The sequence below is a fragment of the Streptomyces sp. NPDC090077 genome (assembly GCF_044747545.1).
Taxonomy (GTDB): Bacteria; Actinomycetota; Actinomycetes; order Streptomycetales; family Streptomycetaceae; genus Streptomyces.
Genome location: NZ_JBIVEG010000017.1, coordinates 1 through 110,408, shown reverse-complemented (window position 1 = coordinate 110,408; position 110,408 = coordinate 1). Strand labels below are relative to the sequence as shown.

Below are 110,408 nucleotides of genomic sequence, written 5' to 3'. Positions count from 1 at the left end.
TGAAGGAGTCCGAGCTCATCGCGGACTGCTTCAGCGGCAACTGGGCCAAGGACGCCTTCAAGCAGAAGATGGTCGGCCACGCTGACCTGCAACAGGCAGTGCAGGCGCTCATTTCTGCGGCCGACACCACCATCGGTGCACACCAGCCGCACGGTAACAAGTCCGAGCGCACCGCTGCCTTCACATTGGGCTACAACACAGGCTCCCCGCTCGAGTGCGCGCAGCGATACTGGGTCACATACGTCTGGCCCTGATACAGCCGCCGATCCCACTTGATGACGGAAGCCGCGTCTCTGGCCGAGTGACGTCACGTCGCCCACTGACACTTTCGTGTCGCCCGACACCCACACACGAAGCGACGACCACCCCATGGTTGAAGGCGAGGCACCTGGCACGTGCGGCTGCCCTCGAAGATGCTCTGATGTGCCAGCGCAGAAGGTGTCGAAACGGCCCTGTACGGGGTCTCTACTCCACGTACTCTTCCGCGTCATCAGCGCCCGCAAACCGAGATCAGGCTTGCGGGAGGCGTGACCGTCACCCCGCCGAAGAACGGCATGACCCTCTTCATCGGCGCCAACAACAGCGGCAAGTCGCTCCTCCTGCGTGAGCTGTCGGAGCGGGCCACGAACCCCACGATGGTGTCCGGCAATGCGCACTGGGTACAGGACGCCCAGGCGGAGAACCACGGGACCAGCGCGGAGTTCCTGAAGTGGCTCTCAGACCGCGGGCACCGCTCGTGGTGTCTCCAGGAGGGCGCTCCTGTGCAGTACCGCATCGGAAGTGGTGGATCCCTTACTGTGGATATGGTCACCCAGTGGTGGGAGCACGGACGCTACAACGAGCTTCGACCGTTGCTCATGCGGGCGCAGTGGACGGACACTCGGCTCCAGGTGGAGGCCCAGGATCCGCTCTGGGACTTCCGGGAGCCTGTATTCGGCGGGATGGGCGAGAGCCACGTGGGCGGTGGTTTCGGGAGCCGCTTTGCTCCGTCCGTGCAGGAGACGGGCAACTTCTTAGGCCCAAGATCGGCGGCGAGAACGGGAGCCACCCTGATCGAGTGATGTCTGGGTGGGAGTGTCTGCGGTAGCGGACGGACGTGGGCCAGTGGTTCGGTGCTCTGGGCCCTGCCGGTCCGTGTCCCTGACAGGCGCGGCGCGGACCGGCCCGCCTCTTTGTGAGCGCTTCAGGCGCTGTCAGCGGTGGGTGCGATGATCTCCGAGGCGGGCGCGAGCACGCCGTCTTCTCGACTCGGGGGTGGCTCGGTTGAACACGTGGCAAGAGCTGTCGGCATCGGTGGAAGATCGCTTGGCAGCTATGTCGTCAAGCGAGCGCGCCGTGTTCGCAGCAGGGGCCGCAGAACGGCTCATGAGGTGGCATGAAGCCCTGCCCGAGGAGGAACGAGCGCCGTTCACGATCAGCCTTCGGCCCCTGTTGAACTCCGTGTGGGAGGGTTCCCTCGGGGACTCGACCGCCTTCACGGCCGTGAAACGGGGTGTGGCCGAGTACATGCTCTGCGATTACTGCCACAACGATGGCCAGGACGGTCCCGAGGACGCGGACGACAACGCGGCCGCTGCGACGCTCTATGCCGCGCACGCCTACCTGTTCGAGTGCCGGGACTTCGCGGTTTGGGCCAGTCGACGGGCCGTGGACGCTGTGGACGAGCAGCTTGAGCACCTCGCCGAGCAGGAAGAGGACCTTCCCGACCTCGACGAGGCAACCGTTGCCGAGCTCCAGCGACAACTACGCGATCTCGACCTCATCGCGAACCACTCGAAGGACCTGCGGTTGGCCAGTCTGGGACTGCCCATAGACACTTCGATCCGGCTCCGAGTGGAGTTGCAGACTCCTCTTTCCCGCAGGGACTGACCGAGCGGAAGGCGATAGGGTCCGCGATGGCTGCGCAGAGGCGGGGGTCGCCGAAGGTCTTGTCTCACTCGGCGAACGGTGAGTTCGTGGCGACCGCGGTCGCCTTGCATTCCTCACGCTCGGTGAAGGTCTGGAAGAGGAGCTTGTCGCCCTTCTTGTCCGGGTTGAGATAGCCGAACTCGTCCAGGCAGAGCAGGTCGACCTTGCTGTAGCGGGCGATCACCGACGACAGACGGCGGCCGGCCTCTGCTTCGGCCAGCTCGTTCACCAGCGCCGAGGTGCTCGTGTAGCGGACGGACAGACCGGCTTCGGCGATCGCGATGCCGACTCCGATCAGCAGGTGGGACTTGCCGGTGCCCGAGTCCCCGATCAGGACGAGACTTCAGATCGGCGACGACTTCGGGGCTGACGTTGGGGTTCTTCTCGTAGTCGAAGTCCTCAACTTATCTGGGGTAGTAGCGAAGGATTCTTGCAAAGCTGCTGTTCAAGACGCTGCGGACGCGTCGGGAAGGTGGCTGCGATTCACCCTCCGCCCAGGTTGCCTGCTCTTGTAGGTAATCCGCTGTCCTGTTGGAGTGGTGCTTCCGTAGGATCACGTCATGACTGCCGATGCCCCGCTCACCCGAGAGTCGTTCCGGCGCCTCCATCCGATCAGCACACCCCGGCCGGTGTCTCAGTTGCCGGACCGTGTCTGGACCGACGAGGACTGGGACCAAATCCGGCGCGGATATCACGCCCGGGACATGGATGAGAAGTGGAACGTCTTCGTTGAAGGCGATGTCCTCTTCATGCATCGGAGTTGGACCGGTCACGGCGTCTATGAAGCGTCCTTCGCCCCCCTGACTGGTGGTGGGAGGAGGATCGTCTCTGCTGTGGTGGAGGCGGATGGGGAACGCTATCGGGGCATGGGCGACGAGTACGACTGCCTGATGATGGAGCTGATCATCAGCGCGATCATCCTTGGTGAGCCCGCCGCCGACCTCCGTGCCGGTCTCGTGGAGTTGACTGCCCGGGCTTCGGGAAGGAGCGATCTTCCCTCGGGCGTGGTGCAGCACAGTGTTCTTGGGTTGCGCTCGGAATCGTAGGCTCTGCAGCCCGGCCGGCAAGTGGTGTCATAGTCCTGGGCCATTTGACTGGATCATGCGTTGCAAGCGCAGGATCTCGCCGTGCGCGGCGGCCAGTCGCTGTTCGAGTTGTTGGACGCGCTCGCGGTGGGTGGTGCGCTCACGACGAAGGGCTTCGGTAAGGGTATGGATGACCGTGCCGTCGTCGGCTGAGGGCGCCTGAGGGGGAGGCCGGTCTGCGGTACGTTGCTGGCAGCGCAGGGTTTCGATGCGTTTGCGCAGGTCGGTGTTGGCATAGAGGAAGTCCAGGCTGACGCCCGCCGTGCGGGCGACGGCCCGGAAGTTGATCTCCTCGCCTTCCTTGATCAGCCTTCGGATGCCTGTCTCCGCCCGTTGGACGGCCTGCTGGTGCTTGTCCTGGGTGGCTTGCCGCAGGGCGGCGATCCGCCGGTCAGCGGGAGCCACGGGTTCCGGCCGTTTCGTTCAGCCGCTCGCTTATGAGCGTGACGCCCCTTTGTTGTCCGAGGCGCCGGCGGCGTCCTGGTAGCCGGTGCGGCCGAGCTCGCCGGCGCCCCGGACCACGGTGGTGCTGTCGGCTGGCTGGGCTTCGAGGGCGAGGATCTCCAGCTGCATGCTGCGGATCTCGGCGTCTCGCTGTTCCATCCAGACGTTTGTCCCGCTCATCGGCCCGCCGTACCGCTCGGTGTGTCGGGCCTGCCGGGTGGCGACCAGAGATTGGGTCTCGGCGAGTTGGCGCTGGATGTCTGGCAGGAAGGTGCGGTCGGTGGCGAAGTGGTCGCAGCCGTGGCAGGCGTTTCCCTTGTCGCAGGACCGGGTGGGCGGCAGCAGGCAATAGCCGTTGGGCAGGATGCGGTCGGTGCGGCGGTCGAGCTGCACCAGGTCGAGCATGTCGCGGCGGTCCATGCCGATCTCTCGCCCGTCGCGCCCGATCTTGGCCAGGGCGAGGAACTCGCGCTCGGCGGTGCTTGCGAGGGTCGCCGCGTATCGCATCGTCATCTCCGGGGAGAGGTGGCCGAGGTAGCGCTGGACGAGGTGGATGGGGGCGCCGGCGTTGATCAGGGTGGTCGCCTTGGTGTGGCGGAGCCGGTGGCTTCGTGAGTAGAGGAGGAGCTCGCCGCGTGCGTCGCGCAGCTCCAGGTGGTGGCTGAAGTCGTTCAGGACGTGGTTGTAGTTGCTGGTTTCCCAGGACTTGGTGCCGTGCCGGTTGCCGGTGGTCTTCGGGAACAGGTAGCGGATGGTGTCGGCGGGGCCCAGGTGCCAGTGCTCGCGCACCCATGCTTGCTGTTCCCGGATGATCTCGACGACGTCGCGGCCGACGAGGATGGTGTTCGGGGCCGCGTCGGTCTTCGTCTGTTGGTAGCGGAGCCGGGCGACCATCCCGCCCTCGGGGACGGCGGCGGCGTCCAGGCCGGGGATGTCGGAGAGTGGTTCGAAGTCCATCATCAGCACTTCGCTGGCCCGGCGTCCGGTCATGGCCTGGAGGAGCCAGGCCCGCATGACGGCGGGATGTCCGAGTCCGGTCTGCTCGGCCTGGCGGGCGTCGCCGACGACGGTGCGAGTCTGCTCGGCTGGCAGGCCGAGGAGCTCGATGTGGGTGAGCATGCTGCTGAGGTCGGTGTCGTTGATGCAGATGTAGTTGCGTTCGTCCGCCTTGCGGACCTCGCGTTGCCGGGGCCGGTCGCCGGGGCGGAACATGCGGGCGTGGCTGTCGGTGAGCGCCAGCCACCGGGCATCGTCCAGGGCTTCGGCGGCCTCAGCGCGGCAGTCGGTCATGACCCGGTAGAACAGGTCGTGGCGGCTCCGAGCACTTCGGTCGACTACGTGTTCTGGCGGGCGCGCCTGGAAAACCGCTCCTTCCTCGACGGAAGTGTGGCGGTGCGGCTGTTCCGGGTTGGGATGCTGGCCGTCCCCGTCGGCGGTTCCCGCCGCGGCGGGAGCTACGCCGTCCAGCAGTGGCCCGTCGCCGTTGCCGTTGCCGTTGCCGTTGCCGTCCGTGCAACGCTCGACGGCCTGCCCGGCTTCACCGACCGGCGGATCACCCCGTCGCAGGCCGACGACGAAAGCCACAAAGCCGTCCGGGGCGAACCCCCACCGCCCCCGGGGACCGGCATCGCCGCGCGGCTGCGGTTCCACGGCTACAGCCGGTCCGCCATCGACACACATCGCCGCCCGTGCCCGCGGTCGCGGCCGGAAGACACTGTGAGCACGGTTCAGGCCGCCGAGCGTACGGCTGCCACGGCGGCGCTGGATCTGTGCCCACGCGCCGGTACTGGGACCTCTACTACCTCGACCCCACCCCCTTCACCAGCCTGCCCGTCACCGGCGGGGAACTCGCCCTGCTCCAGGAACAGGTCACTCCCCCGGACGCACGAGCGGTCGTCGACATCAGTTGCGGATGGGGTGTCCTGGCCGCGCACCTCGCCCACACGGGGCTCCAGGTGAGCGGCTACGGCTGGTCCGGGCACGCAATCGTCGCCGCGAGAGAACTCGTGGGCAGCGGCCTCCAGCTCACCTTCACCGAACGCGACTTCACCCACCGCAGCGACCCGGAAGCAGCCCCCGGGAGCATCGACCTGGCGGTGGCCGGATCCGCCGCTGGCTGACACCCGACACCGGAACCCTCTACGTCGTGGCCGCCACCGTACCCACCCCCTGCGACCACACTCTCAGCCTCACCGAAGAGGACATCGAGGAACTGCGACACGGCTGGAAGGACAGCCGCCGCTGGCAACTCGGCCCGGACCCCACATACACCGCGCTCGCACTCCGGGACCCCGAGGAGCCGCAGGCCACCGGTTCCTGACCCCCACTGCCGGGGCCGGCCTCCCCCACCAGAGGCGGCAGCAAGCCCAACCCTCGCGGGCGGCGGCGTGAACGCTGCCGCCCCAGCCCTGTCCAAGCGACTCGGCATTCCCCCGGCGAACGCTGCCAAAGCCCTGGGCGTACTCCTCGGGGAGCGCGTGCGGTACGAGACCCGCGCCGGCTACCTCCACCGCGTCCGACACCACCCAGCCCGGCTGGAGGCCTGCCTCGCCACCATCCGACGGCGGATCGCAAACGGACACCACCGCCCCGGCAATGCCCCTGCCGACAGGCCTGCTCGCGCAGGATCTCCAACTCCGCCCGAACCAGATCACCCCGATCTGCACCGCCCTGCACAACGAAGGGCTCGTCGCCGAAAAGGGACCGCACGGACCCGGCTACTACGTCCCCCTACGGACCGGCGGCCGGCCGCCGGTCCGTAGGGGACTGCCTTGTACGCAGGTGCCGTCCGTTCCCGGTGCACGGCCCGTATCCGGACGGCGAGGCGGGCGGTGGCTTCATCCGGCGGCGCGGTTGGTGGACGGTTAACGCCCTGTTATTCGCCCCTCCGATGATCAGTCGTGTTGGTCCTGACCTGGACTGACGCCCGCAAAGACAGCCTGCGGGAATTCGCAACTCATGGAATGTGAGAAGGAAGAATGACGAAGACAATTCTCTCCGCGGGTCTGAAGCTCGCCGAGGTTCTCCTGCCCAGCACGACTGCGTCCGCCGGCTGTGCCCCGACCTGCTGGGAGGAGCGCGAATGTGCGGGAGGTGGGTGCGGGTCCTACACCTGCTGCTACCTCCTCAACTGCAAGGTCAGCTGCGGCTGACCACCCCGAGGAGCGGGAACGTCGCGTCGGCCCGGGACCCGGGCCGACGCGGCACCCGCTCGGGCGACCACCCATGGCTTACTTCATCGTGTTCAGCAGGTCCTTCTTCTTCATGGTGCTCGCGGCCGCCGCCATCTTGAAGATGCGGGACTTCCGTACGTTCGAGCAGCATCTGGCAGGGACGCTGCCCCGCCTGGTCTCCGGAGTTCCCTTCGCCGCCCAGGGAGTCATCGCCCTTGAATCGGCGGGAGCGCTGTCCATGCTCCTGCCCGCCCCGGCGGTCCGGTACGGCTTTGCCCTGATCCTTGCACTCTGCGCAGGCTTCGCTGCATATGTAGTACTCCTCGTACGCGAAGGTGCGGGAGCTTCCTGCGGTTGCATGGGTGAGTCCGACGTACCCGCCTCGCCGCTCCACGTCCTGCGCAACTGCGCGCTCGTCGTCATCGCCGGGGCGGCCACGGCGGGCTCCTGGATCGCCGGCCCCGGTATGTCCGAGTGGGCGGCGCACCACGTGATCGCTGCCGCGCCGGCCATGGCTGCAGCCGCTGTCGTCACGTTCTTCGACGACCTCATTGCATTGTTCACGAACTCCCCGAAGGAATCGCATTGAACTCCTCCATGTCCGCGACGGCGCTGGTGTTCTCCACGCTCGCCTTCCTGCTGTCACTGGTGGTCGCCCGGCGCACCAAGCAGATCCTGGAGTCGGCGGAAGGCCGTCCGGCTTTCGTGACCCCGATCGGAAAGAGCTTCCCCGACATCGCACCTCTCCTCGGCTCGCGAGGCGAGCTCGCCCCTCTGGGTGGCGAGATGGGGAACCCGGTCATCCTGGGTGTCTTTTCGGCCGGATGTGCGGGCTGCGCGGAGGAGCTTCCCGTCTTCAAGGAGTTGATGGTCCGTCATCATGTCCCACGCGAGAGGGCGGTCGCGATCCTCGTTGGCGAGGGAGCCGTGGCCGACGCATTCGAGCTCTCCCTCGGCGAGGTCTGCATCGTGGTGCGGCAGGAGCTGGAGGGCCCCGTGCTCGAACCTCTGGGCATCAGGAGCTTCCCCGCATTCGGCGTCGTCGCGGAGACGGGGAGAATCCGCTCCTGGGGCAGCGGCGCGCTGGCACTGGAGAAGTCCATGACCGAGTTCGCGCGCCGGCCGGAAGATGTCTAGCCGGGTCAGCCCTCACCTGCTCGCATCGGAAAGCACGGAGCGTCTCCGGGCGGCCAGGAAGGGGGCACGCATCGCGGCGATCGTCTTCCGGTGCGGTGGCGCACACCCGTACGTCCTGCTGCTGGCGAGCCTTGCGGGAGGAGCCTTGCCCCCTCTGATGGCCTGGGGGGTGAAGCTGCTGATCGAGTCGCTCACCGATACCGGGCCGGCCACCTCCCAGGGCGCCCTGGCCGTGACGCTGATCGCCGCGTCGGGAGCAGGATCCCTCTTCTTCCCCCATGTCGCCTCCTATGCCCAGGCCCATCTGGACCGTGCCGTCGAGCGGCACATGCAGACGGAGATCTTCGGGCGTCTCAGCCGCATCAACCGGCTGTCGGCGTTCGAGGACCCGGCTTTCCTCAACCGCGTCAACCTCGCTCATCGCACCGCGCACTCGGTGCCCACGCAGGTGGTGGGAGGAGTGTTCGGTTCGCTCCAGTCCGCGACTGCCATCACGGGGTTCGCAGTGGCGTTGTTCGCCGTGCAGCCGGCCATCCTGCTTCTCGTCCTCGCTGCGGCTGCCCTCGTCGTCGTCACCGGACTGGTGACGTCGCGGCTCTCGGCTCAGGCGATGCAGCAGACCATGACCGCCGCCCGTCGGCAGGCCTTCTACACGACGATGCTGACATCGTCGGCGACGGTGAAGGACGTGATGATGCTGGGGCTGGGCGGCTTCTGGCTCCGGCGACTGGACGGTGAGCTGCAGAGTTCCCACGACGCGCTCGCCGCTGTCGACCGCAAGTCCCTGGCCAGACAGATTCCCGTCCTCCTCGTCCACGCGGCGGTCGTTGCGGGCGCGATGCTCTGGGTCGCCTCGGAGGTGATCGCGGCACGCCTGTCGGTCGGGGATGTAACCGTCGTGCTGTCCGGCATCGCGGGCGTCACCGCGAACTCCGCCGCCACGGCGAAGACCGCGGGCAACGCCGTGAAGGGCTTCGTCCTGTTCGACGACTACCTCGCCGTCGTGGACCTCCCCGTGGAGGAGCCGCCGGGTTCGGCAGTTTCCCCCGCTCCCTTGTCGGAACGGATCAGTGTCTCGGACCTGTGGTTCCGGTACTCGCCGACGTCCGACTGGGTACTGAGGGGCGTCTCGTTCGACCTCATGCCGGGAACAACGACCGCGCTCGTCGGGGTCAACGGGTGCGGAAAGAGCACGCTGGTGAAACTCCTGAGCGGACTGTACGGGCCTACCCGCGGAGTGATCCGCTGGGACGGTGTCGCCGTCGACCGATTCGACCCGTCCAGCTATCGGAACCACACGGCCACCGTCTTCCAGGACTTCGCCGCCTACGACCTCTCTGCAGCCGAGAACATCGGCATCGGAGACCACTCCTCCTCCCACGACCGGGAGCGGATCCGCCGGGCAGCGGAGGGAGCCGGTGTCCACGAGTTCGTCGCTGCCCTACCGCAGTCCTACGACACCTTCCTGAGCCGAGCATTCCTGTCGAACCCGACGGCGGAGCATACACCTCCGGTTTCCTTGTCCGGCGGCCAGTGGCAGCGGCTGGCGGTGGCGCGCGCCTTCATGCGGGACGATCGCAGCCTCGTCATCATGGACGAGCCGGGATCTGGGCTGGACGCCGCGGCCGAGGCTGAAATGGCCGGGCGTCTGCGGAGTTTCGCCCCTCAGGCGGCCAAACTGATCGTGTCCCACCGCATGAACTCTGTCAGGACCGCCGATCACATCATCGTCCTCAAGGACGGCGCCGTCGTGGAAGCCGGCAGGCACGAAGGGCTGATGGCACAAGGCGGTGAGTACCGTCGTCTGTTCGAGGCCCAGGCCAGCGGCTACACGGATGCCGCCGACCCGTCCCCCGCCATGGGGAGGCGTGCGTGACGGCAAGTCCGTTCGTCGTGTGCCTCGTGGCCTTCGTGATCCTGGGATCGGCGCTCTGCATCCGGCGGCTCGTGACGTTGGTGGAAGTCAACGGATCAAGCATGTCACCGGACTTCGAACACGGTGATCGCCTCCTGGTAGTCCGCCGGGGAGCGTTCGCCCGGCTCCGGCGAGGCCGGGCCGTCGTGATCGACCGTACGGCGGTGAACATCCCTGGCGAGACCCATACCGGTCGGGGCCTGTTCGTCAAACGGCTCGTCGCCCTGCCCGGGGACCGGATACCGGCCCCGTTCGCCGCGCTGCCCGCATTCCGTGCGGCGAGAAGGGTGCCCCACGCTCGCTACCTGGTTCTCGGTGCGCATCCTGCGAGCGCCGACTCGAAGCAATGGGGGTACGTGCGGGCGGACGACATGTGCGGAGTCGTGATCGGCCGTATCGGCGGAAGCCGGAGCAGAAGCAGGGGGTCGGACTGACCCTCGGCAACAGGTCCCCTCGGCGGGACCGGCGGCGCGGATCCCGTACAGGGCCGGCCGTCCGCCACCGGGCGGTTGGCCCTGTCCTCGAACGCAGTTGATCACCGGTCTGCGCTGGACGAGAATGCCGGAGTGTTCGATCTCCGGGGGAAGCGTCATGCATTTCGGTGTACTGGGTCCGTTGACGGTGGCAGATTCGGACGGCTGTTCCAGGAACGTCGCCCGGCCCAAATCCCGAGCGCTACTCGGCGCCCTCCTCCTCCAACCGAACCAGGTTGTCCCCTTCGGTTCGGCGATGTCCGCCCTGTGGGGTGAACGACCACCCGCGTCGGCCACCGCCTCCCTGCACAACCACATGTTCAGGCTGCGCAAGGACCTGGGACCGGAAGCCGCGTCTCGGCTCCGCACCGTAGGCCAGGGGTTCCGCCTCTCCGTAGCCGACGGAGAGCTGGACAGTGACGTCTTCGCCCGGCACGGGAACCGTGCCCATGAGGCACTCCGCTCCGAGGACTGGCACCGGGCAGAACAGGCAGCGTCTGCGGCACTGGCGATGTGGCGGGGCGAGCCGCTGGCGGACACGGCACTTGCCATGGAGCACCCCCAGATCGCCTACCTGGACGCGCAGCGCCTGCGCCTGCTGGAGTGCCGGTTCGACGCCTGCCTGCAGCTCGGACGGCTTGACGGCCTGTCGGCCGAACTGGACCTCCTCGTCAAGCAGTACCCGCTGCGGGAGACCTTCCACCAGCAGTTGATGCTCGTACTCGAACGCACCGGTCGGCAGGCCGAAGCCCTGACCCAGTTCCACCACCTGCGCCGCCTGCTCGTCGAAGAGCTGGGCGTGGAGCCCGGACCGGCGGTCCAGCAAACGCACCAATCGATCCTCTCCGGCGAGAACCGCTCCTCCCCTATGGTCACCGAGCCACGCCTCCACACTCCGCCGGCCTTCCAACTCCCCTCAGCTCCATCCCACTTCGTCGGTCGCAGCCAGGACATTGCCGAGGTCGTCGCCTCTCTCCTGCAAGACCGCACCACCACGGCCGTGGCCGTGATCACCGGTATGGCGGGCGTGGGCAAGACAGGCTTGGCCCTCCACATCGCGCAGCAGCTCCGGCCGGCCTTTCCCGACGGCCAGCTCTATCTCAGCCTCCGGGCCGCCGGCTCCGACGCATCACTGGAACCTGCGCAGGCGCTCTCCCTTCTGCTCCAAGGCCTGGGAATGGATCCCCGCGCCATCCCCGCCGACACCACCGCAGCCTCCGCACTCCTGCGATCCGCCCTGGCCGACAGGCGCGTACTCCTCGTACTCGACGACGTCGCCTCCGCGAGGCAGCTCAAACCTCTGCTTCCCGCGGGAGCCGGCTGCGCCGTACTCGCCACGAGCAGGCTCCCCCTGGCCACCGTCGATGCCGACCGGCACATCCGCCTGGAACCGTTGTCCCCCGCCCTGAGCGTGCTGCTCCTGGAGAAGGCCTCGGGACGGCAGTGGACGACCCTCGAATCCGTCGGGGCGACACAGCTCGCCGACCTCTGCGGAAGACTGCCCCTCGCCCTGCGCATCATGGCAGCTCGGCTGGCGACCCGCCGTACCCTGACCGTGGACGCGTTGACCGAACGCCTCTCCGCCCATGAGGCTCGGCTGGACCACCTCGAACTCGACGACCTCAGCGTCCGCCGCTCGTTGTCCGTATCCCACGATACCCTGGTGTCGTCGGACCAGGCCCGCGAACGCGACGCGGCCCTCGCCCTGACCCGGATCGGCGGACTCGACCTGCCCGAGTACTCCCCGAGCCTGCTGGCCCGCCTCATGGACACCGACGAACTCCGTGCCGAACTCGCACTGGAGCAGCTGGCCGAGGTCGCCCTGCTGAACGAGACACGCGCCGGCCGATTCCGCCCGCACGACCTGGTACGGGACTTCGCCCGTGAACTGGCCGCGGACCACCCCGACCGCACCACCCATCGCCGACTCGAAGAAGCCACGCTGCACTGGTACGTCCGCCAGACCGCGGCCTGCGCCCGCCACCTCCGCCACGGCAGACCCTCCCCCCACTCCCTCGGCCCGCTTCCGGAGTCCGCCGTCGCAGGCCATCCCTTCCTCCGCGACGCGGCAGCGGCGACCGCATGGGCCGATCAGGAAGCCGGCAACCTGATCTTCCTGGCAGGCCAGCCGGCAGGCGGGAGGCTCGGACCACAGCGCACGTGCGAACTCATCGAGATCCTCTCCCCGTATCTGTACGACCACGGCCTGATCCAGGAGCGGCGGGCACTCACCCTGCAGGCCATCGCCGCCGCCCGGCACAACGGCGACCGGACGGCCGAATCGAGCGCCCTCCGGACGATGGCCGTCACCCGGGCTGCGGAAGGGCACTTGAACGAAGCCCTGCTGCTCCTGGACGAGTCCTTCCTCTTGGACCCGGGGCAGAGCCCCGTCATCCGCGTGCAAACCCTCGGAAACAAGGCTTCACTGCTCAAAGAACTCGGGCGGCACGCTGAAGCCCGGGCCGTCCTGCAACAGGCGTTGTCATTGGATCCCGAAGCCTTGGACGACTTCCACCGCTGCCTTCTCCTGAGCCACCAGGGCTACGTGAGCGAACCCACCGACCTTCCCCTGGCGATCTCCTACCACCTCCACAGCCTGGAGCTCGCGACCCGGATCGGGGCAGGGGTGATACGCCTGATCGCGCTCTCCAACACCGGCCACTGCCACCTGGCCCTCGAGGAACCCGGGAAAGCGCTGTTCTGGTTCGCCCAGGCCCTGGACCTCACGGCCACCGGCGTCAAGCACTGGAACGCCGAACGCAGGATCCGCATCGGGAAGGCTCGGGCGCTGCGTCTGCTCGGCCGCCCCCGAGAAGCACGACGCTCCTGCGAAGTACTCCTCGGCCTCGCTGCGGAACGCGGCGACAGCTATGCTGCGGGGCTTGCCCACCACGAGCACGGACACGCCGTCCGTGCCTGCGGGGACGAGCAGGCAGCCCGACAACACTGGCTGACGGCCTTGCACACGCTGAACGGGACGGACGCCCAGATCCTGCCGGAACTCCGCAGCCTCGTCGACCCGCCGCCTGTCTCCACCGAGAGCCCGGTTGTCCGGCGAGGCCACGACGATTGAAGTCAACGCTCCGCTTGCACTGCGCCGGCCCGGCCTAGGGCGTGGCCACGACGCAATGCCGGCACGGCGCCGTGGCAGGTGAAAGTGGCGGAGCCGCGTGGGTAGAAGCGTGCGACAGACTCCTCGACCACGGCGGTCCGGCCGCGCTTCTTCAGGGCGTGCACGGCGATGTCCGTCCTGCCGTCCGTGTGCTCGCGTACTTCCGGCTTCCGGCTCTGCTTTCCGCCGCGAACCCGGCCCATCAAGCGCCGGCGCCCCGTCCGCTCCACCCAGTCCCGCTCGATGTCCTCCCCCCGAGCAGTCGAAATCACCAACCACCACGAGGTGGGCTTGGCGTTGTTCGTGGGCGACGCGGTCGCGGACGACGTCGGCGTAGGACCGGGAGCTGAAGCCGCTGACGATGAGCACGGGGATGCCCGCGAACTCGAGCCAGCCGGTCAGCTGCTGCCGCAGGGTGTCCTTCTCCGCGGCGACGTACAGGGCGTGCTCCTGGCCGGCGGTGCGGTCCAGGCGGAACCAGCCGGGCATCTCGGTGACGAAGGCGTCCGCGCTCGGCCAGGCCGGCGGGACGTGGACTTGGCGGACGGTGTCGATCGGGTCGGGGAGGCGGCCCTCGCGGCGGGCCTGGGCCAGCCTGGCGGACAGGCGGCGGTACACCGGCGGCGTGTGCGGCAGCGCGCCCTCGGCGGCGAGCGGTACATGACCAGTCTCAAGGTGACCTTGAGCGGGGCGTGCCCGTCCACGATCTCCCGGGCACGGTCCACGACGAGGGGCCACCGGATCCGTTCACGAGCCATAGCGGTACATGTACCCCTCCGCGCGGCCACCGGCCCGCGGGAAACGGATAGACCTCTCCCCTCGGCTATCGCGAGGTAAGAGGTGTCGTTTTCCAGAAGGGGCTTGCCCACGGCATCTGACCTGCACGAATGAAAGATCACCAGATTCGGGGGTCCCACTCCCGGTCACACCTGCGGTCCCCCGCCTAGTGCAACCGTGCAGACAACTCTCCAACCGCCCTCCGGTGCAACCCCCGCAGAGGATCAGCGGAGAGGCTCCCAGGCTTCCTGTGACTGGTCGAGATAGATGTCACCTGATCGCGGTATCTGTCTCCTGCGTCAGTTCGGCCCGCTGCGATCATGCTGGCGATTGATCGGCCACCTGAGGCCTCGCGCCAGCAGCCCAGGGCTGTCATGCGCCCCGGGCGGGTCACATCTTGTGCACCTCGACCGAGAATCCGCGGGCGAGGAGGTCGTTGAGGTGTTCCGCGTGGGCACCAAGCCACTGTTCAGCAGGGACGCCGGGGGCGCTGATCCCAAGGAGTACATAGTCGTCGGAGTCGGCGGTGCTCTGGCCGCAGATGCAGCACAAGAGGCGCTCGAACATGGTGTCGGCGGGGCTTGCGTCGTTGGGCACGAGCGGCAGGGTAACGAGCGCAGGCCGTTCGGCGTGGGGATTATCGCCCGGTGCTGGGGTGACAGCCACGATGACCAACCGAAGCAGATGACAGCAAACTTGACCATATGGTGACAAAGACTGCGACCAGTGCACCACTGAGGTCCAGGTCCGCCGCCGGATGAGTGACAACTATCTCGACCAGTCACACTTCCGGGCCGGCGCGTCGCCACTCCACGAAGTCGGGGTCGGTGAGGTCCACGTCGGCGACGTTCTCCAGCCCGGAGGCCGCGAGGAAGACCCGGATGTCGGCCGGCCGGTGCGCGACGCCGATGGCGACCCCCGTCGTAGCGCACCCGGCGCCGGCCCTGCTCGTCGATGGGTAGACGATCAGCTTCGCGACCATGCGCCCAGCCTGTCCCCGCAGCACCCCACCGTCACCCGGCCAGACGCGAACGGGTGAGGCCGCAGAGCACGGCCGCCGGCGAAAATGCCAAACCGTTGGCCTCGGCCAAGGAATACGTTCGGACGTACGGGGTGCGGCCCTGGCCACCAGGGCCGCGACGGGGGCCGCACCCCGACAGAACCGACCGCGCGACACCCGCGGCCGGGGTCCCTCGTGCGGGTGGCCCCTGGGCCGGCGGCGAACCAGCCCGGTCCCAGCACCGTCGCAGAGCTCGTGAAACCGATCGACGAGCAGCACATCGCGAAGCCCGGCCTGGTGGTCCTGGACATCACCGGCGGGGACAAAGACACCGGCCGGCCGTCATGGCCTCACTGGAAGAGCGCTGGGCCACCTCCGGCATCGGCCCGGTGCGCCGATCCCGGCGAGCCAGGCGTCCGGGCCCGGGTCTACGCCAACGTCCTGCGCCCGGGACGGGAAGCCCCATCGCCACAGGCCCTGGGCAAGCCCTCTTCGAGGAGGGCTTGCCCAGGGTCGCCTACGGCTTGCCCAGGTGCTCAGGCTTGCCCGGCCGTCGGCGCCCACAGAGGGTGCGCACGGCCGGTGCCGTGGCAGTGGGAGCACAGGGAGAGCAGTGCGTCGGGGCGCTCGAAGGGGGCGAGGCGCCCGACGGGTTCGGAGTGGGTCTGGCGGAGAGCGGCGAGGGCGTGCCACATGTCCCCCGCAGCGCTGGGCACGGGCCCGGGGCTGTTCTGCCTATTTCGTCTCATGGGTCCGGTGTACGACCGACGAGAAGGCGTCGGCCGGCTCCAAGGAGCTGCGTCCCGGAGGGTGACGCCGCGACTTCGGGAGCCGTCCCGCCACATGATCCGGACCCTGGGCAAGCCCCCCGCGCCAAGGGCTTGCCCATCAGAACCCGTGGCCGGTCGGCCAGCCGGTCGTGACCGACCCGTCTCCCACGATCGGGCAACCAGCACGTCAGCGCCCTGACCGGTCCATGCAACTCCGCTCTGCGCGGTGACCGGTCATCGGTCACGCGTCATCGGTCAGCGCGCCCTGCCCGTGAAGGCCAGCAGTGGCCGTGACCGATGCCGCCCTGCCCAACGAACCCCGGCCGAGGTGGGCAAGCCGGTGCGCGGGGGTGGCTTGCCCAGGCTCTCCGGGGGCTTGCCCAGCGCCGGTCAGCGTCCGACCGGTTCGGGGTGGCGGAAGCGGCGCCGGTGCGGGTCGTCGACGCCGATCTCGTACCAGGGCTCGCCGCGCTGGAGCCGGGGCAGGGTGTTGACCTATACCGCGATGGTGATCCCGCGGACGGCGGTGCTGAGCGCCTGGAGGCGGTTGTCGAGGAGGTGTTCGGCCTTGCCCGCCAGGACGACGTGGAGTCGAGGGAAGGTGGTGGAGCGGGTGTAGCGGTGGCGCTGCCAGAAGGGGTACGTGCCGCCGATGGTGCCGCGGGCTCCCTCCCAGACGCGGTGCCCGGCGTAGCGCTCGTAGTCCCAGACCTCCTTCGCGAGGCGGGCTTGGGACATGGTGCCGTTGTCGAGTTCGAAGAGGCGGACCTCGCTGGTCTTGGTCGGTACGGCGAGGACGGCGTCGGTGTTGGAGGACAGGCCGGTCTCCTTGATGGCGTGGTTGACCTCCACCTGCCAGTCGGTCAGGTACTCCCGGCGCCCACCGAGGACAGTTTTCGTGTAGGCGAGGATCGTGTCGGTCACCGCGACGGCGTGCGGGCCCAGCCCGGCGCTTACGGCCTTCGCTCCGGTGCCGGCCTTCGGTCGTGGCGGTAGTTCGTTGCCGTCGGCCAGAGCCTTCTGCCCTGCCGGGGTGAGGTTCCAGATTGGGTGCTTGCCGTCCTTGCCGTTCGTCTCCGCCAGTCCCGGCGCATCCAGTTCCACCATGGCCCTGCGCACGTACGACCGGCCGTCCGACCCCTCCCCCGTGATCACCTGGGCCATCTGCCGGACCGTGCCTATCCGTACACACCCCAGCATCCGCAGAGCATCGGCCCGTACCTTCCCGGCCGTGGGAGTGGACTTCTTCCCCTTCACTGCCGCCTCAGGGGTAGGGAGAAAGGTGTCAGCGTGCCGGGCAGCCCCCTTACGGACGGCATGAGCTGCAGTGACGGGCACGACGTTGGAATCGTTCACGGCACTGGACGCAGTACTGGAATCCGGGCCGTCTGCGGGGCTCTCAGGACCCCTTGACCAGGTCGGGTCCGGCTCCGGCTCGGGCTGCCGGGCGCTGCTGGTGTACGTCATGGTCGGGCTCCTCACGCGGTGGGCGCGGGACTCCGGGCAGAGTCCCCCATTCACCTGCTACAGGTGCCGGGGAGGCCGATGGTGTGACGCCTGTTATCGAGCCGTGATCATTCAGTGGGTACGGTGCAGAGTTCGGAGACGATCGTGAACGAGGTCGTCACCATCCCCGCCGCCATGGCCGGCAGCATCACCGCGTGCGTGGTCTGGCCATCCCCCATGCCGTTGCTCAGCATTCCGGGACGGAGATTTCTCCCCTCTCAGGATGGGCTGTTTGTCGCTCCTGGCGGACCAGGTCAAGGGGGAACGCGCTGCCGTCCGAACTCGGTGTGACTGCTCCTGCTGCTTTGCGAGGGATCGATGAGTAGTCGCAGGTGACGAGCCGGTTGCTCACCGCATTCTGTGAGTTCTGCTCCCGGGAGTTTGCGGCTCGCGGCCAAGTTCCGTTACCGAGCGTTGACGTGTCGTTCTGCGGAGAGGTGTCGGCGTTCGCGTGAAAGTGCACAGGGCGGTACGCGGAAGCGTGCGCACCCCCTGCTACGCAACGCAGGATCCCAGTGGCTGTCCGACACAGCTGAGCCATCCGCCTGCGGACGGATTGGCGGGTGGTCGTAGACTCGCGCGCCATGGAAGAGATGTTCGAGCTGGGGACCGTCAGTTGCCCGTCCGGCACCCTGGTGCTCGTTGACGGTGGCTACCTGGGGCTGTGGAGCGGGGACCAGTCGCCGGCGGAAATCAATCCGGCTTCCTTGGGTATTGAAGACACCGCAATGGCCGCCGACGTAACGGGCGCTGTCGACTTCGTGGTCAGCGGGCCGGACGCGTCCGAAGCCGTTCGGAGCTTTGACCGTCAGCCAGGCTCAAGGCTCCATGACGTTCCGGCCTCGAAAGCCGCCGAGTTCGAGGCGGCTTTCGATGGACACTGCCGATCTGCCGGTCTTGACGCCTGGCTGGAGGCCCTGCCGGTTCGGGAGACACACGCCCGCAGGGCCCGCAGGACCGGGGAAGAGGGCGGTGGCGGCTTTTTGATGTTCGGGGTGCCCGTCGTTGCAGTAGGTGGCGTACCCCGAAGTCGGCACCTGCCCGTGCTGGCTACACGGGTCGACTACGGCGACGGTGTTGGAGAACGCTGGTCCGAGATCTCGATCCGGATGAGTGAGGGCCAGGCGGCGTCATCGGTTTCCTTGGGTGGCATCGGCGTGGACTGGGCACGTGTGCTTTTCGGCGACGTCGACGCCCTGGGCCTCTGGCAGCACGATGAGCCGGTGGACGGCTTGGCCGATGTGGCGTTCTGGGGAGCCGCGGCAGACGAAGCGGCGGCGACGTTTGCCGCACCCGAACTGGGCACGCTCGGCGAGGAAGGTGTTCGCGGGTGGACTGACCTGCCCGTCGCGGAGGCAAGGGACAGAGCACGTGCTCTGTTGAGATGGAAGGACGAGACCGGACGGCGCATGGCGGTGGACTTCCGGCCGCACTCCCATCACTGGCAGATCATGCGCGAGGTACGTGCTTCGCAAGTCGAGGCCGGATCCGTGGAACTCGGTGATGCCCGTGTGCTGTGCGCGATGACGAGCTGGGGAGATGGCTTCTTCCCTGTGATCGCCGATCTGGATTCGTCGGGTGACCTCCTCGCAGTGCGGGTGTGCTTCTCCGAAGCGCCCTGAACAGCCGGCCCAGAGCGCGCGGGATGGGCACGTAGCGCCTTACCTCGGTGAGCACTTTCATGTGCACGCCGACAAGAGGGTGTCGACGAGGTTCTCTGCGGCGGCATCCGGGAGATTGACGAAGTCGAGGAGCCCGGGGTTCTCGCGCTTTCGGCGTTCTCCCCGCCAGCGCGTCATGCAGGACCCTTCGTAGTGCCGGGCAGCGAGTTCGCGTTCGCGGGGGGACAGGGGTGGTTGAAAGCACGGGGCGAGCTGCCATTCGCTTCCGGTGACCTGGGCCAAACGAGAGCAATTGTCAAGACCTGTGGATCAGTGAGGCACCGAAGAAGTGGGCCTTACCGAGTGACGAAACGCAGGCAGGGGCCGGTCGGGCACCGTCAGGATGTGCCTACGTTCGTGCCCTACCGACCGTCATGGAAGGACATGCTGGCCCACCTGCGCGGGCACTCCACGCGTCAAAGGTAACGTTCCCGCAGGTCAACGTACTCCGTCGGTTGTTCGGGACCCTGAGCCTGGTGGCCACCCGGCGTCATGGCATGCCCGCACCGTGATGCCCCGGCTGCACACTGCGGACGGACTACGTCATCAACTCGATGTGCGGATGCTCGGGCTCGGCTGGGCAGACGAACAGGTGCTGCCGGTAGCCGCTGCCTATCTGGACGCCGGTCGCGTTGTAGCCGCGGTGGCCGGGGTACGGTCCAGCGCCTGGGTGGGGGTACGGTGACCAGCTGTTCGCGTCGTCGTCCCCTTCCTCGAAGGTGGCGACGGTCATCAGAATCTCCATGCCGGTGCCGCACTCGGAGCAGTGCTGCGGGCTGGGGTCGGTAGAGCTCCAGCCAGCCCAGCCGCCCACCTTCCAGCCGGGCGCGTTGGACAGCACAAGGTCGTAGTACGTGTCCGGGGTCAGGTCTTCCTCTGCTGCCTGCGGCACACTCCACTGCTCGATCTGCTTCCGCAGTTCTTCGCTCAGCTCCAGATGGTCGGGGTACTCGGTGATCTGCTCCGGTTCGAGTACGCACGGATCCGGTAGATAGCCGTCGAACTGCACTGCGGGCGGCTCGGGAGGCGTGTCGAGGACGTCGGTGACGGCGGCTGCCGAACGCCAGAAGAGCAGGGTCCTGGGCATGATCGGATGATCGAAGGGGCACCACAGAACCTGCAGCAGGTCCTTGCCCTCCGGCGGGCTCAGATCGGGCACATCCCGTACGTACAGCTGCGCGACGGGCAGCATCGCTATGGGGCCCTCGTACGGCTGGACCGCCACCTTCACCGGATACGTCTGAGGGGGGCGGATCCGCGCCAGAGTCTCCCGCTCCTCCGGAGTCATTTCCCGGCCGTGCGAGGCGGCGAAAATCCGTCGTTCCAGCCGCAGATCCGCCGGGGACCGGGCTGGGTTGATGCCGTCCACCACATGCGTTTCCTCGCAGTGCGGCCACGGCTCCTCGGCTGGCCACAGCAGCGGCCCGCCGATCGAGCTGTCGTGCCACGTCGGCGCCCCGGGGCGGGGGTGCAGGCGGGTCGCCGTGCGGGCCAGCGGAGCCAGTTGGGGAAAGACCGCGACAACGTCGATCGGCCGTGGCGGAGTGACAGGAGTGGCATTCATGGCCGCAATCTTGCCAATCGCCTGTGACAACGGCCCTGATGGCCGCCCCACGACGAGCTCGGGATCCCACATACGTGACCGAAGCCATCAGCGCAGGTCAGCACATTTCGTCGGTGGCCCTCAGTTGAGGTGGATCACGCTGCGAGGGTCTCGTCGCGTTCGACGAGGAGGCCGTTCTCGAAGCGGGCGCCGGCTCGAACGAGGGCGACGAGGTGCGGTGCGGTGACCACTCGCCAGCGGGCCTGGGCGGACTCAACGAGTTTGAAGACCATCGCGAGGGCCGCGGCCGGGCTGCCGGCGCCGCGGGTGACCTTGGTCCGGAGCTTCACAGTGGAGAAGTTCGACTCGATCGGATTCGTTGTCCTGAGATGGACCCAGTGCTTGCCGGGGAAGTCGTAGAACGCCAGCAGAGCCCTCTTCGCGCCGGGCTGCGCGGACTTCGGCAGCACGTTCGAGACGTTCCTTGTTTTGTGAACCTGGGACCAGCGGATCTTGGGATGGACGCCGTCGGCCCAGACAAATACGTAGTCGGATCCGGCCAGGTCACAGCGCTGGAACTCGGCGTGGCCGACGGTTCACTGCTGCGTCAGCCGGGTCACCGTGGCCGGCGACAGCCCGGCCGAGGAGCCCAGGAACTGTTCCATCCCGGGCACGAAGTCGCCCGACGACAGGCCGTGGAGATGGAGCAGTGGCAGCACCTCGCTGATCTTCGGGGACTTCCTGCACCACGGCGCCAGGATCTTCGAGGAGAACCGCTGCCGTTCACCCGTCGTCTCGTCGACCCGCTTGCCGTTCACTCGTGGGGCACCTCGACCGGCCCAGCAACCATGGTCACGGTCCGCGGCCGGTGCCGGCCGTTGCGGACCACCAGTCGGCGAACTGCCTCGTCACGCTGCCCGGCGAGCTCGGCTATGTACTGGTCCGCCTCCGCCTCCAGCGCGGCGGCCAGCATCCGCCGAGCACCCTCGCGGACGATCTCGTCGATCAGGGAACCGGCCTCGGTGGTGCCTTCTTCGTTGACCACTCTGAGCATGGGCGTGCCTTCCCGACCCGCGTTCGTAGCGCGGGCCTACTCGGTGACTTGACGATCACTCGCTCGGGAAGGTACGCCCTTCGCGCGTCCTCCAAAGGAGCTGATCCACAAGTCCTGAGCATTGCTCCTGGTACAGATCAAGAAGGACGTCAGCGACTGAACGTGACGCACGCGGCAGTCGGCGGGTTGCGTGTAGTCCCCGGGTGCTAACGGCGTTAGCACCCGGGGACTACACGAACGGGGTGCCCCGTCTCAATTGATCTGCTCTGCGAGTAGGGCTGTGACCTGCGGCGACCAGAACAATTGAGACGCCGTGGTGCCGGAAATCTCAAGTGATCTGGCCCCGGAAGCCTGAATGCGAGGTGCTGTCTCAGCTGATCTGGTCCGACCCTGTGTCCCGCTCGCGCTTCTGGCTAGTCTGCGGGCATGACGGAGCACCCCGGGTTCGGCGCGATGCTGGCGTGGCTGCTGGACCACAGAGAACTCGGCGCGCAGGAACTGGCTGACCACGCTGGGCTGAACGCGGACGAGGTCCGCGCAGTGCTCGCTGGGGCGAGCCCTGGCGAGGACCTCCTCCGGCGGCTCGGGCCCGCACTGAGCTTTCACGCCGTCGACCTGTTCATCCTCGCGAGGCTGGCAGTCCCGGACGACATGGCGCCGTTGGACGCCACGGCCGCGATATGGGTGAGGAGCATGGTGACGGATGCGGTGCGTCTCCCCGCAGCGGAACGCCGCGAACTTCTGCAGCTGATCCACTCACTGCCGCAGGAGGAACGGTGTTCCAGCTTCGCCCCGAAGCCGCTCATGCCCCTCGCCGGCGGTCCGGGCGCTTGGGTCATCCGCATGCTCCAGTACCGCAATCTGAACTGGACGGGCATGGCGATGACGCTTGCGTCCGTGACGCCCACGTACCTCTCGGCGGCCACTTACGGTGTGATCGGCTCTGGTCGCAAGGCGTTGACCCCGCGATTGGTGACGGACCTCGCTGCCCTGCTGGGGATCGACGCCCGCGGCCTGGCCGCACTGACGGGCGTCATTCTGGATGAGGTGCCTACGCCACCGCCCCCAGAGGCTGTGGATGCCGCAGCGCTGCTGTGGGAGGCACGGCGTCTATCCGCTGCCCAGACACGGCACGCCTGCGAATTGGCGCGCTCCATGCGGGGCGCCTCTCACGACTCGCACCTCATGGAACCGCCCGGATCTGGCACCTGCTGACAGTCCTGGCAGACCAGATCATCTGAGACTCCGAACGAATCGGACCAGATCATTTGAGACGGGGACCAGATCGACTGAGACGGGACACGGGGCGAGGACGCTCTATCGGACCGCGGTTGACCCGTCTCAACGAAGTTTGACGGGCGGACGTTTGTCTCAAGAGAGCTTGCCCATGCGTTGATCTAGGTCAGGGCCAGGCTGCTCATGTGGTCGCGCACTCCAGAACTCGACCGTCGGCGGTGCCGACGAGCAGTCGGCCGGTCTTGGTCATGGTGAGCGCCGTTGGGATTGTGGGCAGGCCGTGGATGGTCAGCGGGTGGCGCCAGCGCGGGGTGCCGTTGTGGAGGTCGAGGGCTACGAGCTCTCCGCTGCCGTAGGCAATGTAGGCAGTGGCAGTATCGGTGACGAGGTCGGTGGCGGCGTCGAGGGCATCACGGTTCGTGCGAAAGACCCAGCGGAGCGTGCCGTCAGTGGCCCCTCTGCGGACGACGAAGGCACGGCCGGGTTCCTGTCCACGGCGGTTGCGGACGGTGCCGGCGTACACGAGGTCACCGTTGCCGACTTCCGCGCCGGGCCCGGGAAAGTGTGCCTCCCCGGTCTCCCACGGGAACGGGAACAGGCGCCGGAGTCCCGTGTCGCTGGGCAGCCGTACCGAGAGCCAGGTCTCCTTGAGGTTTCGCCAGCCGTGAGGTGCCTCGTAGACGTAGTTCCGGGTGGCGTGCCGTATCCGCAAGTCACCCCGGCCGCTGTCCTCCGTCGGCTCGTTCGCGATCAGCAGGCCGTCGGCGAGGGCGGTACGCGCCGGCGGTTCCTGGTTGCCACCCTCCCGGCCGACGGTCGCCAGCACCGCGCCATCCGGCAGCGTCTTGACGGCCATGACGTGGCGCCGGTGTTCCCAGTCCGGGCTCAGCGCCAGGACCGCCCGCCGGGCCTCGACCTGCCCGTCGGATCGCGGGGCGGTTACGCGAGGACCGGCCAGGTCGGTGCCGGTGAGCGAGCGGGGCGGGACGGCGGGCCAGTCTGCCCGCCGCACGATAGCGACGTGGCCCTCGAGGTGCGCTTTCGGGTCTCTCCAGTCGTCGGGTGGTGCCAGCAGCACGCGCAGAGCCTGCTCGTCGAGCCAGGTCAGTCCGAGGACTTGGCGGCCGAACTCGTTCTCCATCAGCGAGGTGGTGATGCCCCTCTCCCAGTCCAGCAGGAGCAGCTCGCCCTCGAACATGTAGCCGCCGTCGTACTCTCCGGTGCCGACCGCGAGCAGAGGCATCGTTGGGTGGAAGGCCAGCGCGTTCACGGAGAATCGGGTTCGCAGCATGGCTCGGCAACCGAGGTCTCTCGTGCTGTACACCGCCACCGTCGTCGTCCCGGCGAAGCCGGGCTCTCCCGCTACGGCGAGTAGGCCGCGCCCCTCTTCGGGTACGGCCAGCAGGGGCTCACCGACTTCGGCGAACGAGCGCTCACCGAGGACGCGCAGGACTTGGAGAGGAGAGGTCATTTGGAAGATTCTCCCAGCCGTGCTGGCGGCCCTCGGGCGGGCCTGCCCAAGACCGCGCAGCGAGCCGCCGTCCTGAAGTGGCGGTCAACCTTCAATGAGGCCCCCCCCGCCGGTCGAACTTCGGTGAGACTCGTCAAACTTCGCTGAGACGGGTCAGCGGTTCGGCTGGGGTGCTAACGGCGTTAGCACCCCAGCACACATGAGGCCGCGCAGCAGATTCGCTGCGCGGCCTCATGCCGGTTCCATGCCAAGTTAGTCGTTTCCGTTCGCTGCCAGGAGGCGCTCCAGGAGGACCTCACGTTGCGCGGCGTCCATTTTCTCGAAGACGAGGTCGGCGACCTTGTGCCCGTCGTCCCAAGGCACCCCCTGACGGCTGTGGCGCGGGCAGTGACTCGGTGCCGGCAGGCGCAGGTGGGGTGCTAACGCCGTTAGCACCCCTGCCCGTCTGGTCGCGCTTGCGCTGCTTGGTGGCCCGCTTCTCGAGTGCTTCGTGCGCGGCTTCCTTCTGCTGCTGTGCAGGCAGCTGCCCCACGTTCCGTGCGATCTCGACGGGAAGGGTGCGGTCCTCGACAGCGGCCTGCAGCTCGGGCGTCAGCTTCAGCAATGCGATCCGCTGGGTCACCCAGGGGCTGGACTTGCCCAGTGCGCGTGCGACGGCGCGCTGCGAGCCGTGTACCTCAACGAGGCGTTCAAGGGCCTTCGCCTCGTCCAGCGGGTCGAGGCTCTCGTGCTGAACGGCTGCGGTGAGGGCGGTTTCCAGCAGGGTGTCAGCGCTTCCGGCGAGGGTGTCGTCCACGTGTACCAGGACGTCGTCCAGGCCTGCGAGGCGCGCTGCTGCAAGCCGTCGGTTGCCGTCCACGACGACGAACGCGGCGCGCCCCAGTTCCTGCTGGCCGGGGTGGGCGTCGAGGAAGGCGGACCTGGTGACGACGGTGAGGGGCTGGATGACTCCGCGCGAGGCCAGGCTGTCCGCGAGTTCCTCGATGGAGCGGAGCTCCACACGGGGGTTGAAGGGGTTGTGCGCCAGACCCTCCACCGGTTCAGGCACAGATTCCGTGAAGGTGACCAAGCGTCGATTACGGCCTGTGGTCGGCCGGGGTTTTGCTCGGAAGCTGTGCTGGGCGGATCTTTGTGCGCGAGAATGCTCGGCATGACGACTTGAAGAGCAACGGCCGGGCGCCAGCATTGGCGAAAGGTGGGGAGCTGGGACACGGTTTCCGACGGCGATCGGCGCGTCTGCACCGTGTGCGGAACGCCCGTCTGTTCGTACCAGTATCGCTTCCATCCGCCCGAGTCCTCGATGTTCGAGCGGTGCATCGGACTCGCCTGGTGTTCCGCTTGCCGGATCTACTCCGGCAACATGGTGTATGTCCCACGGAAGCAAGTCCTGGTCGACCTCCTCGTGTCTCTTCCTCCTGAACAGCGAGAACGGCTTCTACGTTCGGAGACGCGACTGGTCGAGTTCCTGGACCGCCAGGACTGAGGCGCCAGATGTTAGGGGCGGCGGCTGGCCGCGATCAGGAGGAGTCGCTTGCGCAGTAGCGGAAGTTTCGCTCTGCCGAGCATGCTGAGCTTGAGGGCTTTCAGGTCGTTGACGCGTCCTTCGACGGGACCGGAGGACCATTCGGTGCTCATGCCGAAGACGACGGCATCGAGGTCGCTGATCAGCCCGGCGGCAAAGGAGGCCAGGCCGCACTGCTGGTCGGCGCAGACATCGGCGATCCATCCGCGCAGCCGATCTCCTTCACGGTTGGTCATGACGGTCGCGAACGTCTGGACGTGGGTGGTGGCGGCTGTGAGCTCGGGCGAGCGGGCCAGCAGCGTCCTGAGCCGCAGTTGGTCGGCGTCGCGAAGGTGGTCGGGGTGGCTCATGATCCAGCGGGTGGCTTCGCGGGGCGAGGGTGGCCGGGCCATCGGCGGACTGTTGGCTGCGGGTCAGCGTCCGGGACGCAGCGGATGGACGGAGTCGCGCAGGGTGCTGTAGGCGCAGCGGGCCCCGAGTTCTTGCAGCTCGCGGTGGAGGATCGACAGGTTCGTGCAGCCCTCGGCGATCCGTTGCTCCAGGTAGGGCCGGTAGCGGTCGAGTTTGCTGGTCCGGTCTTGCCACTGGCCGTGCAGCATCGCCTCCGGGCTGGCGGCGCGGGCTTACTTCCGCACCGTGTTGCGGCCCAACCCGAGCCGGCGGGCGACTTCGCGCAGGCTCAGGCCCTGCTCGACCTGGGCGCGGACCGCGGCGTGGGTGTCGCGGAGGCGGTCGAGGAACTTCCCAGCAGGGTAGGGCTCGGATGGTTCCTGGCCGGCGGAGGTCGGCACGGGCCCCGCCTCGGGTTCGGGCGAAGGTCCCGGCTCGACGAGGTCGCGGAGGAGAAGGCGGTGGTGGGAGACCAGGCGTTCGACGGCTTCGCCAAGGTTGTGCCAGACATGCCATTTGTCTGCGCAGTGCTGGGCCTGCGGGGCGCCGGTTCGGGCACCTTCAGCGAAGAACGCCGCGCGGTCGCGGCAGACGATCTCGACGCCGGGGCGCTCGCGCAGCCATGCGGCCAGGGTCTCGGCCTCACGGTCGGGCAGCAGGTCCAGGGGCTGGTGGGTCTCGCAGTCGATCAGGATCGTGCCGTACCGGCGCCCCTTCCTGGTCGCGAATTCGTCGACTCCCAGCACCCGCGGCACCGCCCAGGCCGGCTCCGGCAGCGCCATCAGCACGCGCAGCACGGTCATCCGGCTGACCACGATGCCCAGCACCAGCCCCAGCCGGACCACGGCGCGGGCGGCCAGATCGACACCAAGAGCACCGATGATCCGCTGCAAGACGGGCGTTCGCCGACCGTAGCGGCGGGTCAGCCCCTCGACTTGCTCGGCGAAGGTCACCCTCGCGCAGCCGCTGTTGTCGCAGAACAGCCGGCGCACCGACAACTCGATGAGTACTGGCTGGGTGCCGACCGGAGCATCGGCGACCTTGCGTCCGTAGCGGCTGTGCACCCGCATCGACGATGCCCCGCACCCCGGACACGCGGCCGCCGTCCCGTCCTTCGTGCTCGCCGCGATCCGCAGCACGCCGCTCTCCACCACCACGCGTTCCACCAGCACCGTCACGAGATGCGGGAACACCAACTCCAGCAAGGTCTCACACGACCGAAGAATGACGTCCAAGATGACGGAGCGTCACCGGCGCACGGCAGCACGATCCACTTCACGGAATCCGTGCCTGAACCGACTCAAACTCAAACCGTCATGGCCAGTCAGCTGGGCCTCGTGCTCTTGTTGATGTTCTCGACGTCCGGTCATGAGGTGGGGGAGGCGGTCAAGGCGTTGACGAGCTGGGCGAATTCGGTGCGTTGCCGGTCGGTCAGTGTGGTGTAGAGCGGCGCCTGCAGCTCGTCGGTGAGCTGCTCGGCGCGCTGCCACCGGGGGATCAGGGTTGCGGCGACGGGATGTGGCTCTTGCCAGCCGTAGTGGGTTGCCTGCTCGACGCCGAGGTTGATGACCATTGCCATCTGGGCGGTCAGCCCGGACAGGCGCACGGCCGCCAGATGGCAGGCGCCCCGGTGTTCTCGCAGTACGTGGATGCGCTGCATGGCCGCCCCGACGGGGTCGTCGGCCGGGCAGGGCTGTGCGCGCCAGCCGGCGAACAGGGGCAGGGCGTCGGCGTCAGCGGCGTCGATCAGCTGCTGCGCCAAGTGGTTGAAGTGCTCCACATCGACACCGACGGGGATATGGGCGTGCCCCCATTCCCGGACGGCCTGCGCATAACAAGCGGCGGCGTCCTCCGCCGGCATCACGGCCCGCCCCGCCAGCCAGCCCGCGGCAACCAGGTTCGGGCCGAGGAAGCCCTGTACCGCCTGGACCACCGGGACTGGTGCCTCGCCGAGCACTCCGAACCGGCCGCGGCAGTAGAAGCTGCGCCCGGGTGGGAAGCCGGCGCGCTGACCCACAGTGGCGGTCGTCTCGTCGGACATGAACTCGTCACCGAAATCGTGGATGGGGCGGGCAACCGCGGCAATGCAGTCGAAGATCTCCATGCGCTGAAGGTCCCCCGGCATGACCCGATAGGTCAAGGGGATGTTTTCTGATGAGACCATTTAGGTAATCTATCGAGTCATGTTGGATGTCCGCCGTCTGCACATGCTCAAAACCGTCGCCGCCCGCGGTTCCATCGCCGCAGCCGCCCAGGCCCTGGGACTGTCCGCCGGTGCCGTTTCCCAGCAGCTGTCCGCACTGCGACGTGACGTGGGAGTCGATCTGCTGCGCCCCGACGGGCGAACCGTGGCGCTGACGGAGGCGGGCCGGGTGCTCCTTGAACACGCCGACCGGATCCTCGCCGCCGTGCAGGAGGCCGAAAGCGCCGTCGCGGCGGTCAAAGGCACGGTCGGGACCACAGTCACGCTCGCCGCGTTGCCTTCGACCGTCGCCCGGATCGTGGCCCCCGCACTCAGCGAGCTGGGCTCACAGCAGCCGCAGCTCACCGTGACCTGTCTCGTCACCGACCAGGCGCAACTGCGGGAACTCACCCTCGGCGCCGTCGATGTGGTGCTGGGGCAGCGGTATCACCACCTTCCCGACACCCCACCCCGGGACATCGCAGTCTCGCCGCTGCTGGACGATCCACTGCTCGTCGTCACCGCAGCCGGCCAAGCCGACGAACGGCCCGTCGCCCTGCGCGAACTGGCCACGCACAACCTCGCCATGCCGCCGGCGACCACGGACTGCGGACAGGCCATCCTGCACGCCTGCCACCAGGCCGGCTTCACACCCACGACGCACTACATCACCGCTGACATCGCCGCCCAGCTCACCCTCGCACGAGCCGGCCTCGCCACTGCCCTCGTCCCCCGGACAGCCATCGACCCGGCCACACCCGGAATCCGCACAGCGCCCATCGAGGACCACCCGATCCTGCGCCTCCTGTTCGCCGCGACCCGGCACACGGAGACCGAGAACCCGACGACCACGGCCGTCATCGCAGCGCTGCGCACAGCCGCGCGGCATCACATCGCGGCGACCGGCGGATGCGCCTAACGAACGTGCCACGCCCGCTCCCTCACTGCTCAAGGCCGGGCCCTCCCCGGCCCGGCGCCTCACCCAGTGAACGATCCCGACGCCTGGTAAGCGACGCCGGGAGTACGGGGCTTCAGGATGCGGACCCGGCCGCGCCGTCCCCCATCGAGCGGGCGGTTTCCGCTTCGGCTTCGGCAGAACAGGGCCGCCTCCTCCGACCTGACGTTGGCCACCGCGGCCGCCGGGCTGGCCCAGGAGGCGCCAGCGCTGCGGCGGCCGTGCGGCCCTTCGTCCGCGAGAACGTCTTCGGCCTGTCCGCCGCACCAACTGCGCGGTCTGGTCCGCTCCACCATCCGCGGCGCCGATGACGCCGCCTACGACCGCTGGTCCCCGCGTGACTGGGGGGCAGGCCGCCAGCCGGGCCGGGCTCGGCGCGAACTGGAGGCCCTGGGGTACACGGGCCGCGTCCTCGTCATGCAGATCATCCGGACCACGTTCAGGGCCGACGGCAAGCCCATCGGCAAGACCCTGACCATCCAGGGCGAGATCCCACCACTCGTGCGGGATCGTGCGGCATCCCGGCGGACGAAGGCGCCCAGCCACCGGCGAGCGGCTGCATCGGCTGACGCCCCTCTGGACCCCGTGCCGGGCCGCTGCTTTCCTGGCGGTGTACGCAAGTTCCCGCAAGGAGCGCGACACAGGAGGTACCCGTGGCGTTACGGTTCATCGGGATCGACCCGGACACAGGCAAGGAAGGGTCGCCGACCGTTTGGGTGGACGAGGAGTCGCGCGAGGTGGTGGTCCAGGGCTGGCTGCCGGACCCGGCCACGGTCCGCGAGATCGAGGAGAAGGCATGGGCCCCCGATCACTCCCCCGGGGTTCCCAAGGGAGAAGGCGTGGTCCGGATCCCGGCCAGCATGGCAGCAATTTTGAGGGAGGCGCTCGATGTCATCGACCGTGATGGAGTTCGCTGACCTGCTCGGCTCCGCCCGGCACAGCGCCGTCCACCTCGAGATGCGCGACCGGTACTCCGTGGGCGACGAGGCCGACGACTTCAACTCGTTCCTGCGCACCGGAAAGGCCGCCGCCGCCGATCCGGCCGACGCGTACTGGGGAACGTGGCCGGACATGGTTCAGGAGGCCGTGTCGCGGGGCGTGGTGATGCGGCGGGCGAGGATCGTGTCCGAGCCGGTCACCGACTACATCCGCTACGAGCACGCCATCACCGGCGTGAACCTCAAGGCCGGGGAGGACGTCCGCTGGCTGACCCGGCGCCTCGCCTCCGACATCGCCCTGCCCGGGAACGACTTCTGGCTGTTCGACGGGAAGACCGTGCAGTTCAACCTGTTCACCGGCGACGGGGACTGGGCGCAGCCGCCGAAACAGTGGAGCCGGGAGCCGTCCGTGACCGCCCTGTGTGCCGCGGCGTTCGAGAAGGTCTGGGAACGGGCGGTCCCGCACACCGAGTACACCCTGTAGGCGCGGCACCGGACCGACAGCTCATGCCCTCTTCCCCTTCCTCCAGCGCGCAGGCCATGCGCGAGGCGCTCGCCGTGCGCCTGCTCCATCTGCTCAAGGACGCAGGGATCACCCGGCGTGAGCTGTCGGCCCGGTGCGGCTGGGACCCCGCGAAGACCTCCCGGATCTTGGGTGCGCACGCCCAGCCGTCGGACGCGGACATCCGCGCCTGGTGCGCGGCCTGCGCCGCCGAAGTCCAGGCCGAGGACCTGGTGGCCACCGCCCGCACGGTCGACTCGATGTACCGGGAGTGGAAGCGCATCGCCCGCCGGGGCCTGCGGCAGGGCCAGGAGGAGGTGATCGGCCGGTACGCGAACGCCCAGACCTGCCGCGTGTACGTCTCCAACGTCTTCCCCGGGTTCTTCCAGACCTCCGCGTACGCCGAGGCGATCCTGCGGTCCGTCACCGAGTTCCACGGCACCCCCGACGACGTCGCCGAGGCCGTCGCCTCTCGCCTCGCCCGCTCCCGCTACCTCTACGAAGGCGACCACCGCTACGTCGTGCTGATGGAGGAGTGGGTGCTGCGCTCCCGGATCGGAACAACGCAGACCATGGCCGCGCAGCTGGCACACCTGCGCACCGTGATGAAGCTGCCGGCGGTGTCGCTGGGCATCATCCCGCTGGGCGCCCCGCGCACGGTGTGGCCGCTGGAGGCCTTCTACCTCTACGACGAGTCCCGCGTGATCGTGGAGACCCTGACTGCCGAGATCGACGTCCGTCAGCCGCGCGAGCTCACCGACTACTCCCGCGCGTTCGCCGAGCTGTCCCGCTCCGCAGTTCGGGGCGAGGAGGCTCGCGCTCTGATCGGGGCCGCCGAGGCCTCGCTCGCCTGAACGGTCCGCAAGTTCCCGCAAGGTTGTTGAGGGCCCCACGCGCCCCTCTCCAGCTTCGGTGGTGCCGGGAATTCCTCCGGTTTCCGCGCGCCACGGAGGCCCTGATGAGCGCTGCCGCGAACCCTCATGACCCGACCCAGGACCGGCCGAGTGCCCCAGCGGGCAGTTGCGGCTTCGCGCCGTCGGCGGCGGGCGAACTACTGCCGGAGCTGCTTGCGGACTTCACGGACTTACGGCTCGTGCGGGCCCGGGTCGGCTAGGAGCGCTTCCTCAGGACCACGGGGGAGGCCTCCGGTGAGTGAGCAGTACGAGTACCAGCCTCACCGCCTGCTCCACCAGCGGGTCCGCGACATCGCGTCCGGCGTCGAGGGCAAGCTGATGGCCGTGATCAACGAGAACGTCTCGGACACCGGCATCGAGCGCTGGATGGAGCTCTCCTACATCCGGAACGCGTCCGGCAGGGCGTTCACCACCGCCGTCGACAACGTCCGACCCGCCCATCAGCTTCCCGCCCCTGCCGGGGGCGGGATGGCCGGGCCCGGGGTCAGAACGTCCGGGCCCGGAGCACCACCGGGGGCGGGCAGCCGTCCCGCACCGCCGTTTCCGCAGAGAAGGAGCCATCCCATGGCGCAGTCCAAGTCCGCCCTCGCCGCCATCAGCGCCCAGGCGTCGGCCCAGGAGACCGATGAGGTCACCGGGCCCGTCGTGGTCGCCGTCGACGTGGAGGACGAGGAGTAGTCCTCGCCCCCGTCCTCGCCCTGGCATGGGCGCCCTTTCCCCAGCTCGCGGGCCGGGGAAGGGGCGCCCCTCTCGCTTCACCCTGGAGGCCGGTAGTGATTCACGTGTTTGTCGGGCCAACGCCGGCGAGGTCCGAGCCGCAGCTCGCCGCGCCGGGTGTGCGGGTCTGGCCGCCGGCGCGGCACGGCGACCTGTTCGACACTGCGATCCGCGGCGGTGACACGGTCGTCCTCATCGACGGCGTGTATCACCAGGCGCCTGCGCTGCGGCACAAGGAGATCCTTGCCGCGATGGGCCGGGGCGTCGGGGTGGTCGGGGCGGCAAGTATCGGCGCGCTGCGGGCGGCCGAGCTGGCGCCGTACGGGATGCTCGGCGTCGGCCACATCTACACCGCCTACGTCCGAGGGGGCATCGAGGGCGATGACGAGGTGGCGGTTGGGCAGGCCCCGGACGGGGCGTAAAAGGCGCTGACCTGGCCGCTGGTCAACCTCCGGCACGTGCTGGACCTGGCCGTCCCGGCCTGCGTGCTCGACGATGAGCGGGCCGCCGGGCTCCTTCAGGCGCTGCGCACGGTGTATTACCCGCAGCGCACGTGGGCCGCCGTACGGGCTGTGTGCCGCCGGCAGGGCGAGACGGCGTTCGCCGACTGGCTGAGCGAGCGGCGTGAGCAGAACCGGCACTTCGGTGACCTCAAGCGCGCCGACGCGCTCACCGCCGTGCGGACCGTGCTCGACGGCACCATGGAGGCGATGGACAAGGCTGCTGTCGTGCCGAGGTGGGAGACGGCCTACTTCCGCCGCTGGTCCAACGCCGCCGCGCGCGGGTGCGTGGACGGGATGGTGCTGTCCACCGAGGACCGCCTGGTGTACCAGCAGGTTTTCGACCCCGCGTTCGGCGAGCGGTGGGCGGCCTACCTCGAACACCTCTCCCTGCATCCTGCCGACGGCGGTCCCGGGCTGTCGCCGAAGCCGAGCGGGAAGGATGTCAACGCTCTCTGAAAACTGACCCCCATGTTGTTGGCCGCCGAGTGCCCTGGTTGTGTCGGCAGGGTTGTCAGCCGTGGATGCCAGAATCGGCGGCATGACGCTGTGTGACTATTTCTCCGCCGCTGACGACCAGGCTGCCATCGCGGTCCTGCAGTCTCCGGGAGGACCGGGTGGAGCGGAGCTCGACGTGGTCCTCCTCAAGAACATCGACCCGGTCGTCGCGATCGCCCAACTTGAGGCCATCATGACGGGCTGCAGCTATGAGGAGGCCAGCGAACGCCCGCGGTCCGGAGAACTACTGTCGTCGGAGGAGGACGGCCCGCCCTTTGTGGTCGGCTTGTCGGACACCCTTTTCGATGCCCTCGTCACGGCGACGCAGGACGACCTCGTTCGCTTTGCTGAGCCGTGGTCGAAGACCGACGAACTCCGGCAGATTCGGATCGGCGCCGAAGTCGCGGCGGACGTTCTGAAGGGCCTGGCTGGACTGGCTCAGCGCGCGCGGGCCTCCGGTCAGCGGTTGTATTGCTGGTGGGCGCTGTGAAGTACCGGCGTCCGGCGCCGTTCTCCTTGTTCAGCAGTTCTCGTAGCTGGCGGGTGCGGTAGGAGTCGCCGGTCAGTGTGAGAACCTCGGCATGGTGGACCAGGCGGTCGATCATCGCGGCGGCCACGACGTCATCCGAGAAGGTCTCTCCCCAGCGCCCGAAGGGGAGATTCGAGGTGGCCATCACGGAGCCCTGCTCGTAGCGCGACGCGATGAGCTGGAAGAACAGGTTCGCCGCGTCCTGGTCGAACGGGATGTATCCCACCTCGTCGATAATGATCAACTTGTAGCGGCGGATCTTCTTGAGCTCGGCCTCCAGGCGGCCGGCCTGGTGGGCTGTCGCGAGGCGGGCGATCCCGTTGCTGGCGGTGTCGAACAGGACCGAGTAGCCGGCCTGGGTGGCCTTGGCCCCGAGGCCGATGGCCAGGTGGGCCTTCCCGATCCCGGGCGGCCCCAGCAGGATCACGTTTTCGGCCTTCGCAACGAAAGTACCGGTCGCAAGGTGGGCAAGGACGTCGCGCCGCAGCGATGGCAGGTGGTCGAGGTTGAAGTCCTCCAGCGTCTTGACCTGGGGGAAGTGGGCGTGCTCCCCGCCGACGCGGGGGTGTTCCGCCTCCTGGACCAGTGGCCGGACATCGCGGCCGCCCTCTCCTCGAAGCTCGCCGTCCGTCCAGGCGGTCGCCTTCCACGCGGAGACCGGACAGCTGGACCTGCGCCCCGACTCGCCCGCGTACGCAACCCAGCTGCGCCTGATCAGCTCCCGGATCATCGCCGCGGCAAACGATGCGGTCGGCACCCAGGCGATCCGCACCGTCCGCGTCCTGACCGTGGGCGCTACGGACCCGGTGCCGTGCGAGGTGGTCACCGCTCCGACCTCGGCGGCCGCGCCCGAGGCGCCGGTGAAGACCTGCGACATGGCCCCGCCCGGCTTCCACCGGGCGATGACCGCCCACCAGGCCGTCCCGCGCGTCGAGCACGTGGCGTCAGGCGTTACCGAGGCGATCGAACGGCAGAACCAGGCGATGCGCGCACTGAGCCGCCGAGCGTTTCCTGAGCCGGACGTTGTCCCGGACGATGCGCCGGCCCCGATCGAACAGGCCCACATGCAGCGGCGCCGACAGGCTGCCGTCACCGAAGCCGCCGCCCTGCGGCGGGCCCGTGCGGAATGTGCCGCCCGGCATGCCGGAACGGCTCCCTTGGTCCCGAAGCAGGCCGTTCCGCTGCGCACGACGGCCTGACCAGCTGATAGCGCCGGATCAAGTCCGCGCGTCGTGTTCCTCCTGACCGACTCCCTGCACCATCAGGCCGTCCTGGCCGGCGACGACCCCGTCACCGCCAAGCGGATCGGCAGGTCCAACTTGCTTGCGATCCACGCCTTCACCGGCGCGCAGGACGAAGGTGCCCTGGCCCTGCTGCGCGCGCTGCACCGCGAAGTCCTCCAGGCCGGCTGAGGAAGTCGGTCAGGGTGCGCTGTCACAGGACGGCCCGTTCGGGGTAGCGGGCGGAGCGTCGACTTCCCCACTTAAATCGAACAGATTTACGATTGGGGGGTGACCTCCTCCACCGCCGGTTTCCCGGACGACCTCCTCAAGCTGCAAGAACAGCTGCACCGCGCCCACGCCGAGCAGCGCACCTACCGAGTTTGCTGGAACGATTGATGCGATGGGTACACCCGAACCCAACGAACATGACCAGTCGCTCAGCGGCGAGCTGCTGTACTGGGTGACCTTCGACGCGCCGCAATACGACTGCGACGGGGCCGGTCCCTATCGCAAGGCCCAGATCTGGGGGCGCTTCCTACGGGCTGAGCAAGAGCCTGAAGCGTAGATCCACACCTCGTGTCCCGCTCGAATCATCCGTCGAACCGGGTCGCTCACCTGGAGATTCCCCGGACATGGGGGCGGCCTTCGTCTGATCATGTGCTCCAACCAAGGTGCACGTGACCACGACGAAGGCCGTGAGGTGGGTCTGCTGCCGGATGCTGTCCGGAGGAAAGCCGTTCGCGGAAGCGTCACGCTCCGGGGCGAGTTCTACGAGTGTCTGACCGCCCGGCGCGATGAGTTGTTCGAGCTGGTGGACGCGGTGCTGTGTGCGGACGGTGCGGTGAAATCCCCGGTGGACTTGACGTTGTTGCCGAGCATCGTCGTGGGCACGGAGCGATGTACGGCGGTCTGAATCACGGCCGGATCGACGTCGGCCGGCTGCGGACCGTGTTGTCCGGGCTGTCGCTGCCGCGTTTCGACGGCAGGCGCCTGGTCCTGGCGGTCGACGTGTCGCCGTGGCTTCGCTCGGACGCGCCGTGCTCGGCGGAGCGGCTGTTCTGCCACGTCTACGGCCGGGCGAAGACGGCGTCGCAGTTCATTCCGGGTTGGCCGTACTCCTTCGTGGCCGTGTTGGAGCCGGGTGCCACGTCCTGGACCGCGATCCTGGACGCGGTCCGGCTCGGCCCGGCGGACGACTCGATCGCGATCACCGCAGCCCAGCCGCGGGGTGTCGTCGAACGGCTCGTTGCCGCTGGTCAGTGGCAGGCCGGGGACCCGGCCATCGTGATCGTCAGCGATGCGGGCTATGACGTCACCCGCCTGGCCTGAGTCCTGCGCGACCTGCCGGTCGAGCTGGTTGGCCGGGTTCGCTCCGACCGCGTGATGCGTCTGCCGAAGCCACCGCGGATGCACGGGGTCAACGGCCGGCCGCCCAAGCACGGACCAGAGTTCCGCTTCGCCAAGCCGGAGACCTGGCCTGAGCCCGCAATCACCACGGTCACCGACACCACCAACTACGGCAAGGCCGAGACCCAGGCGTGGGACCGGGTCCACCCAAGGCTTACCCACCGATCCTCATGGCTCGACCACGATGGTGAACTACCCCTGGTCGAGGGCACACTGATGCGATCGAAGGTGGATCACCTGTCGCAGGGCCGGGATGCCCCGCCCGTGTGGTTATGGTCCTCCAAGACCGGCGCCACCCCGGATGACGTGGACCGCTTCTGGCAGGCGTTTCTCCGCCGCTTCGGCCTGGAGGACACCTTCCGGTTCGCGAAGCAGACCCTCGGCTGGACCACCCCGAAGCTCCGCACGCCCGAGGCGGCGGACCGCTGGACCTGGATCCTGATCGTCCCCCACACCCAGCTGCGGCTCGCGAGAACGCTGGCCGCCGATCTCCGCCGGCCCTGGGAGAAACCCGCTGCCTCCGACCGGCTCACCCCGGCCCGGGTCCGCCGGGGGTTCAGGAACATCCGCGCTCACCTCGCCTGTCCGGCGCGTGTTCCCAAACCCCGAGGCACCGGCCGCGGACGGCCATCCGGTGCCAAGAACAAGGAACGGGCACCCCGCTACGACATCGGCAAAACCGTCAAGCGCCCCGAGACCCTCAAGGCCATCGGCAAGCCTGGAAGATCTTGGTAGACAAAGAACGAGCTAAGCGTGCCCACCGCCTCGCGTGTCGGAGGAGCCGTCAAGGACTGAATGCGTGTCGCGACTCGTCAACGATCGACAGCTCGGCCGTAAACGATCGTTGAATATCGGTGGGGAGTGTCGATAGGGTGCCATGCACAGACCAACCTGAGCGCCGGCGCAACCTCGGAGGACCTGGTGGCCCCTGTCTCGCCTCTGTCAGCGACGGTTGAGCGTCTTCAGGCGTTGATCCAAGAGCGAGGCATGGATCCGGCGGAGTTGCTCGATCCTGCGGCGCTGGCAGACAGAACAGCCCTGTCCGAAGACACCGTTCGCACCTTGCTGGGGGGCGGTGAACCGACGGTCAATGCCGTCAACGAACGGGTTCGCACCCGCATCAAAGCCCTCGCCGACGCTTACCTGACGAAGACAGGCAAGCGCATGTCCGACCTCGCCGGCAGCATTTCTCAGGAGTTGGGTGTATCCGCGTTCTGGGCTCGGAAGGTGTGCGCCGGCGAAAAGGTTCCCAGCGTGGAACTCCTGCACGGCCTGGTGGACTTCTTCGGAGTCACGGGGGGCGAGGCGTTCTTCACGGCCCCAGCCGCCGAGGCCCTGAACCAGGCGCTGCTGCCCGTCCTCGCCGCGCTGCAGCCGACGCCGGACAGCCCTCAAGCCGCTGGCGACCCACCGACCGAAGTGCTGTGGGGGTACGACAACGTCCGCAGCATCGCCCTGCGGCAGGCGAACGGCCTTCCGCCTGAGCGTTGGAAAGTGCTCAACGCGACCTTGGAGGCACTGCTGGAACTTGATGACCAAGAGGCAGACCGATGAGCAGCGCAAGGGCGATGCGGCGGCTCAGCGACCGGCTCATCAGGAACTTGTCGCAGCCTACTGGTGACGAGGACGTCATCGCCCTCATAGGCCAGGCCCTGACCCAGGTACGCGGACGGACGGTCCGGTTACGCAAGGCGGCCTTCCCACCGGCGACGGCCAGCGGACTGTGGGTGGACCGCCCAAGCCACGACCTGATCGTCTACGAGGAGAACACCGACCCCGAGCACCAGATTGTGATCATCGGCCACGAGGCATGGCACATGTTCCACGGCCACTGCAGCAGCGGCCCGATTGGACGCGCCGCCTCCCGTGCGGCAGGCAACGATGTAGCAGTAGGCCTCGCAGAACTCGTGGCTGTCGTCTCAGCGGCCGACGATGCAGATGCCCCTTTCACCGATCGTACGGACGCAGCCCTGCATTACGCCGCACGCTCAGACACCCACGAGGTCGACGAGGAACTCGATGCCGAGCACTTCGGCCTCCGGTTCGCCACCGATCTGCTGACGGCCCTGCGGCAGAAGCGCTCCTCCATTGACCCCCACCATGTCAGCGGGCGCATCGGGACCTCCATGGCCCATCACTTCCGTCAGATCTGACCCTTTCGACTCGGCGTGCGCGCGGCATATGACTGGGAGAGAAGTAGCACAGTGGCATCCGGACCCGGCAACCTCGTTTACTACGTCCCCGGTTTAACACTGCTTTTCGTCTGTGCCATGAAGCTTCCCACGCTCGTCCGTCGACGGCGCGACCCTCTGCTGCGGTCGGCTTTCTTGCAGCTCTTTGCCGGGGGATGCATCATGCTGCTCGCCGCCCCGGAGTCCATCCTCGCGCTCAACCAGGCCACAGGCATAACGAACTGTGCAGCAGTGGTCGTTTACGCAGCGCTCACTACGTATTCTGGCGCAAGCCTCCTGCTGATCATCCATTGGCGGCCAGCGCTGCCAGAACAGACCCGACGCGCTGCACGCAGATGTCTCATGGCCTACAGCCTGGCCGTTCTCATCATCGTCGTCCTCTTCTGGGTCGGGAATGCCCCAGTGGAGCAGATCACGCTCTTCGACGCCTACTATGCCAACACGCCCTACATTCGCGAGATGATCGTCACGTATCTCCTTGCCCACGGCGTGGCGGCAACAGCCAACCTCACCATGTGCTGGCGATGGTCTACAGAGGTTCGCGGTTCCCTCCGGACAGGCTTGCGCCTACTCGTTCCCGCCTACCTACTCCACGTGGGCTACGACGTCACACGACTGGTCGCCGTGAGCGCCCGCTGGGCCGGCCACAACTTGGACTTCCTCATCGGCCAGGTCTCTCCGCGATTCGCTGCCCTGTCTGCCATCATCGGTGCCGTCGGATACACCCTTCCGTTAGTGGGGCCGCGAATCGCGCAGACCGCCCAGGCCATGCGCCAGCTCCGACAACTGACCCCACTGTGGCGGGTGCTGCGCAATGTACCTACCCCTGGGGCAATCCGTTCCTCGCTGCCCTGGTGGCGAACGTCCCCAGCCATGCTCCTGATGAGCCGGAAAACTGCGCTGTACGACGCCATGCTCTCCCTGACTCCCTACTGCGATCCAGCCGTCCGCGATGTGGCCTATCAGGCTGCGCTCCGCTGCCGCCAGGATGAGGCCTCGGCCGCAGCCAGCGCAGACGCGGCCATGATCGTCGTCGCTCTTGAGCGGCAGCACGCCGACCCCGAGCAACTCCAGGGCAGCGCTGGATCATCGGCGTGGCGCTCCAAGGATCTGATTCCGCTGTCCCTTGCTCTTGCTTCGCCTGTCGTTCAAAACCTCCGCGAGCACGACCGTTCCCCCGCAGAAAGCAGCCGATCATGAGTGAAGCCCCCCGGCAGAGTTCCACCCGCGCCGTGATCATCGGGGGCAGTATGGCCGGCATGCTCGCCGCGGCTGCCATCAAGGACAAGGTCGAATCTGTTGAGATCATCGAGGCTCACGATCTGCCCGAAGGCCCGGAGTCGCGCGTCGGTGTCCCCCAAGCCGTGCACCTTCATCTGCTGCAATCCGGCGGCATAGATGCGATGGAGAGGCTTCTGCCCGGCACGATCGACCAGCTGCTGGCGGCGGGCGCCCATCGCATACCGATGACCACGAACATGGTCATCTACTCGCCCGAAGGCTGGTACCGCCGTTGGCAGCACGCCACTCACTACCTGATCACCGCGAGCCGGGACCTGACCGACCACATCATCCGGGCACGGGTCCTCAAAGAGCCCCGGATCAAAGTACGCACCCAGACCAAAGTCATCGAACTACTCGGCAACAGGCGTCGCGTCACTGGTGTGCGCATCCAGACCGCCGGCCAGGCAGAAACAGAACTGCGAGCCGACCTCGTTATCGACGCCTCCGGCCGGGCCTCCCGCACGCCCCATTGGCTCGCCCAGCTGGGTATCAGTGGTGTCGTCGAGGACCGCATCGACTCCGGCTTGGTGTACGCCAGCCGAATGTACCGTGCTCCTGTCCCCAACCAGAGCTGGCCCGTAGTCAGCGTGAACGCCGACCCCCGCTTGCCTCAGCCCGCCAACGCTGGCGGCATCCTGCCCATCGAAGGCGACCGATGGCACGTCAGCTTGATGGGCGCACCCGGAGGTCACCCCACCCGCGACGCGGACGCCTTCGAACCCTTTGCGCGCACCCTGCGCCACCCCATCATTGCCGACCTCCTCACGCACGCCCAACCGCTCAGCGATGTCAGCGTCACCCACAGCACCGCCAACCGCCGCTACTACTACGAGCGACTCAAAGTCTGGCCTGAAGGACTAGTGGCACTGGGAGACTCTGCCGCGGCCTTCAACCCCCTCTACGGCCAGGGCATATCAGTCATCGCGCATGGCGCTCTTGCCCTGCGCGACCTGCTCTGCGAGGGCCTGGCACCCGGCTTGGCCCGACGCGCCCAACGAGCCATCGCCCGCCCCGTCAACGCAGCATGGGCCCTGTCCGTCGGACAGGACATCCACTTCTCCACCACGGCCGGCAAGACCCCGAGCGTCGCCGATCGACTCCTTCATCGCTACGTCAGCCGTCTCTCGCTCACCGCAACGGGCTCGTTCCACGCTGCCACAGCGCTTACTGACGTGCTGACACTCGAGGCTTCGCCCACTTCGCTCCTGCGGCCAAGCGTGCTGGCGTCAGCTCTCATAGGACCGCTACGCCCGCAGCTTCGTGGCCCTCAGCTCACCCCAGCAGAACTCGGCCTTCTGAGCGATCTGCATGAGCAACCCTAAGGGCTGTCCCGTAACTGGACGGCGTCCCCTGCCCGACCTGGATCGGACCGTGTCAGTGGCTGGTGACAGGATCGAGGGGTGCTGATCAAGGGATATGACGTCGGCCCGTTGGTGCCGGGCGAGTCACTGCTGCTCCACTCGGGCTTCTGGTCGAACTACCTCTTGGCAATGTGCAGCGACGGGGGGTGTGCCGAGCGCCCGGTTCCGGAGTGGTTCGGTGAGGACGGCGCCGATGCCGATGCCCTGTCCGATGTCCTCTTCGACCCTGAGCACTGGCCCGTGTTCAGGGTGCCGGCTGACGACGGACCCGGAGCTGTGGTGATCTACCGCAACCTGGACGGTGACTACGGCACCGACTACCTCCTCACCCATCCGGGCAGAAGCTGCGCCGAGCAGATCGCCAGCTGGGACGGAGATTTCTCGGGCACTGGGCTGAGGTGGCACGAACTGATCCGGATCGCCGACAGCCCGTTGCCTGCGGACGAAGGCGTCCAGGACACGGCCACCCGCTTTCTGCTGCTGCTTCCCCTCCTCACCGACCCGGACGTGCCGGAAACGGCATCGGCAAGGCTGATCGCGACCCTGACCGCAGTTGGCGCGCCACAAGAGACAGTCTCCCTCGCGGCGGAGCACCTGCTGGCGCACCTTACGAGGAGATCCCGACATGACCCTGCGTGGACGTCTCCGTTGAGCGGCAGCTGAGAGGCGGACTAGACCACCGGCCATCCCGTGGAACGATCTTGGTATGGCTGGTGTGATCACGGCGTCGGAATCTTCCTGGATAGCCCCGTTCTCCGGGCCGAGTCCTCGCACCTTCGGGAAGCTCGTAACGGTTCTACGGCGCCGGGGTGCGGACGCCATTCGGAAACGAGTGTGAGTAGTCGGGGTACAGGAAATCCCGGTGAGATTGATCTTGGTCGGCTAGCACACCGTTCCGTGGCCTCGCTGAGGTTCACGGAAAGATCGTCGAGCGGGTGCCAGCGCTGGCTGCGGTCCGCCTCGTGCCGGTGGAGTTTCTGACTGATGAGCAGGCCGAGGCGTACGGGACGTTCACCGAGGTGCCCACGCGCCCGGAGCTGGAGCGGTTCTTCTTCCTCGACGATGACGACCGCGACCTGATCGCGCTGCGGCGTACGGACGCGCACCGGCTGGGTATGACGGTGCAGATCTGCACGGTCCGCTACGTCGGCCGGTTCCTGGGCGAGTACCCGCTCGCGGTGCCGTGGGAGACCGTGGAGTTCCTCGCGGGACAGCTCGGCATCGCGGACGCCTCGTGCGTGAAGCGGTACGCCGAGCGGCGCTCGACGGTGTACGAGCACGCGGACGAGGTCCAGAGGCGGTTCAAGTACCGCGACTTCACCGACCGGAAGTGAGGGCGGGAGTTCCGCGGCTTCCTGTACGGGCGGGCGTCGACGCACGCCGAGGGGCCGGTGGCTCTGTTCAACCACGCGGTGACGTGGCTGCGGAAGAACCGGGTGTTGTTACCGGGTGTCTCGGTGCTGGCCCGGCAGGTGTCGGAGGCCCGTACGGCGGCCGAGCGACGCCTGTACGAGGCGGTGGCCCGGGCCACCGCCCGGGCGGATGCGGCGCTCGCGCCGGCGCTGGCGGAGCTGCTGGCGGTGCCGGAGGGCAGGCGGGTCTCGGAGCTGGAGCGGCTACGGACGCCGCCGGTGAAGACGACGGGCACGCGATGGTGCGGGCCATGGAGCGGGTGGAGGAGATCTCCTCGTTCGCGCTGGGCCGGGTGAACCTGTCGCGGGTTCCGGTGAACAGGCTGTCCGCGCTGGCCCGGTACGGGCAGCTGAGCAAGGCGCAGACGATCGAGCGGGCGCCGGAGCCGTGGCGGACCGCACTGCTGACGGCGGTGCTGCGCCAGCTGGAGGCGCAGGCGGTCGACGACGCGCTGGACCTGTTCGCGGTGCTGATGGCGAACAGGCTGATCAGCCCGGCCAGGCGGGCGTCGGACCGCGAGCGCCTGTCGGCGCTGCCGCAACTGGAGAAGGCGGCCCGGATCCTGGCGAAGGCGTCGAAGATCCTCACCCAGGAGCTGGACCTGGTCGCCGAGCACGAGGCGGATCTGGACGTCGCCGCGCTGTGGGCGGCGGTCGAGGAGGCCGTGCCGCGTACGGCGGTGGCCGGGGCGGTCGCGACCGTCGAGGCCCTGGTGCCCGAGGACGACGGCTCGGCCGAAGCGGCGATGCGCGAGAAGCCGGCCCTGCGCTACAACACCGTGCGCCCGTTCCTGTCACTGCTGGGCGAGTCGGACGCACTGGACGCGGCCCCGGCCGGGCGGCGCATCCTCAAGGCCGTGCGTCGCCTGCCCGCGCTCTCCCGGCGCCGGGTCAAGGACCGGCCGCTGCTGCCCGCGAGGTCGACGCCGAGCCGATGCCGGCGATGTGGAAGCGCGCGGTGTTCTCCAACGCCAAGCTGCTTCAGGGCGCGGTCGACCGCGATGCGTACGTGGTGTGCGTGCTGGAGCAGCTGCACCGTGCCCTGAACCGGCGCGATGTGTCCGCCTCCCCGTCGAACCGGTGGGCAGATCCGCGCGCGAGGCTGCTGGACGGGCCGCGGTGGGAGGCGATGCGCGCGGACGTGCTCGCGGGCCTGTCCCTGACCGAGGACGCCGAGGGGCACCTGGCCCAGCTCGTCCGGGGGCTGGACGCGGCATGCCGGCAGATGGCCGACCACCTTCAGGAGGCCGGCGCCGACGCGAAGGTGGAGATCGTTGTACCCGAGGGCGGCGGACGCGCCCGCCTGTCGGTGGACAAGCTCGGCGCGGTGGGCGAGCCGGAGTCGCTGACCTGGCTCAAGGCCACCACGGAGGCGATCCTCCCGAGAATCGACCTGCCGGACCTGCTGTTCGAGGTCCACTCCTGGACCGGGTTCCTCGACGCCTTCGGGCACGCCTCCGAGCGGCGCACCCGCATGGAGGGCCTGCTTGTCTCCCTGGTCGCGCTGCTGGTGGCGGAGAGCTGCAACATCGGCCTGACCCCGGTCATCGACCCGGAGAACAAGGCACTGACCCGCTCACGTCTGTCCCACGTCGACCAGAACTACCTGCGCGCCGACACTAACGCCGCGGCGAACGCCGCGCTCATCACCGCCCGGTCCCGCATCGAGCCGGCCCAGATGTGGGGCGGCGGACTGCTCGCCTCCGTCGACGGCCTGCGGTTCGTCGTCCCCGTGAAGAGCATCAACACCGGCCCTTCGCCCAAGCACTACGGCTACAAACGGGGCGTGACCTGGCTCAATGCTGTCAATGACCAGGTGGCGGGGATCGGCGCGATGGTCGTACGCGGCACCCCGCGCGACAGCCTCTACACCCTGGACACCCTGCTGAACCTCGACGGCGGGGTGAAGCCGGAGATGGTCGCCACCGACAACGCTTCGTACTCCGACATGGCGTTCGGCCTGTACAAGATGCTCGGCTTCCGCTTCGCCCCGCGCTTCCGCGACTTGGCCGACCAGCGATTCTGGCGGGCCGACCTGCCCGACGGCGAGGCGCCGGCGACCGGGTACGGGCCTCTGGAGGCCGTCGCCTGCAACAAGGTGAACCTCAAAGGGATCGCCACACACTGGCCGGACATGCTCCGGGTGGCCGGGTCGCGCATCACCAACCAGGTCCGGGCCTACGACCTGCTGCGGATGTCCGGCCGCGAGTGCCACCCCACCCAGCTCGGCGCCGCGTTCGCCGAGTACGGCCGCATCGACAAGACCATGCACCTGCTCGCCTTGGCCGACCCGGTCGACGACACCTACCGCCGGCTGATGAACCGGCAGCTCACCGTCCAGGAGTCCCGCCACCGCCTGGCCCGCGCGATCTGCCACGGCGGCCGCGGCCAGATCCGCCAGGCGTACCGCGAGGGCCAGGAGGACCAGCTCGCCGCCCTCGGCCTGGTGCTCAACGCCGTCGTCCTGTGGAACACCCGCTACCTGGACGCGGCCGTCGCCCGGCTCCGCGCCGAGGGCCACGACATCAAGGACGAGGACGTCGTCCGCCTCTCCCCGCTCAAGGACCGGCACATCAACTTCCTGGGCCGCTACCTGTTCAACATCAAGGCCAGCAGCCCCGGCCACGGCCTGCGCCCGCTGCGGGGCCCGGACGCCGTCGAGGACGACGAAGACGAGGAGTGACAGGCGGCGCACCCGACCTGTCGGGCCGTTCGTTGTGGAAGCTGAGGCCCCGCGCGGCTGCCCTGTGCCGAGAGGAGAAGAGCACGCAATGGCCGATGCGAGGGGTCGTCGCTGTCAGGTCAGGACGATGCACCCCCGCCGCTCCAGCTTCTTGAGGAGCGGCAGGGAGGGATCGACCTTGTTCCAGCGCAGGTCCAGCTTCTCCAGTGACGGCATCAGGGCGATCCAGTCGGGCAGCTGGCTGAGGCTGTTGCTCCGCAGGTCGATCTGACGCAGTCGAGGGAGGCTGGCGAGTGGCTCGGGCACCTCGGTCAGGGAGTTCTCCCGTAGGTCCAGGTGGCGCAGGTCGTGCAGGTTGGCTGTTGACGACGGCAAGTGTTCGATCGCGTTTCCTCGAAGCCACAGCTCACGCAGGCTGCGGAGCTGCCCGATGGTGTCGGGCAGGGTGGTGAGCCGGTCGTGCTGGGCCCTGAACTCGATGAGATCGCTCATCCCACCAATGGTCTCCGGCAGGACGGTAAGGGGGTTCTCACCGACGTTGAGGTAGCGCAAACGGGTCAGGTTTCCCAGAGAGTCAGGGAGCTGGACCAGCTGGTTGTCGTGCAGGTAGAGGCAGTCGCTGAGCTCGGTCAACTGACCAAGTTCTTCGGGCACTGACGTCAGCGCGTTGTGGCCGAGGTCCAGGGTTCTCAGCCGGTGGAGCTTCCCGATGTCCGGCGGGAGAGCCGTGAGTCCGTTGTCCGCGAGGATCAGCACATCAAGATCGGTCTGTCGCCAGACGGACTCGGGTACTTCTCCCAGCTCCTGACGCCATAAGTTCAGTGTGTGCCTCACGGCCATCTCCCCTTCGTCGGCAGTCTGGGCTCCGATTTGTCCCATCTCATTTGATCTAGCTTTCGATCAGCGCTCTGAGCAGGTGTGATGCAGTGTGTGGCGACATGCGCCGAGGCCGGCGTCTCGGTGCATCGTGTCCGGCGGGTGTGGATGCATGACGTTGTCTCAGTTCATCGTGTCTGCGGAGAGCCGGTTGGGTGCGGCTCTTCCGTGGAAATGATCGCAAAGGCAGTGGGTGACCGCCTCTATGGTGTGCATCGCGAACATCCACTGATCGACCCGGAGGTGTCATGCCCCTGCAGATGAAGCTGTGCGCGATAACACTCGACTGCTCTGATCCGCTGGCTCTGGCGGCGTTCTATCAGCAGGCCACCGGCCTCGAACCTCACCCGAAATCCGACGTCAACTTCGCCGGTCTCAACTGTGAGGACGGACTCTTCATCGGCTTCCAGCGAGTAGACGACTACCGGCCTCCCCGCTGGCCTGACCAAACTGTTCCTCAGCAGTCCCACCTCGACTTCGCGGTCGATGACCTGGACGAAGCCGAGACCCGGCTGCTTGAGCTCGGAGCGGGCAAACCTGATCATCAGCCGAATGAGGGCAGGTGGCGGGTCCTCACCGATCCGGCTGGGCATCCTTTCTGCCTGGTCAGAGCCTGATAGACGCTGATGTGGACGACGTGCGTCGGCGACTACGGCCGTTTGGGCGTGATGTAGCCATAGATGACGGAACGCCCGATCTTGAAGGTCTGGGCGATCTTCGGGATGGGGGTGCCAGAGTCATAGAGCTGTTGTGCCTGCTCGGCCTGTTCAGGAGTGAGTCGTGGCGGTCGTCCGCCGGTCTTGCCGCGGGCCCGGGCGGCGGCCAGGCCGTCGTTGGTGGCGGCGCGTACGAACTCGTGGTGCAGGGCGGCGAAGACGGACATCATGCCGAAGAAGTCCCGTCCTTCGAGGGTGTTGCTGTCGATGTTCTGTTCGACGGCCTGGAGGCGGATACCGCGGTTGCGCAGGTCGGTGCCCACGATGACGAGGTTCTGGACGGAGCAGAAGAGCCGGTCGAACCGGGTAACCGTGACAGTGTCGCCGGAGCGGAGCCGTGGCAGCAGCAGGTCCCGCTCCGCCAAGTCGTCTTGTGGCCGTTCGTGCGCTCGATGACCCTGGCGTACCCGATCTTGATTTAGGTGCGGACGAGCGGTTCGGCGACGAGGAGTTCCGGCCCGGCGGCCGGTTCGAGGGCGGTCACGACCCCGGATCTTGTCAGAAAACGGTGGTCCGGGGTTCTTGAATAACCCAGCTTGTTGAAGGGGTTCTTGAAGGCCCTGCGGGGGTCAGGAAGCCCTGTCGGACGATCTTCAGAAAACGAAGGTTAGTGAAGATCGGGATCTAGCGCCGCAGTGCAATGCCGGCCTCACAAAGCAGGGCGGCGAGGTCGTCCGGGATCGGCATGGGGGTGGTGAGCCCGGCTCGGGTGCGGCCGGTGTTGCCGTCCGGGTACTTCCCGGCCGCCGAGCCGGGAGCGGCCACGGCCAAGCGCACCAGCTGCCCGAGGGCCTCGCACATGTCGCGGTCGCGCAAGGCGAGACGGAGCATCGCGCCATGGGTGCGGGTGTGGGGCCACGGCCAGGGCTGGGACAGGATGTGCGCCCGCTCGGCGGCCCGCCACCGCTCCGCCGCCGGCCCCGGCGCGCGGGCTGCGGCCATCTCGGCGGTGAACGCCTCAAGCAGGGCGGGCGACATGGGGGCACGGCGGGACACGGAACCTCCAACAGTTCAGGATCTCTTGAATTCAAGCATCCGTGTATCGTCTTGTCCATGCTGACCCTCGCCACCGACCTCGACGCCCTGACCCGCTTCGGCCGGGCGCTGGCCGACCCGATCCGCTGCCGCCTGCTGCTCGCGCTGCGCGAGGCCCCGGCTTACCCCTCCGACCTCGCCAACGCGCTGGAGATCTCCCGTACTCGGCTGTCGAACCACCTGGCATGCCTGCGCGACTGCGGCCTGGTCGTGGCCGTCCCCGACGGCCGCCGCACCCGCTACGAGCTGGCCGACCCCCGTCTCGGCCATGCTCTGGACGACCTGCGCAACGCCGTGGTGGCCGTCGCCACCGACCGCACGTGCGCCGACGCCGACGCCGACGCCGACGCCGACGACAAGGGATGCTGCTGATGACCGCGATATCCCTCGGGCCCAGCCCGGCCCGCCGTGATGTCCTCGCCCGCCGAATAAGGCTGCTGGTCGCGGCGACCATCACCTACAACGTCATCGAGGCGGTCGTCGCCCTCACCGCCGGCACGATCGCCTCTTCCACCGCCCTGATCGGCTTCGGCCTGGACTCGGTCATCGAGGTCTCCTCCGCCGCCGCAGTCGCCTGGCAGTTCTCCGCCCGCAACCACGACGTGCGCGAGGCGCGGGAGAAGACCACTCTGCGGATCATCGCGGTGTCGTTCTTCGCGCTCGCCGCGTACGTCACGTTCGACGCCGTCCGCGCGCTGACCGGCACCGGTGAGGCCGAGCGGTCCATCCCTGGCATCGTGATCGCCACGCTGTCGCTGGCGATCATGCCGTTCCTGTCGGCCGCCCAGCGCAAGGCCGGACGCGAACTAGGCTCCGCCAGCGCGGTCGCCGACTCCAAGCAGACCCTCCTGTGCACCTACCTGTCCGCCGTGCTGCTGGTCGGCCTGGTGGTCAACGCCACGCTCGGCTGGTCGTGGGCCGACCCGATCGCCGCCCTCGTCATCGCCGCCATCGCGGTGAAGGAGGGCCGCGACGCCTGGCAGGGCAAGGGCTGCTGCGCACCCACCGCCGCGGTGGCACCGTCCGCCGACACCAGCGCGGACGCGTGCGGCTGCCGCCCGGGATGCGACTGCTGCTGCTGACCTCCCCCACCCGCCACGAGGGACTCCAGTGTCGAACCGGGGTCCCTCACTGCATGCCGAGGGCCGACGCCGACCTCGCCGCCCCGCGGCTTGCAACCGGTACCCAGGTACAGGTTTACCGTCGGAGATGTCCCCGCTCTCGGGGACGTGACGACGGGAGTGAGTGCGATGAGTGATCTGGCGTGGGTGCCGCAGTCCTGCACGCTGCCCACCGAGGAGCGGCCCCTGCGGGTCGCGGAATGGGACGCGCTGGTCTCCGAGCGGCTGACCTCTTCGTCGAGGCCAGAGCCGCTGCCCCTGCGCCTGGACCTGGCCGCCGGCTCCGGGGTCGAGGAGCGGGTGCGGGACCTGGTGGAGCGGGAGAGCGGCTGCTGCTCGTTCTTCACCTTCACCACCACCCCCGGCGAGGACCTGATCAGTCTCGACATCGCGGTGGACCCAGCGCACGAGACGATCCTGGACGCCCTGGCCGCACGGACCGCCGGATTGCAGCGGTGAGCGCGGGCCTGCGCAGCGGGCAGGTCGCCGAGGCGGCCGGGGTGAACATCCAGACCCTGCGCTACTACGAGCGGCGCGGCCTGCTGGCCGAGCCGGAACCCAGCAACGGCGGTCACCGCCTCTACGGCGAGGACGCGGTGACCGCGCTGCGGGTGATCAAGGCAGCCCAGCGCCTCGGGTTCACGCTGGAGGAGGTCGCTGAGCTACTGGAGGCAGGCCGCCACCGCCACGGCCGTCCCGTCGCCGGGCTCCAGGAACGGGCCGCGGCCAAGCTCGCCGACCTCACCACCATCCGCGCCGCCCTGGCCACGGCCGTTGAAGCCGGGTGCGACGACCTGACCGTCTGCGCCGGAAGCGCCTGCTGCCCATCCCCTTCACCGACCTCGCCGAGGAGAACCGCCATGCCGGCCCCTGCTGCTGACCCCAGACCCCATCGCACCCCCAAAGCGCTGGAGGACCTGGCCGCCCTGGCCTGCGTGGCGTGCTGCGCGCTGCCCCTACTGATCACGGCGGGCGTCGTCGGCACCGGCGCCGGAGCGGTGGTGGGCTGGCTGCCCGCCCTCGCCGTCGTCCTGGCCGTGCTCGCCGCCGGTACCTGGTGGCTCGGCCAGCGCCGCAGCTCCTGCTCCTGCTCCTGCTCCTGCTCCTGCGCGCCAAAGGCCGCTGGTGACGGCGGGTGCGGCTGCAAGGCGTCCGGGGGCCCGCTGAAGATCACGGGCGCAGGCCGCCGGCAGGGTCCGGCGGTATGACCATCGCTCGTTCCGTTGCACTGTTCGCCGTCGCCGCCTTCTTCGAAATCGGCGGCGCCTGGCTGGTCTGGCAGGGCATCCGCGAGCACAAGGGCTGGATCTGGATCGGCGCCGGCGTCATGGGGTCCGAGTAGGAGCGGACAAGGAAACCGGTGTTGCTGTCAAAGACTTTGACAGCCGCTGCGTCTGAGCTCGAACTCCAGGAGTGGGTCCAGTGGTCCTAGCTTCGGGTTTTCTCGATGAGTACTTCGACTCCGTCCAGCATCCGCGCGAGCCCGAATTCGAAGAGAGTGTCGAGTTCGAGTTCGAACCCCTCCTGGTCGAAGAGGGTCGACAGGAGCGGATAGGACCCGGCGGTCTGGATCGTCTCCATACGCGGTTCGTTGGAGGCCATCCACTCCTCGGGGGTCATGCCGGTGTCCTGCCGCGCTTGCGACTCCAACTCGACGGCCGCTGCGACCCCCTGGGCGTACCCCAGAAGAGCGAGGTGGACGTGGATGATCTGGGTCGGTGTCAGCCCCAGGCCGTTCAGGGCGCTGAGGACCCGCTCGGTGTAGCGCATCGCGTGGGGCGAGGCCATTGGCCGCGTGAGGGCAGCCATGGTTCGCGCCAGCCAGGGATGGCGCTGGTAGAGGCCCCACAGCCACCGCACCTCCCGTTCCAGTTGCGCGCGCCAGCCGGGTGGTCGCGACCCCAGCGGTTCTCCGTTGAACACTGTCTCTGACATCAGCCGTACGAGCTCGGCCTTGCTCGGGACGTGACGGTATAGCGCCATGGTGGAGACGCCGAAGTCGGTTGCGACTCGGCGCATGGAGAGCGCGGCGAGCCCTTCGTCGTCCACGAGGGCGATCGCGGCGCGGATGATGCGATCCCGGGTCAGTCCGTGGCGGGGAGTCGCAGGGCCCTCTCGTCCTGACTCGGCGACCACGGTGCCGACGCCGGGCACGGCCCGCACCAGACCCTCCTGGTTCAGGGTGGCGAGCGCCTTCGTCGCGGTCGCCATCGCGACGCCCCACTCCTGGGTGATGCGCCGGGTGGAAGGAATGCGGGTCCCGGGCGCAAGCTCCCCTGAGGCGATACGCCGACGGATGTCTCCAGCGATACGGAGGTAGGGCGGTTCCATAGCCATGAGTGCACTGTACTAGTGCACTTACAGAGCATTCTGGCTGCTCACCACCGAGAAAGGACGCAGTGCACTAGGTACCTGTTTGCGTTGTACGCCACGATCCCGGTTCCCTGCCGTTCATGGAGAACACACCCGGCCCCCGCGCGGGGCGCAAGGAATGGACCGCCCTCGGCGTCCTGATGCTGCCCCTGCTCCTCGTCTCGATGGACGTCTCGGTCCTGTACTTCGCGATTCCCTACGTCAGCCAGGACCTGGAGCCCAGCGCGACGCAGCAGTTGTGGATCCTCGACATGTACGGCTTCGTCCTCGCCGGGCTGCTCATCATGATGGGCGCGCTTGGCGACCGGATCGGCCGGCGCGCGCTGGTGCTCGCGGGAGCGGTGCTCTTCGGAGCGGCCTCGGTCGCCGCCGCGTACGCCCACACGGCTGAACTGCTCATCGCCGTGCGCGCGCTGCTGGGTCTCGGCGGCGCCGCCCTGATGCCCTCGACCCTTGCCCTGATTCGCAACCTCTTCCATGACGAGAAGCAGCGTGGCAAGGCGGTGACTCTGTGGACCGCCGTCATGACGACAGGCATTTCACTGGGGCCCGTGGTCAGCGGTCTGCTGCTGGAGCACTTCTGGTGGGGCGCGGTCTTCCTGATCAACCTGCCCGCGATGGTGCTGCTGCTCGTGCTGGTGCCGTTCCTGGTGCCGGAGTTCAAGTCTGCGAAGCGTGTGCGGTTCGACCTGCTGAGCGCGGTGCTGTCCCTAGGCGCTGTGCTCCTGGTCATCTACGGCATCAAGGAATGGGCCCGGCACGGGTACGAGCCGCTGCCCGCCCTCGCCATCAGCGTGGGGCTCGTGCTCGGCTTCCTCTTCGTACGCCGACAAAAGCACCTCACGCATCCGATGATCGACCTCGGCCTGCTCGGCCGGCGCGCCTTCGGCGGCCCGGTGGTCGCCAATCTCCTCGCGATGTTCGCCACGGTCGGGATGGCCGTCTTCCTCACCCAGTATCTGCAGTCCGTCCTCGGCCTGAGCCCGTTCAACGCCGCGCTGTGGAGCCTGGCACCGGCCGCAGGGGTGGCCGTCATGGCCCCGGCCGGAGCCGCGCTCGCACAGCGCATGGACCGCGCGTACGTCATGGGCGGCGGCTTCCTCCTCTCCGCCTGCGGTTTCCTCTGGCTGACCCAGGTGCGCACCGACTCGGCACTCTGGTTCACCCTCGCCGGCGTCTCCCTGTACGCGGGCGGCCTGGTCGCCGCCATGACCCTCGCCAACGAACTCGCCCTCGGAGCGGCCCCGCCGGAGCGCGCGGGATCAGCCGCGGCCGTGCTGGAGTCGGGCCAGGAGCTCGGCGGAGCGCTGGGCATGGCGATCCTCGGATCCATCGGGGCAGTGGTCTACAGCCGGGACATGGCCGGCGCGCTGCCCTCCGGCGTGCCGCGGGCCGAAGCCGTACGGGAAACGCTGGGCGGCGCGACGGCCGCCGCGGCCCAACTGCCTGACGGGACAGCCGATGCCGTACTGGCGGCCGCGCGTGACGCCTTCACGCACGGGATGGGTTTCGCGGCCGTCGGCGCGGCCGTCGTCATGGCCGGTGCCGCCCTCTTCTCGTTCACACGGCTGAGGGGTGCAGGCAAGACGAGGCACCCGACGGAATCATCCGCCGACCCGCAGTCCGCGACATTGGCGTCATGATGGCCCGTAGTCCTGGTTCTGACACCGGGGAGCAAGCAGCCGCGCGGGCTGTTTCGGGAGCTCACTTACGGCGGCGGGCGACCGGGGCACGTTCGGCGACGTGTCGGGCGACCGCGTCGACGCCGGGCCGTGCGTATCGCTCCAGGGAGCGGACGGAGACGTGGCGGGAGCGGGCCAGCAGCATCGGTGTTGAGGTGCCGTCCTCGGCGTCGTGTGTCAAGGCGCTGTGCCGTAGCCGGTGGAACGTCCACCCGTCCAGGTCTTCGACGTCCTCGGGTGAGGCGAGGGGGTTGGCCAGGAGCCGGGTGTTCCCCTCGAAGATCTCTTCGGCCCGGCGGTAGGAGAGCCGGGCCCGGCCGGTCCCCGGGCAGACGTCGAGCGTCGGCGTTCCGGCCGGGGCCTTCCGGTCGGTGAGGAACAGCGGGCCGCGGGTGCGCCGGGCGATGAGGCGGGGCAGCAGCTGTGCGGTGCCTGACTGCCAGTGAATCCACTCGGTCGCCCCGCCCTTGGCGGTGATCTTCCCGTGTTCGTCCTGCGGGTACAGGTCTTCCACGTTGAGGCACAGCACCTCGTCGGCCCGTGCGGCGGATTCGTAGAGCATCTTCCACTGCGTCTTCTCCCGCAGGGCGACGTCCAGGCGCCACAGGGCGGCGATCTGGTTCTCGGCCAGGGCCTTGGTGCGGTCCGGCGGGGCCGGCCGCCGCTCGATGCCGAGCGTCGGATCGCCTTCGATCCAGCCCTGGCGCCGCCACCAGCCGATCGCCTTGCGCGCGATGGACAGTTCCCGGTTGACGGTGTCGGCGTCCATCTCGTCCGCCCGCGCTGCCGCCAGCTCGGCCAGCACCTCCGGCAGCGCCGGGTCGTCGATCGCAGCGACGGGGAAAAGGGGGCGGCTTCGCACCCGGCGGGTGGATTTGGTCGGCGCCGGTTCGCCGGTGAGCATCCCCCCGCTGGGGCCCCTTGGGGCAGCGCCCCCCAGACCCCCTTGTGCTCCCAGTCATGGTCCTGCGCTACGCGCATCGTTCGGGCACTGGGCGCCCTCACTGGACCATGCCTACACAATTGGCCAGTTGCTGGAAAATGGGGCTGATCAACCTTGCTTGATCCTTGGGGTCATCGGACCGACGAGTTGGGCTGAGCCTCAGTTGCTGCTGAGTGTGGAGGCCTAGATCGTCAGATGTGCGGTCCCGGGTGACTGTTCAGGAACTTGGGCCGTCGGGAGCCGACACTTCGACCAAAATACCTGGTGGAAAGTGTGTGGAGTGGCGTTGGTGAACTTGAACGCCCCAGGTCACGGGCGGGAGTTGCGTGGCGCGAAGGGTGGGTTCGGGATGGGAGCGGAGACCTCATGTGTGTCGGCCGGACGTACGAAAATTGCCTTCTTGGAAAGTTTCGAGGCCTTCAAGGCTCTGAAACTTGAGCTGATGGAAAGTTTTCGAACCCAAGCCCTCGGTGCCCTGCGGGAGCGGTCCGGCTCCGATCCAAAACTTTCCAGCAGCTCAAGTTTCAGGCTGGTGGTGGTGCCGGAAATTTCCATCAGCTCAAGTTTCGACTCAAACCGTCACAGCCAGAACAAGGCCAGTTCGCTGCGTTACGCGGCTGAAAACTGCGGTCTCTGTTACCGCCTCGGTAGGCCAAGCCAGCTTGTCCGGATGCAGGTACCCGGCAACCGGGTACTATGCCGTCGGCCCACGTACGGCCCACGATGACCTACTTCGGCAGCAAGCCCACGTACAGGTCCGGCTGGAGGAGCAAGATGGGCAGGCCGCGGGCGGTGCTTTCGGTTGCCCAGGTGTGGTCGAGGTCGGTGAAGTCGTCGCCGGCCCGGGCGACCGCCGACCTGCCGAGCCACAACTCGACGTGGTAGCACTTCCAGACCTCCGCCCCGCGCCTTTTCCGGGCCCGCAGGGAATCCCAATTTCCCAGGTCAAGGCCCTTCTGCGGACGCTGCTGAGATCGCTCCACTCTCTTCTTCGGACCGCCCAGCACATCGTTGCAGCTCAGGCTCTTCCGGACTGCGTAACCAGCGATACGATCATCACTGGGCCAGAAGGCACTCGTCGCTGCGGATACCGACGCCGGCCCAGGGTCAACCAGCTGCCGAAGCGCCGGTGGCAGGGAACCCTTGCGACGGATCTCGCCTGTCGAACTGGAGGTGGATGCGTGCCCAATTCAGATGAGGTCACGTTGTCGTGGACTCGAATCGTCCACTGGCTGGAGGACCACGCCCCAGCCAGCGCAGAAGCACTCAACCCCCCAGCCGCCGACGCGGACATCCTGCGCCTCAATGATTCCCTGGGGTTTCCCGTGCCTGAGCCATTGGAGGCATGGCTACGCCTGAACAACGGCAGCACGGCAAGAGACTCGAAAACCCCGATCTCGGGGGGGTACCAGCTCAACCAGCATCGAGATTCTCTCATCTTTCCCGGCGGCGCGGCATTCCTCGACTGCCGCAGAATTATCGAAAACCACCAGCAGTTCCTCGCTATCGCCCACGACATCGACGACGAAGACTGGTGGAAGCCAACCTGGATCCCCGTTGTCGCCTACTTCGATGGGCACAACGGGCTGGCTTTGGAATCCGAAACACACGACGCAACCTTGCCAGTCCTGTCGTACTCCGAATCGGATTACGCCAAAACATACGCCTCATCCTTGGGCGAAGTACTCACCGCCATGGCAAACACCCTGGAACACAACACTCCAGGGAATGCGCTAACGCGAGGATACCAAGCATCGATCCAGGATGGCCGGGTATTCTGGCGTTAAACCGTGCAGGGCTCCATCGGCGTACCGATGGAGCCCTTACAAGCCACCTGCTGGTTCCACCAGCATTTGAGATCGGAGCGATTACACGCGCCCAGGCCGGGCTCGTTCTTGGCGTTTGGGCCGATCTTGGTCGGGTCGCAACTGTTGGCGAGAGTACAGAAAAGGCTCACGGGGGGGGCTTGACCGTACTGCGATCAGCGTCGCCGCTCCAACCGGCAGCGCGGCAGCCCGCCACCATTTTCCCTGGGGATTCCAAAGCTTCCAGAGGCCGTCGTTGCCGGCAGCAGTAGCCTTGGGGTAGCAGCCGGAATTGTAAGCCCAGAGGGCGAAAAACCAGTTCTCCAGATACTTCGGGTCGCCGTTGTTTACTTTCAAGCCGTCCGCACTAGTGACGTTCCACTTGTCCGCTAAGAGTTGTCCCGTAACCGCTCGATGAAGATCACGGCCTCCATTCTTCGCTGTAGTCGGCGTGGTCGGCGTACACGGATGCGAGCAGGAGGATGGCGATGTGCAGCCCGTCGCGGAAGGCTCTCGGTACGCCGTCATTCCCTGGCGGGCGGGCATAGGTATCGACAATGGCCCGTTTGGCCTCGACCTCTGCCAGGGCGCGCGCTGGGTCGAACCGTGCGATGTGATCTGCGGGGCCGAGGAAGACATCCTCGATCTCGGCGCCCGTGTCTAGAACGACCACCGTTCTTTCGGCCTTCCAGTGCCCGTCGTTGATCATGGCCTCGCGGGCAAAGTTCCAGTCGTCCTGCAGGCGTGTCCTGAGGAAGGCCACCACGTCCGGGGCCGACGGGTTGGCGGTGTCGTCGTCGCGGGTCATAGAGAGATCCTCTCGGTCGGCCCCCGGCTGCGTCCATGGGCAGCCGGGCACCTGTCATGATCTTGGAATGCCGGGTGTCATCACAGCTTCGGACCCTTCGTGGACAGGCCCGTTCACCGAGTTGAGCCCCCGTGTGTTCCACAAGCTCATCACGGTGCTCCGGCCTGAAGGCGCCGACCAGGTGCGCCCAGGGCGTCCCTGGTCGCTTCCCCTGGAGGACCGGGTCCTGCTGGTGGCCGCCTACTGGCGCACCAACCTGACGCTGCGGCAGCTCGCGCCGCTGTTCGGCGTTTCAAAGTCCGCGGCTGATCGGATCGTCGACCACACCGGCCCGCTGCTCGCACTCAAGCAGCGGCAGCGATTCGGCAGGGGAACCGTGCTCATCGTGGACGGCACGCTCGTGCCCACCCCGGACCAGTCCGTCGCCGAGCAGTCCAAGAACTATCGGTACTCCACCAACCATCAGGTCGTCATCGACGCCGACACGTCCATGGTCGTTGTCGTCGGCCGGCCTCTCCCCGGAAACCGCAACGACTGCCGAGCCTGGTCCGAGTCCGTCGCCGAGGCAGCGGTGGGCAGGACCACCACAATCGCCGACGGCGGATACCCCGACACCGGGCTGGTCATCCCGCACCGCCGCCCACCCGGCGGCGAACTGTGCAACTGGAAGCGCGACCACAACCGCGCCCACCAGGCCGCCGCCAACGGCGTCAAGCACTTCACGGTCGTCTCCGCCGACGCCACCTTCGCCACTCTCGCCGATCTCGGTGAACTGCACGTCCTCGCCTGGGATCGCCAGCCCGTCGGCAAGACGCTCGCCAAGGCGGCGACCGTGCACCGCATCCCCCGCGACCGCGGCACCTCCGCCCCGGCCTCTGCACAGCCAGCAGCCGCACCCGCTGTACCGCGCCCCGCGCCGGCTCCCCAGCGGCCCGCCCCCGCACCAGTTGCCTCACCGTCTTCCACGCCGGACTCCCCGCCCCTGCTGCGCTGGGGCGCGGCCGCCACCGCCGCTCTCTTCTACGGTGGACTTGCGTTCGGCTCCGGCACTGCGTTGGGGGGCCGCCTCGTCCACCTCGCGCTCGACACCGCCACCCGCCCTCGTTCCCGACCAGGCCGCGGGCACAGCTTCAGTCCGCAGGGGCGGCGGCGCGGAACAAGCCGGACAACGATCGTGCAGACCACTGACACCTCAGGTGGCCGGACTGCCCATGACCCCGGGAAGCGCGTGACTGACGAGTCGAGGAGGCCGCCGAACTCTTTCAGGGTGGTGATCTGCGGGCATTCGGTGGTGACCTCGTCGTCGGTCAGGGCATCGAGGTCTGCCCAGCCGCCTCGGAACAGGGCAGGATGCAGCTCGGTCCAACCGTCGGCGCCCAGGATGCGTACTCCGATCGAATCCGGGTCGACGAGGGCCGGGTCGGTCTCCAGCCGCTGAGGCCAAGGTGCGGCCTTGTCCCGCCAGGTGATCGGTCGGAGGCTGAGTCCGGACGCGGTCTGTTTCAGCGCCCAGGTGACGACGTCAGCGAGGTGGCGTGTTCTCCGCCTGTCCGGGCTACTGCCGGGTGGGGCCCGGACTCACGTCAGTCCTTGCGGTCCGCGCCGCGCCAGACCGTCATGTCCAAAGTGGCGTAGGTGCTCGGGTCGTCCTTGGCCGAGCTGCCCCGGTAGACGACCAAGGCGATCGTCCCTTGGGAGGTGCGTACGCAGATGCCGTCCCCCCGGGAGATCGCCGCGACGGGGATCTCGCTGGTGAACCGCGTCTCCTTGCGGCATGCCTCCAGGGAGCCTTCGGTGCCGCTGTCGAGCCGTGCCAGCTTCGAGTCGGAGTTGGAGTGGAAGCTGCAGACCCTGGAATAGCACAGGTAGCGCAGGTCACCGTGATTCTGGCGAGGCACCGGCTGATCATCGGCGAAGCTCACCTCGTAGTCGTCGGGGAGGTTGAACCCCTTGTACTCGATGGGCTTCGGGTCAGGGCGCGGGGCCGTGGACGTGGCGCGGGGGGTGGCGTCCGCACCATCGCCCAAGGACTTGCCGTCGACGTTGCTGAGCACAGTCACGCAGCCAGCGAGCAGGAAGAACAGGCTCCCGAAGACAGAGATGATGACTTTCGCATTCCGGTTACTCCCCGGAGGGCGGGGGACCACCACGAACGGCTGCGGCGACGGAGCCGGCATGGTCGGCGAGGGGGGCGCGGCATATGGGGCGTTGAAGGTGCCCGCCGGGGCGTACGCGGGCTGGGCCGTCGCGGCGGGCTGTGCTGTGGGCGGAGGGGGCGTGGCCACGATGGTGGGAGCCGGCGCTGGAGGACTCGGACGGTTCATGAGGCCCGTCGCGACTCTGTGTGGCAGCCAGTCCTCGGGCCGCCGGAGCTGGGTGTGGTCGCCGGCGGTACGGCACAGGTCGAGGACCTCGGCGGGCGAGGGACGCTTCGAGGGGTCCTTCGCGAGACAGCGCTGGACCAGGGGGCGCAGCGTCCTGTCCAGGCCCGACAGGTCCGGTTCCTCGTGGACGATCCGGTACAGCACACCGTGGGAGGGGCCGTCACCGTAGGCGGGCGTCCCCAGGGCGGCGTACGCGGCCACCTGCCCGAGCGCGAATACGTCGGTCGCCCAGCCGACCTCGCCTCCTGCCGCCTGTTCGGGCGCCATGAACGCGGGCGTTCCGATGGCGACTCCACTCGCGGTCAGCGCGGTGGCATCGGCGGCCCGCGCGATGCCGAAGTCGATGACCCGGGGGCCGTCGTTCGCCAGCAGCACGTTGGAGGGCTTCAGGTCCCGGTGGACGATGCCCGCGCCGTGGATGACCTGGAGGGCCTCCGCGATCCCGGCGACGAGCATCAGGACGGTCGAGGCCGGCAACGGGCCGTGTTCGGCCACCGCCTCGGCCAGCGACGGACCCGGCACGTACGCCGTGGCGAGCCAGGGCACGGGCCCGTCGGTATCGCTGTCGATCACCGGCGCGGTGTAGAGGCCCTGGACGCGCTGGGCGGCACTTACCTCCTGGCGGAACCGCCGCCGGAACTCTGGGTCCTCGGCGAACTCCGGCCGGATCACCTTCACGGCGACCGGACGGCCTCCCGGCGTGTGCGACAGGTACACCTTGCCCATACCGCCCGCGCCGAGGCGGGCCGCGATTCGGTATCCCGAGACCATCCGCGGATCGTCCGCTGATAGCGGCTCAAAGGCGCCGTACCCACGTGTCGCGCGCTGCTTCATCCGCTCCCCTTGAACTACCTGACGTCGCCTCACCTTATGGGCTTCTCACCGATCATGCTGATCAGTCTGACTGCCGATACGAGGCAGCCCTCCACGAGCTGCCTGATCAGCACCATGTGCCGCCCACTCGGGCGGCGATCCGTCGCGACAGCCTCCGTCCAGATGTCGCTTCCCAGCCAGCGCCGGACCGCAGCGGAACGGGCTCCCTGGGGTGGGATCCCCCACGCGAGGGCAGCCTCCACTCCACCAGGGCGTTTACCTCGATCCCTGGGTATGAGACCGCGCCGCCCCGGGAGGGAACTCCGAGCCGCCAACTGGGCATAGGGCAGCCATGGGGTGGCAGCCCCGGAGGCTGGATCGCCTACACCTGGGGATCTGTGTGGTTGAGCCGCGCCGCCGCACACTTCCCAAGTGGCCACAGCCTCCGCCGACACAGTCACGTCTGTCATCAGGTGTCACTTCCTGTTCGAAGATCCACCGTTGACCGTACAGACCCTCCTCGCGGACGGGCGAGCCGTAGCTGGGTGTGCGCGACGATGATCAGCCATGTCCACCGGTCTGCTGCTGCCGGGGTGCGGAGCTTGGGTCGGGTCCAGTCGAGGGTCTGCTTGATCATGCGGAACGTGTGCTCCAGGTCGCAGCGTCGCAGGAACACCTGGCAGCGCAGATCGACGTCGGCGCCGGCCATGCCGGTGGCGGAGGACCACAGCCACAGCGGCAGGGGACACGTGCCTGGAGACAATGGTGAAGCTGGCCGTGCATCCGGTTGGACAGGTGCCGCGGAGCCTGGATGTGCCAGTCCCCGCCGGTCCGCCGTCGCCGGCAGTGGGCGTCGGCGCCTGCCGAACCGCCGAGTGAGGAGAAGGCCCATAGGTGTCCGACGTGGTCGAGCCGGTTGTTCTTGACGAACCGGCGCCCCACGTAGTGGCGATTGCCGGAGGCCCGGGTGATGGGGGCCGCGTCCCCAGCCTCACTGGGCAAAACACCTAGGCCGCCCGGGCAGAGGTGCGGGCCGCCTCCTCACGGCGGCCACGGCCGTCGCGGACGGCCTTCCAGAGGATCACCGGCCAAGCAGGGTCAGGGCGGCGAGGACGACGGCCGGGTGGTCGTCGCCCGCGGCGAGGGCGCCGATCAGCACCGTGCCGAGCGCATGGTCGAGGGCATCGAGACCGGGACCGGTCCGGTGCCCCGGCCCGACCCGGCGCATGCGGTGCAGCGCCCTCAGCGCAAAGAAGAGGTTCAGGCCAGCGCAGGCGAGCAGGGCCCAACGGACCGCCACCGGTATGTTCATGGGCGCGACTCTAGGCCCTCATTCCCTCCCCGAGTGGTCCGAGCTCCCTTGTGCTGCCCAGACCGCCGGCACGACTTCCCGACAGTGGGCGGCGCCTCCCTCCCTGCGTGAAGTCACCGTGCGGCGGCCGGAAACCCGTGGCTCCCGCGGTGGATCCTCCAGGATACTCGGTTCGTGTTTGTGAACTTTGACGGGGTCACTCCAATGCCGCGCATGCTGCTGGTCAGTGAGTTCCTGCTCCGCCCTGACTTCCAGGTCGACCTGGACGGACCGTTGCTCATCGAGGCGGGTGACCGGGTCGTATACGAGGGTCACTCCGTCGTGGTGACTCGCCCGACCGGTCAGCGGCGTAGGCACCCGGTCCGGGACAGCTACTGGATCTGCCGCTGATGGTCCGGCGGTCAAGATCGCGTACCAGGCGCCGTCGTCGACGACGGCAGTGATGTCCTCGTGCTCCAGCTCGGCCAGGAAGGCGGCGATCCGGTCGCTACGCCGGGAAGGCCAGCGGATCAGCTCGTGCGGCACCCCGGCGATCTCCATCACTGGCCGGCGCCCCGGCGTGACGATGCACGGCTCCGTCGAACCTTTCCGGCCACAGCACTAGCGACGGGAGGGTTCTACGTAGTCGACGGTTTGCATCATGCCGAGGTCTTCGTGGTGGAGCTGGTGACAGTGGGCGATCGTTCTGCCGGTGAAGTCCTCGTAGCTGGCCAGAAAGGTGACGGAGGCCGCGGGGGTGCCGCCCGGCAGGTCGATCGTGTCGTGCCAGACGGGCGGGTCGAGGCGCTTGCCGTTCCGGTGGGTGAGCAGGACCTGGTTGGTGTGCAGGTGGAAGGGGTGGCCGCGCTCGTGCATCGTTTCGTCGGTGCGTACCGTCCAGCGTTCGACGGTGCCCAGTTGCAGGGTGTGGTTGGTGTAGGAGGGGTCGAACAGGCCGTAGGCGGGGTCGCGGGTGAGGTCCCCGGAGGGGTCGGCGGCGGGGGTCGCGTGGGTGCCCAGGGCGCGGAAGGCGTTGGGGAACGCTCCGGTGAAGACCCCTTGGTCGGCGTGGAAGAGGACTTCGCGGTCCGCGTCGGGGTTGGCGATGTCCTTCTCGTCGAGAAACGGTCTTCCCGGTGGCAGCAGGTCCGGGATCCGCATCGGCGGCTCGACGGGGTCACCGGCGACCTCGATCGTCATCAGGGGGCTCGGCGTTCCGGCGGAGCGCAACTCGTACCGGCCGGGTGTGTGGCTCTGGACCAGGACGTCGGCACGGTTGCCCATGGTCAGTTCCAGCGGGTTCGGGGTGACGGTTCTGGGGAGGGTGACGCCGTCTTGTGCGATCTGGTGCAGGGGCAGGACGGCGCGGTCGGGCGAGACGGCCTTCAGGCGCAGTGCGGTGAAGGCGGTGGCGGCGACCAGGCGCCAGCGCTGGACCTCTCCGGGACGGAGCCGGAGGGTGGGGTTGACCGTTCCGTTGACGGTGAAGGTGGAGGGGATGCCGTTCACCCAGCCGCCCGAGGTGAAGGCGGGGACTCTGCCGTCCTGGAGTTTGAGTTCGTTGATGCACACGACGATGTCGGCGGCGGCCCGGATTTCGGGGACTTCGTCGATGTCGCCTTCGACGATGATCACCCCGGTCATGCCGCCCACGATCTGTTCGGCGATCGAGCCGTGCAGGTGGGGGTGGTACCAGTACGTGCCGGCGGGATGCCCGGCGGGGACGTGGACGGTCGTCACGTAGCGCGGCTCCGGTTCGCCGGCGGCGGCCTGTTCGGCAGTGCGTGGCGGGAAGGCGCGCAGGACGTTGTCGGCGTGCCCGCAAGGGGAGACGTGCATCCCGTGGGTATGGAGGTTGAAGCTGTTGGGGTGGTGGGGTGTGTTGTGCCCGCCGGTGTGGGGCGGGTTGGGCGGCAGGCCGTTGACCTGTGTGAGCCGCAGGGTGTCCCCGGCGCGCACGCGCAGCGTCGGCCCGGGGATCATGGCGTTGTAGGTACGGGTGGTGACCCGGCCGTAGCCCGGCACCTGGACGTCTGTGAAGCGGACGTCGAGATGCTGTTCCAGCACATGTGCCACGGAGCCGGGCACTGTTCGCGACGCCGACATCGGGGGCTGCGGGAACGGCGGCGGCACCGCATCCGTGCGGGACGAGAACCCGGGAGCCGGGACAGGCAGCACGGCGAGGCTCCCGGCGGGGATGACCTTCAGCACCGCTCGACGACTGATTCCGCTTTGGGTGCCCATAACGCTGCAATTTAGATCATTCTGGCTGATGTGCGGGGTGCAGGCGGCTGACGGCGTGTGGCGAGGAGCCGTGGCGCTGCGACCGCGCCGGGGCTGCATCGCTCGGCCCCGTCCCGGTCCGCCATCAGGCGGTTTCCGGCGCTTGCGCGTGGACGACCTCGACCTCGTCAACCGAACCATCCGCCTGGGTGAACGCCCGCATCCGGTGCCTATGGACCCGGTCAGTTGGTCGGTGCTGCAGCGCTGCCTGCCCACCGCGCGGACCGACGCACCGACAACCCCCACGCGATCGTCACCAAGATCACCAGATCCGGCCGGGCATCGGCGTCGACCGCCTATGTCAGCCACCTCCTGGACCCCAAACTCGTCGCCGCAGCCCTCGGCATGGATCCCGAGGGGGTCATGACCTACCTCGCCGATCACGTCGACGCAGGACGCCTCCCCGACGCGTAATCTCCGCGACGGGTGGGACCTCCGTGACCTACCGTTCAACCGATGAGCTCCCACGACACCGACCTCGACACTTCGACCGCCGTGACCGTCCGCTGCCAGGACAGCCGCTCCGTCAGCGTGCGGCTCTGCGACTCCTCCCGGCCCGACGAGGACCGCGTGCAGTACGCGGTCGAGGCGTCCGCGCCGGGGCTGGCCATGCGCGTTGACGAGGTGGTCGCCTGGAACTGGGGCATGGACCTGGCGCCCTTCCTGGAGGGACTGGCGGTCGACTTCCGCGGCTGGGACGGGCAGCGGGTCTGGCAGACCAACGACCGGGATCTCACCGTCAGCGCGGTCTTCCGCTCCGGTGGTCACGTCGGGCTGACCTGGACTCTTCGCCCGTGGAGAAGTGCGGCCGGCGGTTGGGAGGCATCCGTTACGACTTGGCTCGACGCCGGCGAGCAGATGTCTGCCCTCGCGGTCGATGTCCGGCGCTTCCTCACCCAGCAGGACGGCGGCCGTGGCTGATCTGCGGCTTGTCTGGACTCTCAACGGACACGGGTGGGCCGACTGCCGGATTGCTGACGGGCACGCCGATGCCGAAGTCACAGCGTCGTACATCACCAGCGCCCCCGAGGATCTCCTGACGGCGATCGCCCGGCTGGTCAGCGGTGAAGCCGAGACGCGTGCCCAGTTCCAGGCAGAGCCCACCCCTTTCCGGTGGATCTTCTACCGCGCGGGCGACGACGTATGGATCCGCGTCCTTCAACTACGGGACGGCTCCCAGCACGACAACACCGGCACCGAGATCTGGTCGACCCGGCAGAGCGTCGACGTCGTGGCACGAGCGGTGATCCGCTGCTTCGACGAAGTCGCCACGAAGTACGGCGAGAGCGGGTACCGCGGCAAGTGGGGCGAACACTTCCCCCGAACCGAGCTCGAAGCCCTCAGGTCGCTCTGGCGCACGCACCGGTCCGACCCGCCGGCCTGACCCCCGCACCCGTCGACATTCGGCGCTGCCTCGCACGGGTTCGCCGGAACATGTGCGCTTTGCCGAAGGTCTTGTTCGAGGTCAGGATGATCGAGCCCTTCTCGTAGCGCTTGGAGATGACCTGGAAGACCAGGTTCGCCTCGGCTCGTTCGAGGGGCTGGTAGCCGACCTCGTCGACGACGAGAACGCTCGGTCGCAGGTAGGTGCCGAGCTTGTTCGTCAGCCGCCCGGCCCTCGGTCGGGCCGTGGTCCGGGCACCACGACACCGGGGTGACCCCACCGCAGGCATGGCGCAGGCACGGACAGCCCTCCCCCGCGCCCACGTGGAGGACCGCGTGATGGGCTACTCCCCCGTGCCACGCCGCCGTACCCCGCAAGCCGGCTGGCCACGCCAGCGTCACCCGCAGACCACCCGACCCCGACCGGAACCGCTCCATCACCCTCACCCGGCCCATCACCGCCAACGGCACCGTGCCCGGCACGGTCAGCCGGCGCACCTCCGCCCCGTACTCCCCCGCAGGCAGGGAGGCCAGTTCGTCGGCGTCCGCATCGGTCGTCCAGCCGGACAGCTCAGCTTCCCCCTCGGCGTCCTCGGCCAGCACGAGGTGCGGGCCGTCGAGCCGGAACCTACGGCGCCCGACGTCGGCCAAGGGCAGCGTGGCCGACGGCATCCCGACGGGCACCCCAATCTTGTCGTGGCCCAGCAGCCACGCCACCACGGCCGCGCGGTCGAACTGCGGGTGCACCTCCGTGCCGCCGGCTGGCCGGGGCAGGGAAGTCGGCGTAGCGGCGGTGCCAGCTCTGCACCGCGGCCCTGCCCACCCGGACCATCCTCGCCACCTCCGCCAGCAGGACCCAGTCCCGGCCCGGGACGACCGGGGCCAGAGCGGCGAGCGGGGAGCGGGCGCCCGCCGGGACGGCGTACACCGCCCGCCAGTCCACCCACGGCCGCACCACCGGGAGCAGCGCGACGTCCTCGGCCGAGTACAACGGCACCGTCGTGACGCCGCCGTGGTGCTTGTAGTCGACCGTCACCGACCCGATCGGGGCGACCCAGCCGAGGCGCACGACGGCGTCGAAGTCGACGCGGCGGACCCCGAGCCGGCGGGCGGCCTGCTCCGGGCCAAGCGGCACGTGCCGGTCAAGCAGCACCGGCAGGTCCCGGCAGCGGGCGAGGGCGTCCACCTGGTCCGGTTGGACGTCAGGGAACTCGGGCGCTCCGCCGAGGTAGACGAGGAAGCCGGCGCGGACGAGGTGGCCGACCGCCGAGGCGGTCACCCGCGGCCGGCACCGCAACGGCTCCCCCAACGCCTCCGCCGTCACCCCCGCGTCCATCATGCGGAACAGGGCCGAAGCCAGGGCCACCAGTTCCTCCGCGAGCGGCTCACTGCCGGCGGCAATGGCCCTCTACGCGCCGCGGCCTCGGCGACGAAGGGGCCCGGCGTCCTGGCCCGTGTCCATCACCACGCCCTCCCGCGCCCGGCCGCCCAGGAAGGCCGGGCTGGGGTGGCACCCTCGGCCTTCGGCACTGCACCGCAGCCAGGACCCAACCCCAGCAGCCAGCGACTATAAAAGTGCTATGGTCGCTCTATGGCCAATACGACGATCCAGGTGACCAAGCGGACCCGCGACCACCTCGCCGAGCTCGCCGAGGAACGCGGGCTGAGCATCGGCCAGCTCGTCGACGCACTCGCCTCCGCCGAGCCCACCGCCGCGCAGCGGGCCGAGCAGGTCGCGGCCGCGCGGGCCCACGCCCGCCAGGTGATCGGTGTCGATCTCAGCGACGAGGAGTTCGCCGAGCTGGACGTGCTGGGCAATCTGCGGCGGATCGCAGCGGAGAAGATCCTCGCGCTGCCCGGCCGGGACGCCGCGTGATCATCCTCGACACCAGCGCCGTGACCGCGCTCGCCTCTGGGCACAAGGCGCTCAACGCGCTCGCGGTCAACGTCACCGCGAGCGGTGACCGGCTCCTGGTCCCCGCCCTGTGCCTGGCCCAGGCAGAAGCCGCTCAGGCGGGCGCGGCGCGGGCCGTGCTCGGCTACCCGTGCACAGACGTGGAGCCGCTCGGCCAGATCGACGCTCCGGCGGTGGGCACCATGTTCCGCGACGGGTACGGAGGCATGGACACCTGCCACGCCCTCTACACCGCCCTGCGCCGCACCGGCACCGGCGGCATGCCCATCCTCCTCACCGACGACGAGGACCTCTACCCGCCCGGCATCCTCGCCCTCGGCATCGACACCCCAGGCATGCTCGGCTTCCACTGACCCACCAGACGCCACCCCGGCAGCACACACCACGGACGGCCAGCCAAAACGTCTCGCGACCGTACGGGAACCGCCCACGCCGGCGTCGACCAAAACCTCGCCGACGGCCCTGACACCGGCCGGCGACACCGGCAGCCGCCCGAAGTGGCCCACGGACCCGGCGCCCGAGACACGGCTGCCGGCCGGACCCGCCAGCGCCGGCGGTACGGACGATGGGCACGGCCGAGACAGCGGTGCCGACGGCCAGGTGCGCCGGAGCGCTGCTCGTGGTCGGCTGCCGGGGCCAAGCCGGTCCCAAGCGTTGCGGACGGCGCACCGCCGACACGTTTCCAGGCCACCGACCCGGCCTGGTGAACTCGCCATCGAGGACGTCTGCCTCAGCCTCCAGCCCCCTCGGACGGCGGGCCCCGCGTGGCCGTGCGAAGGGCTTACAGGCTCAAGCCGTAGACGGTGTGGAGCTGTTCGAGGACCCGGCAGCGGTAGCTCTCGTGGGCAATGACACGGGCGCGGACCACCTCGGCGGCATGGGAGTCGGCGGCGATTGACGAACCACGCTCTCCCCAAGCGACGGCTGCGTGAACCAGCCCACAGGCAGGTCGATTCAGGATCAACGCCTTGTACCGTCTCCCCACGCCGATATATCGGCGGCAGCCCGCCGAACAGCGTCTTCCTGGTCCCGGGCGAGGTTCGCGCAGGCCGCTGCGACGTTCGGTGCACCGCCCGCTCCCGCGATCGCGTCATGCACCCCGGTCTGCAGCCAGTCAGCCTGGTTGTCGTCAGCCTCGGCAACCGCGAGAGCAATGATCCTTACAGCGGCCACCGTCCCCACTCGGGCCAGGGCCTCTGCCGTCTGCCGGGTCACCGCCGTGTCCTCGACGTCCAGCAGCAGTCCCAGCAGCGCTTCCGCAGCCTCAGGAACATCAACGAAGGAAGCAAGGTCGCGCCCGGCACGAACACGTTGCGCCCATGAAGGAGACAACGCCTCAGCCAAGGCCGCCTCCAACCCACTCATCATCTCTGGCACGACCAGACAGTCTCATGCCCACGAAAAGATCGAACCTCGGGCCGAAGCTGCCCACACGCTTGACGAGGAACATAGAGGCACCCCCCGTTACGTTTTCGTGGCTCCGCAATGAGGCTACCGGCCTTCGGGTCCGGCATGACTTCCCCCCCTTGTTGTTCATGATCCGGGGGGGTGGTGTCACCGGGCCCGGAGGCATCGACGGACCGCTGATGAGGGGCTTGAGCACCGGCTTCACCCAAGGCCGGAAGAGCTCTCCGTAACGTGGATGTGGCAGCTCGGTGCCGAGGCAAGGCCGGACGAAAGCGTGATGGACGGGCTCTGCGCGTGATCGACACCGGCGACATCGACGTCTTCCTCGGCCTGGACGTCGGCAAGGGCGAACACCACGCCACCGCGGTGACCCCGACCGGGGAGAAGGCGTTCGACAAGCGCCTGCCCAACACCGAGCCGAAGCTGCGTGAGCTGTTCGCGAAGCTCCAGGGCAAGCACGGAACGGTGCTGGTCGTGGTCGACCAGCCGGCCTCGATCGGAGCCCTGCCACTGGCCGTGGCCCGGGACATGGGCTGCCCGGTGGCCTACCTGCCGGGCCTCACGATGCGGCGGATCGCCGACCTCTACCCCGGTGAGGCCAAGACCGACGCGAAGGACGCGTTCATCATCGCCTACGCGGCCCGCGCGATGCCCCACACGCTGCGGGCGATCGACGGCGAGGACCAGACGATCGCCGAACTGGAGATGATCGTCGGCTTCGACGACGACCTCGCCGGCGAGGCCACCAGGGTCGCCAACCGGCTGCACGGCCTGCTGACCCAGATCCACCCGTCGCTGGAACGCGTGCTGGGGCCGCGGTTGCAGCACCCGGCCGTCCTGACCCTGCTGGAGCGGTTCGGATCGCCAGCCCAGATCCGCAAGGCCGGACGGCGCCACCTGGTCACCCTGCTACGGCCGAAGGCCCCGCGGATGGCCGATCGGCTGGTCGCGGACATCTTCACCGCCCTGGACGAACAGACCGTCACCGTTCCCGGCACCGAGGCGGCCGCACTGATCGTCCCGAGCCTCGCCGCATCCCTGACCGCCGTCCTTGACCAGCGGAAACTGCTGGCCACAAGGATCGAGGAACTCCTGGAGGCCCACCCTCTTTCGAAGGTCCTAACCTCGATGCCGGGAATCGACGACAGGACCGGAGCCCGCATCCTGATCGAGGTCGGCGACGGCAGCACCTTCCCCACCGCCGGCCACCTCGCCGCCTACGCCGGCCTCGCCCCGGCGACCCGCAGTTCAGGGTCCTCGATCCGCGGTGAACAGCCCTCCCGCAGGGGAAACAAGCAGCTCAAACGGGCCTTCTTCCTCTCCGCGTTCGCCGCCCTGGGCTACCCGGCATCGCGGGCCTACTACGACAAGAAGATCGCCCAGGGCAAGCACCACACCCAGGCCCTGCTCTGCCTCGCCAGACGCCGGACCGACGTCCTCTTCGCCATGCTCCGCGACGGGACCTTCTATGAATCGCGGCCAGCCGCAGCCGGCTGATCCTCAGCAGTCTCGCCGCACACGGGGCAGTCACGCTCGTCGACCGAGTCGATCACGACCGGATGACCGCAGAAGTCACACGGACGCATGCCCTCGTCCGCCGAATCCCCAACCGACACGTCATCGCTCATGACAGCCACACTGCCACCCGACCACCTTCACCAAAGACATAGGGGCACCCCCCCGGAATCTGCCGGGCGGTCATGAGCACGTGGGCCCGCCGACCACCTGGACGATCGTCAAACGGCGGATCGTCGACCAGCGCCGCAAGCGCAACCTGCGGCCCGAGCCGACCGACATCTCCGCGTTCGAGGCCGCCCTGAACGAAACGGTGACCGACCCCTACGAGGTCCTCACCCGCACCATCCTGTTCTACACGGCCGTGCGGCGGCTCAGCGAGCGCCAGCGGGATGCCGTGATCCTCTACTACGGGCTGGACTACTCCACCCGACGGACCGCCTCGATCCTGGGCATCGAAGAAGCCTCCGTCCGCTCCACCTTGCGTCAGGCCCGCAATCGCCTCGCCCAGCTACTCGGCGTCCCCACCAACGCAAGCGGAGACGGGAAGTACAGATCATGAAGGACCGCCAGATGTTCCAGACCTTGGAGGGCTTCTTCGCGGTAGCGCCGATCACGCACCGGTATCAGACCCTGGACAACCAGTACGGGCACGACGCCGTAGCAGGGCGCCGGCCACGGACCCGGCCCACACGGTATGCGCGCTGCAGCGAACCCTTGAGGTCACCCAGACCTGGCAGGCCGCGGTTCCGGTCCACGCGCTCACCTGGATTGACCCCCGCCTCGATCACGTCGTCGACGCGCAGGAAGCCGCCTACGCCCTCGACCAGGTAGGCGCGGCCGTCGCCCTGCGCCCGGAAGCCGCCCGGCGGCTGGACCGGTTTCCAGCTCCTTGACCAGGGTCTGCACCCGGCGGGCGGTCTCCCCCGGGCTGACGTCCCGCAGCACAGGAAGCAACGGCGGTTCCTCGCCGTTGGACCATCTCCCCTCGATGATCAGGTCCGGCCCGATCATCCAGGCCCCCGTTCCCGGGCCTCATGGGCAGCCCAGTCCGGGGGCTCCGTTCTCGACACCCTCAAGGCCAGGACGCGGCCGGCATACGGCCCCTCTCGGGCCGGCTCCGGGAACGCCGGCTGTGCGCGGCGCGGCTCCAGCAGGTGTCCGTGGCCGATCGGCCACCGCCTGGGGGCGTGAAGCTCGCTGACGCAGGGCTGGAGGTATGCCCTGCCGGTCTCCGGGTTGATGGTCTTGCGGGCCTGCTCAATCCAGCGCTCGTGCTTGCGGGAGGGCTGCGCGCGCTCGCCTTCGGCTTCCACCAGGGGAAGGTCGTAGACCTCCGAAATGGCGCGCATCGGGGAGAGTCCGAGCTTGAGCGCGTAGTTGTACATGGTGGCGATGGTGGAGGCCCGCAATACGCACCGCCGCACAGCACATCTACCGTTGGGTTGCCCGCCACCGGCACCGCACGCCCGCCGGAACCCCGGCATGCGCGGTACCTCCCGCCCGCCTCTGAAAGGACCCTCGCCCGTGTTACGGACACGCACACCCACCTGTGTCCTCTCCAGCGCCTCCGCGCCCCGCACCACCGACGGCCACCACCTGGACCGCTACGTCCAGATCGGCTCTCTCACCAAGGTCCTCACCGGAACCGCCTTCGTCCGCATGGCCGCAGCCGGCCTGCTGGACACCGCCGACCCAGTGGAACGCTGGCTCCCGGCACCCCACGGAACCGGCATCACCCTTCAGCACCTGGCCGAGCACACCTCCGGCCTCCCCCGGCAACCTCCCGGTCTGCCCGGCAAGGACCCCTACCGCGGCTTCGACACCACCGCTCTACACCAAGTGCTGGACACCTGTGACCAGATCACCGTGACACCCGTCGGCACCGCCAAGGAGTACTCCAACCTCGGATACGCCATCCTCGGGGCAGCCCTGTCCTCGGCGGCCCAGACGTCCTACGAACAACTCGTTCACGACCACGTCCTCACGCCCTTGGGCATCGGCGAGATCACCGCCAGCCCACCACCAGGGCGATGCCTGCACCCCACGGGGCTCTTCGGACGCAAGCGACCCCAATGGACCCTGGACGGAGGCATCCTTCCCGCCGGCGGCCTCTGGGCCACCCCCCGCGCGACCGCCGACCTGCTCAAGGGCCTGCTCGTCGACCGGAAACTCGGGGGTCCCGCACCCACATGGCAGACCACCGGCCAGGTCACCTGGCACAACGGCGCAACCAGGACGTCATCCGCCTTCGCCGGCGCGCTCCCCAACGGCTCGTGGGTCCTGATCCACCGAATCGGCGGTACCTCCGGTGACACCGACCGCATGGGCGTCGAACTGCTCAGACAGCAACACGATGCCTGAATTCCTCCGCTATTGACGTGTTCAGGATGAGACGTATCTCCCTAATGGCAATCCATGCCACTTCTTACACGTACGCTGCCTGCTGGCTTCCGTAAGCGGCCAATCGGCCCGGACGGAGACGGAGCGCCCCCGCACTCCACGGGCGACGGGCTCCTCGCCCCCGCAGGCAGTAGCACCCCGCCACCAACGCGGGGCGCTACGGCATCCGGCCATCGCCCGGCAGGCCCTGCCACTCCAGCCCGCTCCACCCGGCGCGGGATCCCACTCCAAGGACCATCACCATGTCCCTGCCGTTCATCCACCTCCACCCGGACCCAGCTGCCAAGCTCTACCACCAGGACCCCGGCTGCCCGACCCTCTCCACGCCGGCCACGGACGACCAGCGGATATCTCGTGACGACGCCGAAGCCGCAGGACTCACGCCGTGCGCCGCGTGCCGCCCGATGGTCCTCGTCCGTGTCGGCACCCGGCGCGTTGCCTTCCACTCCGACCACGCCTGCGCCGACCTCCAGAGCCGCGAAACTAAGTGCATCGGCTACGAAGCCCGACCGCGTGCCGAAGCCGCCGCCGCCCTCAAGCTCAAGCCCTGCGCCCGCTGCGTCCCGCCGGTCACTTATGCCGTGCGCGGCGGACGGCAGGAAGTCACTCGCGAACAGGTCGAGATCGCCGCCGCCCGCAGCATCCCCGCGCACGGCACTACCCTCGGGCAACCCGTTTGGTACGCGCTCGCCGGTTCCGGCCTCCACTGGGTCGTGACCCTCCTCGAAGACGCCACCGGGAAGCGGCCTGCCACGGCCACCACCGCCCGCCTCGCTCTCGCCGAACTCGGGTTCCCCGTCATGTGCTGGGCGTGGAACCGCGACTTCCTTGAGCGCGGCCACCCGTGGAACACCGCCACCTGACCCCAACGACCACGACGATCCCGCGGCCGGCACTCCGGCCGCGGGGCGGTCCCCGCGACTACGCCCGGGGCCGCGAGGTACGCCAGGTAGGTGCCTGGCCGGATTCGGCCAGGCACCTACGGAGGGTGGCGTGCTGGCGATGTGGGGCGGACTGGACCTCGGCCGCCTCGACCTGGCCGATCTAGGGAATGGGCCAGGTCTCGAGAAAGTAGTGCTCGCCGCTGTCTTCCTCAGGGCCCGTGGTGTCGATGGCATGGCCTCGATCACGTCCGCGGGCACTGATGCGGAGGTGGTAGAGGCCGGGGCCGTGTGCGGCAAGATCGGGGAGATCCTCGATGGCGCCGTCTTCCCAGGAGTGGACGAGCAGCGATCCGGTGGTGGATTCGAGGGTGCCTTCAGAGCTGGTCCCCCAGGCGCCCGCCGGCAGTGTCTCTGGACGCTGGGGAAGGCACTGCGCCGAGACCGTCACGTACCCGGTGTTCAGCCCGGTACGGACACAGGCGCCGTCGCGTCCCGTGGCAAGGATCCCGTCGGTGGCCTGTTCGGGTGTGGAAAGACCATCGGTGCCCAGCTCGGGGTCCGCGAGGTAGAACTGCGCGTAGTGGACCCAGACGCGGGCTTGAGCAGGTGCGGAAGGGATGCTGTCGTTCATGAGACGGCTACCCAGAAGGCGTCCCCGTCGATGATCCGGTGGTTTTTGTAGGCTCTGAGGAGGTAGTTGGAGCCCCCGGCGGTGGAGTTGTGGTCGGCGTTGATCATCCGCCGACTGTAGATCCCGCTGGCGCCGCCTTCCTTGGTGGAGGCGAACGGATACTCGTCGCAGCTCTGGCCCGCCGACCGCTCCAGAGACTTCGGACAGGCGGCACCCCGGTTCGCGGCGATCACGCTCTTGTCCATGGTCCGGTGCAGCGGCTTCCCACCACCACCCCGGCCGGGATGCCCGGCCAACTGTCCCTGGGCATCGAGCACGTACTCCGCGGCCTCCCGCACCAACGGGTCCCTACGCGAGAGGGAGAACTCGAAGACAGCGTCCTGGCCCACCGTCAGGGTCCGCGCGGCCGACGCCTTGTCGACCCTGCACGCCTTCGCGCCGCTCCCACACACCCATCGTCACCTTCACGGATGCCGAGCGGGCCGCGCCGTCCGCGAAGGTCGGACCCAGGGTGACCCGATGCATCCAGGTCCTCGAGTCCCGGGCTGCCAGGACCGTGCGCTGGGTGACCCGCACCTTCATCGAACCGATGCGTCAGCCCTTGGAGTTGGTCACCACCAGCTCACCCGGGGCGATCGAACAGCCTTCATGCCGGTCATAGGAGAGCTTTCCCTCAACGCAGACCGCACCCAGCACTGCCGAGGGCGCGGTCTGCGGGGCAGCGAAGCTCAGCGAGGACGCACCGCCCCGACCACTCGGCACCGCCTGCGCCCCCAAGGGCACGGGATTCGCCAGAAGCACCGCCCAGACCAGTACGCCCACGTTGTTACCCGCCGGGCCCGCGTTTCCTTCCGCACTCCGTCACCATTCGTAACGACCGTCCGCCTCGGTTCTACCGGCTCACCGGGGCCAAACACATGCGAGAGCCAAGCGAGTCACCCCAACGGACCTGACGGGCGGCGATGAACGGCCCTTCCAGACACGAGGCGGACCGGCACCGGTCTTGCTGACTCTGGGCTGGCAGGGATCGAAGAAGCCTTCGTGCGCGATCGCAGAGATGGCGGACGCGATATGTTCGCGGGTCACACCAGACACCACCAACAGGCGCCTGGCCTTGAAGTGCCCGAGCCTGCCAGTCTCGCTGGTGATGGTCTGTGCCAGTCGAACCGGGTCGCACACGTCGACGAGCTGCCTGTCGCCCTTCCACTCGACCGTGACATCCAGCCAGCCCTTCGCCTCCTGTATTGCCCAGTCGTACTCATCCATGGGTGCAGGCCACTCGATCCGAAATTCCATGAGTGAATGCTGCCCCACGCACGGGGCAGCAGCTTCCCGCGCGCGTCATGCTCAGGCCCCGGGTCTGGGTGTGGGTGTGCGCGCAAAGACGACCGGCCCCGCCACACAGGCGACGGAGCCGGTCGACCGTGTGTCAGTGGGTGGCGAGTTCCTCGATCTGCTTCGCCAGGCCCGCGGTGGGGTTGTGGATGCGGCCCAGTTCCTCGTGCCGGTCCATGCCGAGCTGTTCGACCATGTCCTTGACGGTTTCGTCGGAGACGGAGGTGTCGTCGGGGCGGGACGGGTCTCGTAGCGCATGGTGGTGCCGACGGCGGGGGCGGTGGGGTGGGTTTGCTCGTGGGGCACGGGCTTGTAGTGCGTGATGTCCCCGTCGTCCGCGGCTTCGAGCTGCCCGATCTGGCTGGCCCCGTGGCTGGCGTCGCGCATCTCGCCGCGCCGCAGGTGCAGGAGGTAGAGGCACAGGGCGCCGGTGGGGTTCCCGGCCCCGGCGGCGAACTGCCACCAGAACGGGGGCGGGCGATCGCCGCATACAACGCGCGTGCCGTGCCGACAGCCCTACCGTCTGGAACGCCTCCCGCCTGAATCGCCCGCTCCACTCACACCGACGTGGCAGATTCCTTCGGCCACTTACTTCTGGTTCTTCGTGTCGACGAAGGCGGTGTCAACGACCACGCGAGGTGGTTCCTCCTGCGGGTCAGGGCGCCTGGTGATGCTGTCGAGAACGGTGGCGATCTCGTCGTACATGCGGATGGACTCGGCGCTGTGATGCGTGCCGAAGCTCGCGGCATCCGAGCCGCCGTGTGCCATGTAGTCCAGGACCCGCAGATAGTTCGCCAGGGCCACGCCGCTGAGCTCAACCTGCTCCTTGGTCGTGGTCTTCAGTTCCAGCCTGCGCCCGTCCCTGCCTTCCTGGTCCGTTGTCTTCTCCCATAGGTCTTTGGTGGTCTCAAAGTGGAAGGTCTTGAGCCCGGCGGCTTTCTGCATACGCTCGGAGTGCTCAGGCGGGGAGTCGGTGGAGCACCCTGTCAGGAAGACGGCGGCGATGAGGCAGGAGCAGGCGGTCAGAACCCGGCCTGGCGCTGGAAGGGGAAGGTCACGGCCGTAGTATCACGGCGAGGCCCCTTTACCTGTGTCCCTATTGGCGTACTGCCATCCGAACGAGGGATGCCTCCCCGGCCAGCAGGCTGGAATGCGACTTCTGGACTCGCGGAGAGGTCCCTCGATCTCGCCGTCGGCTGCCGCAGCCGCCCTCCGTCACTCGCGCCCATGCTCTGAATCCATACGGGTGAAGCCGCGATGATGTCGCCTGTCCGAGCCATGGTCCTGCTTGATGATGGTTCGGCATGGCCCGAGGCGGGCCACGTTCCGACCGCCGCCCGATCCGGCGTACCGGAACGCAAGGAGCGTGGCATTGCACCGGCCTGCACAGCCAGATCACCCCACAGCAGCTCGTCAGTGTTCGTTGGCATGTCGAGATCGGGCCAAGGCACGTCGGAAAGGCACTGTCATGAGCCGCCACTCTTCGTGGGAGTCCCGCAAACTCCGCTACTGGGCCGAGTGCAGCGGGCAGTCGCGCCGGGCCGGCCTTCCAACCGGTCACCCCGCTCCCTCGGCATCACCGTCGCAGGCACTGCTGGAGGGCTATGTCCTGGAGCAGCTCGGCACCGCCCCGGACTTGTGCGCGCATCCGTTCGGCATCGCGTCAGTGATCAGCGCCCCCACGTCCCTCACCCTGCACCTCGACCCCTACATGGGCCAGCAGCGGTACTCCTTCCCCGAGCACTGCCTGAGTCGTCTGCTGCCGACAGCCCCTACCCCCAGCGACGGCGATCTGCCGGGCATCCCCGGCCTGCGGGTGAGAGGCATCGACGCCCGCGGCCGGCAGCTGCAGCTGCACATGGCGGAAGACCTCGGGCAAGCCGCGGCTGTTGTGCTCGCCCTTCCCCCAGGACTGTCGGAGGGATGGGAGGAAATCGAACGCCGGCACCGGCGCTGGTGCGAAGACAACGGTGCGCGGCCACTTTGGAGAGCCTCGAAGCTCGACCCCGTGGAAGCCGCCTACCTCAACGCCTACCCCAGTCTCCAAGGCTCGCGATCCAGGCGGGCCGCGGTAGGGAGCGCCCTGCTGCGACGGATCGCCCTCTTCCACACCGTCACCGCCTTCTACCGCGTCCAGTGCTGGGAGGATGCCGACAGCTGGAAGATCGACGCCCGTACCGCCCACCCTCGTAGCCTGTGGCACGACCAGCTCATGCAGCGGCTGTGCCATCCACGGTGGGGCGTGGCCGCGCAGGTGTCTCACCGATTCTGCTTCTGCGCCGAACCGGACGCCCCCTACCAGTGGGGACACACCTGCTCGTTCTACTTCGGCGGCTGCAACGAGGGCGACGACCCCCTCTTCCTACGGGTCCACGCAAGCCCTGAAGGACGTGACTACAACTGGCAGATCGCGACACTGCGCCAGACCGGCGCGCCCGAAGCTGGATGGCCCGAGCCTTCCCTCTGGACGCGGTCCAGCACCACGATCAGCACTATCTGACGGAACGACTGCGGCGACGGCACGTTGCTCACCGATCAAAGTAGGCCGTGCCGTCATGGCCTGGCCGTATGACGACACCAAACTCATCTTCGGCGCTCCTCGACTCCTGAACTCCACCCCCGCGCCGACGCCGATCTCTGACTCGCTCGGAATCCACGCCGTTCGTACAGGGCGAGTTCAACAGCCCGTCGCTCGTGCGGACCAATACGGTGTCCACGCCGCCGAACACCGCGCAGCGCTTGGCGCGCGGCACGGGCGGGTACCGCTGACGCAGGACGGGAGGACGACCGGGATGACGCAGCCCGCAGTGAGTGAACTCGACGAACGGGTACCGGGGCGGCGCTGGACGGTACGTCTGGACGCCGCTGGCCGGGGAAGTACGGCGGTGCGTATCTCGTGCAGCCGGCCCGCTTGTGCCGAGCAGCGTCTGCCGTCCGCGGCCGAAGGCCGGGCGGCCGCGGTCGCCCACATCAAGGCCCACCTTCGCGCCGCACCCGCGCCGAGGGCGACGGCGTACTGCGCGTGCCGACTGGCGGACTGCCGCGCCCATCTTCCCGACACCGGACGGCCCCGCACGGAGCCCTGGCGGTGCGGCGGCCCGGTCGTCCTGGCCGTGGTCACCGACCGGGAAGCCCGCTGGTGGCAGGTGATGGAGTGCTGCTCCCGCTGCGCGGCCGCCACCCCCGGCGCGACGACCGCCGCCACCTCCCAACCACCCACAGCCACCGACCACCCGACCTCCCCGGCTTCGAGTACGCTCCCGGCCGCGGGTGCGGGGGCGCCGCAGTTCTCCGACCACCAGGCCACCGGCCCGTTCCCAGCTCCCAGCTCCGTACCGGCGCGACGCCGCCCACCCCAGGCGAAGATCGCCCAGCGGCTTATCCCCCACGATCTGCAGCCCGTCGTCCTGCGGGACGAACTCATCGAACTCGGTGACCTCTTCCGCGCCTACCAACAGCGCGACCAGCCCGACCTGGAGCTCCTCGCCGACCTCCAGGAACGCAAGGCCCGCGCCTTCACCACCTGGGCCGACGTCACCAGCCAGGGACACCTGCGCTGGGAGGCCCGACGCGCCGAACAGGCCGCCGCCACCGCCCGAGCCCAGCACCAACAGCACACCGGCGGCATCACCGACGGCGGGCCGACCGTGGATCGGCTGCTGAGCGTCGCAGGGCAGTGGGAGCACGCCCGCTCCGTCCTCGCCTACGTGGCCGAGCACGCCCCGCTGCCGGGCCCCGACGCACGGCTGCTGGTGCTGGTGCTGACCTTGCGCACGGCGCACACCGGCACCGGGAACGTCGTCGGCCAAGACCTCACCGGGCTGGGTCTGGCCGATCCGCAGGACCTGGTCGAGCACCTGACCGGCTGCGGCTGGCTGACCCTCCCCGGCACCGCCGGCGATCTGCTTGCCTCCCGGCCGGAGAACGCCACCCCGGTCACCGTCCCCTCCCTGGCACCAGGCGAGGACGGGACGGGCCCGTTCACGTTCGGCAAGAAGATGCGGCCCAAGCTCTCCGGCTGGGCCCAGAAGGTCATCTCCGACAAGAAACTCCGCAAGGCCAAGGCCACCTCCGCCGCCCGCCTGCTCGCCCTCACCCTGGCCACACAGACCAGCGCGTCCGGCTGGCTGGGATCCGGCGGCCACGGCATCGACCGGAGCGCCCTCGCCGCTCTGGTCCCGGCCGACACCTGCGAACTGGAGCACCTGGTCGACCAGCTGACCGCAGCGGACTGGCTCACCGACGCCGCTCTTACCTACACCCATCTCACCGGGCAGCTGACCGAACGCGTCCTCCCACTCTCCTGCCCCCTCTCCGCACCACCACCGGTGCTGTCGGGCGACACGAGAATGGGCTCTGGAACTGAGCTATCACCGGGTCACCACGGCCAAGCTCGCCGCACAGGCCGGAAGGCTCCCCGGCAGGCCGATCACAGTTGAACAGGAGATCCCACCGAGAGCAGCAGTCAGAGCGACTCTCGACCCGGGCGCGGATAGCCGATTTCGGAGATGTCCTGGGCCAGGTCCGCCAGGGTGACCTCTGCATTCAGCGACGAAACGAGTTCCTGGTCCAGCGGCCGCAGGGCATACACATTGCTCACCGCTGCCCGGTTCACGGGGACCTCGTAGTAGTCCTCGGCGAAGCACTGGAACGCTTCCGGAGAACGGTCGACCAGGAGATTGAACAGTCCGGTCGTCCCATCAGGATCGGCACGGCCCGCAGGAAAGTCGATCGTCCCGTGGCGCCACTGATCGTCGGTCGTCCCCCGCCACAAGCAGGCTGTTACGACGGGCAGGCCGTCCTCGTCGGTGAACGCCGGCTCCTCCACGAAGGGCCGAAAGACCTCAGGGACTTCGTCAGTCACTCCCGGCCAAGGCTCGCCGTCGTTGCCATATGGGCTCATCGGCGATTCGTGGCTGAAGCCGCGGACATAGACCCCGGCCGCCGAGAACACGATGGAGTACTCGTCTCCTGACCCGTTGCGCATCGAGGCCATCTCCTCGCCTTCAGCCCAAGCGGCGTTGAAGGAGTAGTACCGGCTTTCCCAGTCCGGGCTCAGAATCGCGTCGAGCATCGCAAGCGAGCGGCACAAGTCCCGCAAGTCAGCGATGGTGGGAAGCTGGCGGGCTACGTCATAGACAGTCACGGGCTCATCCAACCGGATCCCTCTGACATCAGCCCCGCCCCTGTCAGACGTCACGGTCAGTAGCGATTCCAGAGCCGGACGGGCCAACACGCGACAGTTGAATAGGCGAGTCCACCAGTATCAGACCCCGATCCACACCCTCGCCAAGGACGAGGCGGTGGCCGCCGTCGTCACCGGCGACCTGCTGCGGCGCCCCACGGTCGTCGCCCAGCTCCGCGCCGAGGACCGCGTCAGCGCGGTCCACACCCTGGTCGAGGACGAGAAAGTCGCCGCGTCCGTCACCGGTGACCTGCTCAAACGCCCGACCTTCGTCGCCCAGGTCTGCCAACCTGAGAAAACACCAGGCCAACACGCCTGCCCCGTAGCAGGCAGGTCCCCCATCGGGCAGCCCCGAGAACCACAGCAGACAGCTACAGATCCCTACACCGCCCGATCAACCTGAACACCCACAGGTCAGAAGTCGAGCACAGGCACTACATCAATGGCCCGTCACAGCTGTGGCTGGGGCTGGAAAACCTCCCCCTCGACCACGCGGCCAAGTTCGACGGGAAAACCGGCCCGGTGCTGCACGAATCGGACCCGCCGTACCGCGGCATCCAGGTGCCGCTGCGGTTCTGGAAGGTGGCGGCCTTCATCCAGGACGGCAGCCTCGCCTCCACGGCATACATCCTCGACCTCGGACCCCTCCCCGCCGTCGACCTGATGCCCCCGTCCGCGACCCAGAAGACCTCTCGCATCGTCTGGAAAGCTACGACGACATCATGAGGGGGAACTGACCGAGGAGCCCACGGTTGCCCACGTCCACGGCAACCGGAACAAGATCCACGCCACCGTGCCAGGTCGCTCCCGTCTGCCGGATCGAGCAGCACCGCCTCGTGCCCTCTGCCGGTCAGCACCCCACCCGCCCACGCGAGCGTCCGCAGGGACACCACCGGCGATGGTGTCGTCCACCGGACATCCACGTCGGCGGCTGCTGGGGCACCCGTACTCGGTGCAAGCCGGCATCGGCAGACGCCGCGCGGCGGGCCCCGGCCGAGGTCATCCCCGCCTGCCCGCACTGCCGCCCCGACACCGCCCCCGGAGCGCTCGAATGACCGGGCACCGCCACCACGAAGGGATGAATCCCGCCCTGCGCGTCATCGTCTACCCGCCCGACGCCCAGGGCGGACGCCGCGTCCGCGTCAACTGCGAGATCCTCGGCCGCGCCCTCAGCGAGGGGGACATCTTCGAGTTCCTGCGCCGGGCCGACCTGGCCCCGACGGCCGTGTTGCGGGCAGGTACACAGACGCCTACCAACGTCCAGGGTGTTCCAGCGCCTTCAAGCCGCGTCAGGCATCCGGTTGATCTGCAATATCCCGGATCGTGCGCACCCGAAGGAGCACGGTGCTTGCCGCCCAGTACGGCTACTCATCGTCGTCAGGTTCGCATTCCCTGATGAACCAAAGGTCGAATGCGTACTGTTCAGCAGCGGAACATTCTCCCCATGAGCTTCCAATCTGCTCTGGGGTCCACTGCTCTTCGGCAGCGCGTCGGATCGTTGATCCGTAGTAGGCGGCCGTCTCTTGCCGCCCCTTCCATGCAACATGTCCGCCGTAGACGCCGGGTTGGGGCAGGCTCACTTCTCCTGCCGGGCCGTAGCTCAGCTGGTTCACGACGAGTAGGCCCGTCGCGACTTCCAGGGTCACCGCAGTCACGCCTTCGGCATCTTCAGGAGGCTGTTGCGGGGTATCCCAGATCCTGATGACGATCTCTACCGGGATGTCGGGCTGAAGGCTGTGCAGGTACAGGTGGTAGCCGTTGCCGGCGACGACCTGGGTCCTCGAGTTCTGCAGGGTCTCGTCGTCGCCGATGTAGGCGTCGGAGTCGTACACCTGGATGATCCCGCGGTCGGGTCGGGCTGTGGTGCTGTAGTGGGTGATGAGAGCCATCGGTGGTCTCCGCGGGAGCTCAGGGGATGATCTTCACGTAGAAGGGGTCTCCGTCAATGATGCGGTTCAGGGTGAACATCTCGTTGAGCCGCCGGCCGCCTGTCTCATTGTCGGTTCCCTCTATAAGACGGGCGGAGAAGCGGTTTCCCGGGGCGTTGGCACCTTCCCGGGTCGAAGCGAATGGGTACTCGTCGCACTGGAGTTTGGTGCCGCTGTAATCACCCCAGACGTCATTGCACGTAGCGATCGCCTTCTTCCGGTTGTCATCCTGCTTGTCCCGGTCAACGAGCCGGTGCAGCGGCTCGGGGACCGTAAATCGTTCGGCCCTGTCTCACATTCGGTGGTGACAGAAAGTCATCGAAGAATGCGCTGGTCGAGCCGGTGCATGGCCATCTGGGCCGGCCGCACCTTCTCACACACACCCGGATCCGCAGGGCTCTCAACAACAAGATGAACCGGGCACATCGCTATGCGTGATCATCGTTGCCATACGTCACCACCGGATGTGAGACAGAGCCGAACGATTTACAGTCCCGTGCTGAGCCCCCTCGATCGAGCATTATCCAGGTGCGGGCCGGCACGAGAAGATGCCAAAGTCGCTGTCGTGACCTTGATGAACGTGCTCGTCGACTTCGCCCGGACCGGCCGTATCGGCCCGCTTCACTGCGGCATGCCGCTGACCGAGGCCGAAAATCTCCTGGGCCCAGGCCGCCCACACCCCGCCATCCGGATGAGACCGGAGATTGACGGCTATCCCTATGCCTGGAACGGCTTGGAGCTGGTCGTCAGCCAAGGCGCCGTGAGTGGAATCTGGATCAGGCTCCAGCCGGGCTCGACGACCAAGCTGCCACCCCTCGTCTTGCCAGACTCAGAGTCGTACGCGTCCACAGTGCTCCGAGAAGACCTGATCGCCAGCCTTGATGTGATCGACTGCCGCCACGACGTCAACGACCGCCTCACATTCGGAGAGCAATCCAGCATCCTTACCCATCCGGCGAACGTCTGCGCGGTGTTCTTCACACCCGGCCGTGACGATCACGTTCCTCATCGTGAACGCCACTACCTCGGCGTGATCCACAAGCACACCGCTTGACATCTTTGGTTCCACAGAACGCCCTGGCGGACCGTCTGGGGGTTCATGGCCCGCTGGGCCGCCTGCGGTGTCATCAAGCAGATCCGCGCTGTCCTCGCACGACGGATCCGCCGCGATATGGGCGAAGGACCCCGCGCGGTCGCCACCGTCATCGACTCCCAGTCCGTCAAGGCCGCCGAGACCGTCGGACGTGACTCGCATGGGTACGACGCGGACAAGAAAATCAACGGCCGCGAACGCCACATGGTCGTCGACAGCCGCGGTCTTCCCCTGATTGTCATGGTCACCCCCGCCGACCTCCACGACAGCCAGGCGGCCAAGGAAGTCCTCTTCCGCCTCCGCCTCATGCACCCCGGGATCACCATCGTCTGGGCGGCCTCCGCCTACGCGGGCAAGCTCGTGACCTGGGCAAAGACATACCTCAACCTGACGATCAAGAGTGTCAGCAGGCCCAAGGACGCCTCCGGCTTCGTCATCCTGCCCCGTCGCTGGGTCGTGGAACGGACCTGGTCCTGGATGATGCGGGCCCGCCGGCACGCACGCGACTACGAACGGCTCGTCCAGCACTCGGAAACCCTCATCACCTGGGCCGCCGTCACCCTCATGACCCGCCGGATCACCAAGGCGCGCAAGCCCCCAGAGCGGTTCTCACCCTCGCTCTGACGAGGAGCTCTTCGTTTCCTCGCGCTGCCGTCAGGAAGTTGTCAGTGCGGAGGCGACCTGGGCCAGGCGGGCTGTCGGCCAGGCGAAGTGGTTGGCAGGGTTACGGAAGGAGTAGCCACCGTCGTTGATCAGGTAGCCGCCCTCAGCCGTCGTCCACCGAGTGGGGCCACACTGCCCCTGATGCTCAAGGAGTGTCGCAGCAAGCCGCTCGGGCTCCTCAACACGGGTGCGGGCAAGCAATGCGGCGGTCAGACGCTCGACGGCGTCATCCGGTACGGCGTCGTCGCCGAATGCCGGGAGCAGGAGCAGCAGTCGGGAGTGGGGGTCGGTGGTGCTGCCGCCGGGCAAGCCGTTGTCCGCTGCGGCAATCAGCTCGGCCCAGGACAGGCCCGGGCCCATGAAGTGCCCATCGTCTTGCGCCAAGGCCTCGGCCGCGTCCCAGTCAGGGTGGTGCACGAGGTAGTCGATGCCGGCTTCCCCCTCCAAGGCGCGATACACCACATACAGGTGGTGGTCACCGGCGAGCGGCACCGTGAACAAGGGCCAGGTGTCGCCTCCCAGCAGATGGGACAGCAACGCTCCCATTTCCTGATCCTGTGTGGTGCCTAGGGGCAGGTGGACCTGCCAGAACGGGTACTCGTCCAGAAGTTCGGGCTGGTGGCGGAAGGGGCCACCGTCATAGCCCGGGATTCGGGCCGGAGATGTCTGCAAGCTGTTGGTCACGAAGTCATCATGGCCCCAGCTCCCTCACGACTGACCGATGGCGTGGGGCGGCCCGCTGAAGCCCTGGCTCCGAGATCAGAAACAGGCAGGAAGTTTGGGTGCCAGGCGATGCATCCAACAGCGTGCACCGACAACTCATCTTGGGATGATCGTTTTCTCTGACGGCGTGCCACAATGCCTGCTGGTGTCTGACACAAGGAGCCGAAAGACAATGCTGACGGAGACGTCGGGCCGCACGGCCCAGAATCTGGCCGCCGAGCTGGCGGGCCTGCGTGGTCTGGACTGGACCTCTGTGTGGCAGGGCCCGCCGCAGGGCGGCTCGTCGGAGTGCCGTACGTGGTGCCAGCGTAACGGCTGGGAGCCGCAGACGGCGGATCGCAACCTCGTGGTGCACAGCAGCGCCGGAGGCAGGTGGAAGCTCGAGGCGAACGGCAACTGGCACCCGGTCGAGAGTCTCACCCACTGGGCGTGGCACGTGGATGCGACCGACCCGGCGGACAACCCCGAGGTCCTCGCGCACGCAGCCAGGGAGTGGCCGGGCTTCCTCGCGGCAGCCGAAGGGGTACTGGGGCCGGCGGCCTGGAGCGGGCCCTGGGACGCTCAGGACTTCCCGGAGCCGCCGGTGGACAGTTTCTGGCCGAGTCGGGACTACCGCCTCAAGACGCGCACCCCGTATCGCATGGCGTTCTGGGAGCCCAGGGGTGGTCACCCCGGCCAGCCGTGGTTCGTACTGGTCCAGTCGGTGTCGTTCTCGGCGTGGACCTCTGAGACGCCCGGCGGCTCACGCCTTCGACTCAGCGTCAACGCCCCTGCAAAGACAGGGCGGCAGCTGTGAGGCCCGATGCGCCTCCCACACCGGAAGAAATAGCCAGGGCCTTCGCCTTGCAGAAGCAGCATGCCGAGGCGATGCCCAGAAACCAGCAGGCAGGTGCCGAGGTTGCGGAGAGAATATACAGGGACTATCAGGCAAGCTATCCGGACGGGGGTCCGACTCTGCCGGACTTCATCGCGGGAATCGGACGGAACGTATCAGTCACCAATGACGCCCGGGGCCCCCACCGGGCCTTCTGGTCCTACGAGTCCGTGCTCGAGGGCGCGGACACCCCGGTGCCGAACCGGTTCCTGGCCCGGGCCTGCGGCGAGTCGCGCGGCCTTCAGGTCTTGGAGGACACTCCGGCCGGGCACCAACTGAATTCCTACGCGCTGGACAATCGCCATGTGCTGGAAGGTCTCGTCGAACACTTCAAGTTCGATGCGGAGGAACTGGACACCGTCCACGGCCAGGCCTGGGATGCGCTTTCGGACCGGTTTGCCGAGGCGACCGAGGGCCTGGCGATCCCCTTCGCCGCCGACGTCACCAGGGACTCGGTGCTCGGCAAGACCGAGATGCCCGCGCTCCTCAAGAAGGCCAACGTCGGCAAGGAGGGCGTAAAGTTCGCTACTCCGCTGCCCCCGCACGATCATTTGCCGAAGGAGATCCACGAGCTCATCTCCGCCGACCCCTTTCGCTGCCAGCTGTTCAAGGACGACTACGCCTTCACGAAGTCCCCGCAGAGCTTCGCCGGCGCACTGGCCGCCATCGACGTGCCCGAGAGTCACAAGGTCGCGCACAAGCAATCCGTGGACCGGCTGGCGCGGGCGAACAGCTACGGCGAACTGAAGCTCAAGGCGCAGGCCAGCGCCTTCCTGCCCGGCGTGACGCTCCCGACCAGCGTCACCCAGGCCGCCACCCGCAGCCGTGGCGGGCACGGTGTACTCAACCCGGTGACTGCCGAACTCGCACCAAATGCGGGTGGGTTCGAGCGATGAGTGCCGGCCACGGTCTGCCGTCGCAGAGGGGCAACTGCGGCGTCCGAGGCTTGGTGGTCCGGGGGGTTGCGACGACCACTAGGCAGTTTCCTTCGGATCACCTTGCGGACCAGATGAAGATGGCGGCGAGGTGGAGGCCTGCGAGGTAGATGGTGGCGGTCTTGTCGTAGCGGGTGGCCAGGCCGCGCCACTGCTTCAGCTTGTTGATGCACCGCTCGACGGTGTTCCGCTGCTTGTAGGCCTCACGGTCGAAGGCCGGCGGACGGCCGCCGCGACTGCCGAGCCGCTTTCGGTTGGCGGCCTGGTCCGCGGGCTGAGGAATCACCGCCCGGATTCCACGTCGGCGCAGGTGAGAGCGGATCGCCCGGGACGAATACGCCTTGTCGGCAAGGACCATGCCCGGTGTGATCTTTGGGCGACCGATCCGCCGGGGTACCCGTAATCGGTCCATGACCTGGGTAAACGCGGGTGCGTCACCGGCCTGGCCCGGCGTGAGGACGAACGCGAGCGGCCTGCAGCGACTGTCTGCCGCAAGGTGGATCTTGGTGGTCAGTCCGCCGCGCGAGCGTCCGAGGGCATGATCGGCCGGCTCGCCGGTCGGGGCCCCTTTTGACGGGCCCCGGCGGCGTGCTGGTGGGCGCGGACGATCGTGGAGTCGACCGCGACGACCCAGTCCAGGTCGCCCTCGGCGTCGGCCTGGGCCAGCAGAGCGGTGAAGACCTTCCCCCAGGTGCCGTCGGCGGCCCACATCCGCAGACGGTTGTGGGCGCCCTTCCACGAGCCGAAGTGCTCGGGCAGGTCCATCCACGGAGTGCCGGTGCGGTACTTGAACGCGATCGCGTCGATCACCTGCCGGTGATCACGCCACCGACCGCCCCGCTTCGGGGTCCGGTCCGGCAACAACGGCTCGATGCGGGCCCACTGGGCATCAGTCAACGACACACATCAACCAACGATCCGATGATCTGAAGGAAACGGCCTAGAACCGAAGCGTGACCCCCGGGGCCTTCGTCTTGGCTCCCCGCTGGTCCTTCGGCTCCGGGATGGTGTGCTTGATCTGCCATCTGCGCAGGTAGCGGCGGTTTCGGCGGGAGCTGTAGGCCCTATCGCCGCCGAGGTGGTCAGGCCGGGTGCGCGGGCGGCCGCCGCCTGGGCGCTTGACCCTGATGCGTTCCAGGATCGGGATCAACTGCGGGCTTTCGCCCCGCTGGCCCGGCGTGATCAGCATGGCGAGCGGACGGCGGCCTCCTTCCCCGGCAAGGTGTGTCTTGGAAGTCAGTCCGCCACGGGACCGGCCGAGTCCTTCGTCGGTGTGGTGTTGCCGGGGCGTTGATCTCCGCTTTGGGATCCGGGGTGTTCTGCGCGGTGCACCGGCGGCGTGCCCGTGGGCCGGCACGAGGTGGAGTCCACGCTCACCATGCTCTAGTCGATGCGCCTCTGGGAGTCGGCCTCGGCTTGGACGGCCTGGAGGATCCTCTCCCAGGTGCCGTCCGCCGACCATCGGCGATGGCGCTCATAGACGGTTTTCCAACTCCCGAACCAGTCCGGCAGGTCCCGCCACGGGACACCCGTGCGCACCCGGAACAGGATCCCGTTGATCGCCTTCCGGTGATCGGCCCAACGTCCTCCGCGGCACCCGGCCTTTGGCAGAAGCGGTGCCAGTTGTAGCCACTCGTCGTTCGTAAGATCGCCCCGCCCCACCTAGCAACACAATGGTCCATGCGAGGCGATCACCTGATCCGCCGGACAGAACCTAAGCTGCATCGGACTCTGCAGGTCCATGTGATCTTGCGTCCAGGGGGTGAGGGAGCTGGAGGTGGCGTACGCGTTGGAGGTCCTGGCGGGCGGTTCCGTTCGAGTATGCGCCACCCGATCCGCCCGCAGCAGCGGTCCGGGGCGACGACCTGCCCAGCATGCACACCTTCATCAACGGCCTCGAACGTGACCTTGCAGCTGTCACAGCCGGCCTGACCCTGTCCTGGAGCTCAGGTGTCGTCGAAGGGCCACGTCAACCGCATCAGATGTACGGACGAGCTGGCTTCAGGTTCCTGCGCAAGCGGGTGCTGCTTGCCCCGTGACCTCGTTGTCGGTAGCCAGTGCGACGATCCTCCAGACGGCCATGCAAGGAGAGACATGGGCACTTGGGATACCGGCCCCTTCGACAACGACACCGCCGCCGACTTCGGGGATGATCTGGACGAGGCAGCGTGGGAAGAACGCGAACCCATGATCCGCGGCGTGCTCGTACGTGCCGCCGGCCTCGTGGACTTCCTCGGGGTCTCCGACGGCGAGCGGGCAGTGGCCGCTGCTGCCCTGGTCGTCGCCCAGCATTCTGACGGCGAGCCGGCGTGTTTGAACTATGGCCCATCAGAGCCAGTGCCGGAGTTGCCCGCAGACCTTCGAATGCTCGCCATCGATGCCCTGGACCAAGTGGTCTCCGACCGGTCTGAACTCGCCGAGCAGTGGGCCGAAGCTGCGAACTGGTCGAAGTGGCGTCAGGAGATCACCCGCCTCCGTGACCTCCTTGACCCTCCGATCCCGCCACAAGAGGAAGCCCTGTTCGAGATCTAATCGGTTACCCAAGGTCACAGACCGCAGAACTTGAGCCAGAGCCCCACTTAGAAGTCATCTCAATTGGCTGTCGACAGCATGGAAAGCCGCTGGTAGAGGCGTCTCGACCGTTGTTGAATGCCCTGATGAGTGACTTCTGGACACCAGCCCATCACGCGGTCGACCACGAGGATGCGGAAACCCTGGCCCGCTTGCTCGCCAGCGGTTCCGATCCCGATGAGGTCTTCAGCAACATGACGCTGCTGACGCACGCCATCGATGCCGAGGGGGATGGCGCCCTGCAGAGTGGCCAGCCGTTGACTGTGCACACCACTGCCTTGCTGCTGGCTTTCGGCGCGGATCCGGAACTCGCAGATCCCGACGGTCGCACCCCCTTGGACATGGCTACCCGCTATGCCCATGACCTGGCGGTACAGCTGTTGCGCGCTCACATCAGCAAGCGAGTCGGCGGTAGCAGATGAGGGTGCAGGCGATGCTGGTGAAGGCGAGGAAGTGGTCGGCCTTGCGTTCGTAGCGCCGGTGCAGGCGTCGGCAGCCGGCGAGCCAGGCCATGGTGCGTTCGATGGTCCAGCGGTGTCGGCCCAGTCGCTGCGAGGACTCGACGCCCTTGCGGGCGATGCGGTGGGTGATGCCGCGCTCGCGTAACCATCGCCGAAGGTGGGAGTAGTCGTAGCCTTTGTCGCCGTGGAGCTTTCCCGGCTTGCGCCGCCGGGGCCCGCGGCGGGACCGGATCGGCGCTATGCCTTTCACCAGCGGGATCAGGGCCTGGCTATCGTGCAGGTTCGCTGCCGAGATCCCGACAGAGACGGGCAGACCCGTCCGCTCAGTGATCAAGTGAATCTTTGAGCCGTACTTGCCCCGGTCCACAGGATTCGGACCAGTCAAGTCCCCCTTTTCAAGGCCCGCATGTTCACCGAGTCGAACGCGCACCTCGACCAGTCCAGCCCACCCCGAGAGCCGAGCTCGTCGAGGACCAGGCGGTGGAGCTTGGCCCACACCCGGGCCTTCGACCACTCTGAGAAACGCCGGTGGGCCGTCGCTCCCGACGGCCCGAACGACGCGGACGGCAACTGCTGCCACGTGCAGCCTGACGTAGCCACGAACACGATCGCCGCCAGCACTTCCCGGTCACCGTGCCGACGACGACCACCGCCCTGGGGCCGCGAAGGAACCTCCGGCACCACCCGCTGGAACAGCTCCCACAAGACGTCCGGCACCAGCCGTTCAACAATCCCCGCCACGGCCCACAGCCTACCGACTTCGCCAAATGAGATGACCTCTTAGGGAGGCACCACTACCTGGTGCTGTTCGATTGCGCAGCTCCGGAATGTGAGCACCGACGTTGTCTGGCCGGCGGCTAGAAGAGACCGGCTTGCATGTGGTGCGTGAGGTTGTCGAGGATCTCGCGCAGCCACGTGCTACGGACCGCCGGCAATCGGACCAGGGTGTGCTGGAAGGTTCCGGGGTCGGCTCGGAACAGGTGGTGGGGGCGTGGCGGGGGCGGGTCGTCGCACAGTACGCCGGCGGGCATGGTTCCCGAGGCGGGGAGGTAGAGGTGTGGTTTCGTGTAGGCCATCCACTTCCATATCCCGAACGGCAGCGGCACCGGGCGTGCAGATGCGTCCGGTGTGGCCGGGCTCCAGAGTTCCCCCGTCTGCGGGTGGGTCGGCACGAGGATCATGTCGGCGTCCGGGCCGGGGGCGGACAGTCCCGGACCGGCCAGGACGGCACGTCGCGCTGGCCCGTCCGCGGGCAGCAGGGCGTCGAGGGCGCGTTGGAACACTTCCGTGATCAGACCGGGCGGAACCGTCACCGGTCGGCCGTCGGAAGCTGCCAGGAGGTAGGCCAGGGCCCGACCAGCTGCCGCTTCCCACTGCGGGCTCCATGACCACCAGTGATCCAGCCCGCCGAGCGAGCCCCACCTTCTGATCGGCTCCATCGGGGGCGTGGCTACCCCTTCCTCCAGCAGTTCCTCCCAGGAGAGGATTGCGGAGTCGGAGTCGGTGTCGTCGACGGGGAGGCGGTGCACGGCGTCCGGCACGAGCCAGACCGCCTGCCAGAGTGAGCAGTCGTCGATCCGGCTCGCCACCGGCAGGCCACACGCCTCGCAGGCCATGTTGGGGCCGTCACCCCAGTCGAGGCCGCAGCAGTAGCCGCCGGCTTCGTGCGGGATGAGCACCGTGCCGCGGGCATCCCCGGGGGCGATGACGACGGTGCCGGGTGCGCTGTCGGACAAGGCGTAGAGCGGAGCATAGATACCGCGGGCCGCCGCCTCGCCCGGGTCGATCTTGTCCCACGTCCGCCACGGCGGCCCCCAGGGCTCCGGTTCCACGGCGAATGTGCCCGACTCCATGAGCACCGGGAGCTGGATCCCGTTCCCGTAATTCTGGTGGGCATGAACCGGCAGGGCGACCGGTGACAACGGAATGGTCAGCTCGGCGCCACATCCCGCACACACGAAAACGAACAAATGTCCTCCGCGAAGAAAGCAGGGGGCATCGTCGCAGCTCTGTGGCAGACCTTCCACACATTTCCTCATCCGCGCCGCGGGACTGTGCACCGCCACGATGTGTAACGTCACCGTTCGAATCCCCGACGTGCCGGGAGGCCTCCCGAAGTGTTGAGGATCCGCTGTCGGCTCTCGGTTCTGCCACAGATCTTGGGGCGTAATCGCGGAGGGTCACCTCGGTGTTCGATTGTGAGGAGTCGGTTCGCGTGAGACCGCGTACGCCTTGTCGTCCAACGAACAAAATTGACGCTCCCTCAGGTGTCCGCCGACCGCTGCTGCGGTCGCTTGTGGACGGTGATGGTGCCGGTCATGCAGACCGATCCACCGTTCTGGGACTCGCTGGTGTTCGACGGGATCGACGATGTGGATGTCGAGGCGGCTACGGCCGCGTTCGGCACGGTCGAGGTGGTGACGAGAGGCCGCGCGGCCGGGGCGGCGTGTCCGGGCTGCAGGTGCTTCTCGAGCCGGGTCCACGACCGGTACCAGCGCAGGCTGGAGGATCTCCCGCTCGCTGAGCAGGGCTTTGTGATCCGGCGACGGTGCGACGTTTCATCTGCGGGTCGACGGACTGCCCGCGCCGGACGTTCGCCGAGCCGTTTTGCCGGCTTGCCGGCCCGCACGCACGGTTCACGACCCGGCTCAACCGCGCCTTGGAGCGGGTGGGGCTCGTGCTGGCCGGGCGGGCCGGCGCCCGGCTGGCTGTTCAGCTGGGCTTCGGCGCGGGACGGATGACCTTGGTGCGCAGGCTCATGGCATTGCCCGATCCGCAGTTCAGTACTCCACGTGTGCTGGGCGTGGACGATTTCGCGATCCGTCGCGGCCAGACCTACTCCACGGTCTTGACGAGCGTCGAAGACCATAGTGTGATCGACGTGCTACCGACCCGTGAAGCCGGGCCACTGGCCGCCTGGCTGATCCACCACCCCGGCATGGAGATCATCTGCCGGAACCGGGCGGGCGCCTACGCCGAGGGCGTCCGGCGCGGTGCCCCCGACGCACTGCAGGTCGCCGACCGGTTCCGTCTGTGGCAGGGCCTCGGCCTGGCCTGGCAGTGGAGACCTGCGTCGCCGCCCATCGCGACTGCCTGAGCAGCCCTTCGCCCAGCGGCATACGGCCGGGGCCATCCCGGGTCCTGGCCGGACGCAGGACGAATCAGAGCCCGTCGGCCGGCGAGCCGAGCGCAAGAAGGCAGCGCACGCCCTGGTCCACGACCTCCTTGCCCAAGGCCACTCACGCCGGGCGATCGCCCGGCACCTGGGCTGGGGCGTCAAGACCGACCTCCGGTACGCGAACGCCGCACGCTGGCAGGACACCATCTGTGAAAATCCGGCCCCGGCCCAGCAGGCTGGATCCCTACAAGCCCTACCTGGAGCGGCGATTTGCCGAGGGATGCACCAGCGTCACCCGCCTCCACGGTGAACTTCTCGCCGACAATGCGCCCGTCACCTACCAGCTGGTTCGCGCCCACATCGCCACCCTGCGCACGGCTCCGGCCAGCGCGCTACGCCGGGCGCCGACGGTTCGGCAGGTGACCGGCTGGCTCACCCGTCACCCCACCACTCTGACCGAGAAAGATCGCGTGGGCCTGAAAGACGTTCTGGCTCGGTGCCCCGAACTGGACACAGCCGCCGGACACATCCGGGACTTCGGCGAGATACGCAGCGGCCGCCTTGGCAGCACGCTCTCGGCCTGGATCGACGCAGTTGATGGAAGCCGGCTACCTGGTCTTACCGGTTTCGCACTCTTCTCCGAGACCTCGACGCCGTGACAGCCGGACTCACCCTGGACTGGAGCTGCGGCAGCATTGAGGGCGCCGTGAACCGCATCAAGAAGATCAAGAGGCAGCTCTACGGGCGAGCCGGATTCGAACTTCTACGCACGATGATCCTGCTCCAGTGACCCTCGGCAACGACTGCCCAGGATCTTGGTCGCGTCGGGTCAGGCCAGCTCGACGAATCGGTGGACGCGAAAGGACGTCAGGTCATCGGGCTCGATGCTTGCCGAGTCCACCCGGTAGCGGCCAGCCCCAAGTTCGAGAACAGTGCTGTCCGTGAGTGTTCCTACCTCGGTGCCGAGGTAGGCGGCATCGAACATGACAAGCTCTCCAGTCGTGCTCAACACAGGCCCTCCCTCCCACTCTGCGGTGGGCAGTCCAGCCCGGATGATGTCAGCGACACCCTCCTCGCTCTCCGCGTAGCACCATCGGACGAGGACTCGGTGCTCAGGAAAGTAGGTGGTGGACAGCGGTTCGTCCCAGAGGACCAGTGCCTCGGCTCCGTCGGGCAGTGCAAGGACTCCGACGAAATCCATCACCTCGCAGGCCCGGTCGTAGTCGCCCTCGGTTCCCGACCATTGCGCCAGCGCGGAGCGTGGAACCACTATGAACGGGCCGCCCTCCGTCTCCAGCCACGTCAAAGACATGCCGCCTCCAGCTTCAGGATCTCGGTTCGGGCGACAGCGTATGTGCTGGGTCGGACAGGGCAACGCCTCGCACCTCTGGTGCGCGGTGACAGGCCTGGGCTCCGCGACTATCGCTTGCAATCGAACATGGCGGTCACCCTCCGCGATCGCTCCCCAAGATCTGGGCCAGAACCGAGTTTGGTTCTGGCACAGGTTCCGTGCAGTCGCCACGGTGAGTAACGGCTGAGCTTTCCCGAGCCGCATGCGAAGTGGCCCGAAAACAGATGGTGGTCAGGGCCGCTGGGCTGACAGTCCGGGCCGTGGAAGAGGTCGTGCTCCGACTGAAGGAGCTGCTGTTCCCGACGGTCGCGGACATCGCGGTGCTGTCGGTGGACGTGGAGATGGAGAAAGTGCGTCTTGCTGCGCGGTGCACCACGGCCGGCGCTGCCTGCCCGGGCTGCGGAGCCTGCTCGACCCGGGTCCACAGCTCCTACCCTCGGTTTCCCGCTGATGTCCCGAACGCCGGACGAAGCGTCGTACTCCAGCTACGGGTCCGGCGGTTCCGGTGCGGGAACACCAAGTGCCCACGCCGGACGTTCGTGGAGCAGATCCCCGGCCTGACCCGCAGGCATGGCCAGCGCACCGAGCGGCTGCGTTCCGCCCTGACCTCAGTCGGCCTTGCCCTGGCCGGCCGGGCTGGCGCCCGCTTGGCTGCCGTGCTCGGCATGTCCATCAGCCGGAGTACGGTCTTGCGCCTGGTCGAAGCGCTGCCCGAGCCGGGGGTGTCCATGCCGCGGGTGGTCGGCGTCGACGAGTACGCCACCCGCAAGGGCCGCCACTACGGCACTGTCCTAGTGGACGTCGAAACCCGCCGTCCGATCGATCTCCTGCCTAAGCGAGAAGCGTCGAGTCTGGCCGCCTGGCTCGCCCAGCGGCCGGGTGTCGAGGTCGTCTGCCGGGACCGGGCGCCGTTCTTCACAGAAGGCGCCGCAGCCGGACCACGCCTCCGAGAGGAAGCCGTCCAGTTCACCCTGGCCGATGGGCCACCGGTTCGCCAAGCGCACCCGCTCCAAGCACGCCACCGTTCACGCGCTGCTGGCCGCCGGGCACAGCAAGAGGTCCGTGGCCCGGCAACTCGGCGCGAGTCAGAACACGGTCCTGCGGTTCTCCCGTGCTGACAGGCCCGAAGACCCTCTTCGACGGACAGTGGCAGAACCGGACGTCCGTCCTCGACGAGTACAAGACCTACCTCCACGACCGCTGGACCGAAGGGTGCACCAACGCCTGGAAACTCTGGGAGAAGATCGTGCCCCTCGGCTACGAAGGCAGCTACCAGCGGGCCCGTGCCTGCCTGCACAAGAAGCGCACCTCGCCGCACCCGGTGACTGCCCGCCCGCCTTCACCCCGGACGGTCGCCGGATGGGTCCTCAGACGCCCGGAAACCCTCACCGAGCTCGAACAACTCCACCTCAAGACCATCCGCACCCACTGCCCCGAACTCGACGCCCTCACCCGGCACGTCCACTCCTCCGCGGCAATGCTCACCGACCGCCAGGGCGAGCGCCTGTCCGACTGGCTCGACGCCGTCCGGCAGAACGACCTGCCCAGCCTCCACACCCTGGCTGCCGGCGTCGACCGAGACCGTGACGCCGTCATCGCCGGCCTCACTCTGCCCTGGAACTCCGGAGTCGTCGAAGGCCACGTCAACCGGATCAAGATGCTCAAACGCCAGATGTTCAGCCGCGCCGGCTTCGATCTCTTACGCAAGCGAGTTCTACTGGTGTGACGACCTATACCTGCTCTTCGTACACATCGATTTCGGCGGGCACACGAGCAAGAACCGGTTCGAGGTTCCCCTCCATGGCGGCGAACCACTCGTCGAGGTTCGCATCGGCGTCGTGGAAGAACCAGGAATCGTAGCTCCCCAGGGCATCCAGGACGGGTTCGCACTCGTAGCGAAGTTCGCAGTGAACCTGCACGTAGTGCTCGTGCTCACCCTCGTCGTCACTGATGTCGAACTGTCGCGTGAGGTCCACAGTGAACATCGGTCGCCCGCTGAAGGCGTACGTGCCGTACTGGAAGAGCAAGCCGTCTGAGTCGGGAGTGGGCGCGGTGGCAAAGCGCTGCCGCGCAAATCGCATGAAGGCCAGCCGTGCAGCCCGAGTGGTCAACTCGGTTTGCGTCGAGCGCCCGACTTCCAGCTCGGCACGCAGGACATCAAGGGCTGTCTCCATCCGTGGTCTGCCGTGCACGCCAGATCTCCTCGGTCCGTGAATCAGCACCCTAACCTCGTAGTGCCGGATCAAACCCAGCCCTGATCAGCGAGGCAACTACCTCCCGAGGCGCAACGCTCAGTCACTGCTGCACGGAACCTGAGCCAGAACCCGGGTTCGGGAGGCACCTGCCGCTGACCTGATGGTGTGCCCAGCCTCCAGGCGCCGAACGCTGTGAACCGTGCTGCCGACATCGTCACCAGCTGCAACCAGGCTGGCGACTGCACCATCAGGCAGGAGCTCTCCAAACCCTCGGATGTGTCTCTGCCGGACCGGTCGGTAGGGTCTCGGAGACGAGAGAAGAGATCCTCCGATGGACTCCCGCATACCCCGCATACGCTCCAAGCTGGCGAAGATCCCGTACCAGGCGCAACGCAGCCACTCCGCCTGCGGGGAAGGCCACCGGTTCCGCCTCGGTCCACGCATCAACGCTTCAGAAGCCGACGCCTTCGAGGCGGAGCACCACATTGTCTTGCCCGCGGCCTACCGAGCGTTCCTCATCGAACTCGGGGGCAGCGGTGCCGGCCCCTTCTACGGTCTTCTTCCGCTGGATGAGTGCAGGCTGTTCACGATGAACCGGAAGCCGTCGGACGGCAGCCCCCGGGGATTCACTCATGTGGACCACCCGGACGCCCTGCAGGGTGACCTGTTCCTCCACATCATCGAGATGGGCTGCAGCGATCTGTGCCTCATCGGAGTGACCGGTCCCCTTGCCGGCCGTGTCGTCACCGGCAACGCGGACGGCTTCTGGCCTCCGAACGTTTCCTCGGCGCAGGACTTCCTCAGCTGGTACGAGCGCTGGCTCAACCACATGCAGGACGGCAAAGACAACGCCGCGCTGGGCCTGTCCTCCCCGGCAACCGTCGCGACCGCCCCGTGGGGTCCCCGCGCCACAGCCGGTTCTCGCCGACGGCACCCCGTACATCGACCAAACTGCACTCCGTGACCGCACCGCGGAGGAGGAACGGCAAGGCAACTCAGGGCCTTCGCCGAGGGGACCACCAAACCGCCGACCTGGCCGTCAGTGGCTCCCGAACCCGTTCTTGTGTACAGAGCCGGGTCCGGGGCCGGGGCCGGATCAGGAGCAGCAGGGGCGGGGGCGGAGATGTCCTGTGGTGCGGCAGGCGCCGGGTTCGGGGCGGGGGCGGGCCGGGCGGCGGGCACCACGGCCGCGGGTCCGGCCGATGCGGCGGCGGGCTGGGCCAGGTGGGAGGCGACGGCCCGGTCGACGCCGACGCCTGGCCGTGCGCGGCGGTCAGGAAGGCGGCAACGTCGACACCCTGCCGGTCAGTGACGGGGCGGAGGAGTGATCGTTTGCACGGTGGGCACCGGCCCCCGCGCCTCCGATACCCCTGCAGGGCCCGCCTTGCCGCCGAGGGCACCGCGCCGGCTCCCCCCACCGAGTTCGAGCCCGAGCCCAATCCCGTACCCGGCCCCCGACATGAGGGCGGCCCGGCGCCCGGGCACCGGGCATCACCCACGCACGCCAATGCCCTACCGGCACGGGCCACCCCGACCCTGACCGGCCCCGCCCATCACCTCCGGCCGGCTCGTACCCAGACCGCCCACCACCCCTTCGCACGGGTGCTCTGCCGCATTCCCAACTCCCCGCCCAGCCAGGGGCGTAGCGTGGTCGCATGAGCGATGTGGAGGCCACGAGCCCGAAGCTGCCGCCGTCGTACCCGCCCAAGTCGCCGCCCCCGCCGAAGAAACCGGTGGAGGCGCCCCGCCCGCAGCCCGCGGTGAAGCCCTCGAAGCAGGTGGAGGTGCGCGCGCAGCCCCGCATGATCGTGCGGAACCGGCGCACCGTCGCCCTCACCTTCCGCGCCGACCCATGGGCGCCCAAGAAAGCCGCCCGCCAGGCCGTGGAAGCGCTGCACGGCTGGGGCTACCCGGGCCTCGACGAAGGCGACGCGGCGACGGCCGTCCAGCTGCTCGTCACGGCCGCCGTGACGGACGGGGGCAAGCGGATCAGCGTGCACCTCGGCGACCAGGACCACAAAGTGCTCATCGCCGTACTCAGCCACGTCGCCGGGCCGCCCGACGAAACCGTGCTCAGCAAGGTCGCAGCGCTGGCCACGGTCGACTCCGCAGGCACCGACACCGGAGACGACGGCCGACGCATCTGGGCCGTCCTCGACACCACACCCCGCCCCAAACACAGCGGACACACCGCAGCCTGAAACCCGAACGCGAGGCGGCCCGGTGGTACTGCCCCACGCATGCTGGGCACCGGGCCTTGCCCGGGCACGCCATATCGGCACGGGCTACCCGCACCCTAACCGGCCCCCCGGCCGGACCCCGGAGGGCCGGCAGCGGCCTAAAGGGTGTTGCAGAAGGCTCGGTGTTGGGCATTTTGCCTGTATGGGTGGGGTGTTGCGGGCTGAGTCGGTGTGGGTGGAGACGTTCACGGGCTTGCGGATGGAGCGGTTCGCGAAGCTGGTGAAAGTGGTCCGGGAGCGGGGCGGGAACGGGCCCGGTGGCGGCCGGCCGTGGTGCCTGCCGCTGGCTGACCGGGTTCTGCTGGTGGCCGTGTACTACCGCACCAACCTCACAAGTCGAACGCCTGTGGATCGTGGACGGCACCCTCATCCCGGTCCGCGACCGGAAGGTCGCCGCCTCCTCCCACAACTACCGGTTCTCGGCGAACGTGCAGGTCATCATCGACGCCGACAGTCGTCTGGTGGTCGCGTCGGCCCGGCCAGCGCCCGGCAACAAGGCTGATGCCCACGTCTGGCGCGAGTCGGACCTGCCCGCCGCAGCGGCCGGGACGACGGTGATCGCCGACGGCGCCTACCTCGGCACCGGGCTGATCGTCCCGCACCGCAGAAGGGCCGGACGGCCCCTCCTGCGCGGCCAGGAGGAGGACAACGCCGAACACCGGCGCGTCCGGGCCCGCGTCGAGCACACCTTCGCCCGCATGAAGAACTGGAAGATCCTCCGCGACTGCCGCCAGAAAGGAGACGGCCTCCACCACGCCGTCCAAGCCGTCGCCACCCTGCACAACCTCACCCTCACCGGGTGAAACAGCAGGTCAGACGTCCCTTCGACCTGCCCGAACCCGACCTTCTACAACACCCTTTAGATTGACGTTTAACCTCCGATCACGCTCGGCAACGATCTTCCGCCGTCAGCCGCTCCAGCTCGCGTACTGCGGCGTGGACGTCGTATGTCCGCAGGACAGGCTTGCGCAGCCGGTCCTGCGGCCACATATCCCAGACCCAGTACTCCGCTCTGCGGTTTGGGCTGTTGTAGTCGTCGTAGCAGTACACGATGCAAGGGCCCAGGCATTCGGCCGTCGCGAAATCGGAGCTCGTCGCGAGGCATAGGGAATTGTGGCTGGAGAAGGGGAAGAAGCGCACGAGCGTGCTGGATCGCGCCGTGCGCCACAGCAGCTCCTCGATTGGCGGCACCCACGAGTTGATGCACCGGTGATGGCTATCGGTCTCCGCCGCGTGCCGGATGCGTGCGTCCCACTCGGGATCCACTTCCGTCATACGCCCAGTGTGACTATTGGCCCGCGAACACGGAACAGGCGGCACGGTTCAGCTTCCCTCCTGCCCGGTCCGCCGGGGCTTGGTACCAATCTGGTGGTGTGCGGGACGGCTGTAGGACTCGCTGGTGGCGATGACCCGCCCGACGTCATAGCGGTTGGCAGGCTGCCGGTTTGGGGATCCGTGAGGACGTCCGGGGCCTGGGTGCATGGGTTTCGGTGGACCGGCTGGCGTGCCGGTCTTCGCCCGGACGTTCCTGAACCCGCGCCGGACCCGGGCCGGGGTAAGTCTGTGTGGTTCCGCCGGGCGTTCCCACGGCCGGCGGAGGTCCCGTGCGAGGGATCGGGCGAGCCGGAGCTGGGCGTGAGCAGGCGAGGAGGTTCGCGGAGCTGGTCTCGCCCATCCGCTCCAGGCCGAGGAGCTGCTCGCGGGTCAGGGTGAACAGATCGGCGACGTCCTTGACCAGGCCGGCTTCCACGAGCTGGATCGCACACGTGCTGCCGCCGAGGCCCTCGATGTCGAGCTGGTCGCGGCCGACGGCGTAGATCACCGAGGCCACGGCCTGGCAGCTCCGGCCGCGTACGCACCGCCACAGCTGTTCGGAGGTGTCGATGGCGTCGCCGCAGCGGGGGCACGTCCCGAGGAAATCGATCGGGCTCTCGGCCCCGGTGCGCTGGTCGACGAGCGGTGCCTCGACACGCGGGATCACGTCTTCGGCCCGGTACACGGACACCTGGTCGCCGATCATGAGCCCGCGACGGGTTGTGGAGGGTGGCGTAGGTGACGGTCACCCCGTCGATGACGACGGGTTCGAGGACGGCGCGCGGGCGATGATCCCGGTGCGGCCGACGTTCCACTCGACGGTCAGCAGACGCGTCACCTTGTGCTCGGCGGCCAGTCTGCGGGCCACCGCCCATCTCGGGGCGCGCGAGCCGTTGCCGGCCCGACGCTGGTCCTCGGCCGCGTCGGCCTTCACGACGACGCCGTCGATCCCGAACGGCAGGTCCCCGCGCAGACCGGCGATCACGTCGATACGTTCCTGCACCTGCTCCAGCGTCTCGCACCAGGCCGGGGCGGCCGCCGTGGTCGCGCCGAGCGCGGCCGGCCTCTCCAGCAGCGCGAGGTGCAAGAACTGACGCGCCGGGCGGCAGAGCGCCGCTCGCCGGCACCGGACGCCGTCGCCGGACCACCGCCTGACCCGCGAGCCACCGGTGCGCGGGATCGCGCCGGCCGGCGTCACCGCGTCCGGTCGGGGCCCGTCCGGGTCGGGGTCGGGGTCGGGGGCCGGTGGCGGTGGTCGCGTGGCGAGATGCCGTAGGTGGCGCGGAAGCTGCGGCTGAACGCGGCACCGTCCGCGAAGCCCCAGCGCGCACCGACGGCGTGCACGGGCAGGGCGGACAGGCGAGGGTCGCGCAGGTCCGTCGAGGCGCGTTCCAGCCGGAGTCGGCGGATCGTGGAGGCCACGGACGCCTCGCGGGCGGCGAACAGCCGGTGCAGGAGCCGCACGGAGATGTGGTGCCGGGCGGCGATGACCTGCGGGGAGAGCCCGGGGTCGGTCAGGTTGTCCGCGATGAAGGTGTCGATGCGGGACAGCAGCATCTGGTGGCGCGTCCGTGGGGGCAGGCGGTCCGTGGCGTCGAGGTGGTGGGCGAGGAAGGCCGTGGCCAGGTCCGAGGTCACGGCGCCCAGCCGCTCGGCTCCGCCGTCGTCGAGGTGTGCTGCCTGTTCCGCGACGGTGGTGAGGTGGCGCGCGAGGATGGCGCCGAAACCGGAGGTCGAGGGCAGCCCACGCGCCAGCAGGGCGTGCACCCTGGCCTCCGGGAGGGGGACGAGGGCGCGCGGGAGGTGAAGGATGACGGCGCGGGCCTCCCCCCGGTCGACGCGCTCGCCGTACGCCGGACTGCCGTACGCCGGATCGCCGTACGCCGGGCCGGCGGCCGATGCGCTGCGGTACGGGAGGCTGGAACTCCACAGGTTGAAGTCCCCGGTGGACAGTTGGGCTTCGCCGTCGGCCTGGGCCATGCGCATCGATCCGCCGAGCACCAGGGTCAGTTCGTACGTCTCGGGGTCGGAGCGGCGGATCAGTCGGTCGCCGCGCTCCGTGCTCATGGCGGGGAACGTGGCCGTGGCGAGTCGTACGGTGCCCAGCGGCAGGATCTCCATGCGGCCCGCGAACTCGGCGGGGCGGGCGGCGGTGACGCTGGTGGGACCGGCGCCCCGGATGACGGTTTCGCGCCATGCCTCGAAACGGTGCTCCGGCGGCATGTCCGCCGTGTCGAAGACCGTGAGACCCATGAGCCCCTCCCCCAAGTCGGCCGACTGACCACCCTCGGCGGGAGGCCGGCCGCCGTCCATGCGGCGGGAGCGGGGCTGTCCTGATGCGGCCGACGGCCGGGCGCGGGAGCGGAGGAGCGTCGCCGGCGGCTGCCCTGTGGAGGCGGGGGTGGGCGGCCGGTGAAGCGGAGAGGGAACGCGGCGTCGGGGCGGTACGGACCGGGGGGCCGGGGTTTGGCGTGTTCGCGGCGCCGGACGGGGCCCGGATCAGGGGAGGACGGCGCCGGTCACGGCGTCCACGACGGTCCTCGGACTCTCCGCCGCCAGGTCCGGGGAGGTGCTGGGGGCGGTGGTGTTCGAGGGGTTCGTGGGTTCCGTGGGGAAGGACCAGGCCGGGCGCCAACCGGCGGTGGAGCGTACGGCCAACAGGATCGGGACGCCGAACGTGCGGCCCCGGCGCGCGGCCTGCGCGGCGGCGCGTGCACGGGCCTCGTCGACCAGGGCCGGCGGCAGCGTCGGATCGGGTTCGTCCACGGCCGCGAAGGACGCGACGGCCCCGGCGCGGTCCACGACGACGTCGAGCCGCATCGGCATGAGGACGCCGTCCACCCGGTGCCGCCACGACACCAGCCGGCGCCCCGTGTCACCGACGGGCCACGAGGTCGTCCCGGCCCGGCCGGCCCAAGGGAAGTGGGCCCTCATGTACCGCTGCGCCCGCTCGACCTGTTCGTCCGCCGCCACGGCCGCACCCGTCGCGGGACCGTCGGCTTCCACGCTGCGGGTGCCGCGCAGCGGTGTGAGGGAGGGCCAGGCGAACGAGGTGAAGCCGCTGCCCGAGGAGACCACGACGCCGCTCTCCGTATCACCGTCCCAGGCGATACGGGTGATCGGGACGCTCTCGCCCCACAGGTCCCGCGCGGCCCGTTCGACGGCGGCACGGCGGCCGGGTGACAGTTCGGGAGCGGCTCGGGCATCGGGCTCCGGCCGGACCATGGTGGCGAGCACGACGGCGAGGAGCGCGCAGGCGGTGGCGCAGGCGTAGAGCGGCCCACGGGCGGGCGGCACGGTGACGCGTGGCGGACGTCGACGCCGCTCCCACAGGCGGGCGGCGAGGACGGCGAGGGCCGCGCCGATGACGTTGGCCGTCAGGTCGTCCACGTCGCAGGCCCGGGCGAGTGTCGGGATCGCCGCCTGCGTCAGCTCCGTGGCCAGGCTCAACAGGACGGAACCGAGCAGCACCGGCAGGGCGCGTCCGGTGAGTCGGGCGGCCAGGAAGGCAGCGGGCGCCGTCAGCAGGAGGTTGAGGTACCACTGGGTGTCCGGGCCGTGGGTGAGGAAGGTGTGCCCGCTGGTGCACACGCCGGCGAGGCCCTGACCGCCCGCCGGGGCGGGGGTGAGCGTCACGGCGAGGGCGAAGGCGAGGGCGCAGCCGAAGAGCATCGGGCCGGGGAGCGCGGCGCCGCGCCGGCGGGCAATGACGGCGGCGGCGGGTACGAGGAGGGCGGTGAGCAGCAGGAAGGCCGCCCGGATGGTGGGGGTTTCGAGGAGGAAGAGACGGTCCGTGTCCATCCGAGTCCGTCCTGTGTCGGCCCTGCGAGTGGGTGGGTGGTTGGGTGGGTGGACGCCCGGTGTCCCGGGGCGGCATCGGGCGCCGCCGCCCCGGGAGGCGGTCAGCAGACGCTGACCGGAGGGACCTCGTACCGCTTGCCCGCGGTGTCGAGGAAGCCGACCACCGCCGAGCAGTCGCTGTAGTCGGCGCGGGGCCAGGTGAAGTAGTAGGTGGTTTTGGCGGGCTGGTTGAAGGCCCCGTTGTCCCACCAGGTGCCGCCCCGGTTGTAGTGGCCGAAACGGGCGGTGATGGGGGATCCACCGGTCTTCTCGTAGGAGTCGGTCACCTCGGCGGAGTCGCCGACGCGGTTGGCGAGCCAGGTGCACAGCACACCGTTGGACAGCTTGGTGCAGGCGGCGGTGCGGGCCTGGGCCGGAGCGGCGAAGCCGATCGTGGTCAGGGCGAGGGTGATGCCGACGAGCGCGGATGTCCTTCTGCGCATGGGTGTTGTCCTCCTGAACGACGTACGGGAGCGCGGGTGTACGGGATACGGGTATGCGGAGGGACAGGCGGATGCGGGCCTACGGACACATCGGCCCCTACGGCCTCGCAGGCAGCGTCGCCGTCCCCTACAGGGTGGTTCTCAGCCGTGCCATTTCGTCAGCCGGGACTTGCCCCAGTCCTCGTTCGGCTTCTTGAACCCGGCCCTGATCTTCGCGTTGTCCGGCCAGTAGAACATGTTCCCGTAATTGGAGTCGGAGGTCTCGAAGAAGCCGAGCAACTGCCAGGTCTTGCCGTCGTCGTACGAGCGGTCTATCCACCCCTGGAAGCGCCCGCAGCCGCTGGCGACCGTGAGCCTGCCCCAGGCGTACCAGGCGTTGTCCTTACGGCCGGAGCGCAGCTCCAGGGTGGCGCAACCGGGTGCGCTGACCCGGTCGTCGGTCTCCGTCTTCTCCCACGAGTAGTCGCCGGGGTCCTTGTCGTCGCACTGGTAGCCCCAGCCGCAGGGCAGCCCCGCCGCCGCCGGGTCGACCATGCCGTCCGGGCGCGGAACACCGGACGCGGACACGGCAGCGGATACGGGCACGGGTTCCGCCGAGGCGGTCCCGGTCAGCGGAGCCAGGGTCAGGCCGAGGGCCATGGCAACGGCCAGGGCGGGCTTCTTGAACATCGGGTCTTCCTTCCGGTCTGCGGGACGGGACGTACGAGGAAGAACGGGCGTACCGCCCGGCTACGGGCTGCGCCGGGTCGATCCGATGTCGAGTATGGGGAGGCCACCCCGTCAGGGTCCTTGGCCGTGCGTGCCGGTTTCCTTGTCACGGCGTGCACTCACCGCCGACCGCCGACACGCGGCAGCGGCCACCATCCGGAGACCCCGATACCTCTGGACCCCGCGACCGGGAGGTGCAGTAGAGCCGGACTTCGGCGCAGCGCGGGCTCAGCCCAGTGAACGGGGCTGTCCAAGAGGGGGCCGACGCCGTGATCACTCCAGCCCCAGCAAGATCATGACGCCAAGCCGGGGCCCTGTAGCACCACCCCGTCCTGGGCAGCCTGGCCAGGGCCTCACGTATAGCTGCACCATGCTCGAGGCACCGCCGAGACCGGCACGACGATCTGATGAGGAGCGGGACGTGGGAAGTCTGTTGAGGAGCGTCTCCGGGGTCCGCTGGGGAGAGCTGCGCGACGCGACGGGCGCCGCGGCCGGCGGCATCCCCCCTCTGCTGTCCCGGATCGCATATGGGGATGAGGACACGGCCCGCATCGCCATCGATGAGCTGGGTGATGCCGTCTGTGCGCTGGGGTTCGTCGTCAGCGAGGCGACAGCTCCCACGGTCCCGTTCCTTCTCGAACTAGCCGGGTCCCCGCAAGTGGCCTGCAAGGCCGAGTTGTTGGGCCTGCTGGGAAGCATCATTCGGACCGACCAGTGGCACTCCGCTGCTGCGTCGACCCAGAACCGCAAGCACGACGCGAGCTACCGGCAGCAAACCGGCTGGGAGGCGGCTGCAAGGGCAGCCGTGTATGCGGGCCGGTCGGTCATCGAGGGTGTTGCCTCCTCCATACGGCCAGAGGAGGCAACGCCTGCTCGGAAGCTGTTGCAGGTGATGGACGACACCCCGCCGTTCCCGGAGCTATGAGCGGCCCTTGCGGGACGGCCCTTAAACTTGCCGCCGTTTATGGTCCGGCGTCGAACGAGGGTCGAACTTGTTCGGTGTTTTCCCAGTTCACCAGCTGTGCGAAGGACCGCGGGCCGATCCTGTACTGAGCGACAACGCAGTACGGAGGTCGGGGTCGTGGTACTGGTCGAGCACGAGGTTCAACGAGACGCACTGACGCTGGTGGCGGAGTTCCGCACGGAGTTGTACGCGTGCATGGCCGCGCGGGCCGACGCCTTGTTCGAGCTGTGCGACGCGTTGCTGTGCACCGACGGTCCAGTCCGCACCCTTGTGGACCTCGCGCTCGCTCCCGAGCATCGGCGCGGGCACGGGGCCCTGTACTCCGGGATCAACCAAGGTCGGATCGACGTCGCCCGGCTGCGGCGGGCACTGGCCGGTGTTCCGCTTCCCCGCGCCGGTGGCGGTCGGCTGGTACTGGCTGCGGACGTCTCGCCGTGGTTGCGGCCGGACGCCGACACCTCCTCGGACCGCTCCTTCGGCCATACCTCCGGCCGGGGCCTGGGTAAACACCGGATGGTGCCCGGCTGGCCGTACTCGACCGTCGCCGCGCTGGAGAAGGGCCGGACTTCGTGGACCACGCTGCCGGACGCCATCCGGCTGGAGCCCCTCGCCGACCTGGCCGCCGTCACCGCCGAGCAAGTCCGCGACGTCGTCCAACGTCTCATGGACGCCGGCCAGTGGCGGGACGGGGATCCAGAGGTCTTGGTCGTGCTGGATGCGGGCTACGACGCTCCCCGCATCGCCCACCTCTTGGCCGACCTGCCGGTCGGGGTTCTGGGCCGACTGCGCTCGGACCGGGCAATGCGCAGGCCGGTTCCGGTGCCGTGGATCTGCCCTCCGCAGGGCGGACGCCCGCCCGAACACGGAGGTGAGTTCGTCTTCGGACGGCCTGAGACCTGGGGCGAGGTCACCGCAGTGACCGCCACCAACACCGACCGATACGGGGCGGCGACCGCGCAGGCCCGGTACCGGCTCCACCCGCGGCTGACCCGGCGAGCAGCATGGCTCGACCACGAGGGCACGTTGCCGGTCATCGAGGGCACCGTGATCCGGTTGACGGTCGAGAAGCTGCCCAGCGGCGGGGTGAACAAGCCCGTCTGGCTGTGGTGGTCCGGCGCCGGCGCCACCACGCAGGACGTCGACCTGTGCCGGCAGTCCTTCCTGAGGCGCTTCGACGTCGAGCACACCTTCCGGCTCCTCAGGCAGACCCTCGGCTGGACCCGGCCCAAGCTCCGGGACTCGCAAGCCGCCGACTGCTGGACACGGCGCGTCCTTGCCGCACACGCTCAACTCCGCCTTGCCCGCCCTCTCGTGCGTGATCTGCACCGTCCGTGGGAGAGGCCAGCGGAACCGAACAGACTCACCCCTGCCCGGGTCCGCACGAAGACCGGCACTCCAGCCCGTGCACCAAAACCCACCCGCCCCGGCCCTGGCCGCCTGCCCGGCTCGAAGAACCAACGAACAGCCACCCGCTACACCGTCGGACGCGTCCTCGCCACCGGCGAGCCCTACACCAGGCCCGCACACCACCAGGTCGGCACCAAACCCCGCAGAACAGGCTGACAAGCGGCATCGAGGATCAGCACACTGAGCGCATGCGATACGAGGAGAAGGCGAAGCTCACCGCCGCGAGAGCCCTGGTCCCGGCAGCCATTCTTCTCACCTCACCAGTGCTGCTGATAGCCGGAGCCCCCTCCGCCGCCGATACCTCCGCCACGTCTACCGGGACGCCTCTGGGCCGAGTTCGCGGCATTCGACGGTGTGCAGGGCGCCCTTCAGCATCAGCACGGCCGCCAGCTGGTCTGCGCCGGCGTAGCCCGGCAGCGGCGCCTTCCCTTGTCCGAGGGTGCCTATGAGCGCTGTCTGGTCCGTCTGGTGCTTGCTCATCGTGCGGATCTCCTTCTACCGGGGTCGATGGGGTTCAGGGCCTGTTCGCGGTGGAGTCGTACCAGGCGGTCAGCTGGACGGGGTCCTGCGGCATGGAACGGATCAGGTGAAGGAGCCTCTCGCCGACGGGACGGACCTTGGCGAGGGCCAAGGCGGACAGGTCGGTGGTGCGCAGGGCGGCGAGGCCGGCGAGATGCCGCTCTTCGAAGGTGCGCGCGCCGCGAGGCTGTCCGAGACGGCGAGGTACTGGGTGACGAACAGGTCGAGCGCCGCGCGGTGGGCGGCGAGGTGTCGCAGGTAGGCCGGGCTGTCGACGGTAGTGGTGTTGGCGGCCTCCCCAGGGTGGGGTGAGGGAAGCCCGCACCAGTCGCTGATGAGAGCAGTGTGGGTGGCCGGGCCGTCGGTACGCCGGTGGCCGTCGGCTGCTCCCTGGGCGAAGTCCGCGCGCTCGTGGAGGTGGCACAGGATGCTGGCGAAGGTGAAGAAGCCCAGAACGTAGTCGGCTCCGGTGATGACCGACCGGATCGTCGGCTCGTCCGACACCGCCGCGGGCAGCAGCAGGCGCTGCTTGTGGTGTTCGCGCTGGAAGGGCAGGCACACAACGGCCTCGATCGCGGCGTGCTCGGCAAGCAGAACGGCGGCGCTCTGCGAGGGCGCGGCCTCGCGCTCCCATTCCACGGTGTCGTCTTCGTCGGCGAGGTCGCTCAGCCCCCGTGTGTGCAGGCTGACGCGGTAGACGCCGGTGGTGGTGGCGGTCAGGGTCAGGGTGCCCTCGCGGTCGGCGAGCGGCTGGGTGTGCTGAAGCGTGCCGTCTGTGTCCCGGTTCCAGTGCAGGCTGTTGGTGGGGCGGGTCGCGGCGGCGAGCGCCCAGTCGAGCAGGTGGACGAGCTCTTCCTGGCCGGTGCTGGCGAGATCGGCGAGGGAGGTGTCCGAGGGCCGGCTGGAGGCGTGCCGACCGAGGCGCTGGAGGTCTGTCTCGGCGAGGTCGGTGACGGCCTCGGCTCCGGGCGGGAGGCAGGGGTCGCTTCCATGGACCGTTCCTTCGGGGTACGTGCGGCAGTTGCCTGCCCAGCCTCCGGCGGCGTACACGCTGGCGTGGTCGGGGTCGGCGAGGATGCGGGCGGCGACGTCGAGAACATGCTCGGAGGCCTCGATCAGGACCCGGTCCGTCCGGAGGCCCGCGATGTGGCAGAGGGCGCGGGCGGCGGGGCGATCGGCGGTGCGGGACGGCGCGCGGCCAGGTTCGACCTCGGTGAGGAGGTCAAGCGCGGCCGTGCGCGGGTCCGCGGGGCCCGAGGCGGGAATCGAGACAGTGGGCCACAGGGCCGGCGGGACGGACCAGGAGGTCCACAGGGGCAGGACGGTGGGGGTGGCTCGCAGGCCTCGATCAAATGGAGGGCGCTGTGATGGCGGGTGGTGAACAGGTGGACGTGACCGCTGAGGCGGGTGAGGGGGTCGAGGAGCCGGATCGGGCGCAGGGTGGCGCTGAGGTGGTCGGCGATGCCCGCGAGTTCGGTGTCCTGGGCGGCGATGTATTCGGGCTCGCGGCGCAACTGGGGGATCCAGTGCGGCATCAGGCCGCTCTGGTCGGCGGACCGGCGACCGAGCGCGGCACGCCAGTCGGTCTCGCTGAGGCCGGCGAGGACCATCGTCATGCCGGGCAGCGTCAGGGCGATCCCGTCGAGGCGGCCGGCCCAGCGCAGGCCTGCGACGCCTGCCCCCCTCCTCTCGGAAGGCGAGGGCGTCGATCCACTGGTCCAGCTGGGAGGGCACGATCCGCACCACCAGTTCGTCGGCGCGGGGGGGGTGAGGTGGCGGATGCCGAACGGGCCGTCGGCCGGGGTGGGGCGGTGTCGGCCGTAGGCGGCGATGAGTGCGTGGAAGATCCGTGCCTCGCCTCGGGCCTGTTCGGGCGTGCGTGTCGGGATGAGGTGCGCGACGTCGGTGAGCTCGGCTCGGGCCGTGTCTTCGGGCTCGCCCGTGGCCATCTGGCGCAAGGCGACCGGGGGAACGGCCCTGTCGGTCGTGCGCAGGCGAGGAGCTTCGGGGACGGGTCAAAGTGTGATCACCAGGACGAGGAGGGCCAACACCGTGCCTGCTGTGAGCGCGGTCCCCACGCCGGCGAATACCACGTACAACGTCCTGGAATCCCAGCCTCGGATCTCGAAGCGGCGGGGGTTGGCCGGGTCGTACAGGACGGTGACGGACCTACCGGTGCCGAAGGCGGGGAGAACAGTGCCGCGGCCGAAGTTGGAGGGGTACGTGTACTCGTGCCCGTCCCGGGCTGTCCACGCGACGACCGGGTGGTGGTACTTGGCTCCGTCGTCGTCTCGCCTGGTGTGATGGCGCACGACTCGCCCCACTGCGGTGATTCCGCTGCGGCGAAGCGCGCTGGCGCGGCGCAGTCCGTAGACGCCCACGCAGAGGAAGCTCACCCCGATCAGCAACGGGATGAGCGAGAAGAGCCATTCGTGTTCCATGTGGTGTCCGACGTCCGAGTGACTTCCGTGGTTGCTGCGGCCGGCTCTCCCCGCATGACTGCCGCTGTCGAGCACGGGCCTGCCCGTCGCCGCACACCAGTGCGGCGACGGGCAGGCCTTCGCGGGAACGCTGCTCGGTCCGCCTGCGTGATGGGGAATCCCGCCGGCCGCCGACTGCGCGCTCGAGGACCGGGGCCGGCTGGCTCCACCGCACCGCAGACAGTGGACCGCAGCGCGGCAGGGCAGGCGTGAACGCCGCGCCAGACAGGGCGAGGGGCGGACCGGCTGTCAGTCCTTGATCTTGTACTCACAGGGCTTGGGTGACTTGCCCTCCTGGTTGTCGGCGACCTGCTTGCCG

Annotated in this window: 116 protein-coding genes and 16 pseudogenes (1 of these 132 running past the window's edge); 73 read left to right on the top strand and 59 right to left on the bottom strand. The window is 68.5% G+C overall.

Annotated elements, in window-relative coordinates; all coding sequences use genetic code 11:
* The 3 genes from ACIPW5_RS25880 to ACIPW5_RS25870 form a co-directional block, all read left to right on the top strand.
* Window positions 1–254 carry the 3' portion of a neutral zinc metallopeptidase gene (locus ACIPW5_RS25880; RefSeq protein WP_401249317.1) on the top strand. It extends 580 nt beyond the left edge of the window, so only the last 254 of its 834 coding nucleotides appear in the window; its start codon lies off the left edge, out of view; it ends in the stop codon at window positions 252–254.
* Window positions 255–527: 273 nt separating this feature from the next.
* Window positions 528–1,061, top strand: coding sequence for a hypothetical protein (locus tag ACIPW5_RS25875; RefSeq protein WP_401249315.1), 534 nt, complete (start codon window positions 528–530; stop codon window positions 1,059–1,061).
* Window positions 1,062–1,305: 244 nt separating this feature from the next.
* The gene (locus tag ACIPW5_RS25870; protein ID WP_401249312.1) at window positions 1,306–1,869 is read left to right on the top strand and encodes a hypothetical protein; all 564 of its coding nucleotides are present in this window, start codon (window positions 1,306–1,308) and stop codon (window positions 1,867–1,869) included.
* Window positions 1,870–1,933: 64 nt separating this feature from the next.
* Here ACIPW5_RS25870 and ACIPW5_RS25865 read toward each other — a convergent pair whose 3' ends face one another.
* On the bottom strand, window positions 1,934–2,239 hold the full coding sequence (locus ACIPW5_RS25865) for an ATP-binding protein (protein WP_401249467.1): 306 nt from the start codon (window positions 2,237–2,239) through the stop codon (window positions 1,934–1,936).
* 229 nt (window positions 2,240–2,468) lie between these two features.
* Between ACIPW5_RS25865 and ACIPW5_RS25860 the strand changes: the two genes are divergently transcribed.
* Window positions 2,469–2,954: a hypothetical protein gene (locus ACIPW5_RS25860; protein ID WP_401249309.1), complete on the top strand. Its 486-nt coding sequence runs from the start codon at window positions 2,469–2,471 to the stop codon at window positions 2,952–2,954.
* A gap of 27 nt (window positions 2,955–2,981) precedes the next feature.
* Here the strand turns inward: ACIPW5_RS25860 and ACIPW5_RS25855 are convergent, their stop codons facing one another.
* A complete protein-coding gene (locus ACIPW5_RS25855; RefSeq protein ID WP_401249307.1) occupies window positions 2,982–3,398 on the bottom strand; it encodes a DUF6262 family protein in 417 nt (138 codons plus the stop codon).
* A 30-nt stretch (window positions 3,399–3,428) separates the two neighbouring features.
* Window positions 3,429–4,727 carry a tyrosine-type recombinase/integrase gene (locus ACIPW5_RS25850; protein ID WP_401249305.1) on the bottom strand — a complete coding sequence of 433 codons (1,299 nt, stop codon included), beginning with the start codon at window positions 4,725–4,727 and terminating at the stop codon, window positions 3,429–3,431.
* On the opposite strand from ACIPW5_RS25850, the pseudogene ACIPW5_RS25845 reads away from it, so the two are divergent.
* The 8 genes and pseudogenes from ACIPW5_RS25845 to ACIPW5_RS25810 all read left to right on the top strand — a co-directional run.
* Window positions 4,656–5,132: pseudogene (locus ACIPW5_RS25845) on the top strand (DUF6302 family protein); the annotation flags it as partial. The gene ACIPW5_RS25850 and the pseudogene ACIPW5_RS25845 overlap by 72 nt on opposite strands.
* Window positions 5,133–5,206: 74 nt before the next feature.
* The gene (locus ACIPW5_RS25840; protein WP_401249478.1) at window positions 5,207–5,557 is read left to right on the top strand and encodes a hypothetical protein; all 351 of its coding nucleotides are present in this window, start codon (window positions 5,207–5,209) and stop codon (window positions 5,555–5,557) included.
* A gap of 26 nt (window positions 5,558–5,583) precedes the next feature.
* On the top strand, window positions 5,584–5,757 hold the full coding sequence (locus ACIPW5_RS25835; protein ID WP_401249302.1) for a hypothetical protein: 174 nt from the start codon (window positions 5,584–5,586) through the stop codon (window positions 5,755–5,757).
* 905 nt (window positions 5,758–6,662) lie between these two features.
* Entirely contained in the window at window positions 6,663–7,199 is a 537-nt protein-coding gene (locus ACIPW5_RS25830) for a MauE/DoxX family redox-associated membrane protein (RefSeq protein ID WP_401249300.1), read from the top strand.
* On the top strand, window positions 7,196–7,747 hold the full coding sequence (locus ACIPW5_RS25825) for a TlpA family protein disulfide reductase (protein ID WP_401249297.1): 552 nt from the start codon (window positions 7,196–7,198) through the stop codon (window positions 7,745–7,747). The genes ACIPW5_RS25830 and ACIPW5_RS25825 overlap by 4 nt, the downstream gene beginning before the upstream one ends.
* Window positions 7,740–9,623, top strand: coding sequence for an ABC transporter ATP-binding protein (locus ACIPW5_RS25820; protein ID WP_401249295.1), 1,884 nt, complete (start codon window positions 7,740–7,742; stop codon window positions 9,621–9,623). Before ACIPW5_RS25825 ends, ACIPW5_RS25820 begins: the two co-directional genes overlap by 8 nt.
* Window positions 9,620–10,096 (top strand): S26 family signal peptidase, encoded by a 477-nt coding sequence (locus ACIPW5_RS25815; protein ID WP_401249292.1) that lies wholly within the window; start codon window positions 9,620–9,622, stop codon window positions 10,094–10,096. Before ACIPW5_RS25820 ends, ACIPW5_RS25815 begins: the two co-directional genes overlap by 4 nt.
* 157 nt (window positions 10,097–10,253) lie before the next feature.
* Window positions 10,254–13,208, top strand: coding sequence for a BTAD domain-containing putative transcriptional regulator (locus ACIPW5_RS25810; protein WP_401249289.1), 2,955 nt, complete (start codon window positions 10,254–10,256; stop codon window positions 13,206–13,208).
* 1,206 nt (window positions 13,209–14,414) lie between these two features.
* Here ACIPW5_RS25810 and ACIPW5_RS25805 read toward each other — a convergent pair.
* Entirely contained in the window at window positions 14,415–14,621 is a 207-nt protein-coding gene (locus tag ACIPW5_RS25805; protein WP_401249286.1) for a hypothetical protein, read from the bottom strand.
* Between the two features lie 184 nt (window positions 14,622–14,805).
* Window positions 14,806–15,006 (bottom strand): hypothetical protein, encoded by a 201-nt coding sequence (locus ACIPW5_RS25800; protein WP_401249284.1) that lies wholly within the window; start codon window positions 15,004–15,006, stop codon window positions 14,806–14,808.
* 84 nt (window positions 15,007–15,090) lie between these two features.
* Here ACIPW5_RS25800 and ACIPW5_RS25795 point away from each other — a divergent pair.
* A pseudogene (locus ACIPW5_RS25795) lies at window positions 15,091–15,459 on the top strand (DUF6207 family protein); the annotation flags it as partial.
* 101 nt (window positions 15,460–15,560) lie between these two features.
* Here ACIPW5_RS25795 and ACIPW5_RS25790 read toward each other — a convergent pair.
* The 3 genes from ACIPW5_RS25790 to ACIPW5_RS25780 all read right to left on the bottom strand — a co-directional run bounded on the left by ACIPW5_RS25790 (window position 15,561) and on the right by ACIPW5_RS25780 (window position 17,494).
* Window positions 15,561–15,773 carry a hypothetical protein gene (locus tag ACIPW5_RS25790; protein ID WP_401249476.1) on the bottom strand — a complete coding sequence of 71 codons (213 nt, stop codon included), beginning with the start codon at window positions 15,771–15,773 and terminating at the stop codon, window positions 15,561–15,563.
* 516 nt (window positions 15,774–16,289) lie between these two features.
* Entirely contained in the window at window positions 16,290–16,994 is a 705-nt protein-coding gene (locus ACIPW5_RS25785) for a replication-relaxation family protein (protein WP_401249281.1), read from the bottom strand.
* Window positions 16,995–17,368: 374 nt separating this feature from the next.
* Window positions 17,369–17,494 (bottom strand): hypothetical protein, encoded by a 126-nt coding sequence (locus ACIPW5_RS25780; protein WP_401249278.1) that lies wholly within the window; start codon window positions 17,492–17,494, stop codon window positions 17,369–17,371.
* Window positions 17,495–17,884: 390 nt separating this feature from the next.
* Between ACIPW5_RS25780 and ACIPW5_RS25775 the strand changes: the two genes are divergently transcribed.
* The gene (locus ACIPW5_RS25775) at window positions 17,885–18,922 is read left to right on the top strand and encodes a hypothetical protein (protein WP_401249275.1); all 1,038 of its coding nucleotides are present in this window, start codon (window positions 17,885–17,887) and stop codon (window positions 18,920–18,922) included.
* A 577-nt stretch (window positions 18,923–19,499) separates the two neighbouring features.
* Here the strand turns inward: ACIPW5_RS25775 and ACIPW5_RS25770 are convergent.
* Window positions 19,500–20,525, bottom strand: a complete 1,026-nt coding sequence (locus ACIPW5_RS25770; RefSeq protein ID WP_401249272.1) for a hypothetical protein — start codon at window positions 20,523–20,525, stop codon at window positions 19,500–19,502.
* Window positions 20,526–20,659: 134 nt separating this feature from the next.
* Window positions 20,660–21,558, bottom strand: a pseudogene (locus ACIPW5_RS25765) (transposase).
* Window positions 21,559–21,984: 426 nt separating this feature from the next.
* On the opposite strand from ACIPW5_RS25765, the gene ACIPW5_RS25760 reads away from it, so the two are divergent.
* On the top strand, window positions 21,985–22,773 hold the full coding sequence (locus ACIPW5_RS25760) for a hypothetical protein (protein WP_401249271.1): 789 nt from the start codon (window positions 21,985–21,987) through the stop codon (window positions 22,771–22,773).
* Between the two features lie 202 nt (window positions 22,774–22,975).
* On the opposite strand, the gene ACIPW5_RS25755 is transcribed toward ACIPW5_RS25760, so the two are convergent.
* The 6 genes from ACIPW5_RS25755 to ACIPW5_RS25730 form a co-directional block, all read right to left on the bottom strand.
* On the bottom strand, window positions 22,976–24,265 hold the full coding sequence (locus ACIPW5_RS25755) for a hypothetical protein (protein ID WP_401249268.1): 1,290 nt from the start codon (window positions 24,263–24,265) through the stop codon (window positions 22,976–22,978).
* Between the two features lie 295 nt (window positions 24,266–24,560).
* The gene (locus tag ACIPW5_RS25750) at window positions 24,561–25,334 is read right to left on the bottom strand and encodes a ParB/RepB/Spo0J family partition protein (protein WP_401249265.1); all 774 of its coding nucleotides are present in this window, start codon (window positions 25,332–25,334) and stop codon (window positions 24,561–24,563) included.
* Between the two features lie 425 nt (window positions 25,335–25,759).
* The gene (locus ACIPW5_RS25745) at window positions 25,760–26,137 is read right to left on the bottom strand and encodes a hypothetical protein (protein WP_401249262.1); all 378 of its coding nucleotides are present in this window, start codon (window positions 26,135–26,137) and stop codon (window positions 25,760–25,762) included.
* 63 nt (window positions 26,138–26,200) lie between these two features.
* Complete coding sequence (locus ACIPW5_RS25740; protein ID WP_401249260.1) at window positions 26,201–26,386, bottom strand: hypothetical protein; 186 nt, start codon at window positions 26,384–26,386, stop codon at window positions 26,201–26,203.
* 24 nt (window positions 26,387–26,410) lie between these two features.
* Window positions 26,411–27,412, bottom strand: a complete 1,002-nt coding sequence (locus ACIPW5_RS25735; RefSeq protein ID WP_401249257.1) for an ISL3 family transposase — start codon at window positions 27,410–27,412, stop codon at window positions 26,411–26,413.
* Between the two features lie 131 nt (window positions 27,413–27,543).
* On the bottom strand, window positions 27,544–28,281 hold the full coding sequence (locus tag ACIPW5_RS25730; protein WP_401249254.1) for a hypothetical protein: 738 nt from the start codon (window positions 28,279–28,281) through the stop codon (window positions 27,544–27,546).
* Between the two features lie 79 nt (window positions 28,282–28,360).
* Between ACIPW5_RS25730 and ACIPW5_RS25725 the strand changes: the two genes are divergently transcribed.
* The 7 genes and pseudogenes from ACIPW5_RS25725 to ACIPW5_RS25695 all read left to right on the top strand — a co-directional run bounded on the left by ACIPW5_RS25725 (window position 28,361) and on the right by ACIPW5_RS25695 (window position 33,344).
* Window positions 28,361–29,278, top strand: coding sequence for a LysR substrate-binding domain-containing protein (locus tag ACIPW5_RS25725; protein WP_401249252.1), 918 nt, complete (start codon window positions 28,361–28,363; stop codon window positions 29,276–29,278).
* 689 nt (window positions 29,279–29,967) lie between these two features.
* Window positions 29,968–30,231, top strand: coding sequence for a hypothetical protein (locus ACIPW5_RS25720; RefSeq protein WP_401249250.1), 264 nt, complete (start codon window positions 29,968–29,970; stop codon window positions 30,229–30,231).
* Window positions 30,203–30,736 (top strand): DUF6879 family protein, encoded by a 534-nt coding sequence (locus ACIPW5_RS25715; protein ID WP_401249247.1) that lies wholly within the window; start codon window positions 30,203–30,205, stop codon window positions 30,734–30,736. Before ACIPW5_RS25720 ends, ACIPW5_RS25715 begins: the two co-directional genes overlap by 29 nt.
* Window positions 30,737–30,759: 23 nt before the next feature.
* Window positions 30,760–31,608, top strand: coding sequence for a Scr1 family TA system antitoxin-like transcriptional regulator (locus ACIPW5_RS25710; protein WP_401249244.1), 849 nt, complete (start codon window positions 30,760–30,762; stop codon window positions 31,606–31,608).
* A 294-nt stretch (window positions 31,609–31,902) separates the two neighbouring features.
* A pseudogene (locus ACIPW5_RS25705) lies at window positions 31,903–32,133 on the top strand (hypothetical protein); the annotation flags it as partial.
* 308 nt (window positions 32,134–32,441) lie between these two features.
* A complete protein-coding gene (locus ACIPW5_RS25700) occupies window positions 32,442–32,807 on the top strand; it encodes a TfuA-like protein (RefSeq protein WP_401249242.1) in 366 nt (121 codons plus the stop codon).
* A 36-nt stretch (window positions 32,808–32,843) separates the two neighbouring features.
* A complete protein-coding gene (locus tag ACIPW5_RS25695) occupies window positions 32,844–33,344 on the top strand; it encodes a hypothetical protein (RefSeq protein ID WP_401249239.1) in 501 nt (166 codons plus the stop codon).
* Window positions 33,345–33,697: 353 nt separating this feature from the next.
* Here the strand turns inward: ACIPW5_RS25695 and istB are convergent, their stop codons facing one another.
* Window positions 33,698–34,789: an IS21-like element helper ATPase IstB gene (istB, locus tag ACIPW5_RS25690; RefSeq protein WP_401249237.1), complete on the bottom strand. Its 1,092-nt coding sequence runs from the start codon at window positions 34,787–34,789 to the stop codon at window positions 33,698–33,700.
* Between the two features lie 67 nt (window positions 34,790–34,856).
* The gene (locus ACIPW5_RS25685; protein WP_401249234.1) at window positions 34,857–35,054 is read right to left on the bottom strand and encodes a hypothetical protein; all 198 of its coding nucleotides are present in this window, start codon (window positions 35,052–35,054) and stop codon (window positions 34,857–34,859) included.
* Window positions 35,055–35,144: 90 nt separating this feature from the next.
* Here ACIPW5_RS25685 and ACIPW5_RS25680 point away from each other — a divergent pair, with 90 nt between their 5' ends.
* The 10 genes and pseudogenes from ACIPW5_RS25680 (at window position 35,145) to ACIPW5_RS25635 (ending at window position 45,474) form a co-directional block, all read left to right on the top strand.
* Window positions 35,145–35,324, top strand: a complete 180-nt coding sequence (locus ACIPW5_RS25680) for a hypothetical protein (protein ID WP_401249231.1) — start codon at window positions 35,145–35,147, stop codon at window positions 35,322–35,324.
* A 211-nt stretch (window positions 35,325–35,535) separates the two neighbouring features.
* Window positions 35,536–35,700 (top strand): hypothetical protein, encoded by a 165-nt coding sequence (locus ACIPW5_RS25675; RefSeq protein ID WP_401249229.1) that lies wholly within the window; start codon window positions 35,536–35,538, stop codon window positions 35,698–35,700.
* 135 nt (window positions 35,701–35,835) lie between these two features.
* Window positions 35,836–37,277, top strand: a pseudogene (locus ACIPW5_RS25670) (NF041680 family putative transposase).
* Window positions 37,278–37,529: 252 nt separating this feature from the next.
* Window positions 37,530–38,096 (top strand): hypothetical protein, encoded by a 567-nt coding sequence (locus ACIPW5_RS25665; protein WP_401249227.1) that lies wholly within the window; start codon window positions 37,530–37,532, stop codon window positions 38,094–38,096.
* Window positions 38,093–38,695, top strand: a complete 603-nt coding sequence (locus ACIPW5_RS25660) for a toxin-antitoxin system, toxin component (protein ID WP_401249225.1) — start codon at window positions 38,093–38,095, stop codon at window positions 38,693–38,695. The genes ACIPW5_RS25665 and ACIPW5_RS25660 overlap by 4 nt, the downstream gene beginning before the upstream one ends.
* Before the next feature lie 15 nt (window positions 38,696–38,710).
* Window positions 38,711–39,934 carry an MAB_1171c family putative transporter gene (locus ACIPW5_RS25655; RefSeq protein WP_401249222.1) on the top strand — a complete coding sequence of 408 codons (1,224 nt, stop codon included), beginning with the start codon at window positions 38,711–38,713 and terminating at the stop codon, window positions 39,932–39,934.
* The gene (locus ACIPW5_RS25650) at window positions 39,931–41,340 is read left to right on the top strand and encodes an NAD(P)/FAD-dependent oxidoreductase (RefSeq protein WP_401249219.1); all 1,410 of its coding nucleotides are present in this window, start codon (window positions 39,931–39,933) and stop codon (window positions 41,338–41,340) included. The genes ACIPW5_RS25655 and ACIPW5_RS25650 overlap by 4 nt, the downstream gene beginning before the upstream one ends.
* Window positions 41,341–41,418: 78 nt before the next feature.
* Entirely contained in the window at window positions 41,419–42,042 is a 624-nt protein-coding gene (locus tag ACIPW5_RS25645) for a hypothetical protein (RefSeq protein WP_401249216.1), read from the top strand.
* 43 nt (window positions 42,043–42,085) lie between these two features.
* Window positions 42,086–42,208: pseudogene (locus tag ACIPW5_RS25640) on the top strand (IS5/IS1182 family transposase); the annotation flags it as partial.
* Between the two features lie 133 nt (window positions 42,209–42,341).
* Window positions 42,342–45,474: pseudogene (locus ACIPW5_RS25635) on the top strand (Tn3 family transposase).
* Between the two features lie 114 nt (window positions 45,475–45,588).
* Here ACIPW5_RS25635 and ACIPW5_RS25630 read toward each other — a convergent pair.
* Entirely contained in the window at window positions 45,589–46,314 is a 726-nt protein-coding gene (locus tag ACIPW5_RS25630) for a leucine-rich repeat domain-containing protein (RefSeq protein WP_401249465.1), read from the bottom strand.
* A 284-nt stretch (window positions 46,315–46,598) separates the two neighbouring features.
* On the opposite strand from ACIPW5_RS25630, the gene ACIPW5_RS25625 reads away from it, so the two are divergent.
* Complete coding sequence (locus tag ACIPW5_RS25625) at window positions 46,599–46,967, top strand: VOC family protein (protein ID WP_401249213.1); 369 nt, start codon at window positions 46,599–46,601, stop codon at window positions 46,965–46,967.
* 32 nt (window positions 46,968–46,999) lie between these two features.
* Here the strand turns inward: ACIPW5_RS25625 and ACIPW5_RS25620 are convergent, their stop codons facing one another.
* Complete coding sequence (locus ACIPW5_RS25620) at window positions 47,000–47,431, bottom strand: recombinase family protein (protein ID WP_401249211.1); 432 nt, start codon at window positions 47,429–47,431, stop codon at window positions 47,000–47,002.
* A 259-nt stretch (window positions 47,432–47,690) separates the two neighbouring features.
* On the bottom strand, window positions 47,691–48,062 hold the full coding sequence (locus ACIPW5_RS25615) for a DUF3703 domain-containing protein (RefSeq protein ID WP_401249208.1): 372 nt from the start codon (window positions 48,060–48,062) through the stop codon (window positions 47,691–47,693).
* 57 nt (window positions 48,063–48,119) lie between these two features.
* Between ACIPW5_RS25615 and ACIPW5_RS25610 the strand changes: the two genes are divergently transcribed.
* From ACIPW5_RS25610 to ACIPW5_RS25590, 5 genes and pseudogenes are all read left to right on the top strand, one after another.
* Window positions 48,120–48,473, top strand: coding sequence for an ArsR/SmtB family transcription factor (locus ACIPW5_RS25610; protein ID WP_401249205.1), 354 nt, complete (start codon window positions 48,120–48,122; stop codon window positions 48,471–48,473).
* On the top strand, window positions 48,473–49,183 hold the full coding sequence (locus ACIPW5_RS25605) for a cation transporter (protein ID WP_401249203.1): 711 nt from the start codon (window positions 48,473–48,475) through the stop codon (window positions 49,181–49,183). The genes ACIPW5_RS25610 and ACIPW5_RS25605 overlap by 1 nt, the downstream gene beginning before the upstream one ends.
* Before the next feature lie 168 nt (window positions 49,184–49,351).
* Window positions 49,352–49,681 carry a hypothetical protein gene (locus ACIPW5_RS25600; RefSeq protein WP_401249201.1) on the top strand — a complete coding sequence of 110 codons (330 nt, stop codon included), beginning with the start codon at window positions 49,352–49,354 and terminating at the stop codon, window positions 49,679–49,681.
* Window positions 49,678–50,430 (top strand): MerR family transcriptional regulator, encoded by a 753-nt coding sequence (locus ACIPW5_RS25595; protein ID WP_401249199.1) that lies wholly within the window; start codon window positions 49,678–49,680, stop codon window positions 50,428–50,430. The genes ACIPW5_RS25600 and ACIPW5_RS25595 overlap by 4 nt, the downstream gene beginning before the upstream one ends.
* Window positions 50,427–50,552 (top strand): annotated as a pseudogene (locus ACIPW5_RS25590) (hypothetical protein); the annotation flags it as partial. The gene ACIPW5_RS25595 and the pseudogene ACIPW5_RS25590, both read left to right, overlap by 4 nt.
* A gap of 98 nt (window positions 50,553–50,650) precedes the next feature.
* Here ACIPW5_RS25590 and ACIPW5_RS25585 read toward each other — a convergent pair.
* Complete coding sequence (locus ACIPW5_RS25585) at window positions 50,651–51,559, bottom strand: TetR/AcrR family transcriptional regulator C-terminal domain-containing protein (protein WP_401249196.1); 909 nt, start codon at window positions 51,557–51,559, stop codon at window positions 50,651–50,653.
* A 116-nt stretch (window positions 51,560–51,675) separates the two neighbouring features.
* Here ACIPW5_RS25585 and ACIPW5_RS25580 point away from each other — a divergent pair, with 116 nt between their 5' ends.
* Window positions 51,676–53,238, top strand: a complete 1,563-nt coding sequence (locus ACIPW5_RS25580; protein WP_401249193.1) for an MFS transporter — start codon at window positions 51,676–51,678, stop codon at window positions 53,236–53,238.
* A gap of 61 nt (window positions 53,239–53,299) precedes the next feature.
* On the opposite strand, the gene ACIPW5_RS25575 is transcribed toward ACIPW5_RS25580, so the two are convergent.
* Window positions 53,300–54,139 (bottom strand): tyrosine-type recombinase/integrase, encoded by an 840-nt coding sequence (locus tag ACIPW5_RS25575; protein ID WP_401249191.1) that lies wholly within the window; start codon window positions 54,137–54,139, stop codon window positions 53,300–53,302.
* Window positions 54,140–54,620: 481 nt separating this feature from the next.
* Between ACIPW5_RS25575 and ACIPW5_RS25570 the strand changes: the two genes are divergently transcribed.
* Window positions 54,621–54,947, top strand: a complete 327-nt coding sequence (locus tag ACIPW5_RS25570) for a hypothetical protein (RefSeq protein WP_401249188.1) — start codon at window positions 54,621–54,623, stop codon at window positions 54,945–54,947.
* Window position 54,948: 1 nt separating this feature from the next.
* On the opposite strand, the gene ACIPW5_RS25565 is transcribed toward ACIPW5_RS25570, so the two are convergent.
* The gene (locus ACIPW5_RS25565; protein ID WP_401249185.1) at window positions 54,949–55,092 is read right to left on the bottom strand and encodes a hypothetical protein; all 144 of its coding nucleotides are present in this window, start codon (window positions 55,090–55,092) and stop codon (window positions 54,949–54,951) included.
* Window positions 55,093–55,401: 309 nt separating this feature from the next.
* Between ACIPW5_RS25565 and ACIPW5_RS25560 the strand changes: the two genes are divergently transcribed.
* Window positions 55,402–56,007, top strand: a complete 606-nt coding sequence (locus ACIPW5_RS25560) for an SMI1/KNR4 family protein (RefSeq protein ID WP_401249182.1) — start codon at window positions 55,402–55,404, stop codon at window positions 56,005–56,007.
* 439 nt (window positions 56,008–56,446) lie between these two features.
* Here the strand turns inward: ACIPW5_RS25560 and ACIPW5_RS25555 are convergent, their stop codons facing one another.
* A complete protein-coding gene (locus ACIPW5_RS25555) occupies window positions 56,447–56,833 on the bottom strand; it encodes a DUF6221 family protein (RefSeq protein WP_401249179.1) in 387 nt (128 codons plus the stop codon).
* Window positions 56,834–56,900: 67 nt separating this feature from the next.
* On the opposite strand from ACIPW5_RS25555, the pseudogene ACIPW5_RS25550 reads away from it, so the two are divergent.
* Window positions 56,901–57,551 (top strand): annotated as a pseudogene (locus tag ACIPW5_RS25550) (transposase family protein); the annotation flags it as partial.
* Between the two features lie 865 nt (window positions 57,552–58,416).
* On the opposite strand, the gene ACIPW5_RS25545 reads toward ACIPW5_RS25550, so the two are convergent.
* The 4 genes and pseudogenes from ACIPW5_RS25545 to ACIPW5_RS25530 form a co-directional block, all read right to left on the bottom strand.
* Entirely contained in the window at window positions 58,417–59,988 is a 1,572-nt protein-coding gene (locus ACIPW5_RS25545) for a serine/threonine-protein kinase (protein ID WP_401249176.1), read from the bottom strand.
* A 547-nt stretch (window positions 59,989–60,535) separates the two neighbouring features.
* A pseudogene (locus ACIPW5_RS25540) lies at window positions 60,536–60,769 on the bottom strand (transposase); the annotation flags it as partial.
* Window positions 60,664–61,032 (bottom strand): annotated as a pseudogene (locus tag ACIPW5_RS25535) (hypothetical protein); the annotation flags it as partial. The pseudogenes ACIPW5_RS25540 and ACIPW5_RS25535, both read right to left, overlap by 106 nt.
* A 79-nt stretch (window positions 61,033–61,111) precedes the next feature.
* Window positions 61,112–61,342: a hypothetical protein gene (locus tag ACIPW5_RS25530; protein ID WP_401249173.1), complete on the bottom strand. Its 231-nt coding sequence runs from the start codon at window positions 61,340–61,342 to the stop codon at window positions 61,112–61,114.
* A gap of 213 nt (window positions 61,343–61,555) precedes the next feature.
* Between ACIPW5_RS25530 and ACIPW5_RS25525 the strand changes: the two genes are divergently transcribed.
* Window positions 61,556–61,732 carry a hypothetical protein gene (locus tag ACIPW5_RS25525; protein ID WP_401249171.1) on the top strand — a complete coding sequence of 59 codons (177 nt, stop codon included), beginning with the start codon at window positions 61,556–61,558 and terminating at the stop codon, window positions 61,730–61,732.
* Window positions 61,733–61,942: 210 nt separating this feature from the next.
* Here ACIPW5_RS25525 and ACIPW5_RS25520 read toward each other — a convergent pair whose 3' ends face one another.
* Window positions 61,943–63,388 (bottom strand): multicopper oxidase family protein, encoded by a 1,446-nt coding sequence (locus tag ACIPW5_RS25520; protein WP_401249168.1) that lies wholly within the window; start codon window positions 63,386–63,388, stop codon window positions 61,943–61,945.
* A 402-nt stretch (window positions 63,389–63,790) separates the two neighbouring features.
* Here ACIPW5_RS25520 and ACIPW5_RS25515 point away from each other — a divergent pair, with 402 nt between their 5' ends.
* From ACIPW5_RS25515 to ACIPW5_RS25505, 3 genes are read left to right on the top strand one after another with little or no spacing between them, the layout of a single operon-like run.
* A complete protein-coding gene (locus tag ACIPW5_RS25515) occupies window positions 63,791–64,018 on the top strand; it encodes a hypothetical protein (protein ID WP_401249165.1) in 228 nt (75 codons plus the stop codon).
* A 42-nt stretch (window positions 64,019–64,060) separates the two neighbouring features.
* Window positions 64,061–64,525, top strand: a complete 465-nt coding sequence (locus ACIPW5_RS25510) for a DUF6228 family protein (protein ID WP_401249163.1) — start codon at window positions 64,061–64,063, stop codon at window positions 64,523–64,525.
* Window positions 64,518–64,988 carry a hypothetical protein gene (locus ACIPW5_RS25505; protein WP_401249160.1) on the top strand — a complete coding sequence of 157 codons (471 nt, stop codon included), beginning with the start codon at window positions 64,518–64,520 and terminating at the stop codon, window positions 64,986–64,988. The genes ACIPW5_RS25510 and ACIPW5_RS25505 overlap by 8 nt, the downstream gene beginning before the upstream one ends.
* 58 nt (window positions 64,989–65,046) lie before the next feature.
* On the opposite strand, the pseudogene ACIPW5_RS25500 reads toward ACIPW5_RS25505, so the two are convergent.
* A pseudogene (locus ACIPW5_RS25500) lies at window positions 65,047–65,232 on the bottom strand (ATP-binding protein); the annotation flags it as partial.
* 383 nt (window positions 65,233–65,615) lie between these two features.
* Window positions 65,616–66,353: a hypothetical protein gene (locus tag ACIPW5_RS25495; RefSeq protein ID WP_401249157.1), complete on the bottom strand. Its 738-nt coding sequence runs from the start codon at window positions 66,351–66,353 to the stop codon at window positions 65,616–65,618.
* A gap of 225 nt (window positions 66,354–66,578) precedes the next feature.
* Here ACIPW5_RS25495 and ACIPW5_RS25490 point away from each other — a divergent pair, with 225 nt between their 5' ends.
* Together ACIPW5_RS25490 and ACIPW5_RS25485 are read left to right on the top strand one after the other, a co-directional pair.
* A complete protein-coding gene (locus ACIPW5_RS25490) occupies window positions 66,579–66,863 on the top strand; it encodes a hypothetical protein (protein WP_401249155.1) in 285 nt (94 codons plus the stop codon).
* Window positions 66,860–67,255, top strand: a complete 396-nt coding sequence (locus ACIPW5_RS25485; protein ID WP_401249152.1) for a hypothetical protein — start codon at window positions 66,860–66,862, stop codon at window positions 67,253–67,255. The genes ACIPW5_RS25490 and ACIPW5_RS25485 overlap by 4 nt, the downstream gene beginning before the upstream one ends.
* 607 nt (window positions 67,256–67,862) lie before the next feature.
* On the opposite strand, the gene ACIPW5_RS25480 is transcribed toward ACIPW5_RS25485, so the two are convergent.
* Window positions 67,863–68,270 (bottom strand): hypothetical protein, encoded by a 408-nt coding sequence (locus tag ACIPW5_RS25480; protein ID WP_401249462.1) that lies wholly within the window; start codon window positions 68,268–68,270, stop codon window positions 67,863–67,865.
* A 333-nt stretch (window positions 68,271–68,603) separates the two neighbouring features.
* Here ACIPW5_RS25480 and ACIPW5_RS25475 point away from each other — a divergent pair, with 333 nt between their 5' ends.
* A complete protein-coding gene (locus ACIPW5_RS25475) occupies window positions 68,604–69,806 on the top strand; it encodes an IS110 family transposase (protein WP_401249149.1) in 1,203 nt (400 codons plus the stop codon).
* A 211-nt stretch (window positions 69,807–70,017) separates the two neighbouring features.
* Window positions 70,018–70,386, top strand: coding sequence for an RNA polymerase sigma factor (locus ACIPW5_RS25470; protein WP_401249147.1), 369 nt, complete (start codon window positions 70,018–70,020; stop codon window positions 70,384–70,386).
* A gap of 448 nt (window positions 70,387–70,834) precedes the next feature.
* On the opposite strand, the gene ACIPW5_RS25465 is transcribed toward ACIPW5_RS25470, so the two are convergent.
* Window positions 70,835–71,212: a hypothetical protein gene (locus ACIPW5_RS25465; protein ID WP_401249144.1), complete on the bottom strand. Its 378-nt coding sequence runs from the start codon at window positions 71,210–71,212 to the stop codon at window positions 70,835–70,837.
* A gap of 139 nt (window positions 71,213–71,351) precedes the next feature.
* Here ACIPW5_RS25465 and ACIPW5_RS25460 point away from each other — a divergent pair, with 139 nt between their 5' ends.
* Window positions 71,352–72,188, top strand: a complete 837-nt coding sequence (locus ACIPW5_RS25460) for a serine hydrolase domain-containing protein (RefSeq protein WP_401249141.1) — start codon at window positions 71,352–71,354, stop codon at window positions 72,186–72,188.
* A 281-nt stretch (window positions 72,189–72,469) separates the two neighbouring features.
* Window positions 72,470–73,090: a hypothetical protein gene (locus tag ACIPW5_RS25455; RefSeq protein ID WP_401249139.1), complete on the top strand. Its 621-nt coding sequence runs from the start codon at window positions 72,470–72,472 to the stop codon at window positions 73,088–73,090.
* A 181-nt stretch (window positions 73,091–73,271) separates the two neighbouring features.
* Here ACIPW5_RS25455 and ACIPW5_RS25450 read toward each other — a convergent pair whose 3' ends face one another.
* From ACIPW5_RS25450 to ACIPW5_RS25430, 5 genes are all read right to left on the bottom strand, one after another.
* The gene (locus ACIPW5_RS25450) at window positions 73,272–73,742 is read right to left on the bottom strand and encodes a hypothetical protein (RefSeq protein ID WP_401249136.1); all 471 of its coding nucleotides are present in this window, start codon (window positions 73,740–73,742) and stop codon (window positions 73,272–73,274) included.
* On the bottom strand, window positions 73,739–74,194 hold the full coding sequence (locus tag ACIPW5_RS25445) for a NucA/NucB deoxyribonuclease domain-containing protein (RefSeq protein ID WP_401249133.1): 456 nt from the start codon (window positions 74,192–74,194) through the stop codon (window positions 73,739–73,741). Before ACIPW5_RS25445 ends, ACIPW5_RS25450 begins: the two co-directional genes overlap by 4 nt.
* 142 nt (window positions 74,195–74,336) lie before the next feature.
* Window positions 74,337–74,564 carry a hypothetical protein gene (locus ACIPW5_RS25440; protein ID WP_401249130.1) on the bottom strand — a complete coding sequence of 76 codons (228 nt, stop codon included), beginning with the start codon at window positions 74,562–74,564 and terminating at the stop codon, window positions 74,337–74,339.
* A gap of 78 nt (window positions 74,565–74,642) precedes the next feature.
* Window positions 74,643–75,008 (bottom strand): hypothetical protein, encoded by a 366-nt coding sequence (locus ACIPW5_RS25435; protein WP_401249127.1) that lies wholly within the window; start codon window positions 75,006–75,008, stop codon window positions 74,643–74,645.
* Window positions 75,009–75,665: 657 nt separating this feature from the next.
* Window positions 75,666–76,022 (bottom strand): hypothetical protein, encoded by a 357-nt coding sequence (locus ACIPW5_RS25430; RefSeq protein ID WP_401249124.1) that lies wholly within the window; start codon window positions 76,020–76,022, stop codon window positions 75,666–75,668.
* A gap of 523 nt (window positions 76,023–76,545) precedes the next feature.
* Between ACIPW5_RS25430 and ACIPW5_RS25425 the strand changes: the two genes are divergently transcribed.
* Both ACIPW5_RS25425 and ACIPW5_RS25420 read left to right on the top strand, forming a co-directional pair.
* A complete protein-coding gene (locus ACIPW5_RS25425) occupies window positions 76,546–77,577 on the top strand; it encodes a hypothetical protein (protein ID WP_401249122.1) in 1,032 nt (343 codons plus the stop codon).
* A 292-nt stretch (window positions 77,578–77,869) separates the two neighbouring features.
* The gene (locus ACIPW5_RS25420) at window positions 77,870–79,516 is read left to right on the top strand and encodes a hypothetical protein (protein WP_401249119.1); all 1,647 of its coding nucleotides are present in this window, start codon (window positions 77,870–77,872) and stop codon (window positions 79,514–79,516) included.
* Between the two features lie 26 nt (window positions 79,517–79,542).
* Here the strand turns inward: ACIPW5_RS25420 and ACIPW5_RS25415 are convergent, their stop codons facing one another.
* A complete protein-coding gene (locus ACIPW5_RS25415) occupies window positions 79,543–80,223 on the bottom strand; it encodes a hypothetical protein (RefSeq protein ID WP_401249116.1) in 681 nt (226 codons plus the stop codon).
* A 97-nt stretch (window positions 80,224–80,320) separates the two neighbouring features.
* On the opposite strand from ACIPW5_RS25415, the gene ACIPW5_RS25410 reads away from it, so the two are divergent.
* The 3 genes from ACIPW5_RS25410 (at window position 80,321) to ACIPW5_RS25400 (ending at window position 81,317) form a co-directional block, all read left to right on the top strand.
* On the top strand, window positions 80,321–80,665 hold the full coding sequence (locus ACIPW5_RS25410; protein WP_401249113.1) for a DUF6192 family protein: 345 nt from the start codon (window positions 80,321–80,323) through the stop codon (window positions 80,663–80,665).
* Window positions 80,578–80,988, top strand: coding sequence for a DNA/RNA non-specific endonuclease (locus ACIPW5_RS25405; protein WP_401249459.1), 411 nt, complete (start codon window positions 80,578–80,580; stop codon window positions 80,986–80,988). The genes ACIPW5_RS25410 and ACIPW5_RS25405 overlap by 88 nt, the downstream gene beginning before the upstream one ends.
* A 110-nt stretch (window positions 80,989–81,098) precedes the next feature.
* On the top strand, window positions 81,099–81,317 hold the full coding sequence (locus ACIPW5_RS25400; RefSeq protein WP_401249110.1) for a DUF6233 domain-containing protein: 219 nt from the start codon (window positions 81,099–81,101) through the stop codon (window positions 81,315–81,317).
* A 309-nt stretch (window positions 81,318–81,626) separates the two neighbouring features.
* Here ACIPW5_RS25400 and ACIPW5_RS25395 read toward each other — a convergent pair whose 3' ends face one another.
* A complete protein-coding gene (locus ACIPW5_RS25395; protein WP_401249107.1) occupies window positions 81,627–82,151 on the bottom strand; it encodes a hypothetical protein in 525 nt (174 codons plus the stop codon).
* 19 nt (window positions 82,152–82,170) lie between these two features.
* Complete coding sequence (locus tag ACIPW5_RS25390; RefSeq protein WP_401249456.1) at window positions 82,171–82,449, bottom strand: NucA/NucB deoxyribonuclease domain-containing protein; 279 nt, start codon at window positions 82,447–82,449, stop codon at window positions 82,171–82,173.
* A gap of 306 nt (window positions 82,450–82,755) precedes the next feature.
* Between ACIPW5_RS25390 and ACIPW5_RS25385 the strand changes: the two genes are divergently transcribed.
* Complete coding sequence (locus tag ACIPW5_RS25385; RefSeq protein ID WP_401249105.1) at window positions 82,756–83,244, top strand: hypothetical protein; 489 nt, start codon at window positions 82,756–82,758, stop codon at window positions 83,242–83,244.
* Window positions 83,245–83,265: 21 nt separating this feature from the next.
* Window positions 83,266–83,868: pseudogene (locus ACIPW5_RS25380) on the top strand (IS5 family transposase); the annotation flags it as partial.
* Between the two features lie 69 nt (window positions 83,869–83,937).
* On the opposite strand, the gene ACIPW5_RS25375 reads toward ACIPW5_RS25380, so the two are convergent.
* Complete coding sequence (locus ACIPW5_RS25375; protein WP_401249102.1) at window positions 83,938–84,630, bottom strand: hypothetical protein; 693 nt, start codon at window positions 84,628–84,630, stop codon at window positions 83,938–83,940.
* A 211-nt stretch (window positions 84,631–84,841) separates the two neighbouring features.
* Between ACIPW5_RS25375 and ACIPW5_RS25370 the strand changes: the two genes are divergently transcribed.
* Both ACIPW5_RS25370 and ACIPW5_RS25365 read left to right on the top strand, forming a co-directional pair.
* Entirely contained in the window at window positions 84,842–85,465 is a 624-nt protein-coding gene (locus tag ACIPW5_RS25370; protein WP_401249099.1) for a hypothetical protein, read from the top strand.
* Window positions 85,466–85,512: 47 nt separating this feature from the next.
* Window positions 85,513–86,439 (top strand): hypothetical protein, encoded by a 927-nt coding sequence (locus ACIPW5_RS25365; RefSeq protein ID WP_401249098.1) that lies wholly within the window; start codon window positions 85,513–85,515, stop codon window positions 86,437–86,439.
* Between the two features lie 97 nt (window positions 86,440–86,536).
* On the opposite strand, the gene ACIPW5_RS25360 is transcribed toward ACIPW5_RS25365, so the two are convergent.
* Both ACIPW5_RS25360 and ACIPW5_RS25355 read right to left on the bottom strand, forming a co-directional pair.
* A protein-coding gene (locus tag ACIPW5_RS25360) for an IS5 family transposase (RefSeq protein WP_401249095.1) occupies window positions 86,537–87,381 on the bottom strand; the annotation gives its coding sequence in 2 pieces (ribosomal slippage) (window positions 86,537–87,025 and window positions 87,028–87,381; 843 coding nt in all).
* Between the two features lie 18 nt (window positions 87,382–87,399).
* A pseudogene (locus ACIPW5_RS25355) lies at window positions 87,400–88,140 on the bottom strand (IS5 family transposase); the annotation flags it as partial.
* A 432-nt stretch (window positions 88,141–88,572) separates the two neighbouring features.
* On the opposite strand from ACIPW5_RS25355, the gene ACIPW5_RS25350 reads away from it, so the two are divergent.
* Both ACIPW5_RS25350 and ACIPW5_RS25345 read left to right on the top strand, forming a co-directional pair.
* Window positions 88,573–89,010: a DUF4259 domain-containing protein gene (locus ACIPW5_RS25350; RefSeq protein WP_401249093.1), complete on the top strand. Its 438-nt coding sequence runs from the start codon at window positions 88,573–88,575 to the stop codon at window positions 89,008–89,010.
* Window positions 89,011–89,135: 125 nt separating this feature from the next.
* Window positions 89,136–89,471, top strand: a complete 336-nt coding sequence (locus tag ACIPW5_RS25345) for an ankyrin repeat domain-containing protein (protein ID WP_401249090.1) — start codon at window positions 89,136–89,138, stop codon at window positions 89,469–89,471.
* Here ACIPW5_RS25345 and ACIPW5_RS25340 read toward each other — a convergent pair.
* Together ACIPW5_RS25340 and ACIPW5_RS25335 are read right to left on the bottom strand one after the other, a co-directional pair.
* A protein-coding gene (locus ACIPW5_RS25340; protein ID WP_401249453.1) for an IS5 family transposase occupies window positions 89,443–90,242 on the bottom strand; the annotation gives its coding sequence in 2 pieces (ribosomal slippage) (window positions 89,443–89,903 and window positions 89,903–90,242; 801 coding nt in all). The genes ACIPW5_RS25345 and ACIPW5_RS25340 overlap by 29 nt on opposite strands.
* Window positions 90,243–90,367: 125 nt before the next feature.
* The gene (locus tag ACIPW5_RS25335) at window positions 90,368–91,480 is read right to left on the bottom strand and encodes a hypothetical protein (RefSeq protein ID WP_401249452.1); all 1,113 of its coding nucleotides are present in this window, start codon (window positions 91,478–91,480) and stop codon (window positions 90,368–90,370) included.
* Between the two features lie 578 nt (window positions 91,481–92,058).
* Between ACIPW5_RS25335 and ACIPW5_RS25330 the strand changes: the two genes are divergently transcribed.
* The 3 genes from ACIPW5_RS25330 (at window position 92,059) to ACIPW5_RS25320 (ending at window position 93,418) form a co-directional block, all read left to right on the top strand.
* Window positions 92,059–92,607: a transposase gene (locus ACIPW5_RS25330; RefSeq protein WP_401249088.1), complete on the top strand. Its 549-nt coding sequence runs from the start codon at window positions 92,059–92,061 to the stop codon at window positions 92,605–92,607.
* A 230-nt stretch (window positions 92,608–92,837) separates the two neighbouring features.
* Complete coding sequence (locus ACIPW5_RS25325) at window positions 92,838–93,287, top strand: hypothetical protein (RefSeq protein ID WP_401249085.1); 450 nt, start codon at window positions 92,838–92,840, stop codon at window positions 93,285–93,287.
* Window positions 93,284–93,418, top strand: a complete 135-nt coding sequence (locus ACIPW5_RS25320; protein WP_401249082.1) for a hypothetical protein — start codon at window positions 93,284–93,286, stop codon at window positions 93,416–93,418. Before ACIPW5_RS25325 ends, ACIPW5_RS25320 begins: the two co-directional genes overlap by 4 nt.
* A gap of 39 nt (window positions 93,419–93,457) precedes the next feature.
* Here ACIPW5_RS25320 and ACIPW5_RS25315 read toward each other — a convergent pair whose 3' ends face one another.
* Complete coding sequence (locus tag ACIPW5_RS25315) at window positions 93,458–93,940, bottom strand: Imm21 family immunity protein (RefSeq protein ID WP_401249079.1); 483 nt, start codon at window positions 93,938–93,940, stop codon at window positions 93,458–93,460.
* 299 nt (window positions 93,941–94,239) lie between these two features.
* Here ACIPW5_RS25315 and ACIPW5_RS25310 point away from each other — a divergent pair, with 299 nt between their 5' ends.
* A complete protein-coding gene (locus ACIPW5_RS25310; RefSeq protein ID WP_401249076.1) occupies window positions 94,240–95,097 on the top strand; it encodes an ISL3 family transposase in 858 nt (285 codons plus the stop codon).
* Window positions 95,091–95,705 carry a transposase gene (locus tag ACIPW5_RS25305; protein ID WP_401249073.1) on the top strand — a complete coding sequence of 205 codons (615 nt, stop codon included), beginning with the start codon at window positions 95,091–95,093 and terminating at the stop codon, window positions 95,703–95,705. The genes ACIPW5_RS25310 and ACIPW5_RS25305 overlap by 7 nt, the downstream gene beginning before the upstream one ends.
* A 4-nt stretch (window positions 95,706–95,709) precedes the next feature.
* On the opposite strand, the gene ACIPW5_RS25300 is transcribed toward ACIPW5_RS25305, so the two are convergent.
* Window positions 95,710–96,171, bottom strand: a complete 462-nt coding sequence (locus ACIPW5_RS25300) for a hypothetical protein (protein ID WP_401249071.1) — start codon at window positions 96,169–96,171, stop codon at window positions 95,710–95,712.
* A gap of 334 nt (window positions 96,172–96,505) precedes the next feature.
* Between ACIPW5_RS25300 and ACIPW5_RS25295 the strand changes: the two genes are divergently transcribed.
* The 3 genes and pseudogenes from ACIPW5_RS25295 (at window position 96,506) to ACIPW5_RS25285 (ending at window position 99,217) form a co-directional block, all read left to right on the top strand.
* A complete protein-coding gene (locus tag ACIPW5_RS25295) occupies window positions 96,506–97,138 on the top strand; it encodes an SMI1/KNR4 family protein (protein WP_401249068.1) in 633 nt (210 codons plus the stop codon).
* A 691-nt stretch (window positions 97,139–97,829) separates the two neighbouring features.
* A complete protein-coding gene (locus tag ACIPW5_RS25290; protein ID WP_401249065.1) occupies window positions 97,830–98,375 on the top strand; it encodes a hypothetical protein in 546 nt (181 codons plus the stop codon).
* Window positions 98,376–98,556: 181 nt separating this feature from the next.
* Window positions 98,557–99,217 (top strand): annotated as a pseudogene (locus ACIPW5_RS25285) (transposase family protein).
* Between the two features lie 79 nt (window positions 99,218–99,296).
* Here the strand turns inward: ACIPW5_RS25285 and ACIPW5_RS25280 are convergent.
* The 7 genes and pseudogenes from ACIPW5_RS25280 to ACIPW5_RS25250 form a co-directional block, all read right to left on the bottom strand.
* Window positions 99,297–99,689 carry a hypothetical protein gene (locus ACIPW5_RS25280; RefSeq protein WP_401249062.1) on the bottom strand — a complete coding sequence of 131 codons (393 nt, stop codon included), beginning with the start codon at window positions 99,687–99,689 and terminating at the stop codon, window positions 99,297–99,299.
* 48 nt (window positions 99,690–99,737) lie between these two features.
* A pseudogene (locus ACIPW5_RS25275) lies at window positions 99,738–100,091 on the bottom strand (transposase); the annotation flags it as partial.
* 382 nt (window positions 100,092–100,473) lie between these two features.
* Window positions 100,474–100,815, bottom strand: a complete 342-nt coding sequence (locus tag ACIPW5_RS25270; RefSeq protein ID WP_401249060.1) for a hypothetical protein — start codon at window positions 100,813–100,815, stop codon at window positions 100,474–100,476.
* Window positions 100,816–100,922: 107 nt separating this feature from the next.
* Complete coding sequence (locus ACIPW5_RS25265; RefSeq protein ID WP_401249058.1) at window positions 100,923–101,981, bottom strand: helix-turn-helix domain-containing protein; 1,059 nt, start codon at window positions 101,979–101,981, stop codon at window positions 100,923–100,925.
* Window positions 101,982–102,227: 246 nt separating this feature from the next.
* A complete protein-coding gene (locus tag ACIPW5_RS25260) occupies window positions 102,228–103,529 on the bottom strand; it encodes a VanZ family protein (protein ID WP_401249056.1) in 1,302 nt (433 codons plus the stop codon).
* 101 nt (window positions 103,530–103,630) lie between these two features.
* On the bottom strand, window positions 103,631–104,011 hold the full coding sequence (locus ACIPW5_RS25255) for a hypothetical protein (RefSeq protein ID WP_401249054.1): 381 nt from the start codon (window positions 104,009–104,011) through the stop codon (window positions 103,631–103,633).
* A gap of 141 nt (window positions 104,012–104,152) precedes the next feature.
* Entirely contained in the window at window positions 104,153–104,680 is a 528-nt protein-coding gene (locus tag ACIPW5_RS25250; RefSeq protein ID WP_401249051.1) for a hypothetical protein, read from the bottom strand.
* Window positions 104,681–105,089: 409 nt separating this feature from the next.
* Here ACIPW5_RS25250 and ACIPW5_RS25245 point away from each other — a divergent pair, with 409 nt between their 5' ends.
* On the top strand, window positions 105,090–105,644 hold the full coding sequence (locus ACIPW5_RS25245; RefSeq protein ID WP_401249049.1) for a hypothetical protein: 555 nt from the start codon (window positions 105,090–105,092) through the stop codon (window positions 105,642–105,644).
* 156 nt (window positions 105,645–105,800) lie between these two features.
* The gene (locus tag ACIPW5_RS25240; protein WP_401249046.1) at window positions 105,801–107,246 is read left to right on the top strand and encodes an NF041680 family putative transposase; all 1,446 of its coding nucleotides are present in this window, start codon (window positions 105,801–105,803) and stop codon (window positions 107,244–107,246) included.
* 156 nt (window positions 107,247–107,402) lie between these two features.
* Here ACIPW5_RS25240 and ACIPW5_RS25235 read toward each other — a convergent pair whose 3' ends face one another.
* From ACIPW5_RS25235 to ACIPW5_RS25225, 3 genes are all read right to left on the bottom strand, one after another.
* Entirely contained in the window at window positions 107,403–107,570 is a 168-nt protein-coding gene (locus ACIPW5_RS25235; protein WP_401249045.1) for a hypothetical protein, read from the bottom strand.
* Between the two features lie 102 nt (window positions 107,571–107,672).
* Window positions 107,673–108,659: a hypothetical protein gene (locus ACIPW5_RS25230; protein WP_401249043.1), complete on the bottom strand. Its 987-nt coding sequence runs from the start codon at window positions 108,657–108,659 to the stop codon at window positions 107,673–107,675.
* A 965-nt stretch (window positions 108,660–109,624) separates the two neighbouring features.
* Window positions 109,625–110,050: a DUF3592 domain-containing protein gene (locus tag ACIPW5_RS25225; protein WP_401249041.1), complete on the bottom strand. Its 426-nt coding sequence runs from the start codon at window positions 110,048–110,050 to the stop codon at window positions 109,625–109,627.
* Window positions 110,051–110,408 lie beyond the last annotated feature (358 nt).

Bases quoted from the DNA above. Each gene is read 5' to 3' on its own strand.
- ACIPW5_RS25760 (WP_401249271.1), top strand. From the start codon at position 21,985: ATGACGGAGCACCCCGGGTTCGGCGCGATGCTGGCGTGGCTGCTGGAC.
- ACIPW5_RS25580 (WP_401249193.1), top strand. From the start codon at position 51,676: ATGGAGAACACACCCGGCCCCCGCGCGGGGCGCAAGGAATGGACCGCC.
- ACIPW5_RS25745 (WP_401249262.1), bottom strand. From the start codon at position 26,137: ATGAGCCACCCCGACCACCTTCGCGACGCCGACCAACTGCGGCTCAGG.
- ACIPW5_RS25250 (WP_401249051.1), bottom strand. From the start codon at position 104,680: ATGTTCAAGAAGCCCGCCCTGGCCGTTGCCATGGCCCTCGGCCTGACC.
- ACIPW5_RS25510 (WP_401249163.1), top strand. From the start codon at position 64,061: ATGAGCTCCCACGACACCGACCTCGACACTTCGACCGCCGTGACCGTC.
- ACIPW5_RS25650 (WP_401249219.1), top strand. From the start codon at position 39,931: ATGAGTGAAGCCCCCCGGCAGAGTTCCACCCGCGCCGTGATCATCGGG.
- ACIPW5_RS25345 (WP_401249090.1), top strand. From the start codon at position 89,136: ATGAGTGACTTCTGGACACCAGCCCATCACGCGGTCGACCACGAGGAT.
- ACIPW5_RS25715 (WP_401249247.1), top strand. From the start codon at position 30,203: ATGTCATCGACCGTGATGGAGTTCGCTGACCTGCTCGGCTCCGCCCGG.
- ACIPW5_RS25610 (WP_401249205.1), top strand. From the start codon at position 48,120: ATGCTGACCCTCGCCACCGACCTCGACGCCCTGACCCGCTTCGGCCGG.
- ACIPW5_RS25660 (WP_401249225.1), top strand. From the start codon at position 38,093: ATGAGCAGCGCAAGGGCGATGCGGCGGCTCAGCGACCGGCTCATCAGG.
- ACIPW5_RS25395 (WP_401249107.1), bottom strand. From the start codon at position 82,151: ATGGCTCTCATCACCCACTACAGCACCACAGCCCGACCCGACCGCGGG.
- ACIPW5_RS25265 (WP_401249058.1), bottom strand. From the start codon at position 101,981: ATGGGTCTCACGGTCTTCGACACGGCGGACATGCCGCCGGAGCACCGT.
- ACIPW5_RS25350 (WP_401249093.1), top strand. From the start codon at position 88,573: ATGGGCACTTGGGATACCGGCCCCTTCGACAACGACACCGCCGCCGAC.
- ACIPW5_RS25605 (WP_401249203.1), top strand. From the start codon at position 48,473: ATGACCGCGATATCCCTCGGGCCCAGCCCGGCCCGCCGTGATGTCCTC.
- ACIPW5_RS25665 (WP_401249227.1), top strand. From the start codon at position 37,530: ATGGATCCGGCGGAGTTGCTCGATCCTGCGGCGCTGGCAGACAGAACA.
- ACIPW5_RS25525 (WP_401249171.1), top strand. From the start codon at position 61,556: ATGCTGCTGGTCAGTGAGTTCCTGCTCCGCCCTGACTTCCAGGTCGAC.
- ACIPW5_RS25600 (WP_401249201.1), top strand. From the start codon at position 49,352: ATGAGTGATCTGGCGTGGGTGCCGCAGTCCTGCACGCTGCCCACCGAG.
- ACIPW5_RS25820 (WP_401249295.1), top strand. From the start codon at position 7,740: ATGTCTAGCCGGGTCAGCCCTCACCTGCTCGCATCGGAAAGCACGGAG.
- ACIPW5_RS25780 (WP_401249278.1), bottom strand. From the start codon at position 17,494: ATGCTGAGCAACGGCATGGGGGATGGCCAGACCACGCACGCGGTGATG.
- ACIPW5_RS25490 (WP_401249155.1), top strand. From the start codon at position 66,579: ATGGCCAATACGACGATCCAGGTGACCAAGCGGACCCGCGACCACCTC.
- ACIPW5_RS25420 (WP_401249119.1), top strand. From the start codon at position 77,870: ATGACGCAGCCCGCAGTGAGTGAACTCGACGAACGGGTACCGGGGCGG.
- ACIPW5_RS25725 (WP_401249252.1), top strand. From the start codon at position 28,361: ATGTTGGATGTCCGCCGTCTGCACATGCTCAAAACCGTCGCCGCCCGC.
- ACIPW5_RS25830 (WP_401249300.1), top strand. From the start codon at position 6,663: ATGGCTTACTTCATCGTGTTCAGCAGGTCCTTCTTCTTCATGGTGCTC.
- ACIPW5_RS25430 (WP_401249124.1), bottom strand. From the start codon at position 76,022: ATGCAGAAAGCCGCCGGGCTCAAGACCTTCCACTTTGAGACCACCAAA.
- ACIPW5_RS25245 (WP_401249049.1), top strand. From the start codon at position 105,090: ATGCTCGAGGCACCGCCGAGACCGGCACGACGATCTGATGAGGAGCGG.
- ACIPW5_RS25790 (WP_401249476.1), bottom strand. From the start codon at position 15,773: ATGAGACGAAATAGGCAGAACAGCCCCGGGCCCGTGCCCAGCGCTGCG.
- ACIPW5_RS25370 (WP_401249099.1), top strand. From the start codon at position 84,842: ATGCTGACGGAGACGTCGGGCCGCACGGCCCAGAATCTGGCCGCCGAG.
- ACIPW5_RS25235 (WP_401249045.1), bottom strand. From the start codon at position 107,570: ATGAGCAAGCACCAGACGGACCAGACAGCGCTCATAGGCACCCTCGGA.
- ACIPW5_RS25255 (WP_401249054.1), bottom strand. From the start codon at position 104,011: ATGCGCAGAAGGACATCCGCGCTCGTCGGCATCACCCTCGCCCTGACC.
- ACIPW5_RS25530 (WP_401249173.1), bottom strand. From the start codon at position 61,342: ATGAACATACCGGTGGCGGTCCGTTGGGCCCTGCTCGCCTGCGCTGGC.
- ACIPW5_RS25480 (WP_401249462.1), bottom strand. From the start codon at position 68,270: ATGATGAGTGGGTTGGAGGCGGCCTTGGCTGAGGCGTTGTCTCCTTCA.
- ACIPW5_RS25625 (WP_401249213.1), top strand. From the start codon at position 46,599: ATGCCCCTGCAGATGAAGCTGTGCGCGATAACACTCGACTGCTCTGAT.
- ACIPW5_RS25455 (WP_401249139.1), top strand. From the start codon at position 72,470: ATGTCCCTGCCGTTCATCCACCTCCACCCGGACCCAGCTGCCAAGCTC.
- ACIPW5_RS25675 (WP_401249229.1), top strand. From the start codon at position 35,536: ATGGGTACACCCGAACCCAACGAACATGACCAGTCGCTCAGCGGCGAG.
- ACIPW5_RS25850 (WP_401249305.1), bottom strand. From the start codon at position 4,727: ATGACCGACTGCCGCGCTGAGGCCGCCGAAGCCCTGGACGATGCCCGG.
- ACIPW5_RS25730 (WP_401249254.1), bottom strand. From the start codon at position 28,281: ATGGAGATCTTCGACTGCATTGCCGCGGTTGCCCGCCCCATCCACGAT.
- ACIPW5_RS25585 (WP_401249196.1), bottom strand. From the start codon at position 51,559: ATGGCTATGGAACCGCCCTACCTCCGTATCGCTGGAGACATCCGTCGG.
- ACIPW5_RS25555 (WP_401249179.1), bottom strand. From the start codon at position 56,833: ATGACCCGCGACGACGACACCGCCAACCCGTCGGCCCCGGACGTGGTG.
- ACIPW5_RS25260 (WP_401249056.1), bottom strand. From the start codon at position 103,529: ATGGACACGGACCGTCTCTTCCTCCTCGAAACCCCCACCATCCGGGCG.
- ACIPW5_RS25810 (WP_401249289.1), top strand. From the start codon at position 10,254: ATGCATTTCGGTGTACTGGGTCCGTTGACGGTGGCAGATTCGGACGGC.
- ACIPW5_RS25740 (WP_401249260.1), bottom strand. From the start codon at position 26,386: ATGCTGCACGGCCAGTGGCAAGACCGGACCAGCAAACTCGACCGCTAC.
- ACIPW5_RS25770 (WP_401249272.1), bottom strand. From the start codon at position 20,525: ATGAATGCCACTCCTGTCACTCCGCCACGGCCGATCGACGTTGTCGCG.
- ACIPW5_RS25755 (WP_401249268.1), bottom strand. From the start codon at position 24,265: ATGACCTCTCCTCTCCAAGTCCTGCGCGTCCTCGGTGAGCGCTCGTTC.
- ACIPW5_RS25685 (WP_401249234.1), bottom strand. From the start codon at position 35,054: ATGCCGGGCGGCACATTCCGCACGGGCCCGCCGCAGGGCGGCGGCTTC.
- ACIPW5_RS25280 (WP_401249062.1), bottom strand. From the start codon at position 99,689: ATGACGGAAGTGGATCCCGAGTGGGACGCACGCATCCGGCACGCGGCG.
- ACIPW5_RS25290 (WP_401249065.1), top strand. From the start codon at position 97,830: ATGAGCGATGTGGAGGCCACGAGCCCGAAGCTGCCGCCGTCGTACCCG.
- ACIPW5_RS25465 (WP_401249144.1), bottom strand. From the start codon at position 71,212: ATGTACAACTACGCGCTCAAGCTCGGACTCTCCCCGATGCGCGCCATT.
- ACIPW5_RS25775 (WP_401249275.1), top strand. From the start codon at position 17,885: ATGGAAGAGATGTTCGAGCTGGGGACCGTCAGTTGCCCGTCCGGCACC.
- ACIPW5_RS25435 (WP_401249127.1), bottom strand. From the start codon at position 75,008: ATGGATGAGTACGACTGGGCAATACAGGAGGCGAAGGGCTGGCTGGAT.
- ACIPW5_RS25860 (WP_401249309.1), top strand. From the start codon at position 2,469: ATGACTGCCGATGCCCCGCTCACCCGAGAGTCGTTCCGGCGCCTCCAT.
- ACIPW5_RS25315 (WP_401249079.1), bottom strand. From the start codon at position 93,940: ATGTCTTTGACGTGGCTGGAGACGGAGGGCGGCCCGTTCATAGTGGTT.
- ACIPW5_RS25630 (WP_401249465.1), bottom strand. From the start codon at position 46,314: ATGGCCGTGAGGCACACACTGAACTTATGGCGTCAGGAGCTGGGAGAA.
- ACIPW5_RS25800 (WP_401249284.1), bottom strand. From the start codon at position 15,006: ATGGTCGCGAAGCTGATCGTCTACCCATCGACGAGCAGGGCCGGCGCC.
- ACIPW5_RS25545 (WP_401249176.1), bottom strand. From the start codon at position 59,988: ATGGTCTCGGGATACCGAATCGCGGCCCGCCTCGGCGCGGGCGGTATG.
- ACIPW5_RS25785 (WP_401249281.1), bottom strand. From the start codon at position 16,994: ATGCTGGGGTGTGTACGGATAGGCACGGTCCGGCAGATGGCCCAGGTG.
- ACIPW5_RS25225 (WP_401249041.1), bottom strand. From the start codon at position 110,050: ATGGAACACGAATGGCTCTTCTCGCTCATCCCGTTGCTGATCGGGGTG.
- ACIPW5_RS25295 (WP_401249068.1), top strand. From the start codon at position 96,506: ATGGACTCCCGCATACCCCGCATACGCTCCAAGCTGGCGAAGATCCCG.
- istB (WP_401249237.1), bottom strand. From the start codon at position 34,789: ATGTCGCAGGTCTTCACCGGCGCCTCGGGCGCGGCCGCCGAGGTCGGA.
- ACIPW5_RS25710 (WP_401249244.1), top strand. From the start codon at position 30,760: ATGCCCTCTTCCCCTTCCTCCAGCGCGCAGGCCATGCGCGAGGCGCTC.
- ACIPW5_RS25425 (WP_401249122.1), top strand. From the start codon at position 76,546: ATGAGCCGCCACTCTTCGTGGGAGTCCCGCAAACTCCGCTACTGGGCC.
- ACIPW5_RS25450 (WP_401249136.1), bottom strand. From the start codon at position 73,742: ATGAACGACAGCATCCCTTCCGCACCTGCTCAAGCCCGCGTCTGGGTC.